Below are 115,343 nucleotides of genomic sequence, written 5' to 3'. Positions count from 1 at the left end.
TACAGCTTTAAAGCCACGAATTTACAAATAAAGAGGTTTAATTTGAAAAGTAATTTTCATCTTAGTTAGCTTTTATTGTTATTTCTTGTGTGAACTATGACACTGTAAGGACTGTCTTATTTGAAATGTGATTAGTGAGAGTTTAAGACGCGAAAGAGAAAGCTTGTTGAGCCTGTGCTAAAAGATAAAAGGATGAGAATGAGTAAATAACATAAATATTCAAAAAGTCCATTTCTGGGATTGTTTAGAAAATAGTGGTGAATCAAATATAATGATAAAACAAGAAGGGTTGAAATAATGAAAGACATGAGATAATTCACTCAAACGTATATTAGAATTAAAACATATTTATCATTTTTTATATTTGATAAAAGTCACAATTAGAAAATGTAATTTGTAGTAAAAAGATTAAATTGTTTATGGTGTTTGGTTTTGTTGGAATTCATCTTTAAAATTCATAACTTAGCATTTTGATAAAACTATGTAATTGAAATTATTATTGGATATTTAATTTTTAATTGTAAATCTTTGCATGTATTTGTTCATTTGTTGCGAGCTTAGACTGCAACTTCCTTAGGAATGTCTGTATAATATGTTGACTTAGCATATAAGGAATCCACCATGCATTTGGCGGCACTGCATACTCCGAGCCAGATTCAGCTCAACCAAAACGGAAACCTAAAGCATTTTTTGACCATTGAAGGTCTATCTAAAGAAACTCTCACAAAAATATTGGACACAGCACAGTCCTTTTTTAATGACCAAAATCAGCTAATTACCAACAACCTTTTAGAAGGTCGTACGGTAATGAACCTCTTCTTTGAAAACTCAACACGTACACGCACTACATTTGAAGCAGCGGCAAAACGTCTTTCTGCAAATGTTTTGAATATTGATATTGCACGCTCAAGCACATCTAAAGGTGAAACATTACGTGACACGCTTTGGAACTTAGAAGCAATGGCAACAGATATTTTTGTTGTACGTCATTCGTCTTCAGGTGCAGCACACTTTATTGCAAAAGATGTTTGTCCAAATGTGGCAATCATTAATGCGGGTGATGGGCGTCATGCACATCCGACTCAAGCAATGTTAGACATGCTCACGATTCGCCGTGAAACCAAGAAAAATTTTGAAGATATGAGTGTTGCCATTATTGGTGATATTAAGCATTCACGTGTAGCACGTTCAGATGTTGCAGCATTACAAACATTGGGCTGTAAAGATATTCGTGTGATTGCGCCAAATACCTTACTTCCACATGGTTTTAATGACTATAGCGAAGGTATTCGCTTATTCAATAAAATGGAAGATGGTGTTAAAGATTGTGATGTGATCATTACTTTGCGTATTCAAAATGAACGTATCGATTCACCTGCATTATCTTCACAAGCCGAATTCTACAAAATGTATGGCTTAAACAAAGAGCGTTTGGCTTTGGCAAAACCTGATTGCATCGTGATGCATCCGGGTCCTATGAACCGTGGTGTGGAAATTGACTCAAGCATTGCTGATGGTTCTCAATCGGTTATTTTGCATCAAGTAACAAATGGTATTGCTGTTCGTATGGCGGTATTGGCACTTGCAATGCAAGGTCAACTTGAAGATCAGGGTTTGTTAGAAGCGATTGCAGGTTAAGGGAAAGTCATGAGTATTGTAAAAATTGAAAATGTACGTGTCTTAGACCCAATTGCTAAAACCGACAGCGTGCAAACGGTATATGTTGAAAATGGTAAATTGGTTGCTGCAACAACTGATATTGCTGAAACGGTAGATGGTCAAGGTAAATGGTTAATGCCAACTATGGTCGATTTGTGCGCGCGTTTACGTGAGCCCGGTCAGCAACAACATGGTACGTTAAAATCTGAAGGTAAAGCCGCACGTGAAAATGGCGTATTGCATGTATTTACGCCACCAGATTCGCAACCCATCGTACAAGATAATGGCGCGCTTATTCATGGCTTAGTTGAAAAAGCGATGTTAGATGGCGGTATTTATCTTCAAGTGATTGGTGCACAAACTCAAGGCTTACTTGGCAAGCAACCTGCCAATATGGCAGGTTTGAAAAAGGGGGGATGTACAGCCGTTTCAAATGCGTATGCAACTTTTGAAAATGATGATGTTGTACTTCGGACTTTAGAATATGCAGCAGGCTTAGATATGACTGTGGTGTTCTATGCAGAAGAACATCAAATTGCTAAAGATGGTTGTGTACACGAAGGCTTTATTGCGTCTCGTCAAGGTTTACCAATGATTCCAACATTGGCAGAGACAGTTGCGATTGCAAAATATCTGTTAATGATCGAAGCGACTGGTGTTCAAGCTCACTTTGGCTTGTTGTCTTGTGGTGCTTCTGTTGAACTGATTCGTGCTGCTAAAGAAAAAGGCTTAAATATCACATGTGATGTTGCAATGCATCAATTGCACTTAACCGATCAATTGATTGATGGTTTTAACTCGCTTGCACATGTACGTCCACCATTACGCTCTGAACAAGATAAAGAATTACTCCGTCAAGGTGTAAAATCTGGTGTAATTGATGCGATTTGTACGCACCATGAGCCTTTATCGAGTTCTGCGAAAATGGCACCATTTGCTGAAACTTTAGCAGGCTTTACGGCTTTTGATACGTACATACCATTAGGTGTTCAACTTATTAATGAAGGTTTATTAGAACCTTTAGAGTGGGTTGAAAAAGTAACAGTTGCACCAGCAAAAGTTGCCAATATGTATGATCGTTGGGTGGCGGAGTCTGGTTTGGTGTTAATAGATCCTGAACTTGAGTGGACATTAACGAAAGATTCAATGATCTCTCAAGGCAAGAACACGCCGTTAATTCAGCAAACTGTAAAAGCAAAAGCAATGAGAACTTTTTCAGCTTAATTGTGTTTGATGATATGTGGTAAAGAGTAAAAGTCAGCTTCGGCTGGCTTTTTTGTTACACAAATATATAAATAAAGGAAATTAAAATATTTTACTTAGAATAAAAAATAACCTATAAGTACAAGTAATTACATAAAAATCGTGGGGGCGAGATGTCTTTAAATATAATTAATTTGTTAAAAATGCATGTAACGCCTATTGTACTTGCAGATGAAAATGAAGATTTATTATTTAAAAAACAAGCACTCACAGATTTCTATACAATTTTATTAACGGCTATCAATTCTAAGCCAGAGTTATTTGAGCAATTACACAACCAAATTGAGCCAGATATAACTGAAATTTTTGATAATAACGCTAATATTACACAGCAAATTTTAAATTACATTAGTGGGGAGGCATCCACACGAGATGTGAATAGGTTATTAAATGCATCATTGGCGCCATCTTTAAATTTATTGGTTAGTGAGGCGGGTTCAAGTGATGTGCAAGTCATTGAACATTTGGTGAAAGGGCAAATGCCAGTGTTATTGAATGCCTTGCCACATTGGTCAGTCGATTTACTAGAAATGGCGGGAATTCAGTATTCGATTACAGAAATAAGAGAAGAGCTAAAACAGCCTGAAAAATTAAACTCTCGTTCTAAGCACAAGAAAAAATCATTTCCAATGCATTATGTTGTTATAGTTATATTAATTATTTTGGTATTCATGATTGTAAGAGCATTCATAAAACATGAATCAGAAAATAAAAAAACGGATCATATTGATGCAGCAGTTTCAGAGGTGATACCTACAACATCCAATTCTGTTGAGCAAGTAAATTCTAAGCCTTTAGTAAATAATCCTTTACCTAAAATTGAGCAAGCCGTTCAGCCTGTTTCAAGTGCTGAAAGAATGGATGAAACGCAATAAAATGTTCCATAGATTTATTTAAAAATCGATTATGTATTAAAAGGACGAATTGATTCGTCCTTTTTTTATTGGCATGCTGTAGCAAAGAAAAGTTGTGAATGAATCATGAAAATTAGTTTTATTGGTGCGGGGCGGGTTGCATATCATTTGGCAAAGGTCTTAAGCATTCATCATCAGATTGTTCAGGTTTATAGCCGTACTTTTGACAAAGCTGAAGGGCTTGCACAACAAGTAAAGGCTCAAGCCATTTCAAATTATGAAGATCTCGATCAAAACATAGATTTAATGATTATTGCGGTAAGTGATCAATCTATTGCAAAAGTTATAGAAAGCTTAAGCTTAAAGCTGAAAGATGTATGTATTGTGCATACATCGGGAAGTACGCACTTAAATGTATTAACGAAATTTCATGAAAAATCGGGAGTATTTTATCCGTTGCAAACCTTTAGTTTGGAACGTGAAATAGACTGGGAAAATACGCCTTTATTTATTGAGGCAACAAATATACAGGATTTGTCAAACTTACTTGATCTTGCAAATAGCCTAAGCAGTAGGGTTTATTCATATAATTCGGAACAGCGTTTAAGTCTGCATTTGGCTGCGGTATTTGCTTGTAACTTTAGTAACTATTGTTATGACATGGCAAAACAAATTGTAGATGCCAAACATGTAGATTTCAGCCTGCTATATCCTTTAATTCAAGAAACTGCGAATAAGGCTTTAGTGAATGATCCAAAAGATATGCAGACAGGACCAGCCATGCGTGGTGATGAAAATATTATTCGCATGCACAGCAATATGTTAATGCAAGATCAGCGAGAAGATTTAAAGTCTGTATATACGTTACTGAGTCAGCAAATTTTAGAACGTCATCAATCCTAAAAAATGTCAAATGAGCTTAGTATTAAGCTGAAAAGGAGGATGTTGTGGCAAAAGACTTTCAAAGTCTACATGTAGTAAACAGGTATGATGAGCATATTCGTCAACTTATACCTGGCTACGATTTGGCTCATCAACATATTCAAGCTTTATTAAAAGTTGATGTATTCAATGAATATGCAAGAGTTTTGATTGTTGGCTGTGGAACAGGTTATGAGCTTTCATATTTGCTACAACTTTTTCCAAAATGGACATTTGTCGTAACCGAATTATCAGAAACGATGCTGAGTAAAGCGAAACAAAATGTTCAGCAATATAATATTGATAACAGAGTAGAGTTTATTTTGGGTGACTTCGCTGTCAATGACTTTGCTGATCGATATAGTGATGCTAATTTTGATGTTGTGCTGACTATTTTAGTGAGTCATTTTGTAGAATATGAAACAAAGCCTAATTTTTTTAAAAATATTTATAAAGTCTTAAAACAAAATGGCATTTTTATTACGTTCGATTTAATGAAATTTAAATCTAAAAAAGAAGCTGAATTGTTAAAATGCATTTGTATGCAAAATGGACTGAGTGAAAAACAGGCTTCCACAATGCTCAGTCGTTTAGAAGATGATTTTTATCCTTTAAGTGAGAATGAAACTTTGAATTTATTTGAAAAAATAGGATTTTATGAAATCCAAAGGTTCATTCAAGTAACGTCTTATAAGGGCTTTATTACATTTAAATAAATTATTTTAAAAATTTGGCAAAGAAAAAGGGCTCTTGTTGAGCCCTTTAGTCTTAATGTTTAGATCTTAGTTAATCTTTTTGAAAAGGAAGTCATTAATTTTATGACCTTCTTCTAAACCACGACGTTCAAACTTAGTTTGTGGACGCCAATCTGGGCGAGGGTAGCTATTGCCTTTTCCTGCCATATTTTCAAGATTTGGACGGTTATCTAAAACATCTAACATCCATTCAGCATACGGTTCCCAGTCAGTTGCAGAGTGGAATGTACCACCCATTTCTAACTTCTGTTCTACCAATGGCATACGGTCATGTGACACGAAGCGACGTTTGAAATGACGCTTTTTCTGCCAAGGATCTGGGAAATATAATTGAATCGCATTAATGCTATTATCTGGCATTTCACGTAATACTTGAATTGCATCTGCATCAAGTAGGCGTAGGTTAGTTAAACCAGCCATACCCGCTTCATATACGCACTGTGCGATACCAGGTACATGTACTTCAATACCCACAAAGTTACGTTCAGGGTTGGCTTTTGCCATAAGAACCAAAGAGCGTCCCATACCAAAACCAATTTCCACTGTTAGTGGACGTTCAGGATGTTCAAACTGTTGGCGTAAATCACCAACTGGATATTCCAAAATTAGGTGAGCGTATTGTTCAAGCGCAGTACGTTGAGAAGTATTTAGTGGAGATGAACGACGCATGAAAGTGACAATTTCACGATGCTCGTTCAGGTTTTCCAGCTCTACAACTTGCTGGTCTAATTGATCGTTCGACATAATTTTGGCAATGTTAAAAACTACGAATGCGGTATTTTAAGTGCTGAGCCTCACAAGTCAAACTTTTATATGCCTTTATCTATAAATTGAACAAAAAATAAAAGAAAAGAGCCAAATAGGCTCTTTTCTTTTATTAATCTAATTATATTTATCTATAAGTGTGCTACTTGCTTCATTTAAGCCAATAATTTTCACTTCAATCTTTTTGTCATTAAATTTTTTTACAACACTATTAAACATTCTTACTGAGGTGACATCCCAAATATGAGCATGAGTAAGGTCAAGTTCAACAGTTTTAATGTTTTCTTTAAAGTCGAAAAATTGGAAAAATTTATCTGAACTACTAAAGAAAATTTGCCCAGAAACAATGTATTTTCGTTCATTGTTATGAAAGATAGATTCCACTTTTACTGAGCTTTCTAATTTATTAATAATAAATAGTGCAGAAAGTAAAACACCCACGCCTACGCCAAGAGCTAAATTATGTGTTGCAAGTACCACAATAATGACTGCAATCATCACGACATTAAAAGAAATAGGATGATTTTTAAATTGTTTTACAGAGTGCCATTGGAAAGTGGTGAAAGACACCATAATCATGATGGCAACCAGTGCAGCCATTGGAATATATGCGAGCCAATCTTTGAGAAAAACCACTAAGCACAGTAAAAATATACCCGCAATAAGTGTAGATAAACGTGTACGAGCGCCTGAGCTTACATTAATAATCGATTGGCCAATCATGGCACAACCTGCCATACCACCCATAAAGCCACTGACAATATTGGCAAAGCCTTGTCCGCGGCATTCTTTATGCTTATCACCTTCAGTTTGAGTAACCTCATCAACCACAGTTGTGGTCATCATTGTCTCAAGTAAACCCACTGTTGCTAAGGTGATTGAGTAAGGGAGAATGATGCTAAGTGTCTCAAAATTTAAAGGAATATTTGGAATTAAGAAAATTGGTAATGTATCTGGAAATGTACCTAAATCACTTACAGTTCGCATATCTGCACCTAAAAATAGTGCTAAACAGCTTAAAACAATAATGCAAATGAGCGGGGATGGAATAGTCTTGCCAATTTTAGGAATATAGGGAAATAGATAGATAATCGCTAAACCTAAGCCAACAAAAATATAGGCGGTACTATCCATTTTGTTTATTTCAGGAAGTTGTGCTGCAAAAATTAAAATTGCTAAGGCATTTAAAAAGCCAAAAATAACAGACTGTGAAACAAAGCGCATGAGCTTGGCAACTTTAAAATAGCCTGCAATAACCTGAATAATGCCTGTGAGTACTGTTGCAGCAAGTAAATATTGCAAGCCATGTTCTTTTACAAGAGTAATCATGAGCAAGGCAAGAGCACCTGTTGCTGCTGAAATCATGGCAGGGCGACCACCAAAAAATGCAATAGAAACAGCAATACAAAAAGATGCGTATAAACCCACTTGAGGGTCTACCCCTGCAATCGCAGAAAATGCAATTGATTCAGGAATTAAAGCTAAACCAACAACTAAACCTGCTAAAACATCGGTACGTATATTGGAAAACCATTCATCTTTTTTTAAGCTAATCACGTGCAATATTCAAAATATTTTAAAGCCGCCTATGTTAAAGCAACTTTGTTAAAAAAAGTACGTATATTCGACTTGATTAATTCATCTAATTGAACAATATTGAAAGTGTAAGTGTGAATTTTACAGTTACGAATTTTCTAAAAATAAGTAGGTTTCTTTACTTGAAAGTTTGACCGAAGCAATTTAAAACAGAGTATAGATATATAAAAGGGATCAAGTATGAAGCTATATTATTCACCAGGTGCATGTTCACTTGCATCTCATATTATTTTAAATGAAATTAATGTCGATTTTGATTTAGAACGTGTCAATGTTAAAACACATATCACAGAAAAAGGCACAGATTATTACAGCATCAACCCAAAAGGCTATGTACCTGCATTGGAAATTAATCCGGGTTTAATTTTAACGGAAAATGTCGCAATTCTTCCTTTCCTAGCTCAACATGATCCTAAACAAGATTTAATTCCTCCATCGGGCTTAGGACGTGCCAAAGTTTTAGAATGGTTAGGTTACTTAAATTCAGAATTACATGATGCTTATGCTGTATTTTTTGGTGCAACTTTAGATGCCGAAGCAAAAGAAAAGGCTTATGCAGAAATTGATCGCTTATTGAAATATATAGATGATGCAATTGAAAAGTCCGACCATGATTATTTGGTAGATGATAATTTTGGCCCTGCCGATGCATATTTATTTGTCATTACAAATTGGTCTAAATTAATTCAACATGATTTAACACCGTACAAAAATGTTCTAGCTCTACGTGAGAAAGTATTTGCACGTCAATCTGTACAAATTGCTATGCGAGATGAAGGTTTAATTCCTTAATGTGTATGCAATAAAAAAGGACTCTTTATGAGTCCTTTTTTATTGGGTATTCATTTAAATATTCAAATGAATGATTTGAATAAGTTACTTAAAGAAATAACCTGTTTCAGGTGAGCTTGCATTTGCCATGCGCTTACGTGGCATACGACCTGCTAAGAAAGCTTCTCGACCTGCTTCTACGGCTTTTTTCATTGCAGAAGCCATTAAAATAGGGTTTTGTGCAGCAGCAATAGCCGTATTCATGAGTACACCATCACAACCAAGTTCCATGGCAATAGCTGCATCACTTGCTGTACCAACGCCTGCATCTACAAGTACAGGAACTTTTGCATTTTCTTTGATAATAGAAATAGTATGTGGGTTTAAAATACCTAAGCCAGAACCAATTAAACTACCCAATGGCATAATTGCAACACAGCCCATGCTCTCAAGTTCTTGAGCAACAATTGGGTCATCCGATGTGTACACCATAATTTCAAAGCCATCGTCAATTAACGTACGCGCAGCTTTTAATGTTTCGGTGATATTGGGATAAAGTGTTTTTTCATCGCCTAAAACTTCAAGTTTCACAAGGTTGTGACCATCTAACAATTCACGTGCAAGCATGCAGGTGCGAATTGCGCTATTTGCATCGAAACAGCCTGCTGTATTTGGAAGAATTGTATATTTTTCAGGAGGTACAACAGAAAGTAAATTTGGTTGATCTGGATGTTGACCAATATTCACGCGTCGAATTGCAACAGTCACAATTTCTGCACCACTTGCTTGAATGGCAAGATCGGTTTCATTTAAATCTTTATATTTACCTGTCCCTACAAGCAGGCGAGATTGAAATGTACGTGAACCAATTATAAGGGGGGTGTCTTCCATGGGAGCTCCAAATTAACCGCCACCGACGGCATGTATAATTTCTATTCGATCTTTATCATTAATCACACTTTGCTGTAATTTGCTTTTTGCAATAATCATTTCATTGTGTTCAACAGCAAAACGTTTACCCTCTAATGCAAGTTCCTGAATAAGTTCTAGTAAGTTGGAACAAGCGGTATTTTGAAGTTCACCATTCAAATAAATTTGCACGTTGATTTCCCTAAATTTGTCATTATTTCGTGTATTTAAAAGCATTCCATGCCAACACTAACCATCCTGCAATCATGAGTGCACCACCAATAGGAGTAATAGCGCCTAAACCACGTGGTAAGCCTAAAGCCATGATATACAATGATCCACAGAAAAAGAAAATACCGATTTGTATGAGTAAAAAGCTAGCTTTAATTGGAAATTGTGGTGTGACTTTGGCAATAATTGAAAGTGCTAATAAACCTAAAGCATGATAGAAAAAATAGTCAGTAGCCGTTTGCCACCAACCCAATTGAATTTCTGTTGCATGTGCTTTTAAACCATGTGCGCCAAATGCACCTAACATGACAGCAATTGCTAAATTTAATGCCGATATCGCAAGCCACATAAGTCATTTTACCTATACAAAATTTGCGCTTAACCTTAGCATATTTTGTATATTTGATTAAATATAATAAGAGTTCCAAACAAATTTTAAACAATAAAAAAGGGCTTTAAGCCCTTTTTTATAGAATAGAAAATCAATTTGACGACATTGCCACTTTAATTTTTTCCATTGCATTTTTTTCTAGCTGACGAATACGTTCAGCTGATACGTTATATTCAGCAGCAAGTTCATGTAGGGTAGATTTATCATCGTCTAACCAGCGGCGCTGTAGAATATTACGTGAACGATCATCAAGTTGATCCATTGCATCATGAAGGGCATTGGTACTTTGCTCTTCATAATCTTCATTTTCAGCGAGTCTTGCAGGGTCGTAACGGTTATCTTCTAAATATAAAGCAGGTGCAACATAAGTAGAGCCTTCATCGTCGTCATCACCTTGAGCTTCAAAAGCAGCATCATAGGCAGTTAAACGACCTTCCATTTCAAGCACTTGTTCTGCTGTGACATTTAAGTCTTTTGCAATAGATTGTGCTTCTTCAAGAGTTAGCTTTTTGCTCGATTTTTTTAAACTACGTAAGTTAAAGAATAATTTACGTTGTGCTTTAGTGGTCGCAATTTTGACAATACGCCAATTACGAATAACATATTCATGAATTTCGGCTTTAATCCAATGCACAGCAAATGAAACTAAACGTACGCCCATAGTTGGATCGAAACGTTTTACCGCTTTCATTAAGCCTAAGTTGCCTTCTTGAATTAAGTCACCCTGTGGTAAGCCATAACCTGCATAACTACGGGCAATATGAACCACAAAACGTAAGTGAGACATCACTAACATTTTTGCTGCATCTAAGTCTTGATCGTAAAAGTAACGATCAGCCAACTCTTTTTCTTGTTCGGCAGTTAAAATTGGAATTTGATTGACAGTGCTAATATAAGCCCCAAGGTTTGAACCTGGTGCTGATAATGACAGGGGCATCAAATGATTGCTGCTGTCACTCATAGGAACTCCTTTAGGATGTGTCGATGAATTATCAATGACATTCATATTAATGTGAATATCCAACTAAATTAAGTGGAAATGGTGAAGAAATGTAATTTTTTATGCCAAAGGATTAAAAAATGAATTATTGAGCAATTATATAATGAAATTCATTATTGGAAATACATTTTACTTCACACTTTAATTGGCGAAGTTGGCAATATCGAAGTACATCTTGTTGGCTATGCGGGTCAGATGATTTAAGTAAAAACTGCTGGTTTGTAGATTTCTTCAGCGTTTTTTTTAACATTAAAAGGGGCATTGGGCAAGGTTTTCCCATTGCATCTATAATATCTAAGGTTTGATTTACATCATCCATTTAATTTAAACCGTTTAAAAACAGGTCAATTATACAAAAAATTGGCAGAAAAATGAAAAAATGTGAATTTTTATTTATTCTGATTAAGATTAACAATTTAAATTGATTTATAAAAAATAAATACGCTTAAATCTGAATAAGATATCTGAAAAAACTCTATTATTTGTAATAAACCCATGATAAGCTCAAAGTGACTTCGGTGTTATGGTAACTATAAAAGTTACTGAGCAACTTGGTTAGAAATGGATGTAACCGGATTTTGTTAATAGTTTTACAGAATGATTATAAGTTTGGAAATAAAAAATGTTTTTAAGCTTTGTTTGTCTGCTGCTTGCAACACCGGGTGGTCCTTCAATTATGTCTATGAGGATTAACTAAATGACAGCTGCTCGCGAACAAGGCGTAGTTAAGTGGTTTAACGACACTAAAGGTTTTGGTTTTATTCAACGCAATGGCGGTGATGACGTATTTGTTCATTTCCGTGCTATTCAAGGCGACGGCCACCGTTCACTACGTGACGGCCAACGTGTTGAGTTCAGTGTTGTAAAAGGCCAAAAAGGCTTCCAAGCTGAAGAAGTTCAGCCATTAGACTAATTGAAAAATTAGACTAATAAAAACGCTCCAATGTTTATTGGAGCGTTTTTTGTTTATACTGTATGAAATTTTATTATTTATGAGTTAGAGCACATTAATATGTCAGCTGGTTTTGAAACCTTAAATTTACATCCAAATTTGAAAAAAGCAATTGATGCATTAGGCTTCACTAAAATGACGTCAATTCAAGAAAAGGTTTTAAAATTTACTTTGGCAGGACACGATGCGATTGGTCGTGCACAAACAGGTACAGGTAAAACTGCTGCTTTCCTGATTAGTGTTATTAATGACTTATTAAACAATCCAATTCAGCAACAGCGTTTCCGTGGTGAAGCACGTGCTCTTATTTTAGCACCTACACGTGAATTGGCATTGCAAATTGAAAGTGATGCAAAAGAATTAACTAAATTTACAGATCTACACTTAGTAACCTTATTGGGTGGTGTAGATTTTGAAAAGCAAAAAGCTGAACTGAGCAAAAACTTCGTCGATATTATTGTGGCAACACCGGGTCGCTTAATTGACTTTGTGGAGCAAAAAGAAGTTTGGTTAGATCAAATTGAGTTTTTAGTCATTGATGAAGCAGACCGTTTGTTAGATATGGGCTTTATTCCATCGGTAAAACGTATTGTTCGTTACTCTCCACGTAAAGAGCAGCGCCAAACACTAATGTTCTCTGCAACATTTAGCTACGATGTATTAAATTTAGCACAGCAATGGTTGTTTGAGCCTGTTACCGTTGAAATTGAACCAGAAAAGAAAACCAATGCAGATGTTGAACAGCGTGTGTATATGGTAGCAAAATCTGACAAATACAAATTGTTAGAAGAAATTTTACGTGATGAACCTATTGAAAAGGTCATGATTTTTGCGAACCGTCGTGACCAAGTTCGAAAGCTATACGATCATTTGAAAAAAGATGGTTATAAAGTCGTGATGTTATCTGGTGAAATTGCGCAAGACAAACGCTTAAAAATGTTAGATCAGTTTAAAAATGGTCAACACAATATTATGATTGCAACCGATGTTGCAGGTCGTGGTATTCATGTTGATGGCGTATCTCACGTTGTGAATTTTACGTTGCCAGAGCAGTCGGATGATTATGTACACCGTATTGGTCGTACTGGGCGTGCGGGTACGCGTGGTGTAAGTATTAGCTTCTTGTCTGAAGATGATGCTTTCTATTTACCAGAAATTGAAAAAGCCATTGGACAGAAATTGCCGCTTACACGTTTAGATGGTTATTGTTAATTCAAGGTTTTTGAATCACAAGATTACGAAAGAGAAATAAAAAAAACCGCTTTATTAAGCGGTTTTTTTTATTGTTTAAATTATTTGATATTTACTTTGCTTGGCATTGGAATGTGAGTACAGTTTGATAGTCATCATCTTTAGATATATCTGCACTTTTGCCTGCAATTGTACCTAAAATACCAGCGGCTGCTTGAATCATTTTTCCAGTTTGATCATCTACAACACCTTTTAGCACACCGTTATAAGTAGTTTTTTCATCGATAACAATCGCTGTGGCTTTCCCACAGGTTTTGTTTGCAGCGACAGCAGCATTATTTTTTGCAATGACTTCTGATTTTCCTAAACCTGTTATTTCATATTGATTATTTGGTTTTTGAATCGCAAGGGTGTTGGTTGTTGGGTTTGAACTACATGCAGATAACAATAAGAGCGGTGAAATAATAGATGTAAAAACAATAATCTTATTCATGTTGTTTTCCCTAAGTTGATTTCTTGATTTCAACATATTTTGAAGTTTGAAATATGTGGCTTATGTATAAGAATTGAAAAGACTTTGTTGAGGCTTGGTGCATAGAATATTATATTGTATATCTACCATGTAAGTTGTTGAATCGATCTTAGAAAAACATGAATGATCGAAATTATCTAAAACCATCATTGATATTCTCATGTAAAAACGGCAATAGATTTGTCTTGAACTTTAAACTTTGTGCTAATCTTAATGAAATTTTTAAAGCAGATATAGAAGTCAATGGCGGATACAGCGGTCGATCTCATTCATCAAAATATTCATCAACGTCAATCTATTGGTCATTTGGTTGAACCTGCACCAAATGGGGAGCAATTAGAAAAAGCATTTCTAGCTGCTTTAACTGCACCAGATCATCATCGATTAAAACCAACACGTTTTGTAGTGATACCTGAAGATCAACGTGAAGCATTTGGAGAGTTGTTATCTCAGGCTTTGGCAGATACAGGTCAAACAGAAATAGCGCAATTGGAGCGTGTTAAGAATCATCCATATCGTGCACCATTGTTGGTTTTAGCATTAACGCAATTTATCGATCATCCGAAAGTTCCTTATTTTGAACAAACATTAAGTACGGGTGCAGCAATTCAAAACTTTTTACTATCATTGCAATCACAAGGTTTTTCAACTATGTGGCGTAGTGGTGCAGTGGTCGAGTCTAAACACTTTAAGCAAGCACTGAGTTTGGGTGAAGATGATTTGATTTCGGGTATTATTTATATCGGAACAGCTGTAAAAGCTATTCCTGCGCGCGGTGAAATTAATACAAGCGAATTTGTTAGTTTTTGGAATAAGTAGATTAGTTTTTTGGAAAAAATAAAAATGAGTGAATTAGATTTTGCAAGTTTTCTAGGCAGTGACACGGAAGTTAAAAAAACGGGGTTAAGAGTTACTGTTTTAGGTGGTGGTAGCTTTGGTACAGCTATGGCAAATACAGCTGTACGCAATGGCTGTGACACTATGATTTGGATTCGCGATGAAGTCACAGCAAAAGAAATAAATGAAACACATATTAATAAGCGTTATTTGCCAGATTTTTCATTAGAAAAAGAGTTAAAAGCTGTTTCTAATATTGAGATGGCTGTACGTGATCGTGACATTATTTTAGTTGCTATTCCAAGTCATTCATTTCGTGATGTGTTACGTCAGATAAAACCTTTTGTTTCATCTCAAGCAATTGTGTCTTTAACGAAAGGTATTGAGGCAGATACATTTAGTTTTATGAGTGGCATTATTCAAGAAGAACTTCCAGAAGTTCCTTTTGGTGTGCTTTCGGGACCAAACTTAGCAAAAGAAATTGTAGCAGGTCAGCCAGCAGGTACTGTTATTGCAAGTGACTCAGAACTTGTACGTAATGCAGTTCAACAGGCATTACATAGTGCACTTTTCCGTGTGTTTGCAAGTGATGATGTGAATGGTGTTGAATTGGGTGGTGCACTTAAAAACATTTATGCGGTTGCTATGGGAATGGCTGCGGCATTTGAAGTGGGTGAGAACACTAAAAGTATGATTTTAACGCGTGCCTTGGCGGAAATGAGTCGATTTGCAGTGGAGTTGGGTGCAAATCCATTGACCTTCTTAGGTTTGTCGGGTGTGGGGGATTTGTTCGCAACATGTAATAGCCCGCTTAGTCGTAATTATCAAGTAGGTTATGCTTTGGGTAAGGGTAAAACTTTAGAGCAAGCAACCACAGAATTAGGGCAAACTGCTGAAGGAATTAATACAATTATTCAAGTTCGTACACGTTCCGAGGAGTTGGGGGTATATATGCCAATTACCTGTGCGTTATATGAGATTATTTTTAAAGGTGCGCCCACAATTTCGATTGCTTTTTCTATGATGAAAAATGGGCAGCGTAGTGATGTTGAGTTTATTCTGCCACATCAAAAATAAGAAATAGAAAGATGGTTGTTTCATAAAACTGCCATCTTTTCCTCATTATACTTTAAGAAAATAAATAGGCGGTTTTATGCAATTAACTCTTGTACGTCATGGTGAAGCAGCACCATCTGTCATTAATGATGAAAAGCGACCTTTAACAGCACGTGGTCATCAACAAGCTAAAGAAACAGCTGAGTTTTTAAAAGAAGTTATTCAGCCTGAGGTTTTTGTTGTAAGTCCTTTATTACGTGCTCAAGAAACACTTTCATATTTACAAACTTATTTTAAAAATGTGCCTGTAGTGATTTGCAATACCATTAAACCTGAAGATGATGCAAGGGTTGCAGTCGAATGGTTATCTCAATTGCCTTATGAGTCAATTGCAGTGGTTTGCCACATGAATGTAATAGCACATATTTCTTCTATTTTAACATCTGAATCATTTCATCCATATCATTTGGCAGAAGCGCGTATCTATGAGCAGGCTGTTATTGCTGCGGGGTTGTCTACACAAATAAAAGCGTTTATTCCAAATAGCTAAATTTTGAGCAGTATATTTTGTGGGGCTGATACATTTATACGCAAGTGTTAGATTTATTACACAAATAACACAATTGAACATAAGTGCTGAATATGGTTTTAGTTTATTTGGTTAAATAGTGTAAATTTACAACAACAGGGTGTTAAACGGTAAAAATAAAACCCTGCAAAGCATGGTGTTTTCTACGACCTATGCCTATAATATGTCGACTTAAAAAGCAGTAGACTTTTACCGATATGTTGTATTCTCTTGCTCGCCCTTTGTTGTTTTCTTTAGCACCAGAGCGTGCACATGAGCTGACACTATCTTTATTGAAATCGACCCATAAAATGGGCTTGATGCGACAAAATGTTCCTGAAAAACCAGTAGTGTGTATGGGTATTCAATTTCCCAATCCTGTAGGTTTGGCTGCTGGTTTAGATAAAAATGGTGCCTATATTGATGCTTTAGCAGATTTAGGTTTCGGATTTATTGAAATTGGAACAATTACACCACGCCCACAATCGGGCAATCCACATCCTCGTTTATTTCGTCTGCCGAAAGCAAAAGCCATTATTAACCGTATGGGGTTTAATAATGATGGTGTAGATCAGCTTATTGAAAATGTAAAAGCATCCAAATTCAAAGGAATTTTGGGCATTAATATTGGTAAAAATGCCGATACTCCTGTCGAAAATGCAGTAGATGATTATCTTATTTGCTTAGAAAAGGTTTATAACTACGCATCTTATATTACGGTAAACATTTCATCGCCTAATACAAAGAATTTACGTAGTTTACAAAGTGGCGATGCGTTAACAGAATTGCTTTCAATATTGAAAAAGCGTCAACTAGAGTTAGCTGAAGAAAATTCTCACTATGTCCCTTTAGTGCTAAAAGTTGCACCAGATCTTGAAGCTGAAGATATTCAATTTATTTCAAAACAACTTATTGAATTTAAAATTGATGGTTTGATTGTGACAAATACAACATTGTCACGTGAGGGTGTTGAAGGTTTACCATTTGCAGAAGAAGCTGGTGGTTTGTCGGGTGCACCTGTTTTTGAGAAAAGTACAGCATGTTTAGCTGCATTCTCAAAAACATTGAATGGTCAAATTCCACTAATTGGTGTGGGTGGTATTTTGTCTGGTGAGCAGGCAGTTGCTAAACGTGAAGCAGGTGCCAGCCTTGTTCAGGTGTATAGTGGTTTAATCTATACAGGTCCTGAATTAATTAAAGACTGTATTAACGCGCTGTAATATGAATACGATTGATGTCTTTATATTGATCATTTTGCTCATTGGAGGGCTAAACGGTTTGCGACAAGGATTGATAAAAGCCTTTGCGAACTTGGTTGGATGGATTTTTGCGCTGATTATGGCGGCAAAATATTCTTCTAGCTTAGCGCCACTTATGTCTACATTGAGTTCCGATCCGGTCGTTCAGAAGATATCTGCATTTGCTTTCATTGTTTTGGTTATTATTGTATCAACATGGATTGTGACATCACTTTTAAATGGAATTTTAAAATCACTTAAGCTTGGTCCATTAAATAGGCTGGCAGGTGGTGCTTTTGGTACATTGAAGGGTTTGTTGGTTGTGCTTATTACTATGCAGGGAATTGGACCCTGGGTAGAAAGCTCGCCACATTGGAAACAATCTAAATTTATACAACATTTACTTCCCTATGCACCTTGGGCAACAGAGTTGTCTAAAGAGGCTGCAAATGAAGCGTTAAAGCACATGAAATCTGAAGATACTCAGGCATCTTCAAGTTCAATACCTGAAAATTCACATAAATCGAGTGGAAAATCAGGTGAGTCAACGAATAATCCTTTTTATTAATCCTAGCTTGTCTGCGAGGTTGCTATGTGTGGAGTTGTTGGTATAGCTGGTAAATCACCTGTTAACCAAATGTTGTTTGATGCATTAACGATGTTACAACATCGTGGACAAGATGCGGCTGGAATTGTGACGTGTCATGATGGTCGCTTATTCCTTCGTAAAGACAATGGCATGGTGCGTGATGTATTTCATACACGTCATATGCGTGCTTTAAAGGGAAATTACGGTATTGGTCATGTGCGTTATCCAACAGCAGGTTCTTCAAGTAGTGCTGAGGCACAACCGTTTTATGTGAACTCTCCATACGGTATTACGTTGGCACATAACGGCAATTTAACCAATGCTGAAGAAATTCATGATGACTTATTCAAAACTGACTTACGTCATATGAATACAGATTCAGATTCGGAAGTATTGTTAAATGTATTTGCACATGAATTGCAAAAGCGTGGTCAATTAAACCCAACTTCAGATGATATTTTCCATGTTGTAGCGCGTGTTCATGAGCGTTGTAAAGGTGGTTATGCTGTTGTTGCGATGATTACAGGTCATGGCATTGTTGGTTTCCGTGATCCAAATGGTATTCGTCCATTAATTTTAGGTTCACGCGATACTGACGCAGGGAAAGAATACATTTTAGCTTCGGAATCTGTTGCTTTAACAGCGTTAGGTTTTAAAGTTGAACGTGATGTGGTTCCTGGTGAAGCAATTTTTATTGATAGTGAAGGTCAATTATTCACTAAACAATGTGCTGTAAATCCTGAATATCGTCCATGTATTTTTGAATATGTTTATTTTGCACGTCCAGATGCAACAATTGACGGTATTTCAGTTTATAAAGCTCGTCTAAAAATGGGTGAAAAACTTGCGCAGAAAATTTCGCGTGAGTGGGGTGAAGAGCACGATATTGATGTGGTCATTCCAATTCCAGATACATCACGTACATCGGCATTAGAGCTTGCAAATTTCTTAGGTGTGAAATTCCGTGAAGGGTTCATGAAGAACCGTTATATCGGTCGTACTTTCATCATGCCAGGTCAAAAGCAACGTGAAAAATCGGTTCGCCAAAAGCTTAACCCTGTAGAACTTGAGTTCCAAAACAAGAATGTTTTACTTGTGGATGACTCAATTGTACGTGGTACAACGTGTAATGAAATTATTCAAATGGCACGTGATGCAGGTGCGAAAAAAGTATTCTTTGCATCTGCTGCACCAATGGTGAAATATCCAAACGTGTATGGTATTGATATGCCTGCTAAATCAGAGTTAATTGCGTCTGAGCGTAGCGTTGAAGAGATTCGTGAGATTATTGGTGCAGATCGTTTAATTTTCCAAGATTTGGAAGACTTAAAAGATGCAGTAAGAACAACAAAAGTACCTGAGGTTGAAGATTTTGACTGTTCGGTATTTGATGGTGTTTATGTTGCTGGTGGCATTGATGAACAATATTTAGATAATCTGCAAAAACAGCGCAGTGAATCTGCTAAAACTAAGACAGATCCGTACATTGATGTAAATGTTGATGCTGCTTCTGTTGATTTAACAGGTTTGCAAGAAGAATAATTGTTTTCTTCTTCTGTGAGAAAGGCGGGAATTTCCCGCCTTTTTAATTTATGATGTAGATATAGACTCAAATATTGGGAAATTTACATTGAAGGATGTAAGTTGTTATTTTATAAAAAATAAAAATATGGCTCTAGCTGCATTTATTTGGGCTATTGCCGTGGCTTTCACACTTGGCATTTTAAATATTTTGCTTGGTGTTGTTGTACATTATTTTGATCAAACTCAAGCTATTTTATGGAATGATTTTAGTCTTATTTTTGGTCTTATTATTTTATCTATTATGGCTGTTTCCATTGCGATTGAATGTTATATATTTCGTTCGGGTGGTCATTCTTTAGCAAGAAAATTAAAAGCAAGATCGTTAAACTTTTTAGAAAGCACCCCAGAAGAATATATTGCTTTAAGCATAGTGGCGAAATTAGCAGAAAAATTTAATATTGAAACACCAGCTGTATATGTATTGGCAGATGAAGTGGGGGTAAATGCACTCACTGCAGGGTTTTATCCCAAAGATATTGTCATTATTATTACTTGGGGCGCATTACAAAATTTAGATCAGCAAGAATTATATGGTTTATTGAGTCATGAGTTTAACCGAATTTTATCAGGTGAAACGGCTGAAAACACAAAAATTAAAATTTTATATAGCAGTTTAACTTCATTTAGTCAGTTGGGAAGTAAGCTAGCAAAGAGAGGGTTTAATCGTAATTACATGCAAGATCCGCATAAGCTTTCAACAGCTTTTATTGCATTTGGTGGTGTAATTTGGCTAATTGGAAGTTTGGGGGTACTAATTAATCGCTTGGTTAAATATATAACGCTAAGTGGTCGTACTTTTGAAAATGATATAAATACTAAAAATTTAATAAAAAATAATGCGAATATTCAAACTTTATTACGAATTTATGTACATCATGCAGGTTCACAAATACATAGTGAGTTTTCCGAATCTATTTCGCACATGTGTTTTGCGAATTCTTTAAGTCCACAAAGTTGGATGAATATTCATCCGAGTATTGAGGCTCGAATTTTTGAATTAGACTCATCTTTGGTGAAGGATTTACAGCTAGAGAATTTAAAGAAAATACGTTATTTACCGTGGTTTAGTCTATTTAGACCTCTAGAGGAACTGAGTGGTGAATATTCAACATCATGGCAATCTCCAGAACCATTACCTCTTTTACGGTTATCTCCAATTAGTTTTGCATTAAAAGATGCAATTAAACCACTAAACCCTGAAGTACGTTCTAATATGCAACGTCCAGAGCTTATTCAGCGCGCATTGCAAACAGCAACTGGTGCACGCGAGGTTATGGTGGCAATTCTGATGATACGTCAATATAGGGAGTTTATTCCTGCCGATGCTGAAGTGAGTCGTGCCATTGTCGATGCGCTATTGAATGAAGATGGTCGTACGCATGTTGCAATATTTCATGAGGCTTGTGGATGCATTGGAAATATGCCTACAAGTGTGGCACGTCAATTTTTAACTAAGCTTGCAAAAATTATTCAAGAAGATGGTGAAATTGGTTTATTGGATGCACTACTTTTAGAGCGTGTGAAATTTGAAGTAAATTTATTGCCACTGCATATTCCAACTTCATTAGATGAAGTAAAAGTGCATATTGTTCGGTTGATTGATGCACTGTTGCATGTTCAGCAAATTAATAGCGAAAGCCAACTGGAAACACGTGAGCGAATTCTAAATCGGATATTAAGTCCAGAGGAAGCTATTTTATATGAAGATATTTCTGATGAACCTATTGATTTAGCAGAAATTTTGCAAGATATGTCAGGGTTGTTATTGCGTGAGCGTTTGAATATTTTAAGTATTGCTGAACTTTGCTTATGGAATGATCGAATTATTACTCAAGATGAACTTGATGTTTTGGAGCTTTTGTATTGGAGGCTTGGCTTTGAAAGTGATGAAATTGTAGAGTTAATGCAAAAGAAAAATAGTTTGATCATTATTTAAGATAGTGGTTTAAATATAAGAGAAAATTAAGTGCATTCTCGTTAGAATAGACAAGAAATTTAATAGATAACTTAGTGTAGATAATTTAATGATTGGGCATTCACGTGAAGTATTGGCAAATTTAGGAATCGATATTTGGGTTTCTAGAGAAGTTGTGTGCCAAGAATTGCCTCAATCTACTATTTGGCGTGATCAAAATACGCCTGAAGTGATGCTGGATCTTACGCTACAAGATCAGTCTATTGTTGCTGATGTGCTTTTAAATGATCCTATTTTGTCATTTGAGGCAGAGCAACCTGTTCAGGTTAAAGGTGAGTCAAAACCACAGTTAGCACCTGTAATTGCAATTGAACAAGAATTGCGACCAACGGTTGTTTTAGAACCTTTCAATATTCAGGCTTTGGTATTGCCTCATATTGTCATTCTTATGGAAGGAAGCAATATTACAGCAGATCAACAAATGCTCTGGTCTAATATTCAACGTGCAGTACAGGCAGAATTCACAGAATTAAACTGGCCTTTTGCATTGCCAGACTTACAAGATGGATATGCTGTGAATAGCTATATTCAAGGCTTTTTAGATGTAATTTCGATAGAAAAAACAATTTTAGTGTTGGGGCAAATTCCGCACTATCAAAATTTTAATATGATGTACTTAGCAACTTTGCAAGATATGTTGGATGAGCCTTTATTGAAAAGAAGATTATGGAATTTTATACAAAATAAATCATAGATATTGGAAAGGGAATGAAGCAAAAAGTTGTTGTATTTAGTCAAATAGATTTAGAAATATTAGAAAAGCTTAAAGAAAAATTTCAAGTTTGTGTAATTAACCCGAAACTGGGTGATGTGAATGCACAAATTTTAAAAGAAGTACAAGATGCAGATGGCTTAATTGGTGCGGGTCGCTTGCTGAATGAAAGAAATTTATCTACAGCAACGAAGTTAAAAGTAATTTCTAGTGTAAGTGTGGGTTACGATAATTACGATTTAAATTATTTGAATCAGCAGGGAATTTTACTTTGTAATACACCCTATGTATTGACTGAAAGTACAGCAGATTTAGCATTTACATTATTAATGAGTGCTGCAAGGAAAGTTCCATCATTAGATTCTTGGGTAAAAAATGGAGAGTGGAAACGAACAGTTGGTACTGAGCAATTTGGTTTAGATGTACATGGTAAGACATTGGGAATTATAGGATTGGGGCATATTGGTGCGGCAATTGCACGGCGCGGTTTTTATGGCTTTAATATGAATATTTTATACCATAACCGTAAGCCCAAAATAGAAGTTGCTCAGTCTTTAAATGCAGAATATTGTAGTTTGAGTGGTTTATTACAACGGTCGGATTATGTTGTTGTTGCGGTAGATTTAAATACAGAATCTAAAGCGCTTATAAGTCATAAAGAGCTCGATTTAATGCAAAAACATGCTGTACTCATTAATATTTCACGTGGTTCAGTCATTGATGAATCGGCTTTAATCGAGGCATTAAAAAACAAAAAAATATTTGCTGCGGGCTTAGATGTTTATGAAACAGAGCCATTGCAAAGCTCTGAATTATTTGGCTTAAATAATGTGGTGACATTGCCACATATTGGTTCTGCAACAGCAAGCACGCGTCAGAAAATGGCGGAACTGGCTTATCAGAATTTGGTTAATGTGTTAGATGGAAATGAACCATGCAATGTTGTAAATAGAGAAATTTTATCAAAGTAATAACAGATCTTTGCATTAATCTTCATATTTGAATGGTATATTTCAAATAATAAGTCATCTTACTTAAGGATTGAGTTAAGTTTTGAGAAAAATTATTTTTGCATTAGGTTTAGGGGTGAGTTCTGCAATTACATGTGCGGATGATCCATCTTTTTTATTTAATCAAAAAACTCAATTTAATATTCCTGAAATTGGTAGTGGGGTCGGACTTTTAGATAAACAAAATGAAAAATATATTGGTGAAAAAGTATATAGAGAAGTACATCGGCAGATGCCTGTACTCAATGACCCATGGTTAGAAGATCAATTATTTTTAGTTTTTTCTCAAATTTTAAGCCAAACGCAATTACCTAAACCTGTTGGTTTGGTTGTTATTAATGATAATCAAATTAATGCTTTTGCTGTGCCTGGTGGTTTATTTGCTTTAAATTCGGGGCTAATTACATCTGCTAGAACGATGGATGAAGTTGTGGGTGTCATGTCGCATGAAATTGCACATGTGACACAACGTCATTACAGCCGATCTCAGGAAGCCTTTAAGGGGCAAGGATTATTAGCACTTGCAGGGATTATTGTTGGGGCTCTTGTTGCAACGCAGTCAGACTCTAATGCTGGTGCTGCTGTAATGCTTGGTTCACAAGCTGCATTAATAGATAAACAGCTTTCTTATAGTCGTAATCAGGAACGAGAGGCTGACCGTATAGGTATGCAATATATGTATGCGGCAGGTTATAACCCTGAAGGTATGGCGGACTTTTTTGAGGTTATGAATCGTGCTACAGCCCGTGTGAGTTTTTTACCTGACTTTTGGTTTACACATCCACTCACAACTGAGCGTATGAGCGAGGCTCGTCTTAGAGCAAGACAATTGCCACAAGTACGGCAGAAACTAGATCAAACAGATTTTGAAATTTTAAAGAATTACACAGCTGTACTTTCGAAACAAAAAACAGAACATCAATTAAAAATGATGACTGCTCAAAATAATATAGCCAACCAAATTGCATTGGCGGCATATTATTTACATTCAGGTGAATATAAAACTGCTCAAAATATGTTAAACGAAGCGAAAAAGCATAAGAAATCGCATAACCTTATAACATTAATTCAAACAGATATTTATTTAGGACAAAATAATATTGACTCGGCTTTAAATGAAATTCAGACCATAGCTAAAGTTACGCCAGAAAATCGTGCATTAAATTTTAAATATGCAGAAGTGCTTATTCGTAAAAATATGCAAGCTGAAGCACAGGCTATAGTGCAAAGATTTATTCGTAAGAACCCAATTGATTCGACAGCATGGTTGCTCATGCAAAAGTCAGCAAATGCAGATAAAAGTAATCCTTTGCGTACGGTTAATGTTTTACGTTATAGGGCTGAAGTAGAGTATTGGACAGGTCATGAAGATAATGCGATTAAATCTTTATTGCATGCACAACGATTATCTAAAGAGAATTTGGTAATGTCTGAAACAGTTAAAAAACGTCTAACAGAAATGCAGAAAGAACGACAGTATAAGCTTTAAGAGTTGTTTGTAATTGAAGATGAGACTTGTATGTGTTTTTATTTTTGTGGGGTGTGGACGTTATGAACTGACTTTTAATAAAGACAGTTCAACGTAATTCAATAGATTTTAAGATATTAAGCCAGTTTAGCTTTAATTTTGCTAGAAACTAGAGAAGGATCGGCGCGCCCGGCTATGAGCGGACGCAGAGAGTTCATCACCTTACCCATATCTTTCATGCTAGTAGCTTCTTGCGCAGCAATAGTTTGCGCAATGATAGAATCAAGTTCTTCCTCAGTCATAGCTTCTGGTAGAAATTGAGATAAAACCTCAAGTTCGGCTTGTTCTTTACTAGCTAAATCATCTCGATTAGCACCTAGAAAGGCTTTAATCGATTCTTTACGTTGTTTTATTTGCTTTTCAATGACCGCAAGAACTTGAGCGTCGTCAAGCTCTTTACGATCATCGACTTCGATTTGCTTAATTGCCGCCTGTAAACTACGAATTACCGTCAATTTGTCCATTTCTTTAGCACGCATTGTTGCTTTCAGAACGTCCATAATTTGGGTTTTTAAAGTAGTCATTTATTTAGTCCAGGCAGTCAATCACAAATTAATCTTAGTAAAGGCGAGTAGTACGTACTGATTCACGCGCCAATTTCTTTTGGTAGCGTTTAACAGCAGCAGCTTTTTTACGTTTACGTTCTTGAGTTGGTTTTTCGTAGAATTCGCGTTTACGAACGTCAGCTAAAACACCAGCTTTTTCGCATGAACGTTTGAAACGACGGATAGCTACGTCTACTGGTTCGCCTTCTTTCAATTTAACTTGTGGCATGAAGAATCCTCATTAAGTTATGGATAAGATCAAGACCGAATTGTCTTAGATCACAAGTGAAGTGCAGTATTTTACTCATTTACATCTCATACCACAAGTCTATAATAGGCTTCGCATTTGATTTGATATAATTTATAGGCAATTTAATGATCGTTTTGGGCTTAGAAACTTCTTGTGATGAAACAGGACTTGCATTGTATGACAGCGAGTTGGGGTTACGAGGGCAGGTACTTTATAGCCAAATTAAATTGCATGCTGAATATGGTGGTGTAGTACCAGAGCTTGCATCTCGTGATCATGTTAGAAAGTTAATTCCATTAATTAATCAGTTACTTGCAGAAAGTAATGTGAAAAAATCTGAAATTGATGCGATTGCTTATACACGTGGACCAGGCTTAATGGGTGCATTAATGACAGGTACTTTATTTGGTCGAACTTTAGCATTTGCTTTAAATAAACCTGCTATTGGTGTTCATCATATGGAAGGTCATATGCTTGCACCATTATTATCAGAAACTCCACCGGAATTTCCGTTTGTCGCTTTATTGGTCTCTGGCGGTCATACACAACTGATGGCTGCATACGGTATTGGACAATATGAGTTATTGGGCGAGTCTATTGATGATGCGGCTGGTGAAGCATTTGATAAAGTTGCAAAAATGTTGAAACTTCCGTATCCAGGTGGTCCAAATATTTCGCGTTTGGCGGAAAGTGGTACCAAAGATGCCTTTGAATTTCCTCGTCCAATGTTGCATCAAGGTCTTAATTTTTCATTTAGCGGTTTAAAAACAGCAGTTTCTGTACAACTTAAAAAGTTAGATGGTGAAAACCGTGATGCGGATATTGCTGCAAGTTTCCAAGAAGCGCTTGTAGATACTTTGGTGAAAAAATCTGTAAAAGCTTTGAAACAAACTGGTTTAAAGCGCTTAGTTATTGCTGGTGGTGTAAGTGCAAATAAGCGTTTACGTGAGCGTTTGGAAGCAGATTTAGCGAAAATACGTGCTAATGTTTATTATGCAGAACCTGCTTTATGTACAGATAATGGTGCAATGATTGCATTTGCAGGTTATCAGCGTTTAAAAGCAGGGCAGCAAGATGGTTTATCTGTAACAACAACACCTCGTTGGCCAATGACAGAATTGAGCAATCCAGCAGAAGTATAAAGTGTTTGTAAAAAGAGGCTTGAGAGCCTCTTTTTTTATGGTGTTATTTCTATTTTTTTACTGAAAAGAACGTGGTTTTAGTTCATTTTTAAAATGCTTATTTTTTAATTTTGAGCATAATGAGTTTAATAAAAACTCCAACTTGCAATAATGCAAAGCTAAATAATAAGAATTTCCATAGGTTTGTTGGAACCTGTTTAATGACATCTAAAAAAATACCAATGAATGCAATTAAAATCAGGCAAAGTATAGTTGAGTGAATATATTTATTGGGTAATGCTCGTTGATAAATGAAATATCCAATAACGATAAAACCAATGAAAAAGATGGGTTCAATGATGAGCGAAAGTTGATCTTTTGTAAGGAATTGACTTCCTATCATGGTTAGCATCATAACAACGATAACCATTGCAAATAATAGGCTCATTCCAAAGGCAAAAAATCTAAAATTCATAGCGGGAGAATATAAAAAATAAAGTGGATACTTTAAGTAAAAATGGGTAGATAAGCAAAAAATTAGAAAAATATTATTTTAATAGGTCATTATTGACTTACATCAGATAGGTTTATCTATTGTAGATGGGATGATATTCGTCTGATGTAAGCGTAAAGCAAAGTAATTTAGGTTATTTCGATTGGTTAATACCTACAAGGAATTGGCTGCAATGAGATGCAGGAGAAGCGGCATCAATCTGATCTTTGGTTAATGCGAGTTTTGAAGCAACAGAAGCATAATTTTTATTAAGTTCTTGACCTGTAAAATACCCAAGCTCTTTGACTTGTTCTGTAGTAAGTAGTTTATTTTTTACAGCTTCATTTGCAATAGTACATGCTGTAGTTGCTGCAATAAAACGTGCTGTAAGTTGGGAGTATGCTACATAGCCTGCAATAGAACCAATTGCTAAACCAATAATGAGCACCAATGCAATTTGACCTTTTTTCATTATAAAAACCTATTATTTATGAATAAAATAAAAAATTAATGTACCTGAAAATAGTGTGATGTATTTTGCGTTTTTGTGGGTGATTTTGTTGATTTTGTGTATGAATATAAAAACAAACCGTTATAGCTAGGACTACAACGGTTTATTCAGGAAATCTAAAAATTAAAGCTTTTCTTTTAAAGCATAAAGCTGTTCAAGAGCTTGTCGAGGGGTGAGATTGTCGATATCAATTGATTGAAGGTAGTCTAAAGCAGGTGAACTCTTTTCAACTTCAACAATACGTTCTAGCACTTCTGGTTCAGGCTCAATTGCAAATAAGTCATTTTGTACAGAAGATGTCACCAATTTCTGTTGTTGCTTTTCCAGAATCTTTAAGCGATTTTGTGCATCTTTAATGACATTGGCAGGAATACCCGCTAGTTTTGCAACTTGTAGACCATGACTTTGACTTGCAGGACCTTGTTGAACTTTATGTAATAAAATTAAATTGCCATTTAGTTCTTTTGCGGTCACGTGATAGTTATCAATACCCGTTTCTTTGCTTAGTTCCGTAAGTTCAAAGTAATGTGTCGCAAATAAGCATAAGCATTTAATACGCTTGGTTAAGTCTAAAACACATGCCCAAGCAAGTGATAAACCATCGTATGTACTTGTACCACGTCCAACTTCATCCATAAGAACTAAAGATTGGTTTGTTGCATGATGTAAAATTTGCGATGTTTCAGTCATTTCTACCATAAAGGTAGATTTGCCTGTAGAGAGGTCATCTGCGGAGCCAATACGTGTAAATACACGATCAATTGGACCAAGTACGGCAGATTGAGCAGGAACATAACAGCCACAATATGCCAATAATACTATGAGCGCTGTTTGACGCATAAAGGTCGATTTACCGCCCATGTTCGGACCTGTAATAATCGCCATACGATGATTAAAGTTTAGCGTTGTATCATTTGGTGTAAATACAGATTTACTTAACTCTTCAACTACAGGATGTCGACCAGCAACAATATTTACACCAATTTCAGGTGTAAATTCAGGTCTGTTCCAACTTCTTAAACGTGCTTGATGGGCAAAATTTGTAAGCATATCAACTTGTGCAATTGCACTGCTCATCATTTGTAAATTGCCAATATCCGCACGAAGTTCTTCGAGTAACATTTCAAAGAGCATTTTTTCACGTGCAAGCGCGCGAGACTCACTTGATAAAACTTTATCTTCGAACGCTTTTAGTTCTGGCGTGATATAGCGCTCAGCATTTTTTAATGTTTGACGACGAATATAATGATCAGGTGCTTGTTCTGCTTGAGCACGAGTCAATTCAATGTAATAACCACTCACACGGTTATAGCCAATTTTTAGTGTTGAAATACCTGTATTTTCACGTTCTTGAATTTCAAGATCAATAAGGAATTGACCTGCGTGATCTCGGATTTTACGAAGTTCATCAAGCTCACTATCAAAGCCTTCAGCAATTACATTACCATCACGTAATAAAACAGGCGGATTTTCTACAACGGCAGACATTAAGCGTTGATGTAATCCATGGAAATCGCCTAGTTCTTCATTCAGCTGCTGAAGTAATTTAGATTGATTTGCACTAATAATAGGTTGTAGTGCATGACGTAAAAAAGGAATCTGAGCACAAGTCTGACGTAATTGGACTAAATCACGTGGGCGAGCGCTACCTAAAGCGACACGGCTAAGTACACGCTCAATATCGCCAATTTCTTTTAATACCAAACGGACAGGTTCTTCGTGATAACCATTTAATAGTGCAGATGTCGCATCTAAACGATCATCTAAAATAGCGGTATCACGTAGTGGTTGCATCAAAGTACGACTGAGTAAGCGTCCACCCATTGCAGTTTGACATTGATTGATGAGTTGGAATAAAGCTGTACCATGCTCAAAAAGTGGCTCAATAAGCTCTAAGTTTCGACGTGTAACTGGGTCTAAAGCAATAAAGTCACTACTTTGTTCAAGTAGAATTGAACGAATATGAGGTAAGGCTGTTTTTTGCGTTTCTTTAGCATAGTGAATAAGTGCGGCAGCAGCTGCTTTTGCTAAAGGTAAATGATCTATACCAAAACCTGATAGGGTCGATACACCAAGCTGGTCGCATAAAGTTTTTTGTGCATTATTAATATTAAAATCGACATTTGGACGCTTTGTAATAGGACAGTCCAAAGTGCGTTTAATATCTTCAATAATATTTGGATCGATAATGTTTTCATCAATTATTATTTCACTTGGCATTAACCGTGAAAGTTCGATGCTTAATTGCTCAGTTTTATACTCTTGTTGCTGAACCTTAAAAATACCTGCACTTAGGTCAAGTAAAGCAATACCAATTTCATTTTGTTGAATACAAATAGATACTAAGTTAGAAGATTGGTGTGCAGTAAGAAGTGCATCATCAGTGAGCGTTCCAGGGGTAATAATTCGTACAACGCCACGCTCAACAGGACCTTTTCCTGTTACTTCTCCAATTTGTTCGCAAATTACAACGGTTTCACCTTTTTTTACAAGGCGGGCTAAATATCCCTCAGCAGCATGATAGGGTACACCTGCCATAGGAATAGGGTTGCCATTGGCTTTACCACGATGTGTGAGTGTAATACCTAGAATTTTTGCAGCTTTTTGAGCATCTTCAAAAAATAATTCGTAGAAATCGCCCATGCGATAGAACATCAATGAATGAGGATGCTGCATTTTTATTTTTAAGTATTGCTGCATCATCGGGGTGTGGTTGGAAAGATCAGTCATTGAAAGCGTCGTCATCACATTAATTAAGTTATTTATTCATTCGATTTTAGCAGTCTTTTTGCTAAAAACTACCTGTTAACAGTGCTCATTCTGTTATAAAAATAATCAAATGATTACGTCACTTATTAATGAGATTTTATAGCGATTGCGTCCTGCATTTTTGGCTTTATATAAATTTTGGTCTGCTTCTTCAATATAATCGCTAAGTAAATCATTTTGTTTAGGTATGGTGGTTACGACACCTAAGCTTACGGTAACGATTGGTGCGATGGGGCTATTGGGGTGTTTAATTTCAAGTCTATGTATTCTGTTTAAAATTAAATTCGCAATTTCTTCAGCTTTTAATGCTGTTGTTTGTGGAAAGACTAAAATGAATTCTTCGCCACCATATCGTGCTGCTATTTCAGAGTGGTTAAGGGTAAGGTCTTTTAATTCAGCTGCAATTTTTTGCAAACAGTTATCACCTGAAATATGCCCTAAACTATCATTATAATTTTTGAAATAATCGATATCTAGCATAATAACAGAGATCGCTTCTTGGTGTTTACAGGCTAAAGACCATTCTGCTTCTAAAATTCGCTTTAAATAGCGTCTATTGGCTAAGCCTGTGAGTGGATCAAGGAGAGATAATTCTTCGAGTAATAGAGCTTGGTCTGATATTTCTTTTTGGGTGGTTTCAATAATACAGTTTTGCAGATAGTTTTCTCGATGTTGTCTATCTATGACATAACATAAAGACATCCCTAAAAAGCTACTAAAAATGTAGGTGTGTAATAAATAGGTCCAATCTATATATAAATTGTAATAATGTGAGCAATAAATTCCAATTAAACCGCCTAACCAACCTGCAATAATAGCCGTATAAAAACGTAGCCCAATAAAGCCATAGATAATGACAATGGCATACATCATGGCAGCATGTAATAAGGCGGAGTTATAGCTGGTGGCAAGTGCATTAATAATGACGAAAGTAATAGCAACAGCAGACGTTGCTCCAATGCCAATATAAAAATCAAAATATTTTGACCATGACTTTTTGAATGAAAAAAGCCAAGCAATCACAATGGCAATACCCACCCATTTATAAAGTGATAGCCATAAATTTCTTAAATAAGGATCAAATATATTTTCATAAACACCCCAAGTTAGAAATGCATATAAAAATAAAACCAGTGGGGCGCGATAACGAAATTCTATAGCCGCAGCAAATCGATATTGTTCTCGATAAATATTTTCAATTGGTTTTGAAAAGTGTAAAAAGTTCAATTTTTTCGCAATAAATTTATCAATTTCGTTGCGAGTTAAATCTTTTGTACCGTGTAATTTCATATCGAGGTACTACTTATAATGTGTGAATTTGTTCTTATACATCTGTACAAATGAATAACATATTTAATTTGGTATATGCAAGTACTTTGATTCAATTAATTATTTTATATAATGAGTTATAAAAACTCCAATCTTAAATAAATGATTGGAGTTTTTTTGATTTTCTTAGGGCATTATTTTTTATATAAGCCGAGGTCAACTAAGTGGAGTTTTAAGATCCGACGAAGTTCTAAAACAGCTTCAGGTGTTTCTTGAATAGAATGTCCACCTTTAATGATTTTTTCTGAAATTGCACCATCTAAATGGGCACTTTTATAGGGAACTACATCATCAGTGATGATATTTATGTCATCACTAGTTGTGTTGTTACCGATAATACTGTGGTATTTAAATCCATTATAGGGCATAACATTTTTGGTAATTTGAGTAAATTTGGAATTATTACTTAAATCACTTGGGCCATTTTGAATTAATCCCTGACCGAGCTCTTTCGTGAAATTTTTTATATTGCCATCTTGTAAAGTATCTGCAAGTGCCCCAAGAAAAGCACCGGGAAGTTTAATAATTTTGCGGGCTGCAAGGGTAAACCAACGATCAGCAAAAGCAGTTCCTCTATGTGGTGCAGAAAGAAAAATCGCACGACTAAAGTTAGGAATAGGCTGCATTTCTAAGCGTGCTTTAAACAAAGAATCATCTTTAAATTCATTGGCACGATTGTCATTTAATAATTCTATAGTGGGTTTAACGAGATCGGCATCACTCACAAGCAAGCGAGAAATAATTCCACCCATACTATGACCAATTAATATAGCGTCTTTTTTTGCAGATGCGGAGGGCGCAACTTGATCGAATGTTTGTGTGATAAGAGCATAAATTTGATAACGACTTTCAAGAATTGGCATATTGGTTGAATAGAACACTTGCCAAACTTGATAGTGATCACGTAAAACGGGGTCACCCATAATGTCATTTGTTAAGCGGACCCACGCTTCAGGACTACTGGCTAAACCATGGACTAAAACAATCACTTTTTTATTTGGATTATAAGGTTCAAGCATAAATAAGTGGGGCATAGTTACACGATCATCACGGTCAATCAGTGATAAGTATGCAGCTCGAACTAGATTATTTTGCGCGAGCCATAAGCCATAAGGTGCAGAAAAGTTAGCAGCTAAAGGATATGATTTTCCTGCAACTGTCACAGTACTATGATCATAGGGATCATACACTTTTAGATTTAAAACTTTGCCATATAGAATATCGTCTATAGATGATGTGTTTTCTGGCTCAACAGTAACCGTAACAGCTAAATAGCGTGCATTGTGAATATTTGGATTGATGTCATTTGGGTATTTGTGATGCAGAGGATCTGTAATGTATTCAGTTTTTTTGTTCATTGAATTTTCATTAGGATCTTGTAATACCATTAAAAATTCAGAACCGAAACCATCTCGACGTGTAATTGATCTTAATCCAGAAAAGTTCATGTTATAGGTCGACATAACATTTTCAATTTTCTGTGTTTTGAGTAAGGGATAGTTGTCGAAATTAATCTTATAAATACTATTGCCAACTTTCATATTGGGTTGAAATGTTGTGTATTTATATTTCAAAGCATGAGTATTTGAGAGCTTCGCAATTGCTTGGTTATAAAAGTCACGAATTTGAACTTGTCTATTGTCAAAAATACGATCATTGACATCACGTTTCGTTTTAAACATATAGGCATAGCTGTAACGAATACTTTGATCAAGCATGTGAAGCTGATTATCTAAGCATGTGTCGTAGGCTTGCTGAATAGCCTTTTGTTTTTTTTCAGAGCGATGGCTTGTTAATATATTTGTTTTACAGTTCGATGAGTTTTCGTAAGCAAGTGCTTTTGCTAAATATAATTCACTTGCAGTAGAAAGTAATTGTTCATCTTGAATTTGAGAAATTTCTTTGAGTTCTTTTACACAATGATCAGGATCATCAGCGCAAACTTTAGCATCTTGACCTGTCATAGATAAGACATTTAGACTCGCTTCACTTAATTTATTCCGTGACAAAATACTATCACGCTCATTCGCAATAGTCGCATTGAGCGATACGGTTTTAACACTAACAACCTGACAACCTGAAAGTAGTAATAAAGTACTTATGGTCGTTAGGAATGTTATTTTTTTTATAAGTGGAGTCATAGACTTAATATATTAAATATGCAAATTTCATCATACGATTTTTATTTGTCATTTCAATCATCAAATATAAAAAAAGACCGTTTAAACGGTCTTAATTTAGTAACACAAAAAAAGTTATTTTGTCGGAGTTAGGACTTGCCACACATTCCAACGACCTTTTTTCTCAATTTCATTGATTAAGCGATCTGCAACATTTGCTTCTTGAGGATATTGAAGCTTATAGTTTTTTAGGATTTGAATCGCATTTTTCTTTTGTTCCATTGCAAGATAATTATTTGCAGCAGCTAAATAAGCTTCTTGAACACCAGATTTCATTGCTTTGTCTAGGTACGGAATTGCTTCACGTTGACCACCACCTTCAGACAAGGTAAAGCCAAACCAAAAGTTAAGTTCAGGATCTTCTTTATTTAATTTTTGCAGGCGCTGTGCGTAAGTTAAAGATTTTGTAGTGTAAACTGCGCCTAAATCTAAGTTACGTGCCATCGCACTTGCTTTAAATGCACGAATGAGCACATCAAAAGATGCATTATCTGGGGCAGCTAAAGTATCAAGTTGTTGTGTAACTTGTTTCATCTTTTGCTGAAAGCCTTTGCGTTCTTCTTTAGATGCAAAACGAGGTGGATAATGACGAGCTTTACCTTCAACTAATTGAAGAGAGTCATCAATTTCAGTGATATCTATTTGGTTGTTACCTGCTTTATCTGCATAAGTCATATTGCGAACTTTGCTGTTTGTTGCAGGAATAATTAATTTTTTTGTGCCCGCTTTTTTCAAGTCAAGCTCAAAAGCTGGGGGAGCTTCATAGTTAAATGGATTGAGTGCATAAAAAGGAGCAGAAAGAGTTGGTTCTTTGAAAACAATCGGGTCTTTGCTTGTCGGTAAAACTGAGCAAGCAGATAAAAGCGTTGCTGATAATACTGCACATGCCAACGGCTTAAGCATCATTATGATCATCCATTCATTTTTTTAAAGTGTGATTTAGAGTGTAATATTGCACATATTTATGAGTCTAGAAAAACACTCATAAATATGCAAGTTACGGCTTGTTAATTTATGACGTAAAACGATTATGCTTTAGATTGGCTACTTTGAGCCTCACATTCACGTCTAACATCTTCAATAATCTTAAGTTCTTCGGCACTAAAAGGCTGTTCTTTGACTTGCTGCTTTTTAAAAGTAGGATCAAGTAAGGATAAACGCTGACATAATGTATTCATGCGTTTTTCATTTTGTTGAATTCTATCTAATAAAACACGCATACCTTCAAGAATAGGGTCAGATTGGTCTTGTGTTGCTGCATAAGGTTGGAAGCCAATACTTTCAGCATAATCACGACGACGTGCTTCTTCTTCACTAGGTTTGTCTTTGGTAATGAAACGAGCAGGGTTACCAACAGCAGTTGTGTTTTCGGGTACTTCTTTTGTTACAACTGCATTAGATCCTACTTTAGAGTTTTTACCCACAGTGAATGGTCCTAGAATTTTGGCACCAGCACCAACAACTACACCATCTTCAAGTGTAGGATGGCGTTTGCCTTTATTCCAAGTTGTACCACCTAAAGTGACACCATGATAAAGTGTGACATCGTTACCAATTTCTGCTGTTTCACCAATCACAACACCCATGCCGTGATCAATAAAAAAGCGACGACCAATTTTAGCGCCTGGGTGAATTTCAATACCTGTTGCAAAACGGCTAAAAGAAGAGAGTAAGCGTGCAGAGCCTTTACAGTCTTTTTTCCATAACTCATGTGCTACTCGATGCATCATTAATGCATGAATACCAGGATATGTAGTTAAGACTTCAAGGGTATTTCGTGCGGCAGGATCGCGCGCGAATACAGCATTTATATCTTCTTTAAGCTGTTTAAGCATTGGATTGATCCCCATTATTTTTCAGACTTCGACTGTTTCCATGTGCCATTATTTAGTGCTTGTACACGGCTAAATATGCCACGAAGTAAATGATATTCCATACGATCTAATTGTATACGACCAAATAGACGACGCAAGCGTAAAGGAAGTAATCGTGGGTTTTTAGGGTCTAAAAACTCAATTTCGGCTAACATTTTTTCAATATGCGGATAAAATTGTTCCATTTGTTCATGTGTGACAAGTGGTTCATCCCATTGCATATCTTCTGTATCTGTTACATGCATTGTTGCTTCTGGGTTTGCTTCTTTACCCATAGTGTCGATTGCAGCCATACGCATTTCATAACAAATGACTTGAATGGCTTGTGCGACGTTTAATACACCATAATCTGTATTGACAGGAATGGTGACATGAAAATTTGCAAGAGCAAGTTCTTCATTGGTTAAACCGCGATCTTCACGTCCAAAGATAACAGCAACTTCTTGTTTGTCATTCACAACGGCTTTTAATGATTTTTCAGCAGCAGGGCGCGCATCGAGTAAAGGCCATGGAATAGTACGACTACGTGCACTTGTACCGAATACAATGTGGCAATCTTTAATTGCATCTTCAAGTGTTTCAACAATTTCAATTTGTTCAATTAAATCTGTTGCACCAGCTGCAAGTGCATTGATATCTGGATGTGGGTAGGTTTTTGGAGAAACCAGCACCAATTTAGATAAACCCATTGTTTTCATTGCACGTAATGCACTACCTATATTTGCAGGTAGTGTTGTATTGACCATGACAATACGCACATGGGAGAGATGTGCTGAAACAGCAGCATTGTCAATATGACTCATAATTTTTCCACTTTGACAGTCTTTATCTTAAGAATATTGTTCGGCTTGTGCCTGATATTGCTCCATTGCATCATCCATAGACATACCTTCAGGAGGTGGTGCAACTTGAACAGATTGAGTAGCTTCATAACTAACGGCTTTAGCTGCTTTAGATTTCACGTGATATTCGATATATAAGGCATCTTTGCCAAAATAATCACGAATTTTACTGAGAAGCTCATCTAATGGGGCAACTTTCCAATTGATCCCTAAATGTAGCTCTGTAGAAGCATAGTCAAAGTCTAGCTTGAGCTGGACTGGAATGTGAGTATGCATATCTACATTACAGTAAGGTAATAGTATATTTTGCAAATCTTTGTTTAATGTTTTGCTGATATGTTCAGGTGCCAATGTAATTTGAATACCGTTGGCACGTTTTTGACGAATTTCATTTAGATTGAATGCTTTGGTTAAACGACCCATAGGGCGGTCAAAGCCTTCACGTTCGTAAATTTCACCCTCAATCACCACCACTTTTTCATTTACAATCACATCTTTAAAACGTTGGAAGCGTTCGTGATTGGCTGAAATTTCAATACGTGCTGTGCCATCATCTAGCGTGATCATCATGCGATTCGGGAAGTTGGCAATATCAACCACTAAACCTGCAAATACAGTGGTTACACCACGCCGTGTTGGTGTTAATTCGTTAATTTTATTCGATACGAAAGATTTTAATTCCATTCTATAAACATCGATAGGATGTCCTGTTAAATATAGACCTAACGTATCTTTTTCACCTTTGAGGCGAACTTCATCTGACCAAGGTTTTACAGGTTTTGCAGGTTTTCGTTGAACTTCTTCAACTTCACCAAACAAATCCATAATACCTGTTTCACGGTTTGAACGAGCTTGCTCAGCAGCTTGTACCGCTTCAGGAAGTTGAGCCATTAAGCTTGAACGCTCAATGCCTAAACAATCTAGCGCACCTGAACGAATAAGTGCTTCTAAAGTACGCTTATTGATTTTTTTCAAATCTACACGGTGGCAGAAATCGAATAAATCTTTATAAGGACCATCTTGAATGCGTGAGTCAATTACAGACTGCATTGCAGCTTCACCAACACCTTTAATTGCACCTAAGCCATAAACAATGGTTGATGGGCTACTTGCATGGAATTGGTAAATAGACATGTTAATAGAAGGAGGAAGGACTTCTAATTTGTTAATACGGCAGTCATCAATTAAAAATACAATGCTATCTGTATTCTGCATTTCCGAAGTTAGAACGGCAGACATAAATTCCGCAGGATAGTGTGCTTTTAACCAAGCCGTTTGATAAGCAACTAAAGCGTATGCAGCAGCATGTGATTTGTTAAAACCATAGCCTGCGAATTTTTCCATATAGTCGAAAATATGGTTGGCTGTTGCTTCATCAATATCTTTTTCGGCAGCACCTTTAATAAAGATTTGGCGTTGTTTCACCATTTCTTCAGGTTTTTTCTTACCCATCGCACGACGAAGTAAGTCTGCACCACCCAAGCTATAGCCTGCACAGAACTGTGCTGCCTGCATTACCTGTTCTTGGTAAACCATAATTCCGTAAGTCGGCTCGAGTACTTTTTCGAGTAACGGATGTAAATATTCAAACTCGCCACCATGCATACGGTGAATAAAGTCAGGAATAAGATCCATTGGCCCCGGACGGTATAACGATACAAAGGCGATAATTTCTTCAAATTTGCTTGGGCGTGCTTCCTTGAGCATTTTTTTCATGCCCACGGATTCAAATTGGAATACCGCTGTGGTATTCGCTTTTGCAAAAATTTCGTATGCAGGTTTATCGTCTAATGGAATATATGAAATATCAACGGGTTCGGTCACATCTTGACGGGCATTAATATGCTTAATCGCATCTTCAATTACGGTTAAGTTACGCAAACCCAAGAAGTCGAATTTTACTAAGCCTGCGGCTTCTACGTCATCTTTATCGAATTGAGCAACACGCGATGTACCATCTGCATCACACATAACTGCCGAATAGTCGGTTAGTTTTGTGGGCGCAATTACAACACCACCAGCATGTTTACCTGTATTTCTGGTAATACCTTCAAGCTTTAATGCCATTTCCCAAATTTCAGATGCATCATCGTTATCTGGGTTAGAAGGGTTAGTGACAATGTCTTTAAGTTGTGGTTCAGCTTCAATAGATTCTTCTAAACTCAAACCTAATGGTTTGGTTGGAATCATTTTTGAAATGCGGTCAGCTAAACCATAAGATTTACCTAATACGCGAGCAACATCTCGAATCGCCCCTTTGGCTGCCATGGTACCGAAAGTTGCAATTTGAGATACTGCTTCACGTCCATAAGTTCGAGCAACATAGTCAATGACACGGTCACGACCTGCAATACAGAAATCGACGTCGAAATCGGGCATCGATACACGTTCAGGGTTTAAGAAACGTTCGAAAAGTAAGTCGTAACGTAATGGATCAAGATCGGTAATTTTTAAGCTATATGCAACCAGTGAGCCTGCACCTGAACCACGCCCTGGACCCACAGGTACACCATTACCTTTAGACCATTGAATAAAGTCCATAACAATAAGGAAGTAGCCTGGGAAACCCATGTCTAGAATAATTTTAATTTCAAAGGCTAAGCGTTCATCGTAAGGCTTACGAATTTCAGCCCAATCTTCACCACGTTTTTCAATTGGATAGAGGAAATCTAAACGTTCTTCTAAGCCGACTTCACACAAATGTGCAAAGTAAGTGTCAATGGTATGACCTTCAGGAATTGGATAATCGGGTAGGTCGTTGAAACCTAAGCGTAGTGTTACGTTGCAGCGTTTTGCAATGTGATAGGTGTTTTCAATAGCAGTGGGAATATCTGAAAATAGCTCAACCATTTGTTCAGATGTTTTGAAATATTGTTCAGGGGTGTAATTTTTAGGACGACGACTATCGCCTAAGACGTACCCATCTGCAATACAAACACGTGCTTCATGTGCTTCAAAGTCTTCATTTCTAATGAAATGGACATCGTTATGAGCCACTACACCAATATTGTATTTCTTAGCTAATTTTACCGCTTCGTGAATAAAGTCTTCTTCACCAGGATGATTGGTCCGTGTAAGGGCAAAGTAAACACGATTACCAAATTTCGCAACCCATTCTTCTAATAATGGCTCAGCTTTTTGTGGATTGGACGTGCATAGCATTTTGCCAACATCACTGTGCATACCAAGCAGTAAAATTAGATCTTGATGTTGCTCTAAAATTAATTCTTTTTTTACACAAGGGATATCGAGCTGTTGACCTGAAATATAACCTTCAGAGACGAGTTCCGTAAGATTACGCCAACCTTTATTAGTCATAGAAAGCAGAGTAATTCGGTGTTCTGCATCATTTAGACGTAAAATTGAACCTAAAATAGGTTTAATGCCTTTACCTAAACATTTTCCATAAAACTTTACAGCAGCATGTAAGTTAGATAAGTCTGTAATTGCCAGTGCAGGCATTTGGTCATCTGCTGCAGCTTTCACAAGATCAGGTATACGAACAATTGATTCCGTAATTGAAAATTCTGTTTGAATACCAAGATGTACAAAGTGCATAAATGAGTCCCTGCAAAAACACCCGCTATTTTAGCACGCTCTACTGTTTTTCTGAGTGTAATTAGAATGAAGTGGTGAAGTTTTATCAAATATTTCATAGAAATATAACATGATCAAAACTTTAACAAATGAAAAAATATTAAATTGGTATCACCTAAATTAAATAATTTTTAACAAGCTGAATGTTTTTAATGAAAATCGATACAAAGACAAAAATAAAAGCCCTCGAAAGAGGGCTTTTATTTATCAATAATTATGTCAGGGCATTATCTTAAGCGAGATAACCATTCACCTAAAGATTGAACAATTTGAACCAAAATAATGAGTACGATAACGGTCAAATAAATCACACTATCATCGAAACGCTGGTAACCATAAGAAATTGCTAAATCACCAATACCACCTGCACCAATTGCACCAGCCATAGCAGTTGCACCAATTAAGCTAATAAGGGCAGTGGTCAAGTTTAGAATAAGTGAGCTACGCGCTTCAGGAATGACAAATTTAAAAACAATTTGTAGTGGATTTGCACCCATTGCTTGTGCAGATTCAACAATGCCGCTATTTACTTCTAAAAGAGAAGATTCCACTAAACGACCAATATATGGACCCACATAAATAGTCAGGGGAACAATGGCAGCCCATGTACCAATAGTTGTGCCGGTAATGAACTTTGTTAAAGGATAAACTGCAATCATTAAAATAATAAAAGGAAGTGAACGAAGAGCATTCACAATTGGGTTTAACGCCGTGTAAATTGCTTTGTTCGGCAAAATCCCATCTGGACGTGTTGCGACTAAAGCAATACCTTGAACAAAGCCCCAGATCGTACCGAAAATCATTGAGAAGAACACCATATTTAGGGTTTCTTGCAATGCGGTAACAAACTGATCCATTGAAACAGAGCTAGTCCAAAATGGTGCTGTTAAAGAAGTTAGCAATTGCACTATTAAATCTCTCATGCGATTACTCCAGCTTGCTCAACTTGCACGCCACTTTCTTGAAGGAATTGAAGCGTGTTTTGGATCGTATCATCTTGCCCTAAAAGTTGAATGAACATTTGACCAATAACAGTGCCATTAATTTCAGTCATATTGGCAAAAAGAATATTTAAACTTACATCAAACTTTTTAATCGCTGCTTGAATAACAGTTTCTTGAGCAGAACTACCTAAGAATTTTAAGCAATAAATACTGTTGGCATTTTTATTTGCCAAGTTATTTAGAATATTCACAGGAAGCTGTTGCTGTAAAACCGTTTGAATAAAGTTTTTAGTGGTTGGATGCTGTGGCTGACTAAAGATTTCTAAAGTAGAACCCGTTTCAATCACTTTACCTTGTTCCATTACGGCAACATAGTCACACACAGACTCAATAACGTCCATTTCATGCGTAACCATTACAATAGTAATACCTTGTTCTTTATTAATTTTCTTCAATAGTTCTAGAACAGATTTTGTTGTTTGTGGGTCAAGCGCAGAAGTTGCTTCATCGCATAATAAAATTTTAGGATGATTGGCAAGAGCGCGAGCAATACCTACACGTTGCTTTTGACCACCAGATAATTCATCAGGGTAGGCATTGGCTTTATGTTTTAGATCAATAAACTCTAATAATTCATTTAAGCGTTTTTCACGTTCTGCTTTGCTATAGCCTAATAATTTCATAGGCATTTCAATATTTGCTGCAACAGTTTTTGTTTGCAATAAGTTGAAGTGCTGGAAAATCATACCAATATTGGCACGTTCGGTACGAAGCTGTGCAGGAGTTAAAGCTGTGAAATCGGTTTGATTAATAATCACCTGACCGTCATTTGGACGTTCTAAAAGATTAATCAGACGGATTAAAGTACTTTTACCAGCTCCACTATAGCCAATAATGCCAAAAATACTGCCATCTGGAATCTGAAGGTTAATTTGATCTAAGGCACGGATAGTTTGGCCGTTTAGCGTGTAATGCTTGGAAATATTTTTAAATTCAATCATATCGTCTAAATTAATCTAAAATGAAAAACAGGCAAAGTGTCTTTGCCTGTTTTAGTTATTCTTAATTATATTACTATTTAGATTCAGTTAAATAGCTGATTGGTTTATTTACGTCAACTTTAGTACCTTCAAATTTTTCTTTAATGAATTTTTGAGCGGCTTCAGTGTGATATAACGCACCAACTTTTTGTAAAATAGGATCATTTGCACGATCTGCAGAAGTCGCTAAAATATTTACGTTAAGTTTTGTGCTTTGGTCTACAGGTTCATAGAAAATAGAATCTTTAAGAACGTTTAAACCACCTTCCAATGCAAGTGTATTACCTAAAACAATCGCATCTACTTCGTCTTTAACACGAACAGCAGTTGCCATTTGAATTGGTTTAATTACAATTTCTTTTACATTTTCAATGATGTCAGCTGGTGTACCAGTTGCAGGGTTAAAATCAGGTTTTAATTTAATTAAGCCAGCAGATTGAAGAAGTAATAACGCACGAGCTTCATTTGCAGCATCGTTTGGAATAGCAATAGTTGCGCCTTTTGCAAAATCATCAACTTTTTTAACTTTGCTTGCATAAATACCCATTGGTTCTAAATAAGTTGTAGAAACAGGGACAATTTTATCTTTGTTCGATTCATTGAATGCAACAAGATATGCATAAGATTGGAATGCATTGATATCAATTTCTTTGTTTGCTACAGCAGTATTCATTGCTACGTAGTCAGTGAAGTTTTTCACTTTAAGATCAATACCTGCTTCTTTTGTTTCAGGTAGGCTTGCAATGTGATTCCAGATATCAGCATCTGAACCTGTAGAAGCCATTACAACTTGTTGTAATTCTGTTGAGTCTGTTTTAGCAGCTTCAGTTGCAGGTGCTTCAGGCTTTGAGCAAGCTGTTAAGCCAACTGTTAGACCTAAAATAAGTCCGAGAATTTTTTTCATTTCATCATCCTAAGTAAATTTAAAATATAAATTTACGATAACCAATGTTGGAGATATTGTTGTTTAAATAACAAGTTAAGGTTGGCTGTGTGCAACTTAATCGTTATTTAATAATCAATTACTTATATGGCTGTTTCCATACTAAACAAAGACTTTATAGGGAGTACTAAATAAAGGCAAATTTTGTTTGACTTGGAAATGTTCATAACATGACAGTATCATAACAATAAATAATTATTCGATATAGTGATGAAAAACAGAATGCTTAGCTAATTTATTGGATAAGCGTTGTGATTTAATTTGTTAAAACTATTAAAAAACAATAAATTATGATTGTGATGATTTTAAGTAGCTTAAGAATAAATGCTTTATTCATCTTTATAAGATTTTGTACGATATAAAGATGAAAAATGAATATAGGGTTTCCGTTGTGGAAAATCATATCTTAATATAATTTGTTTAATAGTTTGTTTGTTAATTATTGATATATTTGGAAAAAATGGTGTGATTTATGTCGAGACAACAGTTGGGGATTGCAGAAATTTTAAAAAAATTAAATGAATATGATTTGATATCAAATGATCGTGCGATTTTTTTTAGGGGACATTCAAATAAAAACTATAAGCTTGAACCGTATATCTATCGTGATGAAATCATAAAAAATGAGCATATTATTTTTAAAGAGCTACTACTTAGATGCCCACAAGATTTTGAGCATTGTAAGACTACCTTTGAATTCCTAGTGAAAATGCAACATTACTCACTTCCAACAAGATTGTTAGACATTACTACAAATCCACTTATAGCACTGTACTTTGCTTGTCAATCTAAGTCTAAGAATGATGCTGAACTCATAATTTTCAAGGTTCCTAAATCATCTATTAAATATTACGATAGTGATACTGTAAGTATTTTATCAAACCTAAGTCGTATTCCTTGTGATTTTTATATACCTAAAAGTATAGATACTAAGTTATTTTTTCTTGATGATGGGTACGATGAAATGTGTGAGGAGTTTAATACTCAGCACCATGTTAAAAAGTTGGTTTACGAAATTCAGAGTGAAAAGCCTCATTTCCAACCACGGATTGAGCCAGATGTGCTTTCAAAAGTTCTTTGTGTAAAGCCAAAAATGGATAATCAACGTGTTATTAGGCAAGATAGTGCTTTTTTCTTATTTGGAATTGATGATTTTAAGAAAAATAAGCCAGCTAAATTAAATGATAGTTTGATCTTGACCAAAGATAAAAAAATAATTATTCCTTCAAGTGATAAACAAAGAATATTGAGTCAGCTAGAGATATTAGGAATTACGGAAGCGACGATATTTCCTGAAATTGAAAAAGTAGCTACATATATTAAGCGTATATATAGCAAATAATAAAAACCCCGAACGAATCGGGGTTTTTATTTAATCTAAATATAGATTAAGCATTTTCACGAGCAATCGCACGGTAACCAATATCTTTACGGTATTGAACACCATCAAAAGTCACTTTTTCGCAAAGTTCTAAAGCTTTTGCTTGAGCTTCGCCAATCGTATTACCTAGTGCAGTTACGCAAAGTACACGACCGCCAGCAGTTACGATGTCGCCATTTTCATTGGCTTTAGTACCTGCATGGAAAACTTTAGCATCTGTCATTTGTGTATCTAAACCTGTAATGACATCGCCATTGCTAGACGTTTCAGGGTAACCCTTAGACGCTAAAACGATACCTACAGTTTTACGCTCATCCCATTCAGCCTCGGCAGGTAAGTTACCATCTAAACCTGCTTGAACTAAATCAACCAAAGATGATTTTAAACGCATCATAATTGGTTGAGTTTCAGGATCACCAAAACGACAGTTAAATTCGATTACTTTTGGTTGACCTTGTTCATCAATCATCAAGCCTGCATACAAGAAGCCTGTGTAAACATGACCGTCTTTCTTCATGCCTTCAACAGTTGGACGCATCACTTCATTCATTGCTTTTTCAAAAACGTCTGAAGTTACAACAGGAGCAGGAGAGTAAGCACCCATACCGCCTGTGTTAGGACCTTGGTCACCTTCAAAAATACGTTTGTGATCTTGCGATGTTGCCATTGGTAAGATGTTGTCGCCATCAATCATACAAATGAAAGAAGCTTCTTCACCTGCAAGGAATTCTTCAATAACAACGCGAGAACCTGCATCACCAAATTTATTGCCTGCAAGCATGTCATCAATTGCATCGAATGCTTCTTGATTAGTCATTGCAACAATTACGCCTTTACCCGCAGCAAGACCATCTGCCTTGATCACGATTGGCGCACCATTTTTCTCCACAAATGCTTTAGCTGCATCTACTTCGGTAAATACATCATAAAAAGCAGTTGGAATGTTATGGCGTTTTAAGAAGTGTTTAGCGAAAGCTTTAGAGCCTTCAAGCTGTGCAGCAAATTGCGTTGGTCCCCAAACTTTAACACCTGCTTCGCGGCAAGCATCTACAACACCATTTACAAGCGGTGCTTCAGGGCCAACAATAATCATTTCTACTGCATTATTTTTTGCAAAATCGATAATTGCAGGATTGTCGAGAATGTCTAAAGCGACATTTTCACATTTATTTTCAGTTGCGCTACCTGCGTTACCCGGTGCTACAAATACTTTAGCGACTTGATCGTCTTGTGCGATTTTCCATGCGAGTGCATGTTCACGGCCGCCACTACCCAAAACTAAAATGTTCATCTTTAGAAAACCCTCGAAAATGAAATTCCGAAAAACCGAATGCGGTTTAAAATCATTCACATCTTAACGCAAGATGGAAAAAAATACTGATGTAATAAACCCTCCTGAATTGAAGGAGGGTTTATTTTTTAAGTTTTACAACTTAGTGGCGGAAATGACGCATGCCTGTGAAGACCATTGCAATACCAGCTTCGTCAGCTGCTGCAATTGTTTCTTCATCACGCATAGAACCACCTGGTTGAATAATGCATTTAATACCTGCTTTCGCAGCGTTATCAATACCATCACGGAATGGGAAGAATGCATCAGATGCCATTACAGCGCCTTCAACCACTAAACCTGCATGTTCAGCTTTAATAGCAGCAATACGAGCCGAGTTTACGCGACTCATTTGACCTGCGCCTACACCAATCGTTTGACGGCCTTTTGCATAAACAATCGCATTAGATTTCACGTATTTTGCTACTTTCCAAGCAAAGATCATGTCATCAATTTCAGCTTCTGTAGGAGCGCGCTTAGTTACAACTTTAAGATCATCTTTAGTAATCATACCTAAGTCTTGATCTTGAACGAGTAAACCGCCATTTACGCGTTTGTAGTCAAGTTGAGCTTGACGTGCATCAATTGCTGGAAGTTCGCCACATACAAGTACACGTACGTTTTTCTTCGCACCTGTAACTTCTAAAACGCCTTCAGCGATGCTTGGAGCAATAATGACCTCAACGAATTGACGGTCTACAATTGCTTGAGCAGTTGCAACGTCTAATTCACGGTTAAATGCAATAATGCCACCAAATGCAGACTCAGGATCTGTTGCATACGCTAAGTTATAAGCTGCTTGAATGCCATCTAGAGAAACAGCAACGCCACATGGATTTGCATGTTTAACAATTACACAAGCAGGTTTAGCGAATGACTTAACACATTCAAGTGCTGCGTCAGTGTCTGCAATGTTGTTATAAGATAATTCTTTACCTTGTAATTGTTTTGCAGTTGAAACAGACGCTTCAGAAGCTGTGTCTTCAACATAGAAAGCAGCAGATTGGTGCGGATTTTCACCGTAACGAAGATCTTGTACTTTATTTAATTGAGTGTTGAATGTGCGAGCAAACTTATCAGCTTCGCCTTCTTCTTTACCAACACGAGCACCTAAGTAAGATGCAATCATACCGTCATATTGAGCAGTATGTTCAAATGCTTTAACAGCTAAGTCAAAACGAGTTGCATGGCTTAATGAACCTTCAGCTTTTAGCTCTGCAACAACAGTAGAGTAGTCAGATGCATTGACTACGATACCTACAGATGCATGGTTTTTTGCCGCAGCACGAACCATTGTAGGACCACCAATGTCGATGTTTACGATTGCATCAGCAAGTGAGCAGTTTGGTTTAGCAACTGTTGCAGCAAATGGATAAAGGTTTACAACAACTAAATCGATAGCATCGATGTTGTGTTCAGCCATTACAGCTTCGTCTAGACCACGACGAGCTAAAATACCACCATGAATTTTAGGATGAAGTGTTTTAACACGTCCATCCATCATTTCAGGAAAACCTGTGTGCTCTGAAACTTCAACTACGGCAACATTATTGTCTTTCAACAATTTGTATGTACCGCCAGTAGATAAAATTTCTACCCCTAGAGCAGCAAGTTCTTGTGCAAATTCAACAATACCAGTTTTGTCGGAAACAGAGATTAAAGCGCGTTTGATAGTCATGATCTTCGTCACAGTCTTTAAGGAACAGATTAAAACAAATTAGCTATATTACAGATAAAAAAAATGCCTGCGGTAGCCGCAAGCATTTTATCAGTTATTCACTCATTAAACCGTGAGCTTTCAACTTTTTACGTAAAGTACCACGGTTAAGTCCTAGAATCTCGGCAGCGCGAGTTTGATTACCACGCGTATATTCTAGAACCACAGATAAAAGAGGTTTCTCCATTTCTGCCAACACCATGTCGTAAACTTGTGATGGTTGCTCACCTTGCAATTGTGCAAAGTAGTGGCGAACTGCGCGATCTACGTGAATACGAAGAGCAACATCAGATTGAGCAGTAAAAATAGGAGATTTGCTATTCATGCGAATTAATCCGAAACAAATATCACTTGGGTAAAGTGATATATAAATATGGTCTATAAAATTTAACGAATATTCAGTTTTAGATCCTAAAACGGAATATTTTAAAACTGGTGTATAGCTTGCCACAACTCAGAGCTTTGGTCGAAATTTAAGCGTAACAATAGTTAAAGATTTGTTACAGACCATTCGTAAACAAAAAAATCTACTCAATACGCAATAAGATTCATAAAGCGCATTTTGTGGATGTAATTATGTTGTGAATTAAGCGAGGAGTTTGCAGCACAAAGCTTTCGTGGCGCGTATCATACCATTGTAAAAAGAAAAGTGAGCAAGAAAACTGCATTTTTTTTACTTTTTTTTGCAAATTTTAATAGTTTTTTTCAATATTCAGGGTCTAATGATTTCGATTTGGTAGTCATTGAAGTCTTTTTTAGCGATTGGGACAATAATATTGAAGTTGAACGGACTATTTTGTGGAATTCGCTCAACATCAATCAAACTTTTAATTAAGTATTCTTGAGGTCGATAGATATGTGAGTACACAGTTACATTATCGTTTAATAAGTTTACACGAATAAGAGGAAGTGCAAGGCTGTATTCGTTGTGGTTAATTACATAACCAGACAATTTAGTTGAATTAGGCTTGACTGAGGTTGCTTTGATATCAACTAAGTCGACAAGTTTGTATTGCTGAATAATGCTTTCACATTGAAAAACATTACATACTTTAACGTAGGCACTATTTATAAAGGAGTTGTTGTTTATGATTTTAGGGTTGGCTATTACGATTTGAATCAAGAAAATGATAATTAAAGAAAAATTAATAAGGCCCCAAATCGCATAATACCCAATGCCATTTTTTTTATCTTTCATAAACTCACTTTCTTTAGATAAGTTAAGTGAGGGTAATGTGTTAATGGGTTCTGGGTTGAAATAGTTTAAATTGTTTAAATAGGTTCTTAAGCTAATAGCTGAATTTTCAACTGTGGCATCAAAAATTTTGACTACATTTGACGCTAAAGTGGGCGTGTATTGGGTAATTATATCATTTGAGTCTTTTTCTGCTTCAGTAAACTGATAAGAAATAGATGTATCGAATTCTGTATGAGGTGTGTTTAAGTATGAAATTGCATTAAATGTAAACTCACATTTAGGACAACAAACCATGCCCTGAGCTGCAGTCAGCTGAGGTACAGTAACTTTATATGTCGTATGACATTCAGGGCATGTAGTTTGTTTTTCACTCATATATTATTCTATTGTTGTGCTATTAGAATGAATGACGCTTCCCAGAGATTCTGCACCAGTATTCGTCGCGTGTTTCTACTTGTAATATATCAAAAAATTCAGAATATACACTAGAAACTTCTTCAACTTGTTCTTGAATAACACCTGCAAGTGCAAATTCACTTTCAGATTTTACAAGAGTTGCAAATTGTGGAGCAAGCATCATTAATGGACCTGCAAGAATGTTTGCTACAAAAACATCTGCTTTTTGGTCTTTTAATGTTTCGTTAAACTCATCAGGTAAACCTACGTATAGGTTTTCTAATACGCCATTTAACTCTGCATTTTGTTGTGTTGCTAATACAGCTTGTGGGTCAATATCTGTGGCATATACTTTTTTAGCACCTAATAAAAGGGCAGCTACACCTAAAATACCTGAACCACAGCCATAATCGATGACAATTTTATCTTTAACATCTGTTTTGCCTAACCATTGTAAGCAAAGGAATGTAGATGCATGGTTGCCTGTACCAAATGCTAGACCTGGATCTAACTTAATATTTACTGCATCAGCTTCAGGTGGTTCCATCCATTCTGGAACAATCCAGTATTTCTCGCCAATTTGAATTGGTTCGTAAGCATCCATCCAAGTGCGTTCCCACTCTTGGTCTTCCATAAATTCGCTACGCATAGGTTCGGTTGGAAGCTGAGTGCGAATAAATGTTTCTAATGCAGCAACATCAATTTCTTCATCATCTTCTTGAGCGTAAATACCCGTCACAATCACTTTATTCCAAAGTGGTGTTTCGCCTGGAAGTGGCTCAAGCAAGTCTTGATTTTCAGCATCATCTAAAGTAACGCTGACTGCGCCAAGAGATTCTAAAAGAGTTTCGGTAAAATCGACTTGAGCTTGCTCAACAGTAATATGAATTTGTAACCACTTCACGGGAATAACCTAAAAAATTTTATATCTTGAGTATTGTAGCCGATCTACAAGAACACTGCTTAGAAATTGGAGTAATGATGTTTAGGTACTACTCCAATTTCTAGTTTTGGGGTTTGAATTAAGTGTTTTGTATTGTAGGGTGTTTTGATCGAGTAATCATAAAACCAAAGGCTGCAGCAAAAATATACATAAAAATTGAATACACTGCGGCAGGCATGGCAATGGTGGTGTTTGCCATAACGGTTAATGCAATGGTCATGGCTAAAGTACTATTATGAATGCCAATTTCAAAGGCACAAGCACGTGCTTGCGTACTGCTAATACCTAAAAGACGCGGCACGAAATATCCAATGGCTAAACTGAATGCACAAAACAGAGCTGTTGCAAGCCCAACTTGAGTTAAATATGTCGCAATATTTTGACGCTCTGCAAATATTGCAAGAATAATAATCGCGATTAAGAAGATGACAGCAAAAATGCGTAAAGGCTTATTTAGTTTTTCAGTTAACTTAGGCGCATAGTGTCGAATGAGCATTCCAATAGCAACGGGAACAATAATAATGGCAAATACTTGCACTATTTTTGACAAAGGTAGAGCGATTTGCTGACTTTCTTGCATAAAGTGCAATATAGAAAAGTTCATAATTAAAGGTAGAGTAACAGCTGCCACCACTGAATTTATTGCGGTTAAACTAATATTAAGCGCAATATCTCCTTTAAATAAGTAACTAAATAAGTTTGCTGTACTACCACCCGGAGAGGCTGCAAGTAGCATTAAACCCACGGCAAGTAATGGTGGTAATGCAAGAACTTTACATAATATAAAGGCAACACCCACCAAAATAACCAATTGACAAAATAAGGCAATGAGTACTGCTTTAGGATGTTTAGAAACACGTTTAAAATCGTTAAGGGTTAGTTCTAGGCCTAAACCAATCATAATAATGGCTAATGCTAAGGGCAAAAGCACAGTAATAATTCCCATATTCATAGATTACTCCTGTAAATATTGTCATTTTTTTGCATATTCCATATGCACTTACTTGTTTTGAATTTAGTTTTAATATTTTAAATATAAGGTTATATAAACCATACTTATATGAGCTTTGTAAACCACAAAAAATGACGGTGTTTTATTGGGTTTATATGCGAGTCTTTGTTTGTTGAAAATGACCATATTTTTAATGCATTTTTTTATTACGATAAATTCGACTTAATTTGTCAACTTAGACGCTAAATTTTGCTACAATATTCAGTCATTATTTTTATCTCTCAATACCATTATGCATTATCCTAAAGTTTACGATGTCATTGTTATCGGCGGTGGTCACGCAGGTACAGAAGCAGCATTGGCTGCGGCACGTATGGGTCGACAGACTTTACTCTTAACTCACAATATTGAGACTTTAGGGCAGATGAGCTGTAACCCAGCCATTGGTGGTATTGGTAAGTCACATCTTGTGCGTGAAATTGATGCCTTGGGCGGTGCAATGGCACTTGCTGCCGATAAAGGTGGTATTCAATTTCGTATTCTAAACTCTCGTAAAGGTGCGGCAGTTCGTGCAACACGTGCTCAAGCAGACCGTGTACGTTTTAAAGCTGCAATTCGTGAAACATTAGAAAATCAAGCAAATTTAGATATTTTCCAACAAGCAGCAGATGACTTAATTGTTGAAGGCGATACCGTTAAAGGCGTAATTACGCAAATGGGTGTACGCTTCGATGCGAAAACTGTTGTATTAACAACGGGTACATTCTTAGGCGGTGTAATTCACATTGGTCTAAACAATGCATCGGGCGGTCGTGCGGGTGATCCTCCGTCTATTTCTTTAGCTGCACGTTTACGTGAGTTAAATTTACCTGTGGGTCGTTTAAAAACAGGTACGCCACCACGTATTGATGCACGTTCAGTTGATTTCTCTGTAATGACAGCACAGCCGGGTGATTTCCCATCTCCGACCATGTCATTTATGGGTGATGCTTCAATGCATCCTGAACAAGTGAATTGCTATATCACGCATACGAATGAACGTACACATGACATTATTCGTGGTGGTTTAGACCGTTCACCAATGTATACAGGTGTAATTGAGGGTGTGGGTCCACGTTACTGCCCATCAATTGAAGATAAAATTCACAAATTTGCAGACAAAGATTCGCACCAAGTGTTTATTGAGCCAGAAGGTTTAGATACACACGAGCTTTATCCAAATGGTATTTCTACATCTTTACCATTTGATGTTCAGTTTGAATTGGTTCGCTCGATTCGTGGTATGGAGAATGCACATATTCTTCGTCCAGGTTATGCAATTGAGTACGATTATTTTAACCCACAAGCATTGAAATTCTCTTTAGAAACTAAAGCCATTAATAACTTGTATTTTGCAGGTCAAATTAACGGTACAACAGGTTATGAAGAAGCGGGTGCGCAAGGTTTACTTGCAGGCTTGAACGCTGCACGCCGTGCGTGGGATCAAGAGCAGTGGACACCGAAACGTGATGAAGCGTACATGGGCGTTCTTGTAGATGATTTAATTACATTAGGTACAAAAGAACCGTACCGTATGTTCACTTCACGTGCGGAATATCGTTTGATGCTTCGTGAAGATAATGCAGATCAGCGCTTAACAGCAATTGGTCGTGAAATGGGTCTTGTGGATGATGCACGTTGGGATTCTTTCTGCCAAAAAATGGAAGCGATTGAAACTGAAAAAGGTCGTTTACAGCATCTTTGGGCTGCGCCAAATAATCCTTTAGGTAAGAAGTTTGTAGATTTAACAGGCGATGATTTATCTAAAGAAACCAATGCGATTGATTTGTTAAAACGTCCAAATATTAATTTCTCACAAATTGCTGAAATTACAGGTTCTGAAGTTTCTGCTTTTGTTGGTGAGCAAATTGAAATTGCGGTGAAATATGCGGGTTATATTAACCGTCAGCAAGAAGATGTTGCTCAAATGAAGCGTCTTGAAGAAACTCAAATTCCTGCTGATTTTGATTATGATGTGGTTTCAGGTCTTTCTCGTGAAATTACGTTGAAGTTAAAGGATGTTCGCCCTGAAACTTTAGCGCAAGCAAGTCGTATTCCAGGTGTTACACCTGCGGCTGTTCAATTGGTGATGATTACAATTCGTAAAAATAACCAAGCAAAAAAATCTGCATAAGATTTTGAGCTAATAAAAAAACCCGCTAAATGCGGGTTTTTTTTATGTTTTTACGACACTATTATAAAAAACTATCGAACGATCATGAAAACAAAGTGATTGATTTAAACTATTGTTTTATTAAGTTTTAATTATAATAAATACAAATAAGACCTTATGTTCTTTTGTATTGAATTCAGACTAAATTACTGTACTTTCATTTGTGGCGATACTAATGTAGTGATGTTTATTCATCTTTAATATCTAGAGAATATGAAATGAGTTTATTAACAAATTCATTCACTAAGGATAGAACGATGAATATTCAAAGCAGCAAAATGCAAAAAATATTGACCGTGTTTTTATGTTTCTGGGTGGCTTTTTTCGAAGGTTTCGATTTACAAGCGCCGGGTATTGCAGCAAAAGGAATCGCTGAAACATTTGCATTAGACCAAGTTCAGTTAGGTTATGTATTTAGCCTAGGCGTATTTGGAATGCTATTTGGTGCATTTTTAGGTGGTCGTGTCGCAGACTATCTAGGACAAAAGAAAGTTCTTATTTTGTCTATTTTAATTTTTGGCGTATTTATGACCATTACGGCAATCGCACCAAATACCGAAATTTTATATATTGCACGCTTTTTAACAGGCTTAGGTTTAGGTGCTGCAATGCCAACCATGATTTCTGTGGTAGGTGATGAAGCAACTGAACAAAATCGCGGTAAATTAAATAGTCTGATGTATTGCGGACTACCTGTAGGTGCAATTTTTGTAGCAGGTTTAGCAGTATTCTTTAAAGATATTGCTTGGCAAACTTTATTCTTAATTGGTGGTTTAACTCCACTGATTCTTATTCCTTTTATGATGATTATTCTAAAAGATAAGAAAAAAGAGAATGTTGCGATAGATCAAGCTGATGTACCTAAAATGGCGGAAGTTCTATTTGCCGAGCAGCGTTATAAGTACACAGTACCACTTTGGGTAAGCTTCTTTTTCACATTAATGATCAACTATATTTTGATTAGTTGGTTACCAAATTTATTAATGGCGCAAGGCTTAGAAAAGCAACAAGCATTTATGATTATGTTGTTATTCCAAGTGGGAGCTGTCATTGGAACATTAGGTTTAGGGTACTTATTAGACCGTTTAAAGCTTTGGCAAATGGCGTGTATTATTTACATTGGTCTATTATTTGCGGTTGTTCTTCTATTCACAACAAACTCAATTCCGATGCTTGTTTTGGCTGGAATTATGGGTGGTATTTTTTCTACTGGCGGTCAATCAATTTTATACGGTATTTCACCTATCTTTTACTCAGGTCAGGGCAAAGTGACAGGTGTAGGAAGCGCGATTTCACTTGGGCGTTTAGGTGCAATGACAGGACCATTGCTTACAGGGAAAATACTTGCTTTAGGATTAGGTACGACAGGTATTTTAATCGCAAGCGCTCCGGGTATCATTATCTCTGCAATTGCAGTTACTGCTTTATCTAAATATAAAGCCAGTTTGAAAGATAAATAATTTAAAGATCTAATGATTTAAAAAGACGATGTATTTAAAAGCTAAAGTGACTACGGTTACTTTAGCTTTTTTCTTGATAAGAACAGCAAGTTTCATCTTTAATAGCAAAGATGATTTATTTAGCACATCAACTTATTTCACAAAAAAGAGTAAAACGATTAAATTAATTTTATGTTTAAAACTAGAGGTAAATATGATGACAATGAAGCGTATTCGTTATAACAATTCAGATTTAGCATGCTTATGCTCAAACTGAACTGTCAAATAACTCGTATAAAGAGCAACGAAGTTTGTAATATCGGGTGTCTTGTTTGCAAGCTTCGATTTCTATAAACCAACAGCGCAAAAAATGACAAAAATATAAAAATAAAATCCCTTAATTGGGGCTTTTTTTAATCTTCAATTTCATAAACAGCATTATATACATCTATCGGTTCAATATCTTGAATGCGTCGTCCAAAGCTGCGCAACCACCAAACAAGCTGAGAGGTGAATGGAACAGATGCTTGTATTTGAACTAGGTCATTGCCTAAATCTTCCATCACCTGATCTTTACTTAGCTGACTTTCTTCAAAGTATGCTGCATTTTCAGTGGTCATGGTGAGTTTTAATTTCACCAAATCAGTTGGTTTTGTATAGTCTACACGGAAACCTAATGCACCCGATTCGATATATTTATCTATATCAAAATCAACAGGATGTAATGCACGAGAATTCAGAACTTTGGCTGTTTTAAAACGATGCAAGGCGAAAGTTTGTATATCTGTTTTATCCAAACGGGTGCATATTAAATAAATAACAGCACCTTTTTGAACCAATGCTAAGGGGTTAAGTACATAGGTTTTTTCTTCTGCACCAATTGTACGTGCATGATAAACACATTCAAGTTGCTTATCTTGCAATAATCCTTCATAAATGGCTTGTTGAGAACCACGATCTACCAATGGTGGAATAAGTGGTTGATTTGCAGGCACAATCCGAACGCGGTTAATCCATTGGCGAACGTTATTTTGGGTAGATAAACTTCGACGTGCAAGGTCAAACCATGGGTTCATTTCCTCCACCAAACTTGGTGGAAGTAAATGTTTTAGATGTTCTTCAACCATCATAAAGGTGACTGCTTGAGAGCTTGTCATATGTGGCAAACTTTGAATTGGTGCATCTGCACGCCAGCGCCAACCTTGTGGAACTGTCCCATTATTTTCAATAGGAAAGCGTTGTGATATTTGGTTTAAATCACGTTGAATGGTTCGCAAACTGATATCGATACCTTCACGTTGTAATATTTCTTGTAATTCACGTGTACCCATCCATTTTCCTGTAGATAGACGGGAAAGAATTTGCCATTGGCGATATAGAGTATTCGAAGTTTCTTTTTCTTGTGCTTGCATAAGGAATCAAAAGATAATGAATTGAAAATATGAGTTGAATACAGCACACAATATGAAAACTATATTCTTTTAGCAAGTAAATTTAATAATTTCATATTCAATCGATAGTTCTTCTATATTTGCAATTTAATTTTAAAACACATAGCTTCTTCATTATTAGAATAATTTTGGCACTTAAATTGCTTACAATAATTACATAAAATTACAAAGTAGAGGTTTGTATGCTTAAAGAAGATTATGGCTTAGATAACACTTTAGAAAATGTGGCTACAAATCAGAGTATCGAAACACCACCATCATATATATTCACACAGTCTGCTGTAGCGAAAACTAAATATACAAACAACGAGTTAAGTTCGCGTTTCTTTAATGAATTATTAGATGATAAATCTATGTCTGGAAATGCGGGACCAAATATTGAGCGATGGTTAGCGCAACATAGTTTAAACGATTTGCATGCTTTAAATGATGCAGCAAAAACACATTTCTTATATGAAGGTATTACTTTTTCGGTTTATGGGGAGCAAGAAGGGATTGAACGAACGATTCCATTCGATGTTATTCCACGCATTATTGCGAAAAAACAATGGAATACAATCGCTTTAGGATGTGCACAACGTGTAAGAGCTTTAAATCTATTTTTACATGATATTTATCATCAACAAGAAATTTTAAAAGCAGGCATTGTTCCTGAGTTGCAAGTGCTTACGCATGAAGCATATCAGCCACATATGTTTTCACATGACCTAAAAGGAAAAATTTATAGTCAAATTAGCGGTATTGATATTATTCGCGATCGCGTAGGTGATTTTTATGTACTTGAAGATAATTTAAGAACACCATCTGGCGTGTCTTATATGCTTGAAGGACGTAAAATTAGTCAAAAATTAATGCCAGATTTATGTAAGCAAAACAATATTTTAGCGATTGAACAGTATCCGCAATTGTTAAGAGAAATTCTTGCAGAAAATGCTTATGTAGATAATCCAATGATTGTGGTACTTACGCCAGGTAAATATAACAGTGCTTATTATGAACATGCATTTTTAGCAAGAGAAATGGATGTGCCATTGGTGACATCTAAAGATTTATTTGTTGAAAATGACAAAGTATTTGTCAAAACAATTCGTGGTCGTCAGCAAGTTCATGTGATTTATCGCCGTTTAGATGATGCCTTTATCGATCCACTTTGCTTTAAACCTGATAGTACTTTAGGGGTACCTGGTCTGATGTCGGCATATTTACAAAACAATGTTGTTATCGCAAATGCACCAGGTACAGGGGTTGCAGATGATAAATCAATTTATCCTTATGTAGATAAAATGATTAGTTTTTACTTAGGTGAAGAGCCTGTTCTTAAAAATGTACCAACGTACCAATGTCGTGAACAACAAGATTTAGATTATGTGCTCGATAATCTTGAAAAATTGGTGGTGAAAGAAGCACAGGGTTCAGGTGGATACGGCATGCTTATTGGACCACATGCATGTGAAAAAGAACTTTCAGCTTTTAGAGATAAGCTTATTGCTACACCACATTTATATATTGCACAGCCTACATTAGAGCTTTCTGTTTCGCCAACATTAACTGATAAAGGTATTGCAGAAAGACATATTGATTTACGCCCATTTGTTTTGAGCTCGCCGTATAGAACTGAGATTGTTCCGGGTGGCTTAACACGAGTAGCAATGGAAGAAGGTTCTTTAGTGGTGAACTCATCACAAGGTGGGGGTATTAAAGATACATGGGTTGTCGATTCTCTACATTCATAAGTCTTAGATATTAGGGGAATAAAAATGATTTTATTAAATACAAGTGCAGAAAACATTTTTTGGTTAGGACGTTATATTTCACGTATCCAATATTTATGTCATCAGTTTCCATTTAAGCAAGATAATGAAGCCATTCAATATGCATCTGCATTTTGTTTGCCCGCATTTGATGCAATTTCACTCAATGAGTTGGTTTTGGATGAAAGTAATGCTGTTTCATTTAAGCAGCAATTTGCATATACCAAAGATAATATTCATTCTTTACGTGGTGTGCTGACAGCATTTGGTTATGCTGAATTGAATAAGCTGATTAAGTTGGCAAGTGAAAACCCAGGTTATATCTGTGATGTTGTGGGTGAGTGTTTGGATGTACTTGAAGCAGAATCTCACGACGTTTTTTTATTTTTTAAATTAGGACAAAATATTGAGCAAATTGACCGTCTGATTCGTTTAAATCAAGAAATAGATGAAGCTTTGCAAGAGCTCAGTATTGTAATTGCACTATTAGAAGAATTAGGTTGGGATGCAATTACTGAAGCTTGGGGGAGTTTATCAAAAGAACCTAATGCAACTAACTTTTACCAATTTAGTCATAGTATTCATCAAATGTTTGAGGTGGACGCATGAAATTAATGGTTAATCATCAAACTCATTATTTATATTCAGAAGAAGCTTCAAATAGTATTCAATACATTAAAATGATGCCATTTAATAATAGGCATCAGAATGTTAGATCTTGGGATATTAGTGTCCCTGGTGAAAAGCAAATTAAACGAGATGCATTTAATAATATTTGGATTACTAGTACGCAGCGCTATGCTTATCAGCAAATGACGATCATGGCACAAGGAATTGTTGAGCTAAATTCAACACCTGAAAATGGTCTAGATGACCAGATGAATCCGTATTTATTTATGCAGCCGACACCAAGCACGATGTGTAATGCAGAAATGAAAGAGTTTGCACATCGTTGTGTACCTGTTGTGGATTATGACAGTTTAGTATATTTAGCTGCTGCTATTTTGGAATATATTCCTTATGTACCACAAAGTACGCATGTGAATACAACAGCTATTGAAGCATTTCAGCGTAAAGAAGGAGTATGTCAAGATCATAGTCATGTCTTCATTGCAATGTGTAAATCTTTAGGGCTTGCAGCGCGTTATGTGTCTGGATATTTGTATGTACCCAATCTTTCTCATCTTGCCAGTCACGCATGGGCTGAAGTTTTTTTAAACGATTCATGGTATTGTTTCGACATTAGTAATCAATTATTTACGCCTAGTTCACATATTTACGTTGCAGTTGGACGTGATTATTGGGATGTTGCACCCGTAAGAGGAATGCGCGAAAAGGGTGGGCTAGAAACAATGCACTCTATTGTGCAGGTTTTAGCGTGTTAAAAAAGAAAAGAGGATGTTATGACTTATTGCTGTGCGCTACGTTTAAAAGAAGGTTTAGTATTTATTAGCGATACGCGCACAAATGCGGGTGTAGACCATATTTCAGTATTTAGAAAGTTATATATTTTTGGTAAAGAGGGCGAGCGCTTTTTTACAATTCAAACCTCTGGGAATTTGGCAACAACTCAGGCTGTAATTGGGTACTTAAAAAATCAGCTCACGTTAAAACAAGAGCCAAATTTATATAGTGTAAATACGATGTTTGAAGTGGCTGAATTGGTAGGTCAAACGCTACGTAAGGTAATTAGTGATGTAACGGCCGACACTTTAGAGCAAAGCAATTATTATTGTAGTTTATTGGTTGGTGGGCAAATAGGTGAAGAACCTTTACAGCTATATAATATTTATCCTCAAGGGAATTTTATTAGTGCAACCAAAGACACACCATTTTTCCAAATTGGTGAAAGTAAATATGGAAAACCTATTTTAGATCGTGCTTTAAGTTATGACATGCAAATTGATGAAGCGCTTAGATGTGCTTTAATATCGTTTGACTCAACTTTAAGATCTAATGTGTCTGTAGGTATGCCATTGGATGTTTTGGTTTATAAAAAAGATAGCCTACGCGTTCCTGAAGGCAAAAGAATTAATGAATCAGACCAATATTTTCAAGAAATTAGTAAACAGTGGTCTGAAACTTTGAAAAAAGGCTTACAAGAACTCCCAAAACCGACTAAAGATTATTTTGATTAAATGCTTTATTTCTTCTTATAAAACAAGTACATTGTTATTTCCGGTAGTATGATTTTTATACAGACATAAGGTGGGGATATGTACCAATTAAGTTATGCTAGTTATTCAATCTCGGAAGCTGATAAATTATTTGAAGATCTAAGAAATATTTTAAAAGAAGCTCGTGACTTTAATGTTATTCATAAAATTACAGGTGTCCTTTATTTTGCAGATCAATACTTTTTCCAATGCTTGGAGGGGAGAAAAGAAGACTTAGAGTTCCTTGTTGAAAAGTTAAAAAAAGATTCAAGGCATAAGGATTTTACACTCTTTGAATGTAAGCCTATAGATAAATTACATTTTAAAGATTGGTCAATGAAATATGTAAAACGTAATAGTCTGATTCAAGATTATATGCGTGAACAGGGTTTTCAGCGATTTCAACCAAAACAATTGCGATTATATCAAGTAGATAAGTTGATAGGATTGTTGGTTGATATTGAAGATTAATTTTTTTAAAAAAAGCCCAAATTATTTTGGGCTTTTTATTCTGTTACGTATTAAATTTTCTTGCGAATAGGACGGTTACTTAATCGGCATAATAGTTCATAGCCAATTGTACCATTGGCTTCAGCAACATCATCTACTAAGCGATTTTTACCCCAAAGCTCAACTTCAGTACCTATTTTTATGTTTAAACCTGTTACATCAATTGCAATCATATCCATCGCTACACGACCAATCACAGGAACTTTTTGACCATTGATTGCAACAAAGTTCTGTTTAAAGAAAGCACGTGGATAACCATCACCATAGCCAATTGAAACAATAGCAAGTTCAGTTTCTTTATCTGCAATAAATGTAGAGCCATATCCTACAGATTCACCTGCCTGAATGGTATTTAAAGCAATAATTTCTGCTGTAAATGTCATAACTGGCTTAATATCTAGGTCTTGTACAGTTTTGTCGGCAAAGGGGCTGGCACCGTATAGCATAATTCCAGGCCGTACAAAATCAAAATTAAGCTCAGGCCATTTAAAAATAGCAGCCGAATTACAGCAAGATGCCATGATTGGAGCGCATGCTTCTTTTACGTGTAAGAACTGCTGTTTTTGTTGTTCATTTAAAGGGTGGTGATCTGCATCAGCATTTGCAAAATGCATGGCAAGTACACAAGTAAACCCTTCAGATTTTAAAAGATGAATGACGTTGATAATTTCAGGTACTTTAAAGCCTAAACGGTTCATACCACTATTCAGTTTCACCCAAACTTTTAAATTTTTTGCAATATAGGCATTTTTGTGGCTAAGCAACCAGTCAACTTGTTGTTGATGGTGAACAATAATTTCAATATTTTGATCAATTACGATTTGCATTTCTGTATCAGAAAAAATACCTTCAATCAGCGTAATGGGTTGTTCATAGCCTAATGCACGAATTTCAAGGGCTTCTTCTAAACAAGCTACACCAAAAGCATCTGTATTTGATAAGGCTGCTAAACAGTCTTTTACGCCATGTCCATAGGCATTGGCTTTCACCATGCTGACAATTTTAGCTGTTGGGGCAAGTTGTTTAACGCGATTTAAATTATATTGTAGTGATTCACTGTCAATATAAACAGTTGCTTGGCGCACCTGAATAACTCCTTAAACGAGGAAATAGGGTAACGGATTATCTATTGAGTGACTTAGATCAAATGGAATATGTTTAATTCATCTCACTTACATAATGGTATGAATAATCATGATGTTATTAAAAAATCATGTCATAAGACTAGAAACACAATAGATATAAATATGATTGTTATTGTATGCCTATATAAGTTGTTTTTGTATATATAGTCATAATTGTCTAGGTGATTTTTCTCAATATTTAAATATTATTTAGGAGGTAATCTTACGGAGAAATCGACTTCACCATTTATATCTGGACGCAAACTAATATAATAGGTTTTACTGCTGTTGCATGCACTTACAGTCCAGTATTCAATGACTTCTTTAATACGTCCTTCTGGAGTTTGGTCAATTTTAGAAATTTGGGTATAAATAGAATCAATTTTTCTACATTTCTGTCCGAACCATGTGTTTAATGATTGAGAAATTGTTTTTTAATATCTTTTTTTAAGATGTTATCTGCAACGCTTTCACCTGAAAATTCAGAACTCGCTATAAGTGAATTACTGCAACTGAAAAAAATAATAAAAAATAAAAATTTACGCATAATTACTGCTCTTATTTATTTTGAAGGATAAATAGTAAATTCAGAGATCTTAAAATACTATTTATCCTAGAGCATTTAATGGCTTAAGTATAGGTATAGAAATACGTAGTAATTTTATTCTTCGTCATCATATTGAGCGTAGAATTCAGGAGATAAGTTACTAAAACGCGTGTATTGCCCTTCAAAGGCAAGACGTACTGTACCAATAGGACCATTACGTTGCTTACCAATAATAATTTCAGCCGTACCTGCTTCTTTAGATTCTTTGTTATATACCTCATCACGATAAATAAACATAATCAAATCGGCATCCTGCTCAATCGCACCTGATTCACGTAAGTCAGACATTACAGGGCGTTTATTCGGTCTATTCTCAAGTGATCGGTTAAGCTGTGAAAGTGCAATTACAGGGCACTGCATTTCTTTAGCAAGTGCTTTTAAGCTTCGTGAAATTTCCGAAATCTCACCTACACGGTTATCGCCCATGCCTGGAACTTTCATTAACTGAAGGTAATCGACCATAATACAGCCGAGTTTTCCACCATGTTGTTTGGCAATACGACGTGCGCGTGAACGTACTTCAGTTGGTGGTAAAGCAGATGAGTCATCAATATAAAGATTTTTTTCTTGTAAGTGCACAATGGTACTGGTTACTTTTGACCATTCGTCACTGTCCATTTTACCTGAGCGTAAATGTCCTTGATGTACTCGACCAAAAGATGAAATTAGACGCATGGCAATAGAATCTGCAGGCATTTCCATCGAGTAAACAAGTGCAGGGAGATTGTTGTTGAATAGTACACTTTCAACTAAATTCATAGCAAAAGTGGTTTTACCCATAGACGGACGTGCCGCAACAATAATTAAATCACCTGCTTGCATACCAGAAGTTTTGTTATCTAGCTCAACAAATCCTGTAGTTAAACCTGTAATACTACCTTCAGTTTGTGAAAGTTCATTTAACTTATCAAATACATCTGCAACAACGGTATTAATGGCTTTTGGACCAGCGTTTTTCTTATTGTTGTTATGTTGTTCGGCAATTTGGAAAATATTAGTTTCTGCTAAGTCTAAAATTTCACTGACATTACGACCTTTAGTATCATAAGCATTCTGTAAAATTTCAGAGCTCACTTTAATCATATTTCTTAAAGTTGAAAATTCTTTAATTTTTGTGGCATAGGTTTCAATGTTATAGAAACTTGATGGAGAATCTGCCATTAACTGCATTAAATATTCTTCACCGCCTGCAGCATCGAGCAGATTTTGCTTAATAAGCCAGTCGTTGACTAATACCGCATCGTAAGGTGAGTTTTCTTTTGCAAGTGTATCGATTGCACGGAAAATATATTTGTGGCGTGTTGCATAAAAATCAGATTCTTGAAGTACATCACCTACTTGTTCAAAGGATTCAGCAACAGTCATTAATGCAGCAAGTACAGCTTGTTCAATCGCCAAATTATGTGGTGGCGTACGAAACTCTTTAAGCTGTGCACTTTCGCTAGCGTTAGGTGCTGTTTTAGTCGAATTTTGTTTTGAGTTGGCAGTAGCCTGTGACATATAAATCCCTGATTTTAAAACAGTATATTCAGAATTTTTTTAATGTTTAATTAAGCATTAAGCAATGAATTGTTAATTTAAATCATACGTGTTATGCAAACAAATTGCGACTTGAATTTAAAAAATTCTAGAAGCAAATAATGTGAAGTATTAACAAGAATAGAGAAGGGGTTTTTACAGATAAAAAAAGAGCATGCGAAAGCATGCTCTTTTTTTTGCAAGAAATTACTCAGATACGATAGTAACGAGAACTTCAGCAACAACATCATGATGCAATTGGATTGCGATGTTGAATTCGCCAGTATGACGAAGCGCACCGTTTGGTAAACGAACTTCAGCGCGGTCTACAACAAGACCAGCATTCGTTAACGCATCAGCGATGTCACGAGTACCGATTGAACCGAATAATTTACCTTCGTCACCAGCTTTCGCAGTGATTACGATATTTACTTCGTTCAATTGGTCAGCACGTGCTTGAGCAGCAGCTAATACTTCAGCTTCTTGCTTTTCAAGTTCAGCGCGACGAGCTTCAAAAGCAGCAGTGTTTGATTCTGTTGCAGCTACAGCGATACCCTGAGGGATCAAGTAGTTACGACCGTAACCAGCTTTAACTGATACTTTATCGCCTAATTTACCTAGGTTTTTAACGCGTTGTAATAAAATAATATCCACAGCTCAACCTCACTTATGATTGTCAGTGTAAGGGATCAAAGACAAGTAGCGAGCTTGTTTAATAGCAAGCGCCAATTGACGTTGGTAACGAGCTTTAGTACCTGTAATACGGCTAGGAACAATTTTGCCGTTTTCAGTGATGTACTGTTTTAAAGTGTCGATGTCTTTGTAATCGATGTACGTAACGTTCTCAGCTGTAAAGCGGCAGAACTTGCGACGACGGTAAAAACGTGCCATGTTATGTTCTCCTTATGCTTCAGCAGAGTCTTGGTTAGCTTGTTGTGCTTCTTCACGTTGAGCTTTACGCGCACGTTTTTCTTCAGCACTCTTAGCCAATAATGACTCTTCAGTGATAGCGTTTTCACGACGGATGATAAGGTTACGAAGGATTGCATCGTTGTAACGGAACAATTCTTCTAATTCATCAAGCGTAGTTTGACCGCATTCTACGTTCATAAGAATGTAGTGTGCTTTATGAATTTTGTTAATTGGGTAAGCCAATTGACGACGGCCCCAATCTTCAAGACGGTGAATTTGACCTTCAGCTTCTTTGATGTGAGTTAGGTAACGTTCTACCATACCCACTACTTGATCGCTTTGATCAGGATGTACTAAAAGTACGATTTCGTAGTGACGCATTGTCAGCTCCTTACGGATTATACAGCCTATAACAAAAGTTAAAGGCAAGGAGTCACAACCAAGGTTGTGTCGCATAAAAATGCGAAGCGTGATTTTAGTGCTTCTAGCAAGAAATTACAAGGAATTTGGTGAAATTAACTAGAGATGAAATTTACTGTAGAAGTGAAGAGGTGTTGCATTTTTATATTTATGAGAATAAAGACTCTAATAAAAGATAGAGAAGAACTCTATCTTTTAAAAAAGTACAATATTTGTGCTTGGTGTTATTGATGTGAAGCTAAAGCAAACACTGAGAACAGTAATTAAGATCACTGAATATAGGAAAAAGCGTTTTGCCCATAATTGATCATTTTGTGCTTTAAAGCCGAGTACAGCAATATACAACCAGTAAATGCAAAGAGCATTTATGATTACAAGGTAAATCCAGTTTGCATAACCAAATACAAAAAGAAGATTCATTGTAATTGTGAATAATACGACATAAATCAAAGATTCAATTTTTGTGCGTAATATTGTGCGTGCTACAGGTAAAATTGGAATACCTGCATTTTTGTAGTCATCGAAACGGTAAATTGCAATTCCCCAAGAATGAGGCATTTGCCATAGTGCATATCCTATAAATAAGATAAGAGCACCCAAATCAAATTGAGCTACAACAGCCGTATAGCCAATAACAGGGGGGCTTGCACCAGAAATACTACCAATTACAGTTTGATGAATAGATGTTCTTTTTGTCCATAGACTATAAAAGAAAACATAAACTACAAAACCAATAACAGCAAATAGAAAAGCATAGGCATTTACAGCAAACCATAAAATGCTAAAACCAATGATACCTAAAGCAAAAGCATAAACAGATGCAACAGGAACAGAAATGGTTTTTGTTACAAGCGCACGGTTTTGGGTGCGTTGCATTTTTTTATCTATGTCTTGATCAATGACGTTATTGATCACACATCCAGAGGCAACAACAAGCGTTGTACCAATGAGGGTGATGAGTAGGAGAAGGAAATCTACAGAACCTTGGGCGGCTAAAAAGAAGCCGCCCAAAGTGGTAACGAAGTTACCAAAGAGAATTCCTGGCTTAGTCAGGAATAAATACTTTTTCAGCATGACGACCAGTTTAGATCATCATGTTGAAGTGTAAGTGGTTCATGATCCATACAGAACCAATTAAAAGCACAGCAATACAAACAATTGTATAAATAAATGCAATTACGTTCCAACGTTGCTCTGAAGATGAGTTCATATGCAAGAAGTAAACTAATTGGATCAGTACCTGTGCAATTGCAGTAATTGCAATAACAGCTACCAATAAACCACGGCTAAATCCACCAGCCATTACCATACCAAAAGGGATGATGGTAAGAAGAACTGAAAGGATAAAACCAATTGTATATTGCTTCACATTACCGTGCGCAGCACCTGCAGCGTTATGTTCGTGACTCATTATAGTACTCCTAATAAGTAAACTACGCTGAATACACAAATCCAAACGATATCAAGGAAATGCCAGAATAAGCTTAGGCAAGCAAGACGACGAGTGTTTGCAAGAGTCAAACCATATTTCTTGATTTGAACCATTAACACGATCATCCAGATTAAACCTGAAGTTACGTGGATACCGTGAGTACCTACCAACGTAAAGAACGCAGATAAGAATGCAGAAGTGCTTGGACCATGACCAGCGTGAACTAAATGCTGAAATTCATAAAGTTCCATGCCGATGAAGATAGCACCAAATATCCAAGTGATACCTAACCAAGTTAATACTTTAGCAACATCTTTTTTGTATGCAGCAAGAACCGCAAAACCAAAAGTTACTGAAGAAATTAAAAGAGCAAAAGTTTCAGTTAAAACGAAACCTAGAGAATCTGCGAACAGATCTTTTGCACTTGGTGTGCCAACTGGAATATGGCTACTTAATACAGCGAATGCAATGAAGAGTGTACCGAAAAGGATCAAGTCACTCATCAAGTATGTCCAAAAACCAAAGACAGTGATGTCGGTATCATCGTGGTGATGATCATCGTGTCCGTGGTTTTCGTGATGAAGTACGTCAGCCATTGTCTTAGTCCTTCTTCAAATGTTTTTCAAGAATCGCAAAGCGTTCGTTTTCAATACGTTCAACTTCAGCAGCTGGAACATAGTAATCAACTTTCTTCGTGAATGAAGAAACGATGAAGCTAACAATCGCAGCAACGAAACTAACAATAGCTAACCACCAAATGTGCCAAATTAATGCAAAGCCCATAAGTGTGATGATTAGACCCATAACAACACCGGCAGCGCGGTTAGTTGGCATGTGGATGTCTTCGTAATGAGTTGGTTTAACGTATGCAACACCGTTTTCTTTGTCAGTCCAGAAAGAATCAATACCATTGATTTCAGGAACATGAGCAAAGTTATAGAACGGAGCAGGAGAAGAAGTAGCCCATTCTGGAGTACGACCATCCCAAGCATCGCCAGTGTAGTCAATGCGTTGATTGCGTTGTAAGAAACCAACAACAATTTGCATAACGAAGCACAGAATACCAATCAAGATTAGTACAGAACCGAAGAAAGCAATAGCTAAGTACGGATCCCATTCTGGGTTGTCATATGTATTCAAACGACGAGTCATACCCATGAAACCAAGGATATAAAGTGGCATGAATGCAAAGTAGAAACCGAAGAACCAGAACCAGAAAGATGCTTTACCCCAAGTCTCATTAAGTCTCCAACCAAACATTTTTGGCCAGTAGAAAATGATACCCGCAAACATTGCGAATACTACACCACCAATAATTACGTTATGGAAGTGAGCGATAAGGAATAAAGAGTTGTGTACAAGGAAGTCCGCAGGTGGAACAGCCATTAATACACCAGTTAAACCACCGATACCGAAAGTCACAAGGAAGCCAAGTGTCCAAAGCATTGGTGTTGTATACGTAATACGACCCTTATACATTGTGAATAACCAAGAGAAGATTTTCACACCTGTAGGAATCGCAATTACCATAGTCATGATACCGAAGAACGCGTTAACGTTGGCACCAGCACCCATAGTAAAGAAGTGGTGAACCCATACCACGAACGCAAGAATTGTGATCGCGATAGTTGCATACACCATAGATTTGTAGCCGAATAACGTTTTACGAGAGAACGTTGAAACAACTTCTGAGTAAATACCAAAAGCAGGTAATACTAAGATATAAACTTCTGGGTGACCCCAAGTCCAAATCAAGTTCACGTACAACATTGGGCTACCGCCTAAGTCGTTAGTGAAGAAGTGGAAATCGAAGTAACGGTCAAGCGTTAACATTGCAATAGTTGCAGTTAACACAGGGAATGATGCAATGATTAACACAGCAGTACATAAAGATGTCCACGTGAAAATCGGCATATCCATAAGACCCATGCCAGGCGCACGCATTTTGATGATGGTAACGAAGAAGTTAACACCAGTTAAAAGCGTACCTAGACCAGATACTTGTAGAGCCCAGATGTAGTAGTCCATACCCACGCCAGGAGAATACTGAATGCCTGATAGTGGAGGGTAAGCCATCCAACCAGTTGCAGCGAATTCACCAATAACGAGAGAAGCCATCATTAGACCAGCAGCGCCGGCAAACAACCAGAAGCTTAGAGAGTTTAATAATGGGAAGGCAACGTCACGTGCACCAATTTGAAGTGGTACAGAGATGTTCATTAAGCCAACAACAAGACCCATCGCTACGAAGAAAATCATGATCACGCCATGGGCAGTGAAGATTTGGTCGTAATGTTCAGGGTGTAAATAACCTTCACCACCACCTTTTGCAAGGAATAGTTGAAGACGCATCATAATCGCATCAGCAAAGCCACGAAGTAGCATGATGATAGATACGAGAAGATACATGATACCGATTTTTTTATGGTCTACAGATGTGAACCATTCGTTCCACAAATACGTCCATTTTTTGAAATAAGTAATACCACCAATTATGGCAATACCACCTAAAATCATGAATGCAATCGTCACCAACACGATTGGATCGTGTGGGATTGCTTCAGGACCTAACTTACCTAATAAGCTCATGTGTTATTCCCCTTGAGAAGCAGCTGCATGTGCTTCAGAAGCTGAATGATCAGCGCCATGATAGTTCGACATGTAAGTATTGATTACAGATTCAAACAGACCTTTCTCAACAGAAGAATAATAAGTCACAGGGTGTGGCTTAGTCGGGTAAGGACCTTCTGCTTTAGCGATAGCGGCAAGTTTCTTCTCTAATTCAGTACGAGCAGTCTCATTCATCACTTCGATTTGGTGCGCAGAGCGGTTACCATCACGTAAAGTAGCGAATTCAGCTTTATCTAAAACAGTTTTTTGAACCGCTTCAGGGTTTATTAAAGTACCTTTACCTGCCTTAACGTCAGCTACCCATTCAGCAAATTGTGCTTCAGTCACAGAGTGAGCGCGGAAACGCATTTGTGAGAAACCATAGCCTGAATAGTTAGAAGAGAAGCCACGATAGCCTTCAGCTGGGCTAGTGCCATCTGCTAACAAATGAAGGTGAGTCTGCATACCAGCCATTGCATAAATTTGACCACTTAACGCTGGGATGAAGAAAGAGTTCATCGTGAAGTTAGAGGTTAAACGAAGGCTTACAGGAGTTTTTTCCGGGAAACGCAATTCGTTAATAGTTGCAATGTCTTGTTCTGGATAGATGAAGATCCATTTGAATTGTTCAGCAATAACTTGAACAGTTAATGGCGCTTTATCAGATTCAATCGGGCGGTATGGATCATATTTATGTGAACCAACCCACGTTAGAACCGCTAGAATACCAATAATAATCACAGGAATACCCCATACTACAATTTCAATTGCAGTTGAGTGTGCCCATGTAGGTTTATAGTCTGCATCTTTATTTGACGCGCGATATTTCCAACCAAACCATAAAGCCATCACGATTGATGGAATTACCACCAAAAGCATTAACCAAATCGCAGTCATCATCAGGTGACTTTGACCTGCTGCTACTGGACCTTTTGAGTTTAGAAGTACTAGATCACCACCGCAACCTGTTAAAAGTGCGGCCATCATTGATAAAGACAATACAGCTAAAGTCGTTTGTCTCATTTTACAACCTCGGTGAAGAGTCCCATTCCCTAATTAAATATGGGATAGCGATTAAAGTGTCTAATGTATTTGAGCTTTAATGTTTAAATTTAAACTAAAAATACTCTAATTTGTTAGACACCGCTACGTTGTAGGGCATTATGCCTTATATCTAAGAACTAAGCTATATCTAAAGATGCTTTAAATAACTGTAATAAAAACCAATTTTCTTAGTCGGAATTAATTCTAATTATAAAATTTTATTCTAAATATCAATGGTGTGAAGCACACAAGGAGATAATAATCTCCTTGTGTGCTTTCGGTAAATTATTGCTTAATTACCTTGGTTTTAGCGAGTTTGTCGTGCAGAGCTTGGCGATTTTTGTTGAAACTAAATGCCCAATCAATAATAGAGAAGAATGGGAATAAATAAAGTGTTGGTAAAATAAACAAAACACTACGTAAGCTAAATGCTCTCATTAACGAGACTTTTTCGTTTGTATTGATATCTACAATTTTAATTTTAGCTAGACGTTTGCCAATACTTTGCCCATGTTTTGCAAGTAAGACAGCTTGAATTGCAAGCATGATAATGATGTATAGACCTGCAGCAATCCAAGCTTCGTTTGGAATAAGTTGGAAAAGTTGGGATTGAACTTGCAGAGCCTGTTCTGATGTTGCTGCGGTTTGCATTTTTTGCTGAATTTCAGTGAGCTCAGTAAATTGGTTTTGGCTCAAGAAAAATGATGGAATAATTGCAGCAGGAATCCACAGTAATATATCTAAAAATTTAGCAAATGCACGTGAACCAATAGATGCAAGCTCAGGTTCTACTTTTTTAGTTACATGAATATTTTGAATGCTTGGGTTTTGATAGTTCTGTTGCGTTTGATCGAAATTAGGAACAGATGGTGTCGCTATATAACCAGCAGGTTCATAGACAAGTTTACCTTGAGTAAGTTCGCCTAAAGCTTTCCATTCAACCATGCCTTCATGCCATGCTAAATCTGTAAGAAGAATTTGTTGGCTTGCGAGCATTTGATTAACTTGTTCAACAGTATATGGACCAGCTTGTTGATTATTTCGTGCCAAATAAATCTGCATAAATTTTAAATCTCAAAAACGTGTTAAGAGTATAAATGAAAAAAGACCCTAATTAGGGTCTTTTTTTAACACAGATTCTTATGCTTGTTGAGCTTTTTCTTTTTCAGATAAGAAGAACCAAGTTTCAAGCACTGAGTCTGGGTTTAAAGAAACAGAGTCAATACCTTGTTCCATTAACCATTTTGCAAGATCTGGGTGATCTGATGGGCCTTGACCACAAATACCTACGTATTTACCTGCTTTACGACATGCTTGAATTGCCATAGAAAGAAGTACTTTCACAGCTGCATCACGCTCATCGAATAGGTGAGAAACAATACCAGAGTCACGGTCTAAACCAAGTGTTAACTGAGTTAAGTCGTTTGAACCGATAGAGAAACCATCGAAGTGTTCAAGGAATTGTTCAGCCAATAATGCGTTTGTTGGAAGCTCACACATCATGATCACTTTAAGACCATTTTCGCCACGTTTTAAGCCATTAAGTGCTAATAACTCAATTACGCGTTTAGCTTCTGCAACTGTACGTACGAAAGGAATCATGATTTGGATGTTTGTAAGACCCATTTCATCACGTGCTTTTTTCAATGCACGGCATTCAAGTTCGAAGCAGTCACGGAAGTTGTCTGAAACGTAGCGGCTAGCACCACGGAAACCAAGCATTGGGTTTTCTTCTTCAGGTTCGTATAACTTACCGCCAATTAAGTTTGCATATTCGTTTGACTTAAAGTCAGACATACGAACAATAACTGGTTTATCTGCAAAAGCAGCAGCAAGCGTTGAAATACCTTCTACTAATTTCTCTACATAGAAATCGATAGGAGAAGAGTAACCTGCAGTACGTGCCATTACAGCCGCACGAGTTTCGCGAGGTAAGCTTTCAATATTAAGTAATGCTTTAGGATGCACACCAATCATACGATTGATGATGAATTCTAAACGAGCAAGACCAATACCTGCATTTGGAATTTGAGCAAATGAGAATGCGCGATCAGGGTTACCTACGTTCATCATCACTTTGAAAGGAAGAGGAGGCATAGACTCAACAGAGTTACGTTGAATTTCGAAGTCTAAAGCGCCTTCGTAAATAAAGCCTGTATCACCTTCAGCACATGAAACTGTAACCTCTTGACCATCTGTCAAGATTTCAGTTGCATTACCACAACCTACAATTGCAGGAACGCCAAGCTCACGTGCAATAATTGCAGCATGACAAGTACGACCACCACGGTTTGTGATAATCGCAGCAGCACGTTTCATTACTGGTTCCCAATCTGGATCTGTCATGTCAGATACAAGCACGTCACCGTCTTGTACTTTGTCCATTTCTTTGATTGAAGTAACGATACGTACTTTACCAGAACCAATACGTTGACCAATTGAACGACCTTCACAAAGAACAGTACCTTTTTGTTTTAAGAGGTAGCGTTCCATTGTGCCGACATTTTCACGGCTTTTTACAGTTTCAGGACGTGCTTGAACGATGTAGATTTCACCGTCATCACCATCTTTAGCCCATTCGATGTCCATTGGAGCACCGTAATGGTTTTCGATGATTAATGCTTGTTTAGCAAGTTCTTGTAGTTCGTGGTCATTTAATGCGAATTGTTGACGTTCAGATTTTTCAACATCTACGATAGAAACCGATTTGCCTGCAGAAGCATCATCGCTATAAATCATTTTTTGATGTTTAGAACCTAGGTTGCGACGAAGAATCGCGTGTTTGCCTGCATTTAGCAATGGTTTAGAAATATAGAATTCATCAGGGTTTACAGCACCTTGAACGACCATTTCACCTAAGCCATAAGATGCAGTAATAAATACAGCATCACGGAAACCTGACTCAGTATCTAGTGTAAACATTACACCAGCTGCACCTGTTTCAGAGCGAACCATGCGTTGAATACCCGCAGACAATGCAACAACATCGTGTGCAAAGTTTTGGTGAACACGGTAAGAAATTGCGCGGTCGTTATATAACGATGCAAAAACTTCTTTAATCGCGATTAGAACGTTGTCGATGCCGCGGATGTTTAAGAAAGTTTCCTGTTGACCTGCAAAAGATGCATCAGGTAAATCTTCAGCTGTTGCAGAAGAACGTACTGCAACAGCAATATCTGGATTGCCATTCGAAAGCGCTTCAAATGCAGCACGAACTTCTTTTTCAAGTTCAGCAGTAAGAGGAGTGTCGACAATCCATTGGCGAATTTTAGCGCCTGTTTCAGCTAAAGCAATTACATCATCAACATTGAGTGCTGCAAGCTCTGCATTAATTTTAGCGTTTAGGCCACTTTGTTCGAGAAATTCACGATAGGCTTGAGCCGTTGTTGCAAAACCACCAGGAACAGATACACCAGCATTAGACAGATGACTGATCATTTCGCCTAGTGATGAGTTTTTCCCACCCACTAGCTCAACGTCATGTTTCCCTAATTTTTCTAGACCAATTACGCGCGCTTCCAAAGTTGTTACTCCACTTTTGCAGTATTAATCACTATCTTGGCATGAAATTATAACAAAGTACTTAGCAATTTGGTTGAACTAAGCTACAGTCATGTAAGATGGCTTACTATAAAGATTTAATGGCTCTAAGACAAATGTTTCGGGAGAATTTTAATGTCAGAAGTTCAACAAATTAAGCGCAGTGTTTTTTTTGTTTCAGATGGTACAGCAATTACCGCTGAAACCCTTGGCCACTCGCTATTAGCGCAGTTTCCGCATGTGAATTTTGACATACATATTATTCCTTATATTAGCTCAGAGGAGGCTGCGACTAATGTCGTAGCAGAAATTAACGAAAGAGCAAAACAAGATGGGCAAAAACCATTGGTATTTGATACCTTGGTTGATCCCTATGTTCGAGACATTATTGGTACGGCAAATGCAGTAAATCTTGATGTATTTGAGGGACTTATTAGTAAATTGTCTGATGAGTTGGGTACAGAACCTACAACTTTAGTCGGACAAACGCATGCTGTGACAGATTCTGAGTCATATAAGTCACGTATTGATGCGGTTCATTTTGCTTTAGATAATGATGATGGTGCAAGAACACGTCATTACGATAAAGCAGATCTTATTTTGATTGGTGTTTCTCGATCAGGGAAAACGCCAACATCGATTTATTTATCACTACAATTTGGTATTCGTGTAGCGAACTATCCACTCACAGAAGAAGATCTTGATGATAATCGTTTACCCGCGGTATTAAAGGAACACAAGCATAAATTGTTCGGTTTAATGATTGATGCAGACCGCTTAGTTGCGATCCGTTCTGAGCGTAAAGCGAACAGTCGTTATGCAAGTTTTAGTCAGTGCCAAATGGAGCTTCGTGCTATTGAAGGTATCTATATCTCGGAAGGTATTAAGTATCTAAATGTGTCAGAAATGTCTATTGAAGAGATTTCTACACGTGTACTTCAGATGACGGGTTTAAAACGTCGTATTAGTTAAAAACTTGATTTTTTGTGATGAAAAAAAGAGCCATTTTAGGCTCTTTTTTTATTATAAATAGTGCATAAATAATCATAAAAAAATATAAAGAAAAATGTGTAATTGATTAAAAAATAGTGGTTTTTAAATGGAAGTTGTGATGATTAAATCAGGATTAAAGCTTAAACCATCAATACTTTGAATTGTATGTGTTGAAATTTTTTGAATAGGACATGTATTTAGAGTGCAATTTTCACGTTGTAACGCCGCATAATAACCATCAGATTTAAGAAAGCTTTTGGGTAAATTCGCGCTATTGGGTGTAAGTAAATGTCTTAGCCATGGGTCAATAATTTGAGATTCTAAGAAACGTAAAGATAATAAAGTCTTAATTCGATTGTTAAATAGACGACGATTTTTAATAAGTAAAGGGTGGCTAATTAAGCGGTGAGTCCCTTTATCTGTTTTAGGTAAAATATATTGAGGTGTAATTTGAAATACTTTTACCTGTTGAGAAACCATGCAAATACTTTCTAAATGCGAAACAGTATGTTGATCTGTACCAATAATGGCGATATTAAGCTGATCGTAATTATGATTTGCAATATCTTTAGAACAAATCACTTGTCCTTGAAATGAATTGTAATCTTCTTTTTGATTTTCAAAGGACGATAATATTTCTCGCTGACTTTTATATGCCATGATTATTCCCCAAATAATATTATTTTTTAAATTTTCATTTTGAGCAATATTTATACAGGTGTTTCTTAGATTCGGGAAATGTTTTTTTTTGACTGATAATTATATGAAAAAACAAAGGCCTATTAAAAATAATAAGCCTTGTAGGTAAATCAATAATTATTGATTTTTTAAATGAATAAGATGATTGAAGTTTTCTAATCTTTTATCTGTGTCATAAATATCACAAGTAAAGATAAATTCATCAACATTATATTGCGATAATATTTTTTCTAGACCTGCTTTGACGGTTTGAGGGCTACCGATTTGTGCTAATGCGTAGAAATTATCGACAGACATTTTTTCAGCAACAGACCATAAGCCATCCATACTTTGTACAGGTGCTTTGAGTTTAAGGCTGTGTCCACGTAATAAACCTAATATCCGCTGATATGCACTTGTTGCTAAATAATGTGCTTCATCATCTGTTTGTGCAACAACGGTTGGAATTCCCATAGAAACATAAGGTTGGTCTAAGTATTCAGAGGGTTGGAAGTTTTCACGGTAGAGTTGTATCGCTTGACCCAACATGCGTGGGGCAAAGTGAGAGGCAAATGAATAGGGAAGACCTAAGCGTGCTGCAAGTTGTGCGCTAAATAAACTAGAACCTAAAAGCCATACAGGTACATTTGTACCTTGCCCAGGTGTAGCAACAATACGCTGATTTGGTTGAGCATCTTTAAAATAATTGAGAATTTCTAAGACATCTTGTGGAAACTGTTCTTCAGTTTCTTGGCGACCACGTCTTAAAGCGCGCATAGTCATTTGGTCTGTGCCTGGTGCACGACCTAAACCGAGCTCAATTCGATTTGGATATAATGTTTCAAGTGTACCAAATTGTTCTGCAACTACTAATGGCGCATGGTTGGGTAGCATAATGCCACCAGAACCAACTTTTAAAGTTGTTGTATTGGCAAGAAGATATCCTAATAAAACTGCAGTAGCGGAACTCGCAATACCATCCATATTATGATGCTCTGCAAGCCAAAGACGTTCATAGCCTAGTTTTTCAGCATATTGAGCAAGTTCTAAAGCATGATGAAGGGCAAATTGAACCGATTGATCATCACGGACGGGAGCGAGTTCTAGAATAGAAAATTTAGTATCTTGCAGTGAGCGCATGATGTATTCCGAAAAATGAAACTGTTTTTATCATACGTTGTGAAAATGGTTTTGTATATCGAAAAAAAACGATATATTAATATAGATGTAACGAAATAAAAAAAGCATCCAAAGATGCTTTTAATCTAAATCAGCGTTTATCTTTTTTATACCATCCATTATGACGACCATTATCATTGCGATATCCACGATCGTTGTATCTATAATTGTTGTATTTATAGTTGTTGTTACGACGGTCATATCGATCATCATAGCGGCGGTCTTCACTTACTTTTTTTCCTAGTACGGAACCACCAGCAGAACCCGCTGCTGCACCAATATAACCACCATTAGTACCGCCCATGCTTTTGCCGACGGTATATCCACCAACACCACCTAGAGCACCACCAATGATTGCGCCATTACGATCACGTTTGCTAGAAGATGCGGCTGCACCTGCGCCACCACCAATAGCAGAACCAATCATTGCACCTGTTTGTCCACCCATTTGATTACCAATAGCAGCTCCAACAAGTCCACCTAAGCCAGAGCTTACTGCAACACGAGTATCGTTATTTGCTTGTACATTTGACATTGTAATTGCAGATGCAGCAATCACGCTTGCTATTAATACTGAGTTTGTTTTCATGTTCAACACCATGTGAAGAATAATTTATTTGTTGGTATTAATGTATGAAATGACTTTGGAATAATGATGAAGATAAATGAAAATATAGTGTTTAAATTGGTAAAAAATAAGTGAAATATCTACAAAATCTATCCTTAATTATTAAAAGTTTTTGCTCAAATAAAAAAAAGCACCCGAAGGTGCTAATGGAGAACTGTTGAATATTAAAATGAAAAATTAACGATATTTTTTACGGTTGTGTTTTTTCCATTTGCTATTTTTTGAACTTGAATATTGCTTGTTTTTTGAAATTTTGTTACCTAAAGCAGCACCACCTGCTGCACCAACAGCCGAACCGATATATCCGCCATTAGTACCACCCATGCTTTTACCAACGGTATAACCAGCACCGCCACCGAGAGCACCACCAATTGCAGATTCTGTACGGTTGCGTTTATCACTTGCGACAGCAGCACCACCAGCACCGCCTAAAGCTGCACCAATTGTTGCCCCTGTATTGCCACCCATATTTTTACCAATTGCTGTACCCGCAACACTTCCCAATGCACTCGCTGCTGCAACACGAGTGGTGTTGTCTGCATGTGCTGTCATTGCGAACATTGATGATGTTGCAAGTGTTGCACTGAGTAAGATTGCATTAAGTTTCATGGTATCTCCGTATCTTATTAGATCTGAATAGTTATCTCGAGAGCTAATGTAGCAAAGGCTTTACATGACAATGTGGAGAGATGCTAGGACTTTTAAGCAGTTTGGTTTTTGCTTTGTAGTGGTTTGTAATTGTAAGTATAAAAATTGGAGTAAATATGAAGAATTGTGGTGAATAAAACGCCAAAACCCTTGTTTAGTCGATATTTGAACTAAAAAGCTGTTTAAATCACGCTATAAAAATACTTTTACTTCTATAAAATACTTTTAATGATCGAATCACTTGATATACAAGTTAAATATGTCATTTACATCAAAGAATCGTTAAACTAAGCGCAATTTTTATTATGCCGATCTTGTGTAAATACGAGAAAAGGCTTTTGTATTGAGATATTTTAAAAAATGAAAGAATCGTTACGTTTACGATTAGATCAGCTTTCTGACCGTCATGAAGAACTCAACGCATTACTTGCAGATCTTGAGGTTATTTCAGATAACAAGCGTTTTCGTCAATTATCACGTGAACATAGTGATTTAAGCGAAATTACAGAAGTTTGGAAAAAATACAGACAAGCTGAAGAAGACATTGTGACAGCTGAAACAATGCTATCTGATCCAGATTTCAAAGAAATGGCACAAGAAGAAATTAAAGAAAATAAAGCTTTAATTGAATCGCTTGAAGCCGATTTGAATATCTTAATGATTCCTAAAGATCCAAATGATGCAAACTCTGCTTATTTGGAAGTACGCGCGGGAACAGGTGGTGATGAAGCCGCAATTTTCTCGGGTGATTTGTACCGTATGTATAGTAAATATGCTGAATCTCAAGGTTGGCGTATAGAAATTCTTTCTGAAAATGAAGGCGAACATGGTGGTTATAAAGAAGTCATTTGCCTGATTAATGGTGAAGGCGTTTATGGTCGCTTGAAGTTTGAAAGTGGTGCACATCGTGTACAACGTGTACCTGCAACAGAATCTCAAGGTCGTGTACACACATCTGCATGTACTGTAGCTATTTTGCCTGAAATTGATGTTGATACGACGGTAGAAATTAATTCATCTGAATTACGTATTGATACTTACCGTGCTTCGGGTGCGGGTGGTCAGCATATTAACAAAACCGATTCTGCTGTTCGTATTACCCATATTCCTACAGGTACGGTGGTTGAATGTCAGGATGAGCGTTCACAGCATAAGAACAAAGCAAAAGCGATGGCATTACTCGTTTCACGTTTAGAAAATGCAAAACGTGCAGCAGCAGATGCAGCAACATCAGAAATGCGCCGTGATTTAGTAGGCTCTGGTGATCGTTCAGAACGTATTCGTACCTATAATTACCCACAAGGTCGTATGACAGATCATCGTATTAACTTAACTTTATATAAGTTAGATGCGGTGATGGAAGGTGACTTAACTGAGCTTTTAGACAGTTTACATCGTGAATATCAAGCAGATCAGCTTGCAATGCTTGCACAGCAAAATGGTGGTTAATTGAATATTGAACAGGCGTTAGCCTTACGTGGTGAACCTGAAAGCTACGAACGTCAAGAAAATTCATGGTTGCTTGAACATATCACTAAAATTGATTCTTTTGATTTATATATGAAAAAGAGTCAAGAGCTTACAGTTGAGCAAGAGCAAGCTTATGTATCAGGCTTAAAAAGAATTGCGGAAGGTGAACCCCTTGCGTATGTAACAGGTTCACAACCATTTTGGACGTTGGATTTAAAAGTGACCAAAGACACTTTGGTTCCACGTCCAGATACAGAAGTACTTGTGGAAACAGTTCTTAAGTTGGATTTACCAGAAGATGCACGTGTTGCAGATCTAGGCACAGGTACAGGTGCTATTGCTTTGTCACTTGCTTCTGAACGCCCTGATTGGAAAGTGATTGCTTCTGATATTTATGCACCAACATTAGATGTTGCACAGTACAATGCAGAACAGCATGATATTGAAAATGTTGAGTTTGTATTGGGTTCATGGTTAAAACCATTTGGTCGTCAATTTTTTGATGTGATTGCATCTAATCCGCCATATATAGATGTAAATGATGTACACATGAAAGATTTAGCAACGGAGCCTGAGCGTGCTTTGGTTTCGGCTAAAAATGGTTTAGCAGATATTGAAGAGATTATTGTTCAAGCGAAAAAACACTTAACTGTAAATGGCTGGGTTGTTCTTGAACATGGTTATGACCAAGCAGATGCTGTTCAACATTTGTTTAGACAAGCAGGGTATAAACAAATACGCACTGTAAAAGATTATGGTGGTAATGATCGTGTGACTTTGGCATGTTGGCCACACTAAGATATTTATTTATAAAAAAAGCGACTATAAAAGTCGCTTTTTTTATTTCCCCAACTTATTTATTACATTGGGTAGTCTTTTAAACTATCAAAAAGGTCTAACTTAGAAAAAGTATCCGTTTCTTTTGCTAGGTAATATGCCACAATTTTAGCTGTGCTTGCTAAATGCATTTCTGTTAATGCTTCACCTGCAAGTAAGGCTTGAATTTCATTTTGCTGTAAATCTAATGCTGTAGCTGTTTCTTGAGCTTGAGGTTCAGCAAAGAAATTAGCAATTAAAGATTTAAGATCATTTTCAGCGGTATTTTGAATGTTCTGATGTAGCTCACTTTCAATATAATCTGCTTTTGAAAAGAAAAAGTTACTAAAATTTTGAACAAGGTTTTGTTCAAATAGATCAATCATCTTAGACATGGGAGTACCTCTAGGGTAAGGTGATTTATAAAATCGGATTAAGCAAATGCTTTAAATTGATTAAAAAATAATCTATTTGATTGGGTGACACAAGACTGAGCAGATGAACGTACAGTCATTAATAGATATAAAAGCAGGGAATCTGCTAATTTGTAATGACATTGGAGTGATAGGTGTTGAGATTGTAATTACAATTGTGGCGAATTTATCCAAATTTTAATATGTAGCCTAATAATCAAGATACATTTCGACGTTTATAAAATCATTTAGACTAATCAATACTAAAACAGCAGAAATAGTTTTTAGGTAAATTTCATAGAAAGATGATTTATGCATAAATACTAATTTGAGTGGACTTAAAAAATAGAAAGCGAAAGGAATGAAATATTTGTAAAAATAGAACAAACTTTAAAGGCTTTATTTGTATCATGCTTAGTAAACTTGGTTGAGTAATTATTTTGGTAGACGCATTCGATTCAAACTTAGAACTTTCAGATGCAGAAATGCATTTATATTCACGTCAAATTTTACTTGATGGATGGGATATTGATGCGCAAGAAAGATTAAAACTTGCGAATGTTTTAATTGTCGGGTGTGGGGGTATTGGTTGTACAACAGCAGAATTGCTTGCACGAGCTGGTGTTGGGAAAATTACATTAATTGATTCAGATACGATTGAAGTCAGCAATTTACAACGCCAAATTGCGTATACAGAACAAGATGTTGGCTTTTATAAAGCTGAAATATTAGCAAAGCGTTTACAGGCAATTAATCCGTTTATTGATGTGACTGCAAAAGTAGAAAAGTTAAATGAATTTAATAGTCAGTCTTTAATTGCATCACAAGACTTGGTACTAGATGGTTGTGATAATTTTAGTACCCGTTATTTAGTTAATGAGGTTTGTCATCAATTTTTAGTACCTTTGATTAGTGCATCAGCTATTGGCTTTCAAGGTCAAATGTTTATGGTAGAAGGTGGATCTGCTTGTTATGAATGTTTATTCCCTAAAGAAGATCATGCCAATGAACATTTACGTTGTGCCGACTCGGGGGTATTAGCAACAACTCCAAATGTAATGGCGACTTTGCAAGCACATCATACTTTGCTGTATTTAGGCTTAGGCTTAACCCCATTAAAAGGAAAAATATTGCTTTGGGATGGTCTAAGTATGAAACAACGTATTGTTAATTTCGAAATAGATACGAATTGTTCAACATGTCAGGCAATATAATCCTGCAAAGGTTCAAAATTTTGCTAAACTCGGTGCAATTATTTTTTCCTAAGACATTATGAAAAAGAAAATTTGGTTAGATGGACTTAAGTCAGTTGCCCGTATGGGCGAAACTGCAGTTGTTGCTGCAAAAGCAGGTATTAAATACGCAACTGAAAAACCAAGTAATGCAAAGCTTATGCGAGAAACTTTTGAATCGTTAGGTTCAACCTATATTAAATTAGGTCAGTTTATTGCAAGTACGCCATCACTTTTTCCACGTGAATATGTAGAAGAGTTTCAGGGTTGTTTAGATCAAACGCCAAAACTCCCATTTAGCTATATTGAAAGTGTTTTAGCCTCTGAGTTTGCTGGACGTGATTTAGGTGAAATTTTTGCATCTATCGATGAAACACCATTAGCATCTGCATCTATTGCGCAAGTTCACGCAGCCAAATTGGTAAGTGGTGAAGACGTTGTTATTAAGGTGCAAAAACCTGGTGTTGAAACCATTTTATACACTGACTTAAACGTACTACATTGGTCTGCAAAGCTACTTGAAAAAGTTGTACCAAAAGTGAAATTTGCATCTTTAGCAGATATTGTTGAAGAAATTAAAAACCGTATGGTACGTGAAGTCGATTTTATTGAGGAAGCAAAAAATATTGATGATTTTGTTCAATATTTAGAGCTTACACAAAACAAAGCCGCTATAGCGCCAAAAGTGTATCACCAATATTCAACACGCCGTGTGTTGACTATGCAGCGTTTATTTGGTGTGCCATTAACAGATTTTAATGTTGTAAAAAAGGTTTCAAAAGATCCATCTCAAGTACTTATTACAGCCATGAACACATGGTTTGGTAGTTTAATGATGTGTAATAGTTTTCATGCAGATTTACATGCAGGGAACTTGATGTTGCTTGAAGATGGTCGAGTTGGTTTTATCGATTTTGGTATTGTTGGACAACTTAAAGCTGAAGTGTGGACAGCCTGTATTGCATTTATGGATGCACTACAAAAAACCGATTTTCCATTAATGGCTGAAAACATGCTTAAAATGGGAATGACAGATCGTAAAATTGATACCAAAGTTTTAGCCGATGATTTAGAGCGTTTATTTAGCGGCGTATTACTTGCAGATCCGCAGGAAATTTTGTCATCAAATCCTGCCGATTTGAATGATATTATGATGGATATGGTTGCTGTAGGTGAGCGCCATGGTATTCGCTTCCCTCGAGATTTTGCTTTGCTATTTAAACAAATGCTGTATTTCGATCGCTTTATGCGCATTCTGGCGCCATACACAGATATTTATGCAGACCAACGTTTGCAGATGGTGCAAACTATAGACCCAAATCTTTTATTAAAACATTAATAAAGATTTAATTTTAGAATAAGGTTGAGTTATGGATGCAATTATCATTGAAGGCTTAAAGGTGGATACAGTAATTGGATGTTTCAATTGGGAACGTCAAATTATTCAACCGCTCATGCTTGATTTGACCTTGCAAACAAATCTTGAACAGGCTTCAAATTCAGATGAACTTGACGACACTATGAACTATGCTGAAATTTGTGAAATTTCAGCAAAAGTGATTCAAGAAGCTCAACCAAAATTGATTGAACATGCTGCAAAATTGGTAATTAATGCATTATTTACACAATTTTCAGCAATTGAATCAATCATCATTACGATCCGTAAGCCTGCAATTATCCCGCAAGCCAATTCTGTAGGAATTCGTCTTGAACGACACCGAAACGATTTTCGCGCTAGCATTAGCGAGTAATTTCGAACCTGAACTCAATTTTGAAAAAGCGTATAGCAAAATCCAATCTTTGGGTAATGTACAGTTTTCTGATATTTATTTAATACCATGTCGTGATGGTGTTGGTGCAGATTATTGGAATGCTGCGTGCTTAGTTAAGAGTAAATATAGTGTAGATGAGATCTTATCTATTTTGAAAAAAATGGAAATTGAGTCGAATCGTGTGCGTCCATCTCATAAAATCTCTTTAGATGTCGATTTAATTGCATGGGGAGTGCGGTTAAATGAGATGCAATTTAATCCTAAAAAATTGCCTTTGGCATTAGATGTAAAAATTCCAATGTCAGATATTTGGTCTAGCCCATTATTTGAATCTTTAAATATTATTTATCCTAAAATTTAGGGTTGATACATCACATGAAAAGTATGGTTTACTACGTATAACCTTAATTCTAGTGTATATTTTATTCGTATTTTAGATACATTTAAATAAAAAAAATTTAGATAAAGGGAACGAATATGTTAAATAAAACATTAAAATTAGCTTTATTAGTTACTACTACGGTTGTTACATCTTCATCTATATTTGCTGATGACCATACATTTTCATTAGGTTATGCACAAAGTAAAATTAGTGATATCGATTTAAAGGGTGTAAATGCTCAGTATCGTTATGAGTGGAATTCACCTTTAAGCTTAGTTTCTTCTATTTCATATTTAAAAGGTGACTTATCTGAGCAAGATGGTTCAGATATATACAAAACTGATATTAAATATTTTACTTATATGATGGGGCCAGCTTATCGTTTTAATGATTATGTAAGTGTGTATGCAACTACAGGTATTTCTAATATTAAACTTAAAAGTACAGAAATTATTGGTACTTCTAGCCCAGAAATTAAGAATAATTCTCAAACAGAATTGGCGTATGGGGCAGGTGTTATCGTTAATCCTACTCAAAACTTCGCTATAAATGTAGGATATGAAGGTACATCTTTTAAGCAGGCAGAAGAAAAGCGTTTAAAATTAAATGGTTGGAATGTTAGTTTAGGCTACTGCTTTTAATTTTAGATAAATGCTAAAAAAGGCTCAATATATTGAGCCTTTTTTATTAATGAAACATTATTAAAAGGCATGGCTTTATTGCTTTTTAGTAGAACAAAAATGTAATGATATTTTTTATAAATTGATAAATTTTCTATTTGTTTAAGGATTAAACTGTTTTTGAAATTAAAGGTTTATTCATTGGCTAAACAGTGGTAAAAATAAAAATAAAGTGTTCAGTGAAAGTAGGTACATCTTATGAAAACCACAGTAAAATATGTTGTATTAAAAAGTTTAGATTACCAATTAGGGACACCACTATTTCAAGAGGAAATTGATGCTGATGCCCTGTATTTTGATCAAATCCCGTCGGTTATTTCATTTCAAAATCATCAATTTAAAGTGAAATCGAAAGAACAAAAACGTGTGTATTTAGCTGAAGAACAAGAAGATACTCAAACCATTATTGTAAAAGTAATTTCTCAAGTTTAAGTTTTGTATTTTTCGTAAAAAAGCTCGCAGTAGGCGAGCTTTTTTATTTTTCCAACATTAGGCTGTAACTTCTTCAGTATTACTGATTAATACGGCTGTTAATATTGGCACACCAAAACAAGGAAGCATAAGTAGAATCCAAAACTCTACAACATTATGGTCACTGATTGCTTTAATAAAGATAGTGCCTAAAACGAGTACCAAAGCTAAACAACTAGCAAATAAAACAAAGAATTTTTTTAGCATAAAATAATTCCATAAATTAATTAGGGATTTGAATACTATACGCTGAATTTTTAGTTTGTGCGAAAAATATTCATTGGAAAAATGTTTGATATACAGAATGTATATCAATTTTTTTATATGAAAAAGCCAAGCATTATGGCTTGGCTTTTAAAATTATTTACATGAAATATATCCTTTGTAATCTAAATTTGTACCGATGTTCTGATTCCCTGTATCTTCAGCATTACCTGTAGTGAGCCAAAATGCATACTTACCAGCATAACCAGTAGAACTACTTCTATATAATTTGTTTTTAGGCCATCCATATTTGGTGTGAATACTTGTACCATGTACATTAAATAGACTTAAGTAATCGTTTCTATTAGGGATATTATCTGAACCTCCGCAATGTGCGTCCATTCCTTCAGAGTTTCCATTGAACAGAGCCCATGTTTCATTATTTTCTACATAAGTATCTTGATAACCAGATGTTTCAGTAGCAAGTTTAGGTCGAGAGAAAGTTGCACTTGTCTGACCTTTTAGTTTTTCAGCACTCATATGACCCCACATTTGTGCTTTTTCCGTATCAGGGCTTGTAAGAACGGTAAAATAAATACTTTTTTCAGCGGTAACACCATTATCAGTTTTTGCCTGAATTATATGCTCTACACCAATACCATTAGGATCATGCAAAATTAATGAGATTACCCCTCTGTCATTGCTCTGGAATTGTGTACCATTAGTCATAGCAGTGTTATTTGCTTGTAATATTCCAGAATCTGTACGAATGCTTCCTTGGCGATCTCGTGAGGTGATGTTAAAAGTAACGAATTGAGAACGTAGTGGAGTATTATCTTTATCTTTAGGAGTGATCGTCATAACAATACCACTACCGCCGATTTGAGTTTTTTCTAGATTAGTCGTTATTTCAATAGAATGTACAGTTGGTACAAGCTCAACCTTTGTTGACAGTTTCAATTGAGTTTTATTATAACTCGGGGTCACGGTAAGAGAGCCAGCATTCTCACCAAAGACTTCAGCGAGATAAACACCATCTTCATAATCGGCATTATTTAATAAAGTTGCACCACCTACGCCTGAAATTTTGAAACCTACATCGCCTTTTTCAACAGGGTTTTTGAATTTATCTAGTAATTCTACTGCAATCTGCGCTTTAGTTTTATTGTCGGCTGGAATACTGTTTGGTAAAGCTTGAATAGAAGACGTTGTTAAGTCTAGAGGTCCTGGTTTTAAAGTCACATCCGTTTTGTTAACTTCACTACCATCAACAACGGCTGTAATTGTTACTGTACCTGTTTTTGTACCTTTTAGCTTCGCCTTATAAATGCCATTAACTTCAACAACATCACTGATAGTTGTATTTTCTAACCCCGTAGCTGTAAAGGTTACAACTTTGCCTTTAATTGTGTTGTTAAACTCATCTTCTAGAGTTAATGATATTTCTGCTTCATCTTCATCATTTGCAATGATTTCTTTTGGATTTGTATCCATTATTGAATGGTAAACAACATCACCAGCAATCATTTCAATTTTTGCAGGTTTTAAGCTAACACCTCGAATTGTAGGTGTTAGTTGCAATGTTTCTACTTGTGTTCCAGCTGTAACTTTAACTTCAAACTCACCATCTGCAATTTTCTTCCACTCACTTACTTCAGCTGAAATATCACCACGTGTTTTGGATGAAACATTAAGCTCAATTTCAGACATAGGAATGTGAATTGGATGACCTTTATAGTCTTTAACAGTTAATTTTAAAACCTGTGAGTTTTTACCATTTGCGACAAGAGTTGTAGTAAGGGGGGTAAATTCGCTGTTGGTTTCACTTACTGCAGCTTCTGTAACTTCAATTTGTGCTGTTTGACGACCAGATGCATTACCAAGAGTATCGTAGGCAATTGCACTAATTGAGTACGTATTTGCTGGTGCGCTACGTCCATATTTGTAGTCGGGTAATTTGATAACATAATCCGAGCCTTGTTGAACAACCTCACCACCTTGAGCGATGATTTCTTTTGCATCCCACTCAATACGATCTAAACCATATTTAGTCTGAACGGATACTTCTAAAGACTTTTGTTCACCTGAAAAACCACGAACGTGTTTTGCTATATTAAGGAAAATAAGTTCTTTTTTACGATATTCGAGCACAATATTATTGTTACGCTCAACGAAATCGTAACGATTACCTGCAAGGCTACGTAATGCTGAAACAGCTTTAGGATCAATTTGTTTTGCCCATGGCACACCAAATTGATAATTCATTTGTAAGCCAATGGATGTATCTTTATTACTATCTTGACCTTGCTTATGTTCTACATTCATGGTGATGAATGGAATAGGTGTATATGACACACCCAATGTCAATGCTTGTGGATTTTCTTGACGATTATTTTTCCCAAACAATGCAACTTCATTGCCATAGTATTTTTCATACATCAATTTACCGCCTAATTGAGGGTAGGCTGGTAAATAACCTTCAGTTCGAATATCCCAACCATTGGCAGCACGTTCTTCGTAATCTTCAACTTTTTTAGAATCTTTCCAATTACTTAGACGTAAATAACCATTAGCAGAAATTTTTAGAAAATTACTCCAGTATTCACCACCAATACCTGCACGTGAATGATCATTTGACATGTCATAGTCAATGAATGTGTTTCCACCAATCATATAATTTTCATTAAATCGACGAATACCAAAACCTAAATTTGCCTGATTACGGTCATCGGTACGATGAACACTTGCTTGGGTAAATACTAAGTTCTTTTTATTTTCCCAAATTGGAAGTAATAAATCGTACTGTGAATTTTTGAGAGAAAATTTATCATCAACATTCACTTGCGCACGTAAACGACCATATTGGCTAAACCATTTTTCTAGGCTGCTATTTACAGTTGAGGACGCAAGGTTACGTGCCATTGCAGAAGCAGCATCACTATTTGGATTCGATTCTAATAATGAACCAATTTGTGCGGCGATATTTACAAGTTGGTTTTGATAGCCACCATTATTTAAAGATGATTGATTTTGTATTAACGGAATATTCTTTTTTAAAGGTGATGCAGGAACGAAAATAATATCGCCAGCTTTTGGAGGGATACTTAGATTTAAATGTGTATTCAATGCTTGAAGAAAATCAACATCAACATTAAAACGCTGAGCAACGATGTGATAGGTTTCACCTATGTTGAGTGCATATTTCTTAGTTAGAATAGTTTGACCATGAAGTGATTTAATATTTTGTGTGTTTAAATCAGATTTTAGAATATTTTGATTTTTTAGTTCATTTGAGCCTGTTAAGGCGTATGCTGAAGTAGCTAAAAAAGCATAGATAATGACAACGCAACTGCGTTATTTATTAATAATGACTTTGTCTTGTCGAGGTTACCCCTTGATTTAGTATTTAAACAAAATTGGGTATTCATGTTAAAAATTCACCTAAAAATTTAAGGTGGCAAATATTAATTAGATTAAATTTCAATGAAAATTTATTTACATAAAAAATACACTGTTTATTTTTTTGTGATTCTGTAAGTTATTGATTTCACTTATAAGTTTACAAGTGTATTTTTATTAAGTGGTTAATTCACCGAACCATTATCGGTTTAATTTTATTTACAATCATAAACTTATATAATGTGAGTGTTTTTATTAAATAACTTCTAATATTTGTAAAGGTTATAATGAAAAATCAAAAAATACTAAGTCGTATTTATCCTGGAAAGCAAAACCAGACAAAAAGATTGATATTAAAACATGCTGTTCAATGTTTTGATAAATATGGGGTGGAAAGCACCTCCATGGAAATGATTTGCGAAAAAACTAAACTAAGTATAGGTGGAATTTATTATCACTTTAATACTAAAGAGGCGATTATTGCCGCTGTAGTATTAGCTTCTATTGACGATTTATTTGGTTATCGCCAACGCTATTTATTAGATGCTAAAACATTTGAAGAGTGTATTTATGCATTAGTACTTTCTTATGTTGATTGGGTAGATGAGCATCCTCAATTTGCAAAAATAATGTTATCTGAAAAGTTTGATGTATATGTGGGTGAATTTAAAGATGATTTGGTCAGCCGTAAAATTAATAATAGAAAGAAACTACTAGATTGGTTATTACTACCAGAATTTCAACATGATGCAAATATAGAAATTCCTATGGATCTTTATTCATCTTTTATTAATGGTGTTCCTGAACACTATTGCAAATATTGGATGTTAAAACGAGTTCCACACCCACCAAAACATTATAGGATAGAAATAGCACGCTCTGTTTGGAGGCTTATTAAAGGTTTTCAGAAGGAATAGTTATTTTTTTGTTTATGTCGATAATTGATTTGAAACCTGAAATTTTCAGGTTTTTTTATTCCTTAATATAAATCTAGTTAATGCTAAAATTGAATACAAGATATAAAGCATTCAAGTTTTTAATATTTTGGATGGATGAGGAATAAATACTAAATGCAATCTTTTGCAATTCATCACCGCTTAGGTGGGTTCTACTTCTTTTATTATTCTATTGTTGGCACATTCATGCCATTTTGGAGTTTGTATTTAGAAGATCAAGGTTTTGCATTTAGTGAAATAGGTTTGTTGTCGTCACTTGCGATTATTACGCGTTTTTTTGCACCATTTATTTGGGGATGGATTGCTGATAAGTCTGGAAAACGCATGTTATTGGTTAGAGTAGCAACATGGATGGAAGCCTGTATTTGGTTTTTAATTTTCATTATTCCAAATAGTTTCCAATCTGTTGCTTTGCTTATGCTGATATTTAGTTTTTTTCAAAATGCCATTTTGGCACAGTTTGAAGGTGTAACATTATTTTGGTTGGCGGATCAGCGCGAAAAATTATACGGAAAAGTAAGAAAGTGGGGATCTATTGGTTTTATTGTAGGGGTTTTTGGAATAGGAGCATTGCTAGAAATTATTGATATTTCTATGTTGCCAATCCTTTTGCTATGTATTTCTTTCCTTGCTTTTATTTGGTCATTTACAATTAAGGAGCCAAATAATGCACCTAAATCACAAAATAGATTAGAACCTTTACTGCCTATACTGAAAAATCCGGTGGTGTATTCATTTTTTATTATTGAATTTGTAATGCTATTTTCTCAAGCACCATTTTATAGTTTCTATAGTAATTATCTTGCACATGCTGGATTTCAAACGTCAGTTATTGGTTTTTTATGGGCAGTTGGGGTTATTGCTGAAATTATTATGTTTGCATACGCAAATGTATTTTTGACACGCTATTCATGGAGAGTTTTAGTCTCTTTTTGTCTAGCTATTACTGGATTGCGTTGGTGCGTTGTAGGGATATTTCCGAATAGCTTTGTTATGCAATTTTTAGCTCAAACAATCCATGCTTTTAGTTTTGGTTTATTTCACATGATTGCTATGCGAGTGATTTTTCAATATTTCACTATGGGACAACAGGGTCGTGGGCAAGCAATTTATAGCACGATGTGGGGACTTGGTGTCGCCTTGGGGAGCTTGTTGGCTGGACATTATTGGGGACAGTATGGTGGTTCTACTATATTTATCATCGCAGGGTTGTCGACAGTTTTTGGATTACTTTTTATCACAAAATTACCAAACCAAGTGGTGAAGGCTTAGGAAATATTAAGTCACTATCACGCAGTTTCGTCCATTCTCTTTTGCTTGATAAAGTGCTTTATCTGTAATGTTAATGAGATCTTGCAAGCTGGTTTTGGTGGGTAAGGTGGTATGAGAAACACCTATACTTACTGTGATTTTAATGGGGTTTGCTTGTTGTATATCAATATAAGTTTCCGATAATTGTAAGCGAATACGCTCAGCAATCATCAGAGTTTCTGCTTTATCTACATTTGCTAAAAGAACTACAAATTCTTCACCACCATACCTACAAAATAGGTCTTCAGCTCTTAAGTTTTCTTTAACTAAGTCTGAAAATTTTTTAAGTACAATATCACCTGCATGATGACCAAAATTATCATTTAAGTTTTTGAAATAGTCGATATCTATCATAAGAAAACACGCTTGTTTATTTTTTTTGCTTTCAAGTAATCGTGTACTTAGTCTAAGAAAACTACGACGGTTCATTGTTTCAGTTAATGTATCGTGATTTGCTAAATAGTAGACTTCTTTAAATAGTAGTTTACGATTTTGGCTGATAATGCAAAGAATAAGAGTTGCTAAGCCAAGAATTGCTAAACCAATACGAATAGAGATAATTTCTGTTAAAAATGAATTGGTCGAATCATATAAGTATAAAAAAGAAACACTGTGATAGAGCGTTAAACAAACAAAGCTATTAATAATCGCAATAGTGAAAGTACTATAAACAGATGCTGCCCAAATGAGTGTTGCTAATGGATAGAGTAGTGCGCCAGGTCCAAAATAGGTGTGGGTTAATATCATTGAAAGTATAACTGCAACCAAAGGAATAGCATCAAATATATTAAAAGATGTTGTACGTCTATCTTTCAAAACTGTTTAATTTGAACAAGTTTTGGAAAAGTAAGTACTAAAGGCAAAATAATTAGTGCATTAAAAAACTCTCCAGTCCACCAATTTGTAAAATCTACCCATGGTTGCTTGGTTGACATAAATGTATGAGGTACATACGGAATCGTATTTATTGCAAATAGAGCAGCTAAAATGGTTCCACTCATAATCGCAAAAACGTAAGGATAGATGATAAGTGCACCATCTCGAAAATATTTTAATTGCGATTGAATAAAAAGTAATATGCTTAATGTGCTTAATACGGCAACGAAATTGGTTATTGTTAGAATGAATGTAAGAGCAAGCCCATTAGATGTTATCAGGTCTGCAAGCATGTAGCCCGCAAAAGCACCAAATAAGGCGCTAGATGTTCTAAACTGAGGAAACCGTAAAAGTAAGCCTAAGAATACAGGGTTTGCAGGCCAAAAAAATGCAGAGTGAGCAAGTGGTCGCGTAAAAATACCAATAAGTGCGACTGTAAAAATTGCGAAAGCAAAAATAACAAAGATATAGGAGTGTCTTTGGATTTGTTGATTGCTTAAGTGAATTAATTGAGCTTGCAAATGGATACCTCAAAAACGTGAAACTAATCAAGTTTCCATTATTATGATTTATTTACTTATATTCTCCAACGATTATATTGTTACCTGTAGAAATACAAAATTAAACTTTTTTAAATCAATATATTTGTTGGTATTTGTATTTGTAATATATCATTTTTTTTTAGATATGGTAACGTTAATAGAAATGGAATAACCCTGTATCTTTATGAAAAAAATAGCGCTATTAGTATTGGTAAGTTTATATGGTTCTACAATTTATGCTGAAAATACAAAATCTCCTGAAAAACAACAAAATGCTCAAGTGAATAAATCTGCGGTAGAAAATACTATTCGTATTCAAACCAGACCTGAAATTGTTGGACTTTGGGGGATGCAAATTGCGAAAAAAAATCAGTGCGTAGAATATTATAATTTTAAAAGTGATAGTAATGTGTTAATTAAAAGTGGTAATGAATGGTCTACGGGAGTATATGATTATGAACCTACGCCTGATCCAAGTTCCGTACTATCTGCATTAACACTTCAAATTCAATATGATAATAATGAAATTGATTGTTCTGGTATTCAAAAAGATCAAACTGGTGAAGTTACGCAATACTATGTTAAATGGCAAAATCCAAGTACAGTGAGCTTATGTAATAGTGAGAACTCTGAACAGTGTTTTGCAACATTACAACGCGTTTTGCCATAAAAAATTTTTTAAAAAATAAAAAAACCGCTAATTTTAGCGGTTTTTTAGCAATTTATTTTAAATTAGAATTAGTCTTGATGACCTTCTAATTGTTTTAATAAGTGCTTTTCTAAATAGTGGATATCCATTGCCTTTTCACAGAATTTTTTATCTTCTAAGATTAAATCTTTATGTAAAGGAATGTTGGTTTTAATGCCTGTTAGGATCATTTCATCTAGAGCTTGTTTCATACGTGCAATAGATGTTTCACGATCTTTACCATGTGCGATAAGTTTAGCAATCATCGAATCATAGTACGGAGGAATGTTATAGCCTTCGTAGATGTGCGAGTCTAAACGAATACCTGCACCACCTGGTGTATAGAAGTGTTCAATTTTACCTGGTGATGGTAAGAATGTTGTAGGATCTTCTGCATTGATACGACATTCAATGGCGTGACCTTTAACTTCAACATCTTCTTGATTGATGTTTAAGCCAAGACCGCCTGCAATACGAAGCTGTTGTTCAATAATGTCGATACCTGTAACCATTTCTGTCACAGGATGCTCAACTTGAACGCGTGTATTCATTTCAATGAAGAAGAATTCACCATCTTCAAATAAGAATTCAAATGTACCTGCACCACGGTATTGCATTAGTTCGCAAGCTTTTACACAAGCTTCCAAAATCTCTGCACGTGCTTGTTCAGGTAAATTTGGAGCAGGAGCTTCTTCGAGTACTTTTTGATGACGACGCTGTAAAGAACAGTCGCGGTCATATAAATGAATCGCATGACCATTACCATCTGCTAGAACCTGAACTTCAACATGGCGTGGCTTTTGTAAGAAGCGTTCCATGTAAACAGTATCATCACTGAACCACATTTCTGCATCACGTTGAGCAGCCTGAACAGATTCAAGTAAAGTATCTACGCTTTCAACAATACGCATACCACGACCACCACCGCCAGAAGCAGCTTTCACAATCAGTGGAAAGCCAATTTCTTTTGCTTCCGCTAAAGCGTTTTGCGGTGTTACTGCGTGTGCAGAACCGGGAACTGTAGGAACGCCTGCTTTACGCATTGCCATAATTGCCGAAACTTTATTCCCCATAAGGCGAATATGTTCAGGACGTGGACCAATGAATGTAAAACCTGAGTTTTCTACAATTTCTGCAAATTCAGCATTTTCAGATAAGAAACCATAACCAGGGTGAATAGCATCAGCACCTGTAATTTCAGCTGCAGTAATAATCGCAGGGATATTTAAATAGCTTTCACTACTTGCACCTGGACCAATACAAACTGCTTCATCACAAAAACGAAGATGCATAAGATCTTTATCGGCATCGGAATAAATACCAACGGTTTTAATTCCTAAAGTTTTGCAAGCTCGTGTGATACGCAGAGCGATTTCACCACGGTTTGCAATTAAAACTTTTTGCAACATTATGAATCCCCGAGGTCTTAAGCGCGGTAGCGGAATAATGGTTGACCGAACTGAATCACTTCGCCATTTTTAACTAAAATTTCTTCAATCACACCACTTTGAGTTGCTTCAATTGGGTTCATGATTTTCATTGCTTCAATAATACCAAGTGTTTCACCAGCAGAAACAGTTTGACCTACTTTAACAAAAGTTGGTTCACCTGGGCTTGGTGCTGTATAGAACACACCAACCATTGGTGATGTTTCAACTGCGCCACGTGGTGATTTTTTCGCAGGTGCAGCTTCTACAGAAGCTGTTGGCATTGCTGGAACAGCTGCTGCGACAACTGGATTACGACGAGTTAATGCGATTGATTGATCGCCTTCTTTAACTTCGATCGCCTGTAAGTCAGACTCAATCATCAAATCGATGAGTTTCTTGATTTTACGGATATCCATGAGACAGTATTCCTAATTTAAGATTGTGTAGAAGATTGAATTTTTTCAATAGCAAAGTCGAGGGCAGAGGCATAACCTTTTGCACCTAAACCACAAATTACGCCAACGGCTTTATCTGATAAATATGAGTGATGTCTAAATGCTTCACGTGCATGTACATTAGATAAATGAACTTCAAGAAAAGGTATTGCTACCCCAAGTAGTGCATCTCTAAGCGCAACTGATGTATGAGTAAGTGCCGCTGGATTAATAATAATGAATTGTGTACCGTCTTGTTTTGCTTGATGGATGCGATCCACAATTGCACCTTCCCAATTACTTTGGAAAGTGTCTAAAGAAATAGAAGCTTGTTGTGCTTGGTTTGTGAGCTGTAAGTTGATATCTTCAAGAGTCAGATAGCCATAAACCTCTGGTTCACGTTTCCCTAATAAGTTTAAATTCGGTCCATGAATGACCAAAATGGTCGCACTCATTCAGCTTGCTCCAGTTATAAGTTGCAAATTTACTTTGCAAGATGTCTGCAAAGTTTGCTAATTATGGCATAAAATTCTACATTTTTTTTATAATTTCTTTTAAATGATGCAGAAGCATTGTGCCAGAACTTGGCAATATAATGTAAATTTTGCAGGTAAATGACAATGTTAAAAAATTACAAATTATTTCTTTGTTACTATTTTTTACATTGTAGGATAATTGGCGAAAATGATGAATTAAATTTATGTAGCTCAAATGTATGTAATGGGTTTAGCTTAAAATTAGGTTTATAAATATATTACATGAATTGGTGTCGATGCTGTTATTGGTTTAAATTTTTGCAAAGTTTTTTTATTTTTCCTTTATTTTTAATATAAATTCGTAATATCAATAAAATTAAATCGTTAAAAAAATGAATAATTTAATTTATAAATATCAAGTTGTTATAATTATCTCTTAGTTGAATGTAAATGGTTTTTAGTTTGGAGTTAGGTGTTTAGTTAGACATTTAACGTAAATATTAGAGCTGGATAAAGTTGAATGTGAAATAAGCATGAATATTTGTCTGATTTTATAGAGTCATAAACTCGCATTTAGATCTCTTTTTTTTAGGAAAAAGAACTGACGATTTATCTCAAATATTTAAGAAATTTTCAGACAAAATTTAACTCTCTAGAGATGGTAAGTTGGCAAAAGGTGAGTATTTGTTGCATATTCTCATGCTAATAGCGACTTGAACTTAGAATAAGTAGAATTTTTTTTGATCTTATATGAGGTTTTACTGTTTTTCATTTTCTATATAAGATAAATAGAAAATAAATTTTGAGAAAAAACTAGAATGGATAGATCAAATCAAAAATTTCCTAAACTCGTTATATATGCTCATTGGGCTACCTTATGTTTAGTGTTTCTCGCTTATGTTACTAGTCAAAGTCCTATTCAGGATCAGTGGCTAGGGCAAATGCATGTTTTGGCTGGTAGCATTGTTTTTATATTTTTCTTTATACGTATTACTTTATATTTTTCTTTTAGAACTCAATTTCCTGATGTTCCCAAAATGCCAAAATTTCAAGATAATACCTTTAAGTGGATGAAAATATCACTATATTTATGCTTGTTTTTTGTTCCAATTTTGGGGTGGTTCGCTTTATCAACAACACAAAGTCATTTTCATATATTGGGTGTGAATTTCCCAATGATAAAGATTATAGAAAATTACAACATTGGGTTATTACATCAAATTATCGCTAATATTTTTATTACGCTCATTGCTTTACATGCTTGTGCTGCTTTATTTCATCACTTTATATTAAAAGATAATGTACTAAAAAGTATGAAATAGAATTATTAAAAGACCAATCTGAACAATATAATGACTATATATGACATAAAAAATGGGAGCTTGAAGCTCCCATTTGTATTTTAAAAAATTAGCTATGTTTTATTTTAGCCCATTCTGTATGAAGTGTTTTCTTAAAGCTTTGTTTTTTATCTTTCTTACATTCTTGCACTACAATTGGAGTGATCTTTTCAATGCCTTGCATGTCAATGACTTGGTTTTCCATGCCTTTATTGTTCATGTTTAAGGCGATAGATACACCAATAGCAGTAGGTTGATATGTTGTATCGAGAACAAGGAAATCTTCACATGTCCATTTGTTGACTGGCTTCTTATTCGGTGCTGCATTTACAAGCATTGGAGCTAATGCAACACAAGATAAAATAATAAGTGATAGTTTTTTCATTTTAGTTTCCTTTGTTTGAACTTAGTGGTTTTGACTTAGTTTAGTGAATGATTTGTTGTTGTTGATTTAATATACATTAATAAATATTAGATGAAATGTATAATTTTATTATAATAATGTAACCATTTTGATAAAGATTGAAATTCGATAATGTTCAATGTGGTAATGCAGTGGAAAGTTTATGGAGAAATTACGTATGTTAGTGATTAGTCAAAGGGTTTTTATAAAAAGTGTATTAGAAGTTTTATTAAAGAGAACGTAATTTTTTACTATTTTACTTAAATTTTCATCTTATTATTTATTAACAAGCTGATCTTCATTGGTTGAGATTTTTGAATATTATTCAGGTTTCATGAGATGGTTAAATATTGAGGTTGGAGGTTTAAAATAAGCTTAAACCTCCCCAATGAAATTATTATCTTATGATTATATCTGCATGTTTTCTGAGCTTTTCTGCATCCATTGTATAAATTTCATCTATAAATGAAATGCCAAAACTTCCAACTGTTTTTGATTTTTCAAAAGCCAATTTACCTGCAATCGCAAAATGGATATGTGCTGCAATAGCTGCAATACTAGGTTTGGCTACAGCGCAATATGCTGCAATGAGCGCACCGAGTGCACAGCCTGTTGCTGTAATTTTTGGCTGTAAAAATGAACCGCCATTAATTTGAATTACGGCTGGAATATCTTTTGTAATGATAAAATCTGACTCGCCAGAAATTGCAACACAGTGCGTTTGTTCTAAAAGTATATTGGCTTGTTGGTAAACATCTGCACTATTTAAGAGACTATCAACGCCTTTAGTTTGATTTTGATTGCCCGCAAGTGAGCTAATTTCAGAAGCATTGCCACGAATAACAGTTGGCTTAAATTTTATAAGCTCATCTACAGTTTTGGAGCGCCAAGCTAAGATAGCACCATAACCAACAGGGTCAAGCACCCAAGGTTTATTATATTCTGCACAAGTTTTAGCTGTAATTTTCATTGCTTCAGTTTGTTCGGGAGTTGGCGTACCTGTATTAATGCTAATAGCACCCGAAATTTTTGCAAAACTTTCTGCTTCAAATGTATTGTCAATCATTGCAGGAGAAGCGCCTGCAGCTAAAAGAATATTGGCAACGTAATTGGCTGCAACACTATTGGTAATGCAATGAACTAAAGGTTGCTGTACTTGTAGTTGAGTCCAAGCTTCAACGACTTGTTCTAAAATTTGGGCTTTTAATTGAGTTGAGTTATTCATAGGAGAGTTTTGCTTCATACTATTTTTGAAAAATATCAGTTATTTGGTGAAGTAATGGTCTTGGTGTTTGCAGTTTCTACAAAATAAAGATACATAATCTTCAGCATCATAATCGACAGTGAGTTCATTTGAGCCACAGTGCATACAGCGTTTAAGCGAATAAAACTTTAAGCGAGGTTCAATTTTGTTCCATGATCGCCAAAAGGGTTGGAAAAATATTTTGTCGTCATAACCTAAAAATTTATAGAATAAAATTTCACTCATTTTACTGAGTGGAATATTGTAAGGACGGGGTAAAGTTGTTGTTTCCCATTTTTCGGTTAATGCACGTTCACGATATTGCTGTAAGGTCTTTTTCAGCAAATTGGTATTAATGAAGTTTTCATTTCTAGGTTTTAATGCATTTTGTTGATGTAAATATTCCAACGCATTTTGAATCAAATAATAAATTTGACCAACCGCAAGTGATTCCATTAAGCGATAACAAAAGCTTTGAAAACTTTGATTACCTGCAATTTGTACACCCCAAGTTCTACAATAGAATTGCATAAATTGCACAATTTCTTGATAAAGCAAAAGATGAACAGCTTCTTTTACTTCATCTGAAGATTTAAAGGGCACGCCTAATGCTAAATTTTCATAGAACCAATTTCTTAATTGTTGGGTAATACTGAAAAGGCTAGGTTGTGAATAGCCATCTAAGCGAACATTAATATAGTATTGCTGAGCAGTATCACTAAATTCTTTCGCTAGTAAAACATTGTCTTTAACAAGTTGTTTAATCAAATAGCTTTGAAATAAGTAACTTGGGCTAATTGGTCGAAATTTGATTTGTTCCCAGTCAATAAATTCTTGATGTCCTGTGTGTTCATCAACAAGTTCATCTAAAATACTGAGTAAAAATAACTTATTTAAAAAACTTAGATTGTTTAAGTCATATTCAAAAATATCTTGGGATTTTTGTTTAATTTTTCTTTGTTCTTGTTGCATTGTTTCTTTCATCAGTTTCTTTCGATCTGATGTACAGGTGTCACAATGGCAAGTTTGGCGACTATCTTGATAAACCTTATGTAGACAGCTTATACATTCATGATAATTCACTTCTTTATCGAATTCTTCAGCTTCAATCCAATACATAGATGCACGACACAAAGGGCATTGTGTACTTTCATCAAGTTGCTTTTGGAGAATTTGAAGCATAATAATCCACATTCGTAATTGTCTTATTGAATTATACACAGAACAAGGCGAAGCTTTTCAAACTTCAGTAAAGTAATTCATTTCTCTGAGACTTTATATTTTTTATAATTTACTCTGTATTTAGTCTAGATGTCGTTTAATAATCTAGGGAGAGTTAATGGGCTGTAATGTTGATTAAAATCATATAAATTTAAAAAAAGTTTATTAAATAATAGAATTCGTTTGTATTTAAATTTAGTTAATTTTTTCAGTGGTTTATGTGGTAAAAGCATAAGTATAAGTTTGATAGGAATATTGTGAATATAAAAAAACGGCATATAGCCGTATTTTTATTGGTTCATGAGTTTATTAGACAGGACAAGGTAAACTTTCATCCTCTTCACTGAGTTGTTTTGCTTTGAGCAAAGCCTGTACTTTTTTGGATGTTATTTTTTTGCTTCCTAAGGTATCGAAGCTATTTAATATGGCACTTACTTCAAATTCTTTGAGTGGTATTCCTTCACATGTCATAAATAGTGCAATGACTTTATGATTGATTTTTGCAGCATCAAGTGCTTGTAAAGTCTTGATATTTTCAATACGAATAATGTGATCTTTGATAAACATATTACACCCCTGATTTTTTATTTTGCATTGTATTTTGTTGGATTACGTTTTCAGCATATAGGAATAAGCAAGAATCGTGCACAAAATGATCAATTTAAAATATTTTATATCATTATATGTTTGTATGAGTTTGTATCTAGTGCAATTTTATAGTCAAAACGCGCGGTGATTAAAAAATGAATAACAATATATATTTCAGTGTTTTTATATTGAAAAAGAGGAGCTAAGTCCCATATATAAAGGCATACGAATTGCAAAGACATTTTCTGTACGTTTGAAGTATGATCGAAATACCTCACAGGAAAGTTAGTGCTAAAACAACAGTAGGACATAATATGAATATTGCGGCAAACCCAGTGGTAGAAGCAGATCAAACTGTTTATCTAAAAGATTATCAAAAGCCAACATTCTTGGTCGATTCTATTGATTTAGATATTAAAGTCTTTGCAGATCATACACTTGTAAATACAAAATTGGTGATGCAGCGTCAAGCTGAAGGTGATTTAGTTCTTTTAGGTCGTGATCTTGAATTAAAAGCTATTCTACTTAATGGTAAGAAACTTACTGAAAGTGAGTATGTGCTCGATACAGAGCAACTTGCGATTAAAAATGCACCACAAAATAGCATTATTGAAACTGAAGTGGTGATTCATCCAGAAACAAACACCATGCTAGAAGGTTTATATCAAGCGGCTTCGGATTTGTTTGTTACGCAAAATGAGCCAGAAGGCTTCCGTAAAATTACTTTTTATCCTGACCGTCCAGATGTTTTATCTGTATTTACAACACGTGTTGAGGCAGATAAAAAATATCCAGTTTTACTCGCGAATGGTAACTTAATTGAAGCAGGTGAAGCAGGTGAAGATCGTCACTATACAATTTGGCAAGATCCTACTAAAAAACCAAGCTATTTATTTGCATGTGTGATTGGTGATTTAGCTGTTTTAAAAGACCGTTATACAACCTCTGAAGGTCGTGATGTTGCTTTAGAAATTTATGCTGAAGAAAAAGATATTCCTAAATGTCATATTGCGATGGAAGCTTTAAAACATTCTATGCGTTGGGATGAAGAGCATTATGGTCGTCCTTATGATTTAGACAATTATATGATTGTTGCAACAAGTGCATTTAACATGGGTGCAATGGAAAATAAAGGTTTAAACATCTTTAATACTTCATGCGTACTTGCTGATGAAGAATACACAACAGATGCTGCGATTATGCGTGTTCAATCGGTGATTGCACATGAATACTTCCATAACTGGACAGGGAACCGTATTACTTGTCGTGATTGGTTCCAGCTTTGTTTAAAAGAAGGTCTAACGGTTTTCCGTGATCAATCGTTCTCGGAAGATTTACAATCTGCTGCGGTACAACGTATTGATGATGTTGCTGTATTAAAAGCACATCAATTCCCTGAAGACTCAGGACCATTGTCACATCCACCACGTCCAGATCACTTTGTTGAAATTAATAACTTCTATACAGCGACTGTTTATGAAAAAGGTGCGGAAATTAACCGCATGATGGCAACTTTACTGGGTAAAGAAAAATTCCGTAAAGGTACAGATGAATATTTTAAACGTCATGATGGTCAAGCTGTAACGGTTGAAGATTGGGTTAATGCATTAACAGCGGGTTCGGGTGTTGATTTATCTGCATTCTTAGTTTGGTATAACCAACCTGGTACGCCAAAATTGGAAGCTCAGGGTGAATATAATGCGACTGCAAAAACCTATCGTTTAAGCTTTAAGCAAACTTTAAAAGCGCATGCGAAATATCCAAATTTAAAAGCGGTTCCAATTCCAGTTGCTCTTGCTTTATTTGATGCAATAACAGGTGAACAACTTGTACTTGAATCTGATGCATTATTTGAGAATGCAGTAAAAGATGGTGTTTACTTATTTGATCAGGCAGAAGCAAGCATTGAATTTAAAAATGTAATGACAAAACCAGTAGTGTCATTACTTCGTAATTTCTCTGCACCTGTAAATCTTGAGTTTAACTACTCAGATGAAGATTTGGCATTCTTATTACAATTTGAGACCAATGGTTTTAACCAATGGCAAGCAACACAAACTTTACTTGAACGTGTTTTATTAAATGGTCATTCATCTGATATTTATGTTCAGGCGATGAAGAAAACCTTACCTGAAGTGATTCAGAAAGATCCTTTATTGGCTTCACGTTTGTTTGATGTACCGGCAGAAGGTTATTTAGGTAGCCGTATTGATACAGATTACAATCCTGCAACTATTCAAACTCAACGTAATACTTTATTAAAAACTTTGGCGGATGCTTTTGGTTCTTTCTGTAAAGAAGCCTATTTATCTTTAGACCCAGCAAATGAAAAAGAGTTTTCACAAGCAATGGGTGTACGTGCATTGAAAAATATTCTTTTATCTATGATTGCGCGTCAGGGTGATGAAACAGCATTTGAATTGGCAAATGAGCAGTATCAGACTACGTTGAATATGTCAGAACGTTTAGGTGCTTTAAAAGTTCTTGTTTGGAATGATGCACCGCAAGCGAAAGCAACATTGGAAGATTTCTATAATCGCTTTAAAGATGAAGCTTTATCTATGGATCAATGGTTTATGGTTCAGGCAGCACATCCAAAGGCAACAGCAGAAACCATTAAAGCATTAACCACACATGCAGATTATGATTTGGCAATTCCAAACCGTATTCGTGCTGTTACAGGTGGTTTAAATGCAAATCCTGTAAATACGTGGGGTTTTGGTGTTCAGCATTTTATTGAGCTTGCGAAGTACTTAGATGAGAAAAATCCAATTGTTGGTTCTCGTTTATTACAAGTCTTATCTCGTTGGTATACGTTAGCAGAGCCTCAACGCTCTGAGGTAAAAGCTGAATTAGAAGCTTTAAAACCAGATGTAAAATCGAAAAATGTATCTGAAACATTAAATAGCATGTTAAGCGTGTAAGTTTCTTCCATATATGAAAGAGGGCTAAGTGACTTAGGTTGTTTAGCCCTTTTTTTCATTATTTAACTAAAGTTAAATAATGTGTTATAATATTTGAACAGATAATAAAAACTTCTATTTCTCCTCTCAATTATCGACTTAACGATATTTTTTAGATGTCATCATTCTTCTGTTTATAATGTTCTGAAAAGAATTATTTTCTTATTTTTAAATTGGTGTAAATATTGAGTAATAGTAATCAATTGGTTGCGAAAGCAATTGATGGTAGTGAAATTGTAGTATCCCTAGTACCTTCAAAAAAAATGCAAAATACGCGTGAAGGATTTATTTGGGTAAATGTTGGATTAAATATTTTATTAGAATCTGGTCGTGAAATTGAGTTAAATCAAGACCGCCGTAGTTTTTATACAGCTTTAAACCAAATGTACTATCTACCATATCGCGTATAGTTCGTTCATATTTAAAAAAGCCCGTAGATACGGGCTTTTTTTGTATTTAATGAATTAAACTTTCACAACTAAAACGGGTACAGGTGAGTTTGTGAGCACGTTTTGTGCAACGCTACCCAATATGAGTTTTTTGAAACCTGTATGGCCGTGAGATCCCATAATAATTAAATCTGCATTAACTTCATCTGCTACAGCAATAATACCGTCTGAAGGTGCTACGCCGTGAATGACTTTTGAGTTGATTTTAATGTTATCACGTTCAAAGTTTAGAGATAAATCTTTCAAGCGATTGCGAGCATTTTGTTCTGCATGCATAAAGTAATCTGTTACCGCAGGTGCTACTTTATAGAAATCGACACCAACAAATGGATCGACAGCAATGACACACATTAGAGTAACTTCTGCATTTAGGTCTTTAGCAAGTGCTAAGGCATGTTCAGCAGCAGCATAAGAGATAGGAGATTCATCTACTGGAACGAGTATATGTTTATATATTGTCATCATTTTTCCTAAAGAAGTTGTCCATGGATTTATATTTGAAAGAGGAATTTAAAAAATATATCTATGTAGAAATAAATGAAGCCCACATAATATGAGCTTCATTATAAGTTTTATTGTTTGACCACAAGTACAGGAATTTCAGTTGTATTTAGAACATCTTGAGCAAAGCTGCCTAAAATAAGCTTTTTAAAGCCTTTTCGACCATGTGAACCTATAACAATCAAATCTACATTTGCATCTTTGGCAGCAACGGAAATACCTTCCGCACTTACTGTTCCTTTTACTACTTTAACATCGGCTTGTACGCCTTCAGCAGTTGAAAATTCATGTGCTTCTTTTAGTGCTGCTTCTGCATTGTTATAAGCTTGTACAAAGTATTCTTTCATTGCTGCTGAAGAATAATAAAAATCTGTATCTGTAAAAGGGTCTTCAGCAACAAGGCTGATTAAGCTAAGTTTACTATTGAATGCTTTTGCTATTTGAGCTGCTTTTTTGACTGCTGAAAATGAAATTTGTGAACCATCTACAGGAACTAAAATATGGTTATATGACATAAAACATGCTCCAAAGTTATCGTTATTGACCCTACTTATTTATTGATAACACATTGCTAGTGATGGTTCAAACCTTATAATGTGATCGTGAAAAAATAATAAATTTTAATCAAAATTATGTTATTTACTTGGCAGAATATTCATATAAAATTGGTCGGGTTTTGTTTATATTTTGTCTAGTTTGATATGTTTTTATAGGGAAATATTTAAAACTAAATTAAACTCAATTTATTGTTTTTTATATATGAATGAAAGGGCTAGCGGTGCAATTAAAGTTTGTTTTGCTGAGTTTAGTTTTATCTTTAGCTATTAGTGGGTGTCAAAATACGCAAAATAATAGCAAAATTATTGCAGGTGCATTTAATGCATCTACAAATATTCAAAAGAAATTTATTGAACGCCATGCTCCTGAAAATATTATCGTGACACATAATATTGAATATATGGAAAATCCAAAGTTACATTTTGATTTATATCAACCTGAAAATATTGCCGAATTAGGTAAAAGACCCGTTGTAGTTTGGATTCATGGTGGTGGGTGGATTTCAGGCTCAAAAGAACATGCGAGTGGTTATTTTAAACGACTTGCAGAGCAAGGCTATAATGTTGTTTCTGTAGAATATCAATTTGCACCAACGGAAATTTATCCTCAACAATTACAACAAATTGATCAAGCTTTAGCATTTATAACAGAGCATGCAAAGAAGTATCACATAGATGCTAACAAAATTTATTTAGCAGGTGATTCTGCTGGTGCAAATATGGCAAGTCATTATGCTGCACTTGTTGCAAATCCTCAGTTTGCCCAAACTTCAGATTTATATCCCCAAATATCAACTTCTCAATTAAAAGGTTTAATTTTGCATTGTGGTATTTACGACTTAGAAAGTTTTGTTAAAAACAGTGCCAAGGAAATGAAACTATTTGAATGGGGGATTTTAAATCTTGTTCAGGCATATACTGGCGGTAAAAAAGATGATGCTAATTTCTTGGCAAGTATTTCTCCAAGTCAGCATTTAACTGAAAATTATCCACCTGTATTTATTAGTGGGGGTAATAAAGATTTTTTAACGGAAAGTCAGTCTATTCCATTTGTTCTTTCGTTAAAGGAAAAGAATATTCCTGTTACAGAAGTTTTTTATCCAAATTCTAGAGAATTACTTGTGCATGAATATCAGTTTATGATGAGTAAAAAAGCAAGCCAAGAAACTTTTGTTAAAACCATTCAGTTTTTAGATAAAAATTCTGATTAAATTTATTTAAATATAAAGATTGCATCTAATTTTATAAATCTATAACATACCTACCGGTCGGTATGTTTATGTTTTTGAGGTTTATATGAGTCCTGTAATGTTTGCTTATGCTTTACTGGCATGCGCAATTATCACAGAAGTAATGGGTTCAGCATTTTTGGTAAAGTCAGAAGGTTTTACTAAGCTTATGCCATCTTTGGCAGTTATTGTTCTGTTTAGTGCAGCATTTTATATGCTATCGCACGTTATTAAGGTAATTCCGTTAGGGATTGCTTATGCAATATGGGCTGGAGTTGGTATTATTCTCACAGCAATAGTGGGTTACTTTGTTTTTAAACAAAGCCTCGATATTGCTGCACTTATAGGTATTGGCTTAATTGTGTCAGGGGTTGTTGTTATTAATATGTTTTCAACATCTACGGGGCACTAATAGGAATATGAATGGAAAATCCACATCAACGTAAAAAAGAACCAGAAATTGTACGTAAAAAAATTTTAGAAACAGCAATTATACTTGCTGCGAAAAAGGGTGTTACGGGCATTTCAATACAGGGTATTGCAGATCTGGTGGGTATTACTAAAGGTGGGGTTTTTCATCATTTTTCAAATAAACAAATATTGTTAGATGCAATGCTTGTAGAAATATTTCAAAGACTTAATGATGTTTTTGATTCATATATGAATAATGATTCTGAGCAATATGGTCGATTTACTCGTGCATATATTGATATTACATTAAGTAAAGATGTCGAGGGTATGGGAAACTTATGGGATGCTATATCGATGACCATGCTCACAGATCATACGTTCAATGAACATTGGATCCGTTGGCTAGATGCAAGTTTACATAAGCATCAGCAAACTGATCGTGATTTAGATTTATCAATATTACGTTATGCTGCAGATGGATTGTGGTTAACATCTTTTACCAAGGTTGAGAAGCAAGAAGAAGCTGCAAAATTAAAGGCAGAGCTGATACGTCGCACTCACCCTAAATAGCCTAAGCAAATTAATATGTTACGAAAAAAGCAAACCTCGGTTTGCTTTTTTCTGTTTTTAAATTTAGTTAGACTTTTTTATTTTCAATTTTAGAATCATAGAAACTACTAAACCAAAAATTAGCCCCCAAAATGCAGATCCAATACCGAAAAAGTTTACTCCTGATGCACTAAATAAGAAGGTAAGTAATACAGCTTCACGTTCTGATACATCTTGAAAGGCAATTGCAATATTATGACCAATAGTACCAAAGAGTGCGATACCAGCTAAGGCAGTAATAAATACAAGTGGAAAAGCCAGTAAAAAGCTGGTTAATGTTGCCGCAAATAAACCCATCAGAATATAGAATAAACCACAGCTCATACCTGCGATATAACGCTTTTTAGGATCTGGATGCACTTGATCATCTAAGCTAATTGCAGCACTAATTGCAGCAATGTTCACACTAAAACAGCCAAATGGTGCAAGTAAGGTATGCATTAAACCTGTAAAACCAATTAGTGGTTTTACATTGGGTTCATAACCATAACTACGAATCATCGCGAGACCGGGTAAATACTGAGAAGCCATATTGATAACAAATAAGGGTAAAGCAATACCTAAAATAGCGGCAATAGAAAAATCAGGTTTCATCCAAACAGGACGAGCCAATGACCATTGAATATTTGGCGTGGCAAAAGTCAGGAACATTGGACAAAGTACAACACCCGCAATTACTGTAATGACAATGCTATATCGAGGAAAAATGCGTTTTGAAATGATGTAAACAGCGAGTAATGAAAGAATGAATCCCCATTCGTATTGCATCGTTGCGAATATATCAATACCAAATTTTAATAGAACGCCCGCAAGCATGGCACTTGTTAAACTTTGTGGAATATATTCGAGTGCTTTATTGAAAACGCCTAAAAACCCTAAGACTGCAGTAAGTAAACCACAAACTAAAAATGCACCAATGGCTTGATTTAATGAGTAGCCACTACCAGATGCTAAAATGAGTGCTAATCCTGCTGTAGACCACGAGGTTGCTACAGGGTATTTATATTTCCATGAAAGAAATAAGCCACTAATACCAATACCTAAGCCAAGTGCCCAAAACCATGATGTAATTTGAGATGTATTTGCACCTAGATGCTGAGCCGCTTGTATAACAAGTACAGATGAAACACTAATACCAACAAGGAAAGTAATAAAACCTGCAAAAACAGCAGGTATGGAAAAATCTTGGATGAGCTTTTGCATGAGTCCTTGCAACATTATTATTAATGGATAATTCGTGCAGTTATCATACGCCTTTCAATATTTTTATACAGCACATGTTCCAACAAAGTGTATAAAAAGAAGTGAGTTATAATGTGGATGTTGCTAGTTTTAAGCCAAATCCGCAAAATAGAATACCAACACTTGCGACACAAATTGCCGTTAGTTTTAATCTATTTGAAAAATAAGAGGCAAGTTTTGCACCTGAAAAAATAAGCACGGTTAAATAACTCATACTGATAATTTGCAAAATAATTGCAAGTGCTGTGAACGTGATCGCAGGATATGAATAAGCAGGATCAACAAATTGCACAAAAAAAGATAAGTAAAATAAAATAGCCTTAGGATTTAAAATACTAATAGTAAGTGCTGTACTAAATGGCTTAACTTGTTCTAATGATTGTTTTTTTTCTATTTTTTCTGGAGTATGTACTGCATTGAAAGTGTGGTATGCAGCAATCAGCAACTTAATTCCCAAGTAACTCAAATAAGCAGCACCAACAACTTTGAGTAAAATAAATAACCATGGAAAAGCATGTAGTAAAGATGCGGCGCCTAATGCAGTTAATATGATTAAAATCATATCTCCTGTATAAACACCTAAAGCTCCTTTGTAGCCAGCTTTAATCCCAAATCGAGATGCAATAGACATGACAAATAATGAGTTTGGACCTGGTAGTATCACAATTAAAATAGTGCCAATAATATAGGTGGTTAAGTCTGTGATACCAAACACGTGAATACACTCGAATAAGAAGCCGATGTGAGTATATCAACATCGGCTTAACAAAAAGATGGGAAATAGAACCTTAAGCTTTAATTTCAGCATCGATACCAAAAGATTGGCGTAATAAAGTACTTAATTGTTCACGAGCTTTAATAAATCCATCAATACCGCTTTGTAATAACTGAGAAGACATCAAATCTTGTTCTACAGCTTGTTTAAAGTCCGCTTCATTAAATGAAACAACATCATGCTGACAATGTGCATGAGCATGATTTTCAAAGAGTTGAGCTTCTACAATACGAGTATCATTTTCAAGTTCAGCAAGTAAATTTGGTGCAACAGTAAGTAAATCACAGCCTGCTAAACCAAGTACTTGATCGATACTACGGAAGCTTGCACCCATAATTTCAGTTTTAATATCGTGTTGTTTGTAAAAGTGATAGATTTGTTTTACAGATAATACGCCGGGATCTTTATCAATCGAGTAAGCATCTACATTTTCAGCCTTTTTATACCAATCTAAAATACGACCAACAAAAGGTGAAATAAGGGTAACTTTGGCATCAGCACATGCTTGAGCTTGGTGTAAACCAAATAGCAGGGTTAGGTTACAGTGAATACCTTCTGATTCAAGAATACGGGCAGCTTGAATACCTTCCCATGTAGAAGCAATTTTAATCAAAATGCGGTTTTGGTCTACGCCATATTTTTTGTATAGTGCTAATAAATCTTTTGCTTTTGCTACAGTTGCTTCTGTGTCATAAGATAAAGCAGCATCGACTTCTGTAGATACACGACCATCAATCAGTTTTAAAATTTCTACACCAAATTTTACCGTTAAAATATCAATAGTGCGTTCAATCAACTCGTCATTTTCATAATTTTCATTTTTAGCTTGAGCAAATGCACTTTGAATGAGTTCAATATTCTCTTTTTGATTTGCTGCTGCCGTAATTAATGATGGATTGGTTGTAGCATCTAATGGGCGAAACTTTTCAATTGCGGTTAAGTCGCTGCTATCGGCAACAATAGTGGTTAGGTTTTTTAATTGGTTTAAGGCTGTAAGTGTCATTAGTATCTATTCTTTAAAGTTGTTTACCCATCATTTATTTATAACACAAACTTTGTATTGGAAAAGTCTCTTCAATCGTTTTGTGAAGCTAAATTCTAATTTTTTCTTTCATTTCTTATGTGATTAATCAAAAAACGAGCAGCAGCACCTAACTGGCTTTCTCGATTCCAAACTAAATCTACAAAATATTCAAATTTTGGAGTGAAATCTGAAAAGTCGAGAATTTTTAATTGATGTTTGAGTTCAGGGTTTTCATTAAACATTTCAAGGGGTAAAACACCCCAAGCTAAATTTTGTAAAATAATAGAACACGCAGAGTGATGATTATCTGTGCGCCAATATGACTTTGAATACAACAACTCAGGCTTAATGTTTTTATCTCTACTAGCGACCACAATTTGACGACTTTGTAATATTTGTTCGAAGCTCACATGCTCAAATTTAGCAAGTCCAAAATTTTTAGATGATACAGGAACTAATATTTCACGTTTTAGTTCTACAAATTGTTCATTGCCTTCTAATTGTTCACGCTCAAACATTAGGGCAAGTTGTGCTGTGCCATTGAGTAGCATTTTTTGTGCATCTTCTTGAGGAGCACTGAAAATATTGATTTGTAATTGTGGGAATTTTGTTTCAATTATTGAAATATAGTCTGTCCAGTTTGTGTGTAAAAGTTCAGAAACCACCACAATATTTAGAGAAGACTCTAAACCTGTACTGAGTGCGAAAGCATGTTGTTTCCATTGTTTCATTTCAACAAGCAGTTGATTTGTTTTTTCAAAGAGAACCATTGCTTCTTCTGTTGGAATTGGCTCACGACCAACTCTTTGAAAAAGCTGTAAATTTAAATCTATTTCCAAATTTGAAATAGACATACTTACCGCAGATGGAACTTTTCCTAATTTTCGTGCAGCTGCAGAAAATGAACCTGTTTCGATGACAGTTTTAAAAATGAGGAGCTGATCTTGATTGATATTCATAATTATAAAATTTAATCTTTCAAAATATTTGATAGATTCTAACTCGATCATTCAATAATATGGAATAAAATTCACTCATCTTAAACAAAGAACTTTAGAGAGAATTAAAATGTTGATTTCCAAAAGAAGGATTATTCATGCTTTAAGCTATGAAATTATCCTATTGGTAATCATTGCTGTTGCTTTGAGTTTTATTTTCCATATGCCCTTAGAAGTTACAGGGTCATTGGGTATTGCCATGGCGGTTACCTCTGTTATTTGGAATATGATTTTTAACCATTTTTTTGAAAAGTTTGAGGCAAAGCGTAAGCTAAAAAGAACAGTTGGTGTTCGTATTTTACATGCGATTGGATTTGAAGGCGGCTTAATGCTCGCGACCATTCCTATGGTTGCTTATGCAATGGAGATGACTATTTGGCAGGCAATTGTGCTCGATTTTAGTTTAACCATGTGTATTTTGGTTTATACCTTTATATTCCAATGGTTCTACGACCATATTGAAGCGCGTTTAGGTTATGGCGTCGTTCATTCTTAAATGTAAAAATGAAAGGGAGCTATTGAGCTCCCTTTTTTATATTAACGATATTTCCGCATATTCAGTGCATATACAAGATGAAGCGTGAAAAACAAAATAAGTACATATAGAAAACTTGAGGCAAAAACACTGCTATATGGGTGTGAAAAATACATTAAATAGGTGAAGAAATAGCCCTTGGAATTTTGAGGAGGTAGAGTGTCTGAAATAAGAAACCAGTTTATGCAAAAGAAAAATAGAATAAAGGCGAAAAAAACCAAACCTAGAAAACCAAAAAATGATTGCTGTTGTGTGGTTAATTTAAGATAGTTTAGTCTAAGTTGCCTTTTGTATGTGCGATCTGGCTTGAGTCTAAAGTAATTGAAAAAAATGAAGAGCATGACGGAGTAAGAACAAATAGCAAAAAAATCGTTAATAAATTTATGCTTGCTAGAAATAGTAGAGTTCACCGTTGTTGGAAAAACTCCATGAAATTGAAAATCGAAACTGACAACAATAAGGCAGAAAATAACGGGAATAAGATAGAAATAATAATAGGGGGCTACTGTATTTATATAGAAGAAAAAAGGTTGGAGATTCTTCATAATTGTAGTGTCTTATTCATGTTTTAAGGAATATATCTTACTTTTATTGAAATGTTAATGCATGATTTTACTTCATTTTTAAATTAAAAAAGCACCTCAAAAGAGGTGCTTTTTATTCAATAGTCCATTATTTTTCAATAATGGCAGTTACACCTTGACCACCCGCAGCACAGATCGAAACGAGTACACGACCTGAACCTTTTTGGTTTAAAAGTTTTGCAGCAGTGGCAATAATACGACCACCCGTTGCAGCAAATGGATGACCTGCAGCTAAAGATGAACCTTTTACATTCAGCTTGCTACGATCAATTGAGCCCAATGGTGCTTCTAGACCTAAGCGCTCTTTACAAAATTTTGGATCTTCCCAAGCTTTTAATGTAGAAAGCACTTGAGATGCAAATGCTTCATGAATTTCGTAATAGTCAAAATCTTGAAGTGTAAGACCTGCACGCTCAAGCATACGTGGAACTGCATAAGCAGGTGCCATCAATAAGCCTTCTTTTTTGTTTACGAAATCTACAGCCGCAGTTTCAGTAAATGTTAAGTAAGCGAGTACTTCATGACCATTTGCTTTAGCCCATTCTTCAGATGCTAAAAGCACACAAGATGCACCATCTGTAAGTGGTGTAGAGTTACCTGCAGTCATGGTACGTGCATCGCCTTTACCAAAAGCAGGGCGTAATTTAGCAAGTTTTTCTACAGTAGAATCTGCACGTAAGTTATTGTCACGTTCTAGACCTAAAAATGGAGTGATTAAATCGTTGAAGAAACCTTCTTCATACGCAGCCGCCATTTTTTGGTGTGAAGAGGCAGCAAGTTCATCTTGCGCTTCACGTGAAATACCCCATTCAAGCGTTGTAAGTGCTTGATGATCACCCATAGAAAGACCTGTGCGAGGTTCACCATTTTTAGGTGCTTCCATTAAGTCTTTAAAGTTAATTTTCGTTAATGCTTTTAAACGATCTTTTGCAGTCTTAGCAACATTAAGCTCAAGTAATGCTTTACGTAAGCCATCACCTAAAGCAATTGGAGCATCGGATGTGGTATCAACACCACCTGCAATACCTACTTCAATTTGACCAAGCGCAATTTTATTTGCAACTTGGAATGCTGCTTGTAAGCCAGTACCACATGCTTGTTGTAAATCATAAGCTGGTGTTTCAGGAGCAAGAGCGGTATCTAAAACACATTCACGTGTCATGTTAAAGTCACGGCTATGTTTAAGAACAGCACCTGCAACTACTTCGCCTAAACGTTGACCTTGAAGGTTATAACGTTCAATTAAGCCATTTAACGCAGCAGTAAACATGTCAGAGTTAGATGCTTTGAAATATGCGCCATTTGAGCGAGCGAAAGGGATACGGTTACCGCCAATAATAGCGACACGGCGAATAGTGTTTTGACTCATGGATTGACCTTGTTGTTTCGGTTTTACTTGGTTTATAGATGTCGATTTTACTGGTGTTGCTTTTACAGTTTTGGTTGCAGATGTAGGGGATTTTGCACGAGATGTTGTCGTGGCTTTAGGTGCTGCTTTGGCACGTGTCGATGTAGATGTTGTAGAAGTACGTGATTTTGTTGTTGATCGAGTTGTACTCTTTGATGTATTTGACACAGGTTTTGTCGCAGAATCTTCGACTGCTGGCGTTTCTTGAGTTGTTTTACTCATAAGGCTTTCCCAAGCATGTTGATCATCAATTTATAGTGTACATTATCATAATAGAAAAAAAGCTCAATTGACTAAAATGACGCTGTGGTATGCATTCAGGTCAAGACATATAGACTTTAACTCAAGTATTATTCAAGAGAAACTGATGGATCTGTTGAAATATAAGTATTTGACATCACATTGAAGTTAAAAGATGACATCCAAATCCATCAAAAATTAATTTGCATGAGAGATAATAAACATGACTGACCAATATCAAGCATTCGCAAAATCTACCATTGGTAAACTTGTCATTAAAAACCTAGGCTTACCATCGCCAACTTTTTTAGATCGTTTTGTATCAGCAACGCCTGTTGTTCAGGGTGCGGTTTTATTGGGTGCAGCATCTTCAAGTAGTTTGTCAGGTTCGATTGCTCAAGTATTGGCAAATGTTCATGCAAATGCTTATGCAGGCAATAATGCAGAACTTCAGCAAGCTGCGGCTAAAGTGGGTTTAAATTTAAATGCTTTCAATGAAGGCGATAAAGAATCTAAATTTAAGGTTGTTATTTTTGATGCATCAGGTATCGAAAATTCTGAACAATTACATGAACTTTATGCATTCTTTAAGCCAATTGCACGCCAAGTTCAATCTTCTGGTCGTGTTGTCGTTGTTGGTATTACCCCTGAATCTGCAAAAACAGTAAAACAAGCCATTGCACAGCGTGCACTTGAAGGTTTTGTAAAATCTGTTGCTAAAGAATTTAAGAAAGGTATTGCAGCAAACTTAGTTTATGTCGATCCAACGGCAAAAGATAACTTAGAGTCGGCTTTACGTTTTGTTATTTCACCACGTTCTGCTTATGTTTCAGGTCAAGTGATTCGTGTTTCTAAAGCGAAACAAGTCGATATCGACTGGACAAAACCACTTGCTGGTAAAACAGCTGTTGTAACAGGTGCTAGTCGTGGTATTGGTGAGGCCATTGCACATGTACTTTCACGTGATGGTGCACATGTTATTTGTTTAGATGTACCACAACAACAAGCAGACTTAGATCGTGTTTCGGCTGAAATTGGTGGTTCTGCATTGGCTATTGATATTACGGCTATTGATGCAGGTGAAAAAATTAAAGCTGTTGCTGCGGAGCATGGTGGTTTAGATATCATTGTTCACAATGCAGGTATTACACGTGACAAAACTTTGGCAAATATGAAGCCTGAGCTTTGGGATTTAGTGATTAATATTAACTTGTCTGCAATTGAACGAGTAAATGATTATTTACTTGGTAATGGCGGTATTAATGAAAATGGCCGTATTGTTTGCGTATCTTCAATTTCAGGTATTGCAGGTAACTTAGGTCAAACGAATTATGCAGCATCTAAAGCTGGTGTAATTGGTGTTGTTAAATTTACCGC

At 35.8% G+C, this 115,343-nt stretch carries 111 protein-coding genes (1 of these 111 running past the window's edge); 47 read left to right on the top strand and 64 right to left on the bottom strand.

The features are described 5' to 3' along the window. Positions 1–621: 621 nt before the first annotated feature. The 5 genes from AC5YC8_RS07495 to AC5YC8_RS07475 all read left to right on the top strand — a co-directional run bounded on the left by AC5YC8_RS07495 (position 622) and on the right by AC5YC8_RS07475 (position 5,413). A complete protein-coding gene (locus AC5YC8_RS07495) occupies positions 622–1,638 on the top strand; it encodes an aspartate carbamoyltransferase catalytic subunit (RefSeq protein ID WP_496164084.1) in 1,017 nt (338 codons plus the stop codon). Positions 1,639–1,647: 9 nt separating this feature from the next. Then, entirely contained in the window at positions 1,648–2,883 is a 1,236-nt protein-coding gene (locus tag AC5YC8_RS07490) for a dihydroorotase (RefSeq protein ID WP_496164083.1), read from the top strand. 152 nt (positions 2,884–3,035) lie between these two features. Then, positions 3,036–3,797: a hypothetical protein gene (locus tag AC5YC8_RS07485; protein ID WP_496164082.1), complete on the top strand. Its 762-nt coding sequence runs from the start codon at positions 3,036–3,038 to the stop codon at positions 3,795–3,797. A 105-nt stretch (positions 3,798–3,902) separates the two neighbouring features. Next, the gene (locus tag AC5YC8_RS07480; RefSeq protein ID WP_496164081.1) at positions 3,903–4,679 is read left to right on the top strand and encodes a Rossmann-like and DUF2520 domain-containing protein; all 777 of its coding nucleotides are present in this window, start codon (positions 3,903–3,905) and stop codon (positions 4,677–4,679) included. 44 nt (positions 4,680–4,723) lie between these two features. After that, positions 4,724–5,413: a class I SAM-dependent methyltransferase gene (locus AC5YC8_RS07475; RefSeq protein WP_496164080.1), complete on the top strand. Its 690-nt coding sequence runs from the start codon at positions 4,724–4,726 to the stop codon at positions 5,411–5,413. A 66-nt stretch (positions 5,414–5,479) separates the two neighbouring features. Here AC5YC8_RS07475 and trmB read toward each other — a convergent pair whose 3' ends face one another. Both trmB and AC5YC8_RS07465 read right to left on the bottom strand, forming a co-directional pair. Continuing rightward, entirely contained in the window at positions 5,480–6,196 is a 717-nt protein-coding gene (gene trmB, locus AC5YC8_RS07470; protein WP_496116933.1) for a tRNA (guanosine(46)-N7)-methyltransferase TrmB, read from the bottom strand. Between the two features lie 138 nt (positions 6,197–6,334). Continuing rightward, entirely contained in the window at positions 6,335–7,774 is a 1,440-nt protein-coding gene (locus tag AC5YC8_RS07465; RefSeq protein ID WP_496164079.1) for a SulP family inorganic anion transporter, read from the bottom strand. Positions 7,775–7,993: 219 nt separating this feature from the next. Between AC5YC8_RS07465 and AC5YC8_RS07460 the strand changes: the two genes are divergently transcribed. Then, positions 7,994–8,605 (top strand): glutathione binding-like protein, encoded by a 612-nt coding sequence (locus AC5YC8_RS07460; RefSeq protein WP_496116935.1) that lies wholly within the window; start codon positions 7,994–7,996, stop codon positions 8,603–8,605. Positions 8,606–8,689: 84 nt separating this feature from the next. On the opposite strand, the gene AC5YC8_RS07455 is transcribed toward AC5YC8_RS07460, so the two are convergent. The 5 genes from AC5YC8_RS07455 to AC5YC8_RS07435 form a co-directional block, all read right to left on the bottom strand. Further along, a complete protein-coding gene (locus AC5YC8_RS07455) occupies positions 8,690–9,475 on the bottom strand; it encodes a thiazole synthase (protein ID WP_496116936.1) in 786 nt (261 codons plus the stop codon). A gap of 12 nt (positions 9,476–9,487) precedes the next feature. Continuing rightward, positions 9,488–9,685 carry a sulfur carrier protein ThiS gene (gene thiS, locus AC5YC8_RS07450; RefSeq protein WP_496116937.1) on the bottom strand — a complete coding sequence of 66 codons (198 nt, stop codon included), beginning with the start codon at positions 9,683–9,685 and terminating at the stop codon, positions 9,488–9,490. A 22-nt stretch (positions 9,686–9,707) separates the two neighbouring features. Beyond that, positions 9,708–10,073: a DUF423 domain-containing protein gene (locus AC5YC8_RS07445; RefSeq protein WP_496116938.1), complete on the bottom strand. Its 366-nt coding sequence runs from the start codon at positions 10,071–10,073 to the stop codon at positions 9,708–9,710. A gap of 133 nt (positions 10,074–10,206) precedes the next feature. Beyond that, on the bottom strand, positions 10,207–11,076 hold the full coding sequence (gene rpoH / locus AC5YC8_RS07440; RefSeq protein ID WP_496117622.1) for an RNA polymerase sigma factor RpoH: 870 nt from the start codon (positions 11,074–11,076) through the stop codon (positions 10,207–10,209). Between the two features lie 124 nt (positions 11,077–11,200). Then, entirely contained in the window at positions 11,201–11,434 is a 234-nt protein-coding gene (locus AC5YC8_RS07435) for a sulfurtransferase TusA family protein (RefSeq protein ID WP_496164078.1), read from the bottom strand. A 378-nt stretch (positions 11,435–11,812) separates the two neighbouring features. Here AC5YC8_RS07435 and AC5YC8_RS07430 point away from each other — a divergent pair, with 378 nt between their 5' ends. Both AC5YC8_RS07430 and rhlB read left to right on the top strand, forming a co-directional pair. Then, on the top strand, positions 11,813–12,028 hold the full coding sequence (locus AC5YC8_RS07430; protein ID WP_004280099.1) for a cold-shock protein: 216 nt from the start codon (positions 11,813–11,815) through the stop codon (positions 12,026–12,028). A 99-nt stretch (positions 12,029–12,127) separates the two neighbouring features. Continuing rightward, positions 12,128–13,279, top strand: a complete 1,152-nt coding sequence (gene rhlB, locus AC5YC8_RS07425) for an ATP-dependent RNA helicase RhlB (RefSeq protein ID WP_496117632.1) — start codon at positions 12,128–12,130, stop codon at positions 13,277–13,279. Between the two features lie 91 nt (positions 13,280–13,370). Here rhlB and AC5YC8_RS07420 read toward each other — a convergent pair whose 3' ends face one another. Next, positions 13,371–13,751, bottom strand: a complete 381-nt coding sequence (locus tag AC5YC8_RS07420) for a hypothetical protein (RefSeq protein ID WP_496164077.1) — start codon at positions 13,749–13,751, stop codon at positions 13,371–13,373. Between the two features lie 282 nt (positions 13,752–14,033). Between AC5YC8_RS07420 and AC5YC8_RS07415 the strand changes: the two genes are divergently transcribed. From AC5YC8_RS07415 to AC5YC8_RS07370, 10 genes are all read left to right on the top strand, one after another. Beyond that, the gene (locus AC5YC8_RS07415) at positions 14,034–14,609 is read left to right on the top strand and encodes a nitroreductase family protein (RefSeq protein WP_496117636.1); all 576 of its coding nucleotides are present in this window, start codon (positions 14,034–14,036) and stop codon (positions 14,607–14,609) included. 24 nt (positions 14,610–14,633) lie between these two features. Continuing rightward, positions 14,634–15,704, top strand: a complete 1,071-nt coding sequence (locus AC5YC8_RS07410) for an NAD(P)H-dependent glycerol-3-phosphate dehydrogenase (protein ID WP_496117638.1) — start codon at positions 14,634–14,636, stop codon at positions 15,702–15,704. 76 nt (positions 15,705–15,780) lie between these two features. Then, positions 15,781–16,233: a SixA phosphatase family protein gene (locus AC5YC8_RS07405; protein WP_496164076.1), complete on the top strand. Its 453-nt coding sequence runs from the start codon at positions 15,781–15,783 to the stop codon at positions 16,231–16,233. 236 nt (positions 16,234–16,469) lie between these two features. Then, complete coding sequence (locus AC5YC8_RS07400; RefSeq protein WP_496164075.1) at positions 16,470–17,471, top strand: quinone-dependent dihydroorotate dehydrogenase; 1,002 nt, start codon at positions 16,470–16,472, stop codon at positions 17,469–17,471. A 1-nt stretch (position 17,472) separates the two neighbouring features. Next, positions 17,473–18,057, top strand: a complete 585-nt coding sequence (locus AC5YC8_RS07395) for a CvpA family protein (RefSeq protein WP_496117644.1) — start codon at positions 17,473–17,475, stop codon at positions 18,055–18,057. Between the two features lie 24 nt (positions 18,058–18,081). Next, on the top strand, positions 18,082–19,620 hold the full coding sequence (gene purF / locus AC5YC8_RS07390; protein WP_496117646.1) for an amidophosphoribosyltransferase: 1,539 nt from the start codon (positions 18,082–18,084) through the stop codon (positions 19,618–19,620). An 88-nt stretch (positions 19,621–19,708) separates the two neighbouring features. Beyond that, positions 19,709–21,598: a M48 family metalloprotease gene (locus AC5YC8_RS07385; RefSeq protein WP_496164074.1), complete on the top strand. Its 1,890-nt coding sequence runs from the start codon at positions 19,709–19,711 to the stop codon at positions 21,596–21,598. Positions 21,599–21,686: 88 nt separating this feature from the next. Next, positions 21,687–22,331 (top strand): hypothetical protein, encoded by a 645-nt coding sequence (locus AC5YC8_RS07380; RefSeq protein ID WP_496164073.1) that lies wholly within the window; start codon positions 21,687–21,689, stop codon positions 22,329–22,331. Between the two features lie 14 nt (positions 22,332–22,345). Further along, complete coding sequence (locus AC5YC8_RS07375; protein WP_496164072.1) at positions 22,346–23,320, top strand: 2-hydroxyacid dehydrogenase; 975 nt, start codon at positions 22,346–22,348, stop codon at positions 23,318–23,320. Between the two features lie 82 nt (positions 23,321–23,402). Beyond that, complete coding sequence (locus AC5YC8_RS07370) at positions 23,403–24,848, top strand: M48 family metalloprotease (protein ID WP_496164071.1); 1,446 nt, start codon at positions 23,403–23,405, stop codon at positions 24,846–24,848. A 116-nt stretch (positions 24,849–24,964) separates the two neighbouring features. Here the strand turns inward: AC5YC8_RS07370 and AC5YC8_RS07365 are convergent, their stop codons facing one another. After that, complete coding sequence (locus AC5YC8_RS07365; protein ID WP_496117655.1) at positions 24,965–25,411, bottom strand: GatB/YqeY domain-containing protein; 447 nt, start codon at positions 25,409–25,411, stop codon at positions 24,965–24,967. Positions 25,412–25,445: 34 nt separating this feature from the next. Then, on the bottom strand, positions 25,446–25,661 hold the full coding sequence (rpsU, locus tag AC5YC8_RS07360) for a 30S ribosomal protein S21 (protein WP_001136722.1): 216 nt from the start codon (positions 25,659–25,661) through the stop codon (positions 25,446–25,448). A 146-nt stretch (positions 25,662–25,807) separates the two neighbouring features. On the opposite strand from rpsU, the gene tsaD reads away from it, so the two are divergent. Further along, positions 25,808–26,824 carry a tRNA (adenosine(37)-N6)-threonylcarbamoyltransferase complex transferase subunit TsaD gene (gene tsaD / locus AC5YC8_RS07355; protein ID WP_496164070.1) on the top strand — a complete coding sequence of 339 codons (1,017 nt, stop codon included), beginning with the start codon at positions 25,808–25,810 and terminating at the stop codon, positions 26,822–26,824. Between the two features lie 97 nt (positions 26,825–26,921). Here tsaD and AC5YC8_RS07350 read toward each other — a convergent pair whose 3' ends face one another. The 12 genes from AC5YC8_RS07350 to AC5YC8_RS07295 all read right to left on the bottom strand — a co-directional run bounded on the left by AC5YC8_RS07350 (position 26,922) and on the right by AC5YC8_RS07295 (position 43,286). Continuing rightward, positions 26,922–27,251 carry a hypothetical protein gene (locus AC5YC8_RS07350; RefSeq protein WP_496117690.1) on the bottom strand — a complete coding sequence of 110 codons (330 nt, stop codon included), beginning with the start codon at positions 27,249–27,251 and terminating at the stop codon, positions 26,922–26,924. Positions 27,252–27,450: 199 nt separating this feature from the next. Continuing rightward, positions 27,451–27,768, bottom strand: coding sequence for a hypothetical protein (locus AC5YC8_RS07345; protein WP_496164069.1), 318 nt, complete (start codon positions 27,766–27,768; stop codon positions 27,451–27,453). A gap of 162 nt (positions 27,769–27,930) precedes the next feature. Continuing rightward, positions 27,931–30,552, bottom strand: coding sequence for a DNA mismatch repair protein MutS (gene mutS / locus AC5YC8_RS07340; RefSeq protein ID WP_496164068.1), 2,622 nt, complete (start codon positions 30,550–30,552; stop codon positions 27,931–27,933). Between the two features lie 90 nt (positions 30,553–30,642). After that, entirely contained in the window at positions 30,643–31,866 is a 1,224-nt protein-coding gene (locus AC5YC8_RS07335) for a diguanylate cyclase (protein WP_496164067.1), read from the bottom strand. A 173-nt stretch (positions 31,867–32,039) separates the two neighbouring features. Beyond that, positions 32,040–34,046, bottom strand: a complete 2,007-nt coding sequence (locus AC5YC8_RS07330) for an esterase/lipase family protein (RefSeq protein WP_496164066.1) — start codon at positions 34,044–34,046, stop codon at positions 32,040–32,042. 114 nt (positions 34,047–34,160) lie between these two features. Next, positions 34,161–34,991, bottom strand: a complete 831-nt coding sequence (locus AC5YC8_RS07325) for an ABUW_2363 family tetratricopeptide repeat lipoprotein (RefSeq protein WP_496164065.1) — start codon at positions 34,989–34,991, stop codon at positions 34,161–34,163. Between the two features lie 122 nt (positions 34,992–35,113). After that, complete coding sequence (cysE, locus tag AC5YC8_RS07320; protein ID WP_496117701.1) at positions 35,114–35,920, bottom strand: serine O-acetyltransferase; 807 nt, start codon at positions 35,918–35,920, stop codon at positions 35,114–35,116. 14 nt (positions 35,921–35,934) lie between these two features. Further along, the gene (locus AC5YC8_RS07315; protein WP_496117703.1) at positions 35,935–36,762 is read right to left on the bottom strand and encodes an RNA methyltransferase; all 828 of its coding nucleotides are present in this window, start codon (positions 36,760–36,762) and stop codon (positions 35,935–35,937) included. Between the two features lie 27 nt (positions 36,763–36,789). After that, on the bottom strand, positions 36,790–40,359 hold the full coding sequence (gene dnaE / locus AC5YC8_RS07310; protein WP_496164064.1) for a DNA polymerase III subunit alpha: 3,570 nt from the start codon (positions 40,357–40,359) through the stop codon (positions 36,790–36,792). A 266-nt stretch (positions 40,360–40,625) separates the two neighbouring features. Then, positions 40,626–41,321 carry a methionine ABC transporter permease gene (locus AC5YC8_RS07305; RefSeq protein ID WP_496117707.1) on the bottom strand — a complete coding sequence of 232 codons (696 nt, stop codon included), beginning with the start codon at positions 41,319–41,321 and terminating at the stop codon, positions 40,626–40,628. Beyond that, complete coding sequence (locus AC5YC8_RS07300) at positions 41,318–42,343, bottom strand: methionine ABC transporter ATP-binding protein (protein WP_496117709.1); 1,026 nt, start codon at positions 42,341–42,343, stop codon at positions 41,318–41,320. Before AC5YC8_RS07300 ends, AC5YC8_RS07305 begins: the two co-directional genes overlap by 4 nt. 73 nt (positions 42,344–42,416) lie before the next feature. After that, a complete protein-coding gene (locus tag AC5YC8_RS07295) occupies positions 42,417–43,286 on the bottom strand; it encodes a MetQ/NlpA family ABC transporter substrate-binding protein (protein ID WP_496164063.1) in 870 nt (289 codons plus the stop codon). Between the two features lie 511 nt (positions 43,287–43,797). Between AC5YC8_RS07295 and AC5YC8_RS07290 the strand changes: the two genes are divergently transcribed. After that, positions 43,798–44,667: an FRG domain-containing protein gene (locus tag AC5YC8_RS07290; RefSeq protein WP_496164062.1), complete on the top strand. Its 870-nt coding sequence runs from the start codon at positions 43,798–43,800 to the stop codon at positions 44,665–44,667. 46 nt (positions 44,668–44,713) lie between these two features. Here the strand turns inward: AC5YC8_RS07290 and purD are convergent, their stop codons facing one another. The 6 genes from purD to AC5YC8_RS07260 all read right to left on the bottom strand — a co-directional run bounded on the left by purD (position 44,714) and on the right by AC5YC8_RS07260 (position 51,242). After that, positions 44,714–45,997 (bottom strand): phosphoribosylamine--glycine ligase, encoded by a 1,284-nt coding sequence (gene purD / locus AC5YC8_RS07285; protein ID WP_496117715.1) that lies wholly within the window; start codon positions 45,995–45,997, stop codon positions 44,714–44,716. A gap of 142 nt (positions 45,998–46,139) precedes the next feature. Further along, on the bottom strand, positions 46,140–47,714 hold the full coding sequence (purH, locus tag AC5YC8_RS07280) for a bifunctional phosphoribosylaminoimidazolecarboxamide formyltransferase/IMP cyclohydrolase (RefSeq protein ID WP_496164061.1): 1,575 nt from the start codon (positions 47,712–47,714) through the stop codon (positions 46,140–46,142). A gap of 94 nt (positions 47,715–47,808) precedes the next feature. Then, complete coding sequence (gene fis / locus AC5YC8_RS07275) at positions 47,809–48,078, bottom strand: DNA-binding transcriptional regulator Fis (RefSeq protein ID WP_001086304.1); 270 nt, start codon at positions 48,076–48,078, stop codon at positions 47,809–47,811. Positions 48,079–48,465: 387 nt separating this feature from the next. After that, positions 48,466–49,326 (bottom strand): MJ0042-type zinc finger domain-containing protein, encoded by an 861-nt coding sequence (locus AC5YC8_RS07270; protein ID WP_496164060.1) that lies wholly within the window; start codon positions 49,324–49,326, stop codon positions 48,466–48,468. 22 nt (positions 49,327–49,348) lie between these two features. Beyond that, a complete protein-coding gene (prmA, locus tag AC5YC8_RS07265; protein WP_496117739.1) occupies positions 49,349–50,251 on the bottom strand; it encodes a 50S ribosomal protein L11 methyltransferase in 903 nt (300 codons plus the stop codon). A 118-nt stretch (positions 50,252–50,369) separates the two neighbouring features. Next, positions 50,370–51,242, bottom strand: coding sequence for a bile acid:sodium symporter family protein (locus tag AC5YC8_RS07260; protein WP_496164059.1), 873 nt, complete (start codon positions 51,240–51,242; stop codon positions 50,370–50,372). A 292-nt stretch (positions 51,243–51,534) separates the two neighbouring features. Here AC5YC8_RS07260 and mnmG point away from each other — a divergent pair, with 292 nt between their 5' ends. Then, positions 51,535–53,415, top strand: coding sequence for a tRNA uridine-5-carboxymethylaminomethyl(34) synthesis enzyme MnmG (gene mnmG / locus AC5YC8_RS07255; protein WP_496117743.1), 1,881 nt, complete (start codon positions 51,535–51,537; stop codon positions 53,413–53,415). Positions 53,416–53,711: 296 nt separating this feature from the next. Beyond that, positions 53,712–54,914 carry a 3-(3-hydroxy-phenyl)propionate transporter MhpT gene (gene mhpT / locus AC5YC8_RS07250; RefSeq protein WP_496164058.1) on the top strand — a complete coding sequence of 401 codons (1,203 nt, stop codon included), beginning with the start codon at positions 53,712–53,714 and terminating at the stop codon, positions 54,912–54,914. Positions 54,915–55,306: 392 nt separating this feature from the next. Here the strand turns inward: mhpT and AC5YC8_RS07245 are convergent, their stop codons facing one another. Then, the gene (locus tag AC5YC8_RS07245) at positions 55,307–56,305 is read right to left on the bottom strand and encodes a helix-turn-helix transcriptional regulator (RefSeq protein ID WP_496117746.1); all 999 of its coding nucleotides are present in this window, start codon (positions 56,303–56,305) and stop codon (positions 55,307–55,309) included. A 221-nt stretch (positions 56,306–56,526) separates the two neighbouring features. Here AC5YC8_RS07245 and AC5YC8_RS07240 point away from each other — a divergent pair, with 221 nt between their 5' ends. The 5 genes from AC5YC8_RS07240 (at position 56,527) to AC5YC8_RS07220 (ending at position 60,722) form a co-directional block, all read left to right on the top strand. Then, entirely contained in the window at positions 56,527–58,077 is a 1,551-nt protein-coding gene (locus tag AC5YC8_RS07240) for a circularly permuted type 2 ATP-grasp protein (RefSeq protein ID WP_496164057.1), read from the top strand. Positions 58,078–58,101: 24 nt separating this feature from the next. Next, positions 58,102–58,704, top strand: a complete 603-nt coding sequence (locus tag AC5YC8_RS07235) for an alpha-E domain-containing protein (protein WP_496117750.1) — start codon at positions 58,102–58,104, stop codon at positions 58,702–58,704. Then, positions 58,701–59,480 (top strand): transglutaminase family protein, encoded by a 780-nt coding sequence (locus AC5YC8_RS07230; RefSeq protein ID WP_496164056.1) that lies wholly within the window; start codon positions 58,701–58,703, stop codon positions 59,478–59,480. Before AC5YC8_RS07235 ends, AC5YC8_RS07230 begins: the two co-directional genes overlap by 4 nt. An 18-nt stretch (positions 59,481–59,498) precedes the next feature. Next, positions 59,499–60,233 (top strand): proteasome-type protease, encoded by a 735-nt coding sequence (locus tag AC5YC8_RS07225; RefSeq protein WP_496164055.1) that lies wholly within the window; start codon positions 59,499–59,501, stop codon positions 60,231–60,233. Between the two features lie 78 nt (positions 60,234–60,311). After that, a complete protein-coding gene (locus AC5YC8_RS07220) occupies positions 60,312–60,722 on the top strand; it encodes a BLUF domain-containing protein (protein WP_496164054.1) in 411 nt (136 codons plus the stop codon). A 50-nt stretch (positions 60,723–60,772) separates the two neighbouring features. Here the strand turns inward: AC5YC8_RS07220 and alr are convergent, their stop codons facing one another. The 12 genes from alr to ppsA form a co-directional block, all read right to left on the bottom strand. After that, positions 60,773–61,846 (bottom strand): alanine racemase, encoded by a 1,074-nt coding sequence (gene alr / locus AC5YC8_RS07215; RefSeq protein ID WP_496164053.1) that lies wholly within the window; start codon positions 61,844–61,846, stop codon positions 60,773–60,775. A 700-nt stretch (positions 61,847–62,546) separates the two neighbouring features. Further along, positions 62,547–63,992, bottom strand: a complete 1,446-nt coding sequence (gene dnaB / locus AC5YC8_RS07210; RefSeq protein ID WP_496117760.1) for a replicative DNA helicase — start codon at positions 63,990–63,992, stop codon at positions 62,547–62,549. Between the two features lie 225 nt (positions 63,993–64,217). Continuing rightward, entirely contained in the window at positions 64,218–64,664 is a 447-nt protein-coding gene (gene rplI / locus AC5YC8_RS07205; RefSeq protein WP_496117762.1) for a 50S ribosomal protein L9, read from the bottom strand. Between the two features lie 9 nt (positions 64,665–64,673). Next, complete coding sequence (rpsR, locus tag AC5YC8_RS07200) at positions 64,674–64,901, bottom strand: 30S ribosomal protein S18 (protein WP_004278792.1); 228 nt, start codon at positions 64,899–64,901, stop codon at positions 64,674–64,676. 12 nt (positions 64,902–64,913) lie between these two features. Further along, positions 64,914–65,303, bottom strand: a complete 390-nt coding sequence (gene rpsF / locus AC5YC8_RS07195) for a 30S ribosomal protein S6 (RefSeq protein WP_496117766.1) — start codon at positions 65,301–65,303, stop codon at positions 64,914–64,916. 234 nt (positions 65,304–65,537) lie between these two features. Beyond that, complete coding sequence (cyoE, locus tag AC5YC8_RS07190; RefSeq protein WP_496117768.1) at positions 65,538–66,416, bottom strand: heme o synthase; 879 nt, start codon at positions 66,414–66,416, stop codon at positions 65,538–65,540. Between the two features lie 10 nt (positions 66,417–66,426). Next, the gene (gene cyoD / locus AC5YC8_RS07185) at positions 66,427–66,756 is read right to left on the bottom strand and encodes a cytochrome o ubiquinol oxidase subunit IV (protein ID WP_496117889.1); all 330 of its coding nucleotides are present in this window, start codon (positions 66,754–66,756) and stop codon (positions 66,427–66,429) included. Continuing rightward, positions 66,753–67,370, bottom strand: coding sequence for a cytochrome o ubiquinol oxidase subunit III (gene cyoC, locus AC5YC8_RS07180; RefSeq protein ID WP_496117770.1), 618 nt, complete (start codon positions 67,368–67,370; stop codon positions 66,753–66,755). The genes cyoD and cyoC overlap by 4 nt, the downstream gene beginning before the upstream one ends. A 4-nt stretch (positions 67,371–67,374) precedes the next feature. Continuing rightward, positions 67,375–69,363: a cytochrome o ubiquinol oxidase subunit I gene (gene cyoB / locus AC5YC8_RS07175; protein ID WP_496164052.1), complete on the bottom strand. Its 1,989-nt coding sequence runs from the start codon at positions 69,361–69,363 to the stop codon at positions 67,375–67,377. Between the two features lie 3 nt (positions 69,364–69,366). After that, entirely contained in the window at positions 69,367–70,407 is a 1,041-nt protein-coding gene (gene cyoA / locus AC5YC8_RS07170) for a ubiquinol oxidase subunit II (protein WP_496117774.1), read from the bottom strand. Positions 70,408–70,713: 306 nt separating this feature from the next. Continuing rightward, positions 70,714–71,490, bottom strand: coding sequence for an RDD family protein (locus AC5YC8_RS07165; protein ID WP_496117776.1), 777 nt, complete (start codon positions 71,488–71,490; stop codon positions 70,714–70,716). 78 nt (positions 71,491–71,568) lie between these two features. Then, positions 71,569–73,950: a phosphoenolpyruvate synthase gene (ppsA, locus tag AC5YC8_RS07160; RefSeq protein ID WP_496117778.1), complete on the bottom strand. Its 2,382-nt coding sequence runs from the start codon at positions 73,948–73,950 to the stop codon at positions 71,569–71,571. 153 nt (positions 73,951–74,103) lie between these two features. Here ppsA and ppsR point away from each other — a divergent pair, with 153 nt between their 5' ends. Next, positions 74,104–74,940, top strand: a complete 837-nt coding sequence (ppsR, locus tag AC5YC8_RS07155; protein WP_496117779.1) for a posphoenolpyruvate synthetase regulatory kinase/phosphorylase PpsR — start codon at positions 74,104–74,106, stop codon at positions 74,938–74,940. 123 nt (positions 74,941–75,063) lie between these two features. Here ppsR and AC5YC8_RS07150 read toward each other — a convergent pair whose 3' ends face one another. The 4 genes from AC5YC8_RS07150 to AC5YC8_RS07135 form a co-directional block, all read right to left on the bottom strand. After that, on the bottom strand, positions 75,064–75,621 hold the full coding sequence (locus AC5YC8_RS07150) for an NAD(P)/FAD-dependent oxidoreductase (RefSeq protein WP_496164051.1): 558 nt from the start codon (positions 75,619–75,621) through the stop codon (positions 75,064–75,066). 156 nt (positions 75,622–75,777) lie between these two features. Beyond that, positions 75,778–76,779 carry an LLM class flavin-dependent oxidoreductase gene (locus tag AC5YC8_RS07145; RefSeq protein ID WP_496164050.1) on the bottom strand — a complete coding sequence of 334 codons (1,002 nt, stop codon included), beginning with the start codon at positions 76,777–76,779 and terminating at the stop codon, positions 75,778–75,780. 130 nt (positions 76,780–76,909) lie between these two features. Further along, entirely contained in the window at positions 76,910–77,407 is a 498-nt protein-coding gene (locus AC5YC8_RS07140) for a YMGG-like glycine zipper-containing protein (RefSeq protein ID WP_496164049.1), read from the bottom strand. 216 nt (positions 77,408–77,623) lie between these two features. Further along, the gene (locus tag AC5YC8_RS07135; protein ID WP_496164048.1) at positions 77,624–78,055 is read right to left on the bottom strand and encodes a glycine zipper domain-containing protein; all 432 of its coding nucleotides are present in this window, start codon (positions 78,053–78,055) and stop codon (positions 77,624–77,626) included. 399 nt (positions 78,056–78,454) lie between these two features. Here AC5YC8_RS07135 and prfA point away from each other — a divergent pair, with 399 nt between their 5' ends. After that, positions 78,455–79,543, top strand: coding sequence for a peptide chain release factor 1 (prfA, locus tag AC5YC8_RS07130; protein ID WP_496117789.1), 1,089 nt, complete (start codon positions 78,455–78,457; stop codon positions 79,541–79,543). Further along, positions 79,544–80,362, top strand: coding sequence for a peptide chain release factor N(5)-glutamine methyltransferase (gene prmC / locus AC5YC8_RS07125; RefSeq protein WP_496164047.1), 819 nt, complete (start codon positions 79,544–79,546; stop codon positions 80,360–80,362). A gap of 62 nt (positions 80,363–80,424) precedes the next feature. Here the strand turns inward: prmC and AC5YC8_RS07120 are convergent, their stop codons facing one another. Further along, positions 80,425–80,775, bottom strand: coding sequence for a hypothetical protein (locus AC5YC8_RS07120; protein WP_496117792.1), 351 nt, complete (start codon positions 80,773–80,775; stop codon positions 80,425–80,427). Positions 80,776–81,278: 503 nt separating this feature from the next. Here AC5YC8_RS07120 and AC5YC8_RS07115 point away from each other — a divergent pair. The 6 genes from AC5YC8_RS07115 to AC5YC8_RS07090 all read left to right on the top strand — a co-directional run bounded on the left by AC5YC8_RS07115 (position 81,279) and on the right by AC5YC8_RS07090 (position 85,291). Beyond that, positions 81,279–82,007, top strand: coding sequence for a HesA/MoeB/ThiF family protein (locus AC5YC8_RS07115; RefSeq protein WP_496164149.1), 729 nt, complete (start codon positions 81,279–81,281; stop codon positions 82,005–82,007). 58 nt (positions 82,008–82,065) lie between these two features. Next, complete coding sequence (locus tag AC5YC8_RS07110; protein ID WP_496164046.1) at positions 82,066–83,364, top strand: ABC1 kinase family protein; 1,299 nt, start codon at positions 82,066–82,068, stop codon at positions 83,362–83,364. A gap of 31 nt (positions 83,365–83,395) precedes the next feature. After that, on the top strand, positions 83,396–83,776 hold the full coding sequence (gene folB / locus AC5YC8_RS07105) for a dihydroneopterin aldolase (RefSeq protein ID WP_496164045.1): 381 nt from the start codon (positions 83,396–83,398) through the stop codon (positions 83,774–83,776). After that, the gene (locus AC5YC8_RS07100; RefSeq protein ID WP_496164044.1) at positions 83,733–84,158 is read left to right on the top strand and encodes a 2-amino-4-hydroxy-6-hydroxymethyldihydropteridine diphosphokinase; all 426 of its coding nucleotides are present in this window, start codon (positions 83,733–83,735) and stop codon (positions 84,156–84,158) included. The genes folB and AC5YC8_RS07100 overlap by 44 nt, the downstream gene beginning before the upstream one ends. 116 nt (positions 84,159–84,274) lie before the next feature. Then, the gene (locus tag AC5YC8_RS07095; protein ID WP_496164043.1) at positions 84,275–84,820 is read left to right on the top strand and encodes an Ail/Lom family outer membrane beta-barrel protein; all 546 of its coding nucleotides are present in this window, start codon (positions 84,275–84,277) and stop codon (positions 84,818–84,820) included. A gap of 237 nt (positions 84,821–85,057) precedes the next feature. After that, positions 85,058–85,291: a hypothetical protein gene (locus AC5YC8_RS07090; RefSeq protein WP_496117802.1), complete on the top strand. Its 234-nt coding sequence runs from the start codon at positions 85,058–85,060 to the stop codon at positions 85,289–85,291. Positions 85,292–85,348: 57 nt separating this feature from the next. Here AC5YC8_RS07090 and AC5YC8_RS07085 read toward each other — a convergent pair whose 3' ends face one another. Beyond that, positions 85,349–85,537, bottom strand: coding sequence for a hypothetical protein (locus tag AC5YC8_RS07085; protein ID WP_496117804.1), 189 nt, complete (start codon positions 85,535–85,537; stop codon positions 85,349–85,351). 153 nt (positions 85,538–85,690) lie between these two features. Beyond that, on the bottom strand, positions 85,691–88,660 hold the full coding sequence (locus AC5YC8_RS07080) for an inverse autotransporter beta domain-containing protein (RefSeq protein WP_496164042.1): 2,970 nt from the start codon (positions 88,658–88,660) through the stop codon (positions 85,691–85,693). A gap of 560 nt (positions 88,661–89,220) precedes the next feature. On the opposite strand from AC5YC8_RS07080, the gene AC5YC8_RS07075 reads away from it, so the two are divergent. Both AC5YC8_RS07075 and AC5YC8_RS07070 read left to right on the top strand, forming a co-directional pair. Further along, complete coding sequence (locus AC5YC8_RS07075) at positions 89,221–89,850, top strand: TetR/AcrR family transcriptional regulator (RefSeq protein ID WP_496164041.1); 630 nt, start codon at positions 89,221–89,223, stop codon at positions 89,848–89,850. Positions 89,851–90,003: 153 nt separating this feature from the next. Beyond that, positions 90,004–91,161, top strand: a complete 1,158-nt coding sequence (locus AC5YC8_RS07070) for an MFS transporter (RefSeq protein ID WP_496164040.1) — start codon at positions 90,004–90,006, stop codon at positions 91,159–91,161. Positions 91,162–91,167: 6 nt separating this feature from the next. Here AC5YC8_RS07070 and AC5YC8_RS07065 read toward each other — a convergent pair whose 3' ends face one another. After that, positions 91,168–92,016: a GGDEF domain-containing protein gene (locus AC5YC8_RS07065; RefSeq protein ID WP_496164039.1), complete on the bottom strand. Its 849-nt coding sequence runs from the start codon at positions 92,014–92,016 to the stop codon at positions 91,168–91,170. Further along, positions 92,013–92,597, bottom strand: coding sequence for a hypothetical protein (locus tag AC5YC8_RS07060; RefSeq protein ID WP_496164038.1), 585 nt, complete (start codon positions 92,595–92,597; stop codon positions 92,013–92,015). Before AC5YC8_RS07060 ends, AC5YC8_RS07065 begins: the two co-directional genes overlap by 4 nt. A 205-nt stretch (positions 92,598–92,802) precedes the next feature. Here AC5YC8_RS07060 and AC5YC8_RS07055 point away from each other — a divergent pair, with 205 nt between their 5' ends. Beyond that, on the top strand, positions 92,803–93,288 hold the full coding sequence (locus tag AC5YC8_RS07055; RefSeq protein ID WP_496164037.1) for a hypothetical protein: 486 nt from the start codon (positions 92,803–92,805) through the stop codon (positions 93,286–93,288). 68 nt (positions 93,289–93,356) lie between these two features. Here the strand turns inward: AC5YC8_RS07055 and accC are convergent, their stop codons facing one another. The 3 genes from accC to aroQ are packed head-to-tail and all read right to left on the bottom strand — an operon-like array spanning position 93,357 to position 95,625. Beyond that, on the bottom strand, positions 93,357–94,715 hold the full coding sequence (gene accC, locus AC5YC8_RS07050) for an acetyl-CoA carboxylase biotin carboxylase subunit (RefSeq protein ID WP_496117815.1): 1,359 nt from the start codon (positions 94,713–94,715) through the stop codon (positions 93,357–93,359). A 17-nt stretch (positions 94,716–94,732) separates the two neighbouring features. Beyond that, complete coding sequence (accB, locus tag AC5YC8_RS07045) at positions 94,733–95,152, bottom strand: acetyl-CoA carboxylase biotin carboxyl carrier protein (protein ID WP_496117817.1); 420 nt, start codon at positions 95,150–95,152, stop codon at positions 94,733–94,735. A gap of 17 nt (positions 95,153–95,169) precedes the next feature. Beyond that, positions 95,170–95,625, bottom strand: a complete 456-nt coding sequence (aroQ, locus tag AC5YC8_RS07040; protein WP_496117819.1) for a type II 3-dehydroquinate dehydratase — start codon at positions 95,623–95,625, stop codon at positions 95,170–95,172. A gap of 839 nt (positions 95,626–96,464) precedes the next feature. On the opposite strand from aroQ, the gene AC5YC8_RS07035 reads away from it, so the two are divergent. Continuing rightward, a complete protein-coding gene (locus AC5YC8_RS07035) occupies positions 96,465–96,968 on the top strand; it encodes a cytochrome b (protein WP_496164036.1) in 504 nt (167 codons plus the stop codon). An 88-nt stretch (positions 96,969–97,056) separates the two neighbouring features. On the opposite strand, the gene hdeA is transcribed toward AC5YC8_RS07035, so the two are convergent. From hdeA to AC5YC8_RS07015, 4 genes are all read right to left on the bottom strand, one after another. Continuing rightward, the gene (hdeA, locus tag AC5YC8_RS07030) at positions 97,057–97,371 is read right to left on the bottom strand and encodes an acid-activated periplasmic chaperone HdeA (protein WP_496117823.1); all 315 of its coding nucleotides are present in this window, start codon (positions 97,369–97,371) and stop codon (positions 97,057–97,059) included. A gap of 415 nt (positions 97,372–97,786) precedes the next feature. Beyond that, entirely contained in the window at positions 97,787–98,632 is an 846-nt protein-coding gene (gene thiM, locus AC5YC8_RS07025; RefSeq protein ID WP_496164035.1) for a hydroxyethylthiazole kinase, read from the bottom strand. Between the two features lie 21 nt (positions 98,633–98,653). Beyond that, the gene (locus AC5YC8_RS07020) at positions 98,654–99,817 is read right to left on the bottom strand and encodes a hypothetical protein (protein ID WP_496117894.1); all 1,164 of its coding nucleotides are present in this window, start codon (positions 99,815–99,817) and stop codon (positions 98,654–98,656) included. A gap of 345 nt (positions 99,818–100,162) precedes the next feature. Then, positions 100,163–100,420 carry a hypothetical protein gene (locus tag AC5YC8_RS07015; protein WP_496164034.1) on the bottom strand — a complete coding sequence of 86 codons (258 nt, stop codon included), beginning with the start codon at positions 100,418–100,420 and terminating at the stop codon, positions 100,163–100,165. Between the two features lie 335 nt (positions 100,421–100,755). Here AC5YC8_RS07015 and pepN point away from each other — a divergent pair, with 335 nt between their 5' ends. Together pepN and AC5YC8_RS07005 are read left to right on the top strand one after the other, a co-directional pair. After that, on the top strand, positions 100,756–103,365 hold the full coding sequence (pepN, locus tag AC5YC8_RS07010) for an aminopeptidase N (protein ID WP_496164033.1): 2,610 nt from the start codon (positions 100,756–100,758) through the stop codon (positions 103,363–103,365). A gap of 224 nt (positions 103,366–103,589) precedes the next feature. Beyond that, positions 103,590–103,814: a hypothetical protein gene (locus tag AC5YC8_RS07005; protein ID WP_496117830.1), complete on the top strand. Its 225-nt coding sequence runs from the start codon at positions 103,590–103,592 to the stop codon at positions 103,812–103,814. 54 nt (positions 103,815–103,868) lie between these two features. Here the strand turns inward: AC5YC8_RS07005 and AC5YC8_RS07000 are convergent, their stop codons facing one another. Continuing rightward, positions 103,869–104,315 carry a universal stress protein gene (locus AC5YC8_RS07000; RefSeq protein ID WP_496117832.1) on the bottom strand — a complete coding sequence of 149 codons (447 nt, stop codon included), beginning with the start codon at positions 104,313–104,315 and terminating at the stop codon, positions 103,869–103,871. Between the two features lie 110 nt (positions 104,316–104,425). Then, positions 104,426–104,869 (bottom strand): universal stress protein, encoded by a 444-nt coding sequence (locus tag AC5YC8_RS06995; protein WP_496117833.1) that lies wholly within the window; start codon positions 104,867–104,869, stop codon positions 104,426–104,428. 263 nt (positions 104,870–105,132) lie between these two features. Here AC5YC8_RS06995 and AC5YC8_RS06990 point away from each other — a divergent pair, with 263 nt between their 5' ends. The 3 genes from AC5YC8_RS06990 (at position 105,133) to AC5YC8_RS06980 (ending at position 107,121) form a co-directional block, all read left to right on the top strand. After that, complete coding sequence (locus AC5YC8_RS06990) at positions 105,133–106,122, top strand: alpha/beta hydrolase (RefSeq protein WP_496164032.1); 990 nt, start codon at positions 105,133–105,135, stop codon at positions 106,120–106,122. A 97-nt stretch (positions 106,123–106,219) separates the two neighbouring features. Beyond that, on the top strand, positions 106,220–106,552 hold the full coding sequence (locus AC5YC8_RS06985; RefSeq protein ID WP_496164148.1) for an SMR family transporter: 333 nt from the start codon (positions 106,220–106,222) through the stop codon (positions 106,550–106,552). 11 nt (positions 106,553–106,563) lie between these two features. Next, positions 106,564–107,121, top strand: a complete 558-nt coding sequence (locus AC5YC8_RS06980; protein WP_496117836.1) for a TetR/AcrR family transcriptional regulator — start codon at positions 106,564–106,566, stop codon at positions 107,119–107,121. 63 nt (positions 107,122–107,184) lie between these two features. On the opposite strand, the gene AC5YC8_RS06975 is transcribed toward AC5YC8_RS06980, so the two are convergent. The 4 genes from AC5YC8_RS06975 to aceR form a co-directional block, all read right to left on the bottom strand. Beyond that, a complete protein-coding gene (locus tag AC5YC8_RS06975; RefSeq protein WP_496164031.1) occupies positions 107,185–108,363 on the bottom strand; it encodes a benzoate/H(+) symporter BenE family transporter in 1,179 nt (392 codons plus the stop codon). Positions 108,364–108,469: 106 nt separating this feature from the next. Next, entirely contained in the window at positions 108,470–109,117 is a 648-nt protein-coding gene (gene leuE, locus AC5YC8_RS06970; RefSeq protein WP_496117840.1) for a leucine efflux protein LeuE, read from the bottom strand. A 73-nt stretch (positions 109,118–109,190) separates the two neighbouring features. Next, positions 109,191–110,180, bottom strand: coding sequence for a transaldolase (gene tal, locus AC5YC8_RS06965; RefSeq protein WP_496164030.1), 990 nt, complete (start codon positions 110,178–110,180; stop codon positions 109,191–109,193). Positions 110,181–110,275: 95 nt separating this feature from the next. Then, positions 110,276–111,160, bottom strand: a complete 885-nt coding sequence (gene aceR / locus AC5YC8_RS06960) for an HTH-type transcriptional regulator AceR (protein ID WP_496164029.1) — start codon at positions 111,158–111,160, stop codon at positions 110,276–110,278. Between the two features lie 109 nt (positions 111,161–111,269). Here aceR and aceI point away from each other — a divergent pair, with 109 nt between their 5' ends. Next, a complete protein-coding gene (gene aceI, locus AC5YC8_RS06955) occupies positions 111,270–111,695 on the top strand; it encodes a chlorhexidine efflux PACE transporter AceI (protein ID WP_496164028.1) in 426 nt (141 codons plus the stop codon). A gap of 711 nt (positions 111,696–112,406) precedes the next feature. On the opposite strand, the gene AC5YC8_RS06950 is transcribed toward aceI, so the two are convergent. After that, positions 112,407–113,948, bottom strand: coding sequence for an acetyl-CoA C-acetyltransferase (locus AC5YC8_RS06950; protein ID WP_496117848.1), 1,542 nt, complete (start codon positions 113,946–113,948; stop codon positions 112,407–112,409). 241 nt (positions 113,949–114,189) lie between these two features. Here AC5YC8_RS06950 and AC5YC8_RS06945 point away from each other — a divergent pair, with 241 nt between their 5' ends. Beyond that, positions 114,190–115,343, top strand: partial view of a 3-oxoacyl-ACP reductase gene (locus AC5YC8_RS06945; protein ID WP_496117850.1) — the 5' portion only. Its footprint extends 238 nt past the window's final position; 1,154 of the gene's 1,392 nt are visible here — the first part of the coding sequence; the start codon lies at positions 114,190–114,192; its stop codon lies beyond the right edge, outside the window.

Source organism: Acinetobacter sp. FY731, assembly GCF_059515905.1.
Note: the sequence above shows the minus strand (reverse complement) of the source record. Positions and strands in the feature narration are given on the sequence as shown.

Excerpts from the sequence above, each read along its gene's own strand:
- purF (WP_496117646.1), top strand. The coding sequence starts at position 18,082 with ATGTGTGGAGTTGTTGGTATAGCTGGTAAATCACCTGTTAACCAAATG.
- AC5YC8_RS07430 (WP_004280099.1), top strand. The coding sequence starts at position 11,813 with ATGACAGCTGCTCGCGAACAAGGCGTAGTTAAGTGGTTTAACGACACT.
- tal (WP_496164030.1), bottom strand. The coding sequence starts at position 110,180 with ATGACACTTACAGCCTTAAACCAATTAAAAAACCTAACCACTATTGTT.
- AC5YC8_RS07315 (WP_496117703.1), bottom strand. The coding sequence starts at position 36,762 with ATGAGTCATATTGACAATGCTGCTGTTTCAGCACATCTCTCCCATGTG.
- AC5YC8_RS07325 (WP_496164065.1), bottom strand. The coding sequence starts at position 34,991 with ATGATGCTTAAGCCGTTGGCATGTGCAGTATTATCAGCAACGCTTTTA.
- AC5YC8_RS07485 (WP_496164082.1), top strand. The coding sequence starts at position 3,036 with ATGTCTTTAAATATAATTAATTTGTTAAAAATGCATGTAACGCCTATT.
- thiM (WP_496164035.1), bottom strand. The coding sequence starts at position 98,632 with ATGAAGCAAAACTCTCCTATGAATAACTCAACTCAATTAAAAGCCCAA.
- AC5YC8_RS07415 (WP_496117636.1), top strand. The coding sequence starts at position 14,034 with ATGGCGGATACAGCGGTCGATCTCATTCATCAAAATATTCATCAACGT.
- AC5YC8_RS07495 (WP_496164084.1), top strand. The coding sequence starts at position 622 with ATGCATTTGGCGGCACTGCATACTCCGAGCCAGATTCAGCTCAACCAA.
- trmB (WP_496116933.1), bottom strand. The coding sequence starts at position 6,196 with ATGTCGAACGATCAATTAGACCAGCAAGTTGTAGAGCTGGAAAACCTG.
- AC5YC8_RS07015 (WP_496164034.1), bottom strand. The coding sequence starts at position 100,420 with ATGTTTATCAAAGATCACATTATTCGTATTGAAAATATCAAGACTTTA.
- AC5YC8_RS07435 (WP_496164078.1), bottom strand. The coding sequence starts at position 11,434 with ATGGATGATGTAAATCAAACCTTAGATATTATAGATGCAATGGGAAAA.
- mnmG (WP_496117743.1), top strand. The coding sequence starts at position 51,535 with ATGCATTATCCTAAAGTTTACGATGTCATTGTTATCGGCGGTGGTCAC.
- AC5YC8_RS07410 (WP_496117638.1), top strand. The coding sequence starts at position 14,634 with ATGAGTGAATTAGATTTTGCAAGTTTTCTAGGCAGTGACACGGAAGTT.
- fis (WP_001086304.1), bottom strand. The coding sequence starts at position 48,078 with ATGAATAGCAAATCTCCTATTTTTACTGCTCAATCTGATGTTGCTCTT.
- cyoE (WP_496117768.1), bottom strand. The coding sequence starts at position 66,416 with ATGCTGAAAAAGTATTTATTCCTGACTAAGCCAGGAATTCTCTTTGGT.
- rpsU (WP_001136722.1), bottom strand. The coding sequence starts at position 25,661 with ATGCCACAAGTTAAATTGAAAGAAGGCGAACCAGTAGACGTAGCTATC.
- tsaD (WP_496164070.1), top strand. The coding sequence starts at position 25,808 with ATGATCGTTTTGGGCTTAGAAACTTCTTGTGATGAAACAGGACTTGCA.
- purH (WP_496164061.1), bottom strand. The coding sequence starts at position 47,714 with ATGACTATCAAACGCGCTTTAATCTCTGTTTCCGACAAAACTGGTATT.
- rpsF (WP_496117766.1), bottom strand. The coding sequence starts at position 65,303 with ATGCGTCACTACGAAATCGTACTTTTAGTACATCCTGATCAAAGCGAT.
- hdeA (WP_496117823.1), bottom strand. The coding sequence starts at position 97,371 with ATGAAAAAACTATCACTTATTATTTTATCTTGTGTTGCATTAGCTCCA.
- AC5YC8_RS07375 (WP_496164072.1), top strand. The coding sequence starts at position 22,346 with ATGAAGCAAAAAGTTGTTGTATTTAGTCAAATAGATTTAGAAATATTA.
- AC5YC8_RS07000 (WP_496117832.1), bottom strand. The coding sequence starts at position 104,315 with ATGACAATATATAAACATATACTCGTTCCAGTAGATGAATCTCCTATC.
- AC5YC8_RS07395 (WP_496117644.1), top strand. The coding sequence starts at position 17,473 with ATGAATACGATTGATGTCTTTATATTGATCATTTTGCTCATTGGAGGG.
- AC5YC8_RS07290 (WP_496164062.1), top strand. The coding sequence starts at position 43,798 with ATGTCGAGACAACAGTTGGGGATTGCAGAAATTTTAAAAAAATTAAAT.
- prfA (WP_496117789.1), top strand. The coding sequence starts at position 78,455 with ATGAAAGAATCGTTACGTTTACGATTAGATCAGCTTTCTGACCGTCAT.
- AC5YC8_RS07300 (WP_496117709.1), bottom strand. The coding sequence starts at position 42,343 with ATGATTGAATTTAAAAATATTTCCAAGCATTACACGCTAAACGGCCAA.
- rpoH (WP_496117622.1), bottom strand. The coding sequence starts at position 11,076 with ATGAGTGACAGCAGCAATCATTTGATGCCCCTGTCATTATCAGCACCA.
- AC5YC8_RS07380 (WP_496164073.1), top strand. The coding sequence starts at position 21,687 with ATGATTGGGCATTCACGTGAAGTATTGGCAAATTTAGGAATCGATATT.
- AC5YC8_RS07120 (WP_496117792.1), bottom strand. The coding sequence starts at position 80,775 with ATGTCTAAGATGATTGATCTATTTGAACAAAACCTTGTTCAAAATTTT.
- mutS (WP_496164068.1), bottom strand. The coding sequence starts at position 30,552 with ATGACGACGCTTTCAATGACTGATCTTTCCAACCACACCCCGATGATG.
- mhpT (WP_496164058.1), top strand. The coding sequence starts at position 53,712 with ATGAATATTCAAAGCAGCAAAATGCAAAAAATATTGACCGTGTTTTTA.
- ppsR (WP_496117779.1), top strand. The coding sequence starts at position 74,104 with ATGTCAGAAGTTCAACAAATTAAGCGCAGTGTTTTTTTTGTTTCAGAT.
- AC5YC8_RS06985 (WP_496164148.1), top strand. The coding sequence starts at position 106,220 with ATGTTTGCTTATGCTTTACTGGCATGCGCAATTATCACAGAAGTAATG.
- cyoA (WP_496117774.1), bottom strand. The coding sequence starts at position 70,407 with ATGAGACAAACGACTTTAGCTGTATTGTCTTTATCAATGATGGCCGCA.
- aceR (WP_496164029.1), bottom strand. The coding sequence starts at position 111,160 with ATGAATATCAATCAAGATCAGCTCCTCATTTTTAAAACTGTCATCGAA.
- aceI (WP_496164028.1), top strand. The coding sequence starts at position 111,270 with ATGTTGATTTCCAAAAGAAGGATTATTCATGCTTTAAGCTATGAAATT.
- AC5YC8_RS07150 (WP_496164051.1), bottom strand. The coding sequence starts at position 75,621 with ATGGCATATAAAAGTCAGCGAGAAATATTATCGTCCTTTGAAAATCAA.
- AC5YC8_RS07445 (WP_496116938.1), bottom strand. The coding sequence starts at position 10,073 with ATGTGGCTTGCGATATCGGCATTAAATTTAGCAATTGCTGTCATGTTA.
- AC5YC8_RS07400 (WP_496164075.1), top strand. The coding sequence starts at position 16,470 with ATGTTGTATTCTCTTGCTCGCCCTTTGTTGTTTTCTTTAGCACCAGAG.
- AC5YC8_RS07480 (WP_496164081.1), top strand. The coding sequence starts at position 3,903 with ATGAAAATTAGTTTTATTGGTGCGGGGCGGGTTGCATATCATTTGGCA.
- accB (WP_496117817.1), bottom strand. The coding sequence starts at position 95,152 with ATGGATATCCGTAAAATCAAGAAACTCATCGATTTGATGATTGAGTCT.
- cysE (WP_496117701.1), bottom strand. The coding sequence starts at position 35,920 with ATGCTTAAACAGCTTAAAGAAGATATAAATGCTGTATTCGCGCGCGAT.
- cyoB (WP_496164052.1), bottom strand. The coding sequence starts at position 69,363 with ATGAGCTTATTAGGTAAGTTAGGTCCTGAAGCAATCCCACACGATCCA.
- AC5YC8_RS07145 (WP_496164050.1), bottom strand. The coding sequence starts at position 76,779 with ATGCGCTCACTGCAAGATACTAAATTTTCTATTCTAGAACTCGCTCCC.
- AC5YC8_RS07110 (WP_496164046.1), top strand. The coding sequence starts at position 82,066 with ATGAAAAAGAAAATTTGGTTAGATGGACTTAAGTCAGTTGCCCGTATG.
- purD (WP_496117715.1), bottom strand. The coding sequence starts at position 45,997 with ATGAACATTTTAGTTTTGGGTAGTGGCGGCCGTGAACATGCACTCGCA.
- AC5YC8_RS07085 (WP_496117804.1), bottom strand. The coding sequence starts at position 85,537 with ATGCTAAAAAAATTCTTTGTTTTATTTGCTAGTTGTTTAGCTTTGGTA.
- AC5YC8_RS07165 (WP_496117776.1), bottom strand. The coding sequence starts at position 71,490 with ATGCAGATTTATTTGGCACGAAATAATCAACAAGCTGGTCCATATACT.
- AC5YC8_RS07055 (WP_496164037.1), top strand. The coding sequence starts at position 92,803 with ATGAAAAAAATAGCGCTATTAGTATTGGTAAGTTTATATGGTTCTACA.
- AC5YC8_RS07070 (WP_496164040.1), top strand. The coding sequence starts at position 90,004 with ATGCAATCTTTTGCAATTCATCACCGCTTAGGTGGGTTCTACTTCTTT.
- aroQ (WP_496117819.1), bottom strand. The coding sequence starts at position 95,625 with ATGAGTGCGACCATTTTGGTCATTCATGGACCGAATTTAAACTTATTA.
- AC5YC8_RS07455 (WP_496116936.1), bottom strand. The coding sequence starts at position 9,475 with ATGGAAGACACCCCCCTTATAATTGGTTCACGTACATTTCAATCTCGC.
- AC5YC8_RS07270 (WP_496164060.1), bottom strand. The coding sequence starts at position 49,326 with ATGAGTGAAAAACAAACTACATGCCCTGAATGTCATACGACATATAAA.
- dnaB (WP_496117760.1), bottom strand. The coding sequence starts at position 63,992 with ATGTCACAGGCTACTGCCAACTCAAAACAAAATTCGACTAAAACAGCA.
- AC5YC8_RS07295 (WP_496164063.1), bottom strand. The coding sequence starts at position 43,286 with ATGAAAAAAATTCTCGGACTTATTTTAGGTCTAACAGTTGGCTTAACA.
- AC5YC8_RS07235 (WP_496117750.1), top strand. The coding sequence starts at position 58,102 with ATGATTTTATTAAATACAAGTGCAGAAAACATTTTTTGGTTAGGACGT.
- AC5YC8_RS07245 (WP_496117746.1), bottom strand. The coding sequence starts at position 56,305 with ATGCAAGCACAAGAAAAAGAAACTTCGAATACTCTATATCGCCAATGG.
- dnaE (WP_496164064.1), bottom strand. The coding sequence starts at position 40,359 with ATGCACTTTGTACATCTTGGTATTCAAACAGAATTTTCAATTACGGAA.
- AC5YC8_RS06950 (WP_496117848.1), bottom strand. The coding sequence starts at position 113,948 with ATGAGTAAAACAACTCAAGAAACGCCAGCAGTCGAAGATTCTGCGACA.
- AC5YC8_RS06980 (WP_496117836.1), top strand. The coding sequence starts at position 106,564 with ATGGAAAATCCACATCAACGTAAAAAAGAACCAGAAATTGTACGTAAA.
- rhlB (WP_496117632.1), top strand. The coding sequence starts at position 12,128 with ATGTCAGCTGGTTTTGAAACCTTAAATTTACATCCAAATTTGAAAAAA.
- AC5YC8_RS07460 (WP_496116935.1), top strand. The coding sequence starts at position 7,994 with ATGAAGCTATATTATTCACCAGGTGCATGTTCACTTGCATCTCATATT.
- pepN (WP_496164033.1), top strand. The coding sequence starts at position 100,756 with ATGAATATTGCGGCAAACCCAGTGGTAGAAGCAGATCAAACTGTTTAT.
- AC5YC8_RS07135 (WP_496164048.1), bottom strand. The coding sequence starts at position 78,055 with ATGAAACTTAATGCAATCTTACTCAGTGCAACACTTGCAACATCATCA.
- AC5YC8_RS06975 (WP_496164031.1), bottom strand. The coding sequence starts at position 108,363 with ATGCAAAAGCTCATCCAAGATTTTTCCATACCTGCTGTTTTTGCAGGT.
- AC5YC8_RS07225 (WP_496164055.1), top strand. The coding sequence starts at position 59,499 with ATGACTTATTGCTGTGCGCTACGTTTAAAAGAAGGTTTAGTATTTATT.
- AC5YC8_RS07140 (WP_496164049.1), bottom strand. The coding sequence starts at position 77,407 with ATGAAAACAAACTCAGTATTAATAGCAAGCGTGATTGCTGCATCTGCA.
- AC5YC8_RS06995 (WP_496117833.1), bottom strand. The coding sequence starts at position 104,869 with ATGTCATATAACCATATTTTAGTTCCTGTAGATGGTTCACAAATTTCA.
- AC5YC8_RS07240 (WP_496164057.1), top strand. The coding sequence starts at position 56,527 with ATGCTTAAAGAAGATTATGGCTTAGATAACACTTTAGAAAATGTGGCT.
- AC5YC8_RS07260 (WP_496164059.1), bottom strand. The coding sequence starts at position 51,242 with ATGAATATGGGAATTATTACTGTGCTTTTGCCCTTAGCATTAGCCATT.
- AC5YC8_RS07090 (WP_496117802.1), top strand. The coding sequence starts at position 85,058 with ATGAAAACCACAGTAAAATATGTTGTATTAAAAAGTTTAGATTACCAA.
- AC5YC8_RS07345 (WP_496164069.1), bottom strand. The coding sequence starts at position 27,768 with ATGAAAAAAGGTCAAATTGCATTGGTGCTCATTATTGGTTTAGCAATT.
- AC5YC8_RS07035 (WP_496164036.1), top strand. The coding sequence starts at position 96,465 with ATGGATAGATCAAATCAAAAATTTCCTAAACTCGTTATATATGCTCAT.
- AC5YC8_RS07230 (WP_496164056.1), top strand. The coding sequence starts at position 58,701 with ATGAAATTAATGGTTAATCATCAAACTCATTATTTATATTCAGAAGAA.
- AC5YC8_RS07490 (WP_496164083.1), top strand. The coding sequence starts at position 1,648 with ATGAGTATTGTAAAAATTGAAAATGTACGTGTCTTAGACCCAATTGCT.
- AC5YC8_RS07405 (WP_496164076.1), top strand. The coding sequence starts at position 15,781 with ATGCAATTAACTCTTGTACGTCATGGTGAAGCAGCACCATCTGTCATT.
- accC (WP_496117815.1), bottom strand. The coding sequence starts at position 94,715 with ATGTTGCAAAAAGTTTTAATTGCAAACCGTGGTGAAATCGCTCTGCGT.
- AC5YC8_RS07305 (WP_496117707.1), bottom strand. The coding sequence starts at position 41,321 with ATGAGAGATTTAATAGTGCAATTGCTAACTTCTTTAACAGCACCATTT.
- AC5YC8_RS07220 (WP_496164054.1), top strand. The coding sequence starts at position 60,312 with ATGTACCAATTAAGTTATGCTAGTTATTCAATCTCGGAAGCTGATAAA.
- AC5YC8_RS07095 (WP_496164043.1), top strand. The coding sequence starts at position 84,275 with ATGTTAAATAAAACATTAAAATTAGCTTTATTAGTTACTACTACGGTT.
- AC5YC8_RS07335 (WP_496164067.1), bottom strand. The coding sequence starts at position 31,866 with ATGAAATTACACGGTACAAAAGATTTAACTCGCAACGAAATTGATAAA.
- folB (WP_496164045.1), top strand. The coding sequence starts at position 83,396 with ATGGATGCAATTATCATTGAAGGCTTAAAGGTGGATACAGTAATTGGA.
- AC5YC8_RS07420 (WP_496164077.1), bottom strand. The coding sequence starts at position 13,751 with ATGAATAAGATTATTGTTTTTACATCTATTATTTCACCGCTCTTATTG.
- rpsR (WP_004278792.1), bottom strand. The coding sequence starts at position 64,901 with ATGGCACGTTTTTACCGTCGTCGCAAGTTCTGCCGCTTTACAGCTGAG.
- AC5YC8_RS07365 (WP_496117655.1), bottom strand. The coding sequence starts at position 25,411 with ATGACTACTTTAAAAACCCAAATTATGGACGTTCTGAAAGCAACAATG.
- AC5YC8_RS07350 (WP_496117690.1), bottom strand. The coding sequence starts at position 27,251 with ATGAGCCTATTATTTGCAATGGTTATCGTTGTTATGATGCTAACCATG.
- cyoC (WP_496117770.1), bottom strand. The coding sequence starts at position 67,370 with ATGGCTGACGTACTTCATCACGAAAACCACGGACACGATGATCATCAC.
- AC5YC8_RS07330 (WP_496164066.1), bottom strand. The coding sequence starts at position 34,046 with ATGACTCCACTTATAAAAAAAATAACATTCCTAACGACCATAAGTACT.
- AC5YC8_RS07075 (WP_496164041.1), top strand. The coding sequence starts at position 89,221 with ATGAAAAATCAAAAAATACTAAGTCGTATTTATCCTGGAAAGCAAAAC.
- AC5YC8_RS07115 (WP_496164149.1), top strand. The coding sequence starts at position 81,279 with ATGCATTTATATTCACGTCAAATTTTACTTGATGGATGGGATATTGAT.